Raw genomic sequence first — 107752 nt, forward strand, 5'->3', positions numbered from 1 at the left:
GCGCCCGGCATGTACGCGGCGGGCGCCGAGGTGGCCGTACTGATCGTCGGCGGTGGGCCGACCGCGGGCGGCCGCGGGCATCGGGCGAACGCTGGCGGCCGCGGGCGACGAGCGGCTGCTGCCGGTTGTCGCGCTGGGGGGTCACCAGCCTCGTCGGCTGTGTGTGGTGTGGCGTGGGGCGCGCGGGATGTACGTCGCTCTGAGGGCGCCGACGAGGGCGCGGCGTAGCTCTCGGTCCTCGGCGGTCTCCAGGGGCATGTCGAGCTGGACGATGCCCACGCCGGCCGCGCGCAGCCAGCCGATGCGGGCGGCGACGGTGGCCGGGGAGCCGACGAACGCGCCGGCCAGCGTGCGCGCGATGTAGGCGGCCAGTGGCCGGGGGCCTTCGGCGCGGCCGCGTTCGCGGTCGCGGTCGAGCTGGACCGCCTCCAGCCAGCGCGCGCTGTCGGGGCCCGAGGTCAGCCGCAGCGCGTCCGCGCGGATGCGCCGGGCCCGTTGCTCGGCCTCCTCGTCGGTGGGGGCCGTGATGACGGTGACGTGGCGCCAGATCCGCAGCGTCCTGCCGTGTGCCGCGGCCGCCGCGCGCGCCCGTGCGATGTGCCGGCGGGTGGCCGTCAGCGGCAGGGGCGGCACCGCGTACACGTCCGCGTGCCGTGCGGCGAGTTCGACGCCCTCCGGTGACGAGCCGCCGAAGGAGAGGAGTTCGGCGCGCGGGTGGGGCAGCAGGCCGGAGCGGGCGCCGCGGACGGTGTAGAACTCGCCGTCGTGGTCGAAGTCGCGGCGCTCGACGAGGGTGCGGCGGAACAGCTCCAGGTACTCCCCCGTCCGGCGGTAGCGGGCCGCCTTGCCGAGCGTGTCGCCGTCCCGGGCCACGTCGGCGTCGCTGGAGCCCACGATGACGTGGGCGGCGGCCCGCCCTCCGGAGAGCCGGTCCAGGGTGGCCAGGGCGCGCGCGGCCGCGGTGGGTGCCGTGGGGCCCGCCCGGTGGGCGACGGCGACCCGCAGCCTGCTGGTGGCCGCCAGCGCCCAGCAGGCCACCAGCCACGGGTCCGGCCAGGAGCTGGACTGGACGACGAGGGCGCTGTCGAGTCCGTCCTCCTCGTTCTCCCGGGCGGTGCGCGCCACGAACTCCGGGTCGGCGTCGCGGTCGCGGGGGTCGGGGGCGAAGCGCAGCGCCTGGCGTTCCTCGGGAGTGGTGCCCGGCACGGGTGCGGCGCGTACCCCGCCGCGTAGGTCCAGGTCCAGGTTCAGGTCCAGATCCATGGCAGTGCCTCCGCGGGCGGGGTGGGGATGCGGACGGGGTGGGGATGCGGACGGGGTCAGTGGGCGGCCGGGCCGAGGCGGGCGAGGGTGTCCAGGACCCTGGCCCGGCTGACGAACACCTCGGGGGGCAGCGACACGTACAGCTGGATGGTGGTCACGCCCGGCCGGTGGTAGCGCAGGATGCGCTCGCGGCACTCCTCCGGCGACCCGCTGATGAAGAGCCCGTCGACGACCTCGTCGGGCAGCGCCTTCTGCGCGCCGTCGACGTCGCCGTCGGCCCACCGTTCGTGCGACTCGCGCAGCAGGTCGCCGTGGCCGAGCCACTCGTGGAACCTGCGGTAGGGCTCGCGGTTGAGGATCCAGGCGAGGAAGGGGCGGGTGGCGCGGTGGGCGTAGTCGGTGTCCTCGGTAGGACAGACGAACACCTTGACGACGAGTTCCTTGCCGGGCGGCTGCGGTCCGACGGCGTCGAGGATCTTGGGCACGTCGTCGGGGAAGAGCAGGTTGGTGATGGCGCCGTCGCCCTCGCGGAACGCCAGGCGCAGCATCCCGGGCCGCAGCGCGCCGAGGATCACCTTGACGGGGTCCACGGGCGGGTGGGGCAGGCGGTAGCCGGTGATGGAGAAGGTGTCGAAGTCACCGGCGATGTGCTCGCCGCGCAGGGCGCGGGTGACGAACCGCAGGACGTCCCGGGTCCGTTTGTACGGTTCGTCGAACGGGATGCCGTTGATGTCCGTGACATGGGCCGGCACCGAGGCGCCGAGGCCCAGCAGGAGGCGGCCGGGGGCGAGTTGGGCGAGGGTGGCGGCGGTCTGGGCGAGGACGGCCGGGCCCCGGGTGTGGACGGGGACGATGCCGGTGGCGATGCGCAGGGTCGGCGACCAGGCCGCCACGGCGGCGAGCGGGGTGAAGGCGTCGGTGCCGCCGCCCTCCGCGCTCCACACGTCCGTGTAGCCGAGGTCGGGCAGGCGTTCCACGAGGAAGCGGTGCCGGTCGATGGTCAGTCCGGGGAGCGGCAGCGTGATGCCCCAGGTGGGGGGCAGGCCCGGCGCGGGGGTGTGGGAGACGGTCATCGGGCCACCCATACGGTCGTGAGGTCGAGGAACCAGGACTGCGGCTGGACGAGGCCGTGGACGTGCGGGGAGACGGCCCTGGGGTTGCGGTCGTTGACGACGAACAGCCAGGGCGCGTCCTGCGTGACGAGTTCCAGGGCCTGGGTGTAGTCCGCCTCGCGGGCGGCCTGGTCGGCGGAGGCGCCTGCGGAGGCGAGCAGCTCGTCGACCTGGGGGTTGCTGTAGTGGCCGGTCCAGAACGGGCTGTCGGTGCCGATGAACAGGGGCAGCAGGGCTTCGGACTGGAACAGGGTGGTGGACTGCGCGATGGCCTGTGAGCCGCGGGCGACCTTCCCCTCGGCCTCGGCGCTGATCAGGGTCGACCAGTCGGTGGTGCGGATCTCGACCTTGATGCCGACGGCGGCGAGGTCGCGTTGCACGGCCTCGGCGATGGGCACGGGGACGAGGTTGCCGGAGCCGCCGGTGGGGACGGTGACGGAGGTGGTGAAGCCGTCGGCGTAGCCGGCCTCGGCGAGCAGTGCGCGGGCCTTGTCCGGGTCGTGGTCGTAGGTGTCGTCGGCCGGGTCGTGGGCGAAGGTGCCGGGCGGTGCGGCCTGCCGGGCGGGTTCGGCGGTGCCGTGCAGCAGTTCCTCGGCGATGGCCTCGCGGTCGATGGCGTAGTTGGCCGCCCTGCGGACGCGGGGGTCGCTCCAGGGTTCGGCGGCGGTGTCGAGGATCCAGTACCAGAGGTGGTCGTAGCTGTTGGTGACGACCTTGGCGCCGTCGGCCTCCAGGCTCGGGATGTCGTCGGGGTTGGGGTACTCGATCCAGTTGACGGAGCCCGAGCGCAGGGCGGCGGTGCGCGCGGCGGCGTCGGGCAGGGCCTTCACGACGAGCTTGTCCAGCTTGGGGGCTCCGCGCCAGTAGCCGTCGAAGCGCGCGAGCTCGATCTGCTCCCCGGCCGTCTGCTTGACGAAGCGGAACGGGCCGGTGCCGACGGGGTGTTCGGAGAACTTCGCGGATCCGGTCTCGCGGACGGCGGTGGGGCTGGCGATGAGGACGTGCGCGAGGTCCTGGGGGAAGTGTCCGTTGGGTTTCTCGGTGACGAGCTGGATCCGGTCGTCGGCGAGCTTGGTGTACTTGGTGATGCCGCCCGCGTACTCGCCGGCCGCCGCGCCGAGGGCGTCCGTGTGGTACGGGCTCTTCTCGTCGAGGTAGCGGTCGAGGTTGAAGACGACGGCGTCGGCGTCGAAGGCGGTGCCGTCATGGAACTTCACGCCCTTGCGGAGGGTGAAGGTCCAGGTCCTGCGGTCCTCGGCGACCTTCCAGGAGGTGGCCAGGGCTGCCGTGATCTCGGCCGGGCCGTCGGTCTTCGACAGGTCGTAGCGGGTGAGGCCCTCGTAGAGCTGGAAGCTGACGAGGCGCTTGCCCTCGTATCCGGCGCCGCCGATGACGGTGTCGGGGTTGGGGAGCTTGCCCGTGGCGCCGATGACGAGGGTGCCGCCGGTCCTGGCGCCGCCCGCCGTGTCGTCGGCGGCGGATCCGGTGCCGCAGCCGGCCGCGGCGAACGGCAGCAGCAGGGCGGCGGCGAGGCCGGCGGCGCGCAGGCGGAGGCGGCGGCGGGGCCGGCCCGCCGGGAGCGGGAGCGGGAGCGGGTGTGCCGCGGGGCGGTGGTCGGCCGGGGGGCCGGGCGGGTGCTGGTGGTGCGTCATGGGTTCCTCGTCGTCACTCATGGGGCGGACGGTTCACCGACGGGCCGGTGCCGGTCGGCCGTGTTCGGCTCGGGGGGTTCGGTGGCGGGGTCGCCGACCGGCGTGGACCGGTCGCCGACGGGCGTGGACCGGGCGGCACCGGTCGGTCCGGGGGGCTCGGCGCCGAGGTCACCGGCCGGTGCGAGCCCGTCGGTGGCGTCGGCGCCGACGGGCACGGCCCGGTCGGACCGGTCGGCCCGGTCGGACCGATCGGACCGATCGGCTCGGGCCGGCTCAGGGGGCTCGGCCCAATCGGCTCGGGCCGGCTCGGGGGCGCGGACCGATCGGCTCGGGCCGGCTCGGGAGGCACCGACCGGTCGGCAGTGGCCGGCTCAGGGGGCGCGGGAGGCTCGGGGCGGAGGGCGGCGTCGGCGGCGAGCAGGGCGCGTGTGTAGGGGTGGCGGGGCGCGTTCCACAGGGTGGCCGTGCCGCCCTCCTCGACGACCCGTCCCCGGCGCAGGACGACGACCCGGTGGGCCAGGTGCCGTACGACGGCCAGGTCGTGGGAGACGAACAGGCAGGCCAGGCCGAGGCGTTGCCGCAGGTCGGTGAGGAGTTCGAGGACCTGGGCCTGGACGGTGGTGTCCAGCGCGGAGGTCGGCTCGTCGCACACGATCAGGTCGGGGCCGGTGGCCAGGGCGCGGGCGATGGCGACGCGCTGGACCTGTCCGCCGGACAGTTCGCGCGGGTGGCGGCGGGCCAGCTCCGGTGCCAGACCGACCCGTTGGAAGAGGTCGGCGACGAGGGCGGGGCGCTCCTTGCGGGGCGTGCCGTGCACGCGCAGGGCGAGGGCGACCGCGTCTCCGGCGCGGAGCGCGGGGTTGAGCGAGCCGCGGGGGTGCTGGGGCACGAACTGGAGGCGGGCCCGGGTCCGCCGTCCGGAGGGGCCGCGCAGCCGGTACGGGTCGTGGCCGTCGAAGCGGACGGTGCCGGCGTCGGGGGCGAGCAGGCCGAGGGCCAGCCGGGCCACGGTCGACTTGCCGGAGCCGGACTCGCCGACCAGGGCGACCGTCTCCCCGGCCGACACGCGGAGGGAGACGCCGTCGACGGCGAGGGGGCCGCGCCGGTGGCGCTTGGACACCTGGTCGAGGCGGAGGAGGTCGCGGGTCATCGGGGCCCTCCCGGCTGTGCGGCCACCAGGGCGGCGGCATGGGGGTGCTCGGGTGCGCTCAGCAGCTTCGCCACGGGCCCGGTCTCGACGATCCGCCCGTCGCGCAGGACCGCGGCCCGGTGGCCGACGCGCCGGGCGACGCCGATGTCGTGGGTGACCAGGAGCAGGGCGACACCGCGCTCGGTGAGCAGACGGGCGAACAGGTCGAGGACGTGTGCGCGGACCACGGCGTCCAGGGCGGTGGTGGGTTCGTCGGCGATCAGCAGTCCCGGCCCGCAGGCCAGGGCGAGGGCGAGGGCGGCGCGCTGCCGCAGGCCGCCGGAGAGTTCGTGCGGGTGGCAGCGGGCGACGCGGTCGGGGTCGGTGACGCCGGCCGCGTCCAGCAGTCCGGGCACGGCGCGGCGGGCCTCGGCGCGGTGGCCGGCGACCCGGTGCCGCTGCAGGACCTCGGTCAGCTGTGCGCCGACCCGGCGCAGCGGGTCGAGACCGGCGTCGGGGTCCTGCGGGACGTACCCGATGCGCCGGCCGCGGATGTCGGACAGGGCGCGCTCGCCGAGGGTGCGCAGGTCGGTGCCGGACAGGAGCACGCGGCCGCTCACCCGGGCGCCGCGGCCGGGCAGGCCGACGACGGTGCGGGCCAGGGTCGACTTGCCGCTGCCCGACTCGCCGAGCAGCACCAGCGCCTCGCCGGGACGCACGGTCAGCGACACCCCGTCCACGGCGCGCACGGTGCCGTGGGTGACCGTCACGTCCCGCACCTCCAGGTGTTCGGGTGGATTCATCGTCCGGCCTCCGTGCGCAGGTTCCGGCCGGCGCCCGTGCCGTGGCGCAGGGCCTCGCCGAGGGCGTTGAAGACGACGGAGACGGCGAGGATGGTGACGGCGGGCAGTACGGCGACCTCGGGGCGGGTCAGCAGGCTGGGCCGGAGCTCGTCGAGCATGGCGCCCCACTCGGCGGCCGGCGGGGGCACGCCCAGGCCGAGGAAGGACAGTCCGGCCGCGTAGACGACGGCCAGCCCCACCAGGGAGGACGCGTAGACGAGCAGGACGGGGGTGACGACCGGGGCCACCTGGCGCAGGGCGACGGTCACCGGGCCCGCTCCGCTGACCCGGGCGGCCTCCAGGTACTCCGCGGTGCGGATGCGCCGTACCTCGGTGAAGGCGACCCGGGTGACCGCCGGGGTGAGCACCACGGACAGCGACACGACGGTGGCGAGCAGGCCCGGCTCCATCACGGTGGCGACGGTGATGGCGAGCAGGACGCCCGGGAAGGCGTAGAGCACGTCGAGGGTGCGCAGCAGGGCGTGTTCGGTCAGGTGTCCGCCGAGTCCCGCGGCGATGCCGAGCAGTGTCCCGGCGACGGTGGCGACGGCGACCGGGAGGAGTCCGCCCAGCAGCGAGGGGCCCGTCGCGACGAGCAGCCGGCTCAGCACGTCCCGGCCCTGGGAGTCGGTGCCCAGCGGATGTCCGGTGCTGCCGGGCGGCAGCAGCCGGTCCCGCAGGCTGCCGGCGTCGGGGTCGTGGGGCGCCAGCAGCGGGCCCAGGACGGCGAGGAGCAGCAGCGCGCCCGCCAGGCACGCCGGTACGAGCAGGCTCGGTCGCGGGACGCGGTTCACAGCGCACCCCGCAGCCGGGGGTCGATGAGGGCGTGGGCGGTGTCGACGGCGATGTTGACGCCGACGAAGGCGACGGCGACCAGCAGCACGCCCGCCTGGATCAGCGGCAGGTCGCGCGCGGTGAGCGCGTCGTACAGCAGGCGGCCGACGCCCGGCCAGGCGAAGAGGGTCTCCACGAACACCACGCCCTCCAGCAGGTAGGCGAGTTGGAGTCCGCCGATGGTGAGCAGTGCCGGGGAGGCGTTGTGGACGCAGTGCCGCAGGACGGCGGCGCGGCGCAGGCCCCGGGCGCGCAGGCCGTCGGCGAGGTCGGAGTGCAGGACGCCTCCGAGGGCGGCGCCGAAGACGCGGGCGGTCAGGCCGAGCGGGACGAGGGCCGCCGCGACGGCGGGCAGGACGAGGTGGTGGAGCCGGTCGGCGGTGCCGCCGCCGGCGAACAGGTCCTGGGTGCCGCCGGCCGGGAACCACCGCAGCCCGACGGCGAACGCGGCGATGAGCAGCAGCGCCACCGAGTACTGCGGAGCGGAGACGGCCAGGGTGCTCAGGGCGCGTGACAGGCGGGCCGTCGGCCCGTCCGGGCGGGTGGCGCCCAGCGTGCCGAGCAGGAGGCCTCCGGTGAGCACGAGCAGGAAGGCGGCGCCCGCGAGCACGAGGGTGTGTCCCAGGGCCGGCAGCAGGAGTTCACCGACCGGCCGCTGGGCGGAGACGGAGACGCCGAGATCGCCGCGGAGCGCGTGGCCCAGCCACCGCACGTAGCGCAGGGGCAGCGGCTCGCCCAGGCCGAGCCGTTCGGTGAGCCGGTCCCTGGCCTCGGGCGGCGCCCCGGGGCCGAGCAAGGCGGCCACGGGGTCGCCGGGGACGAGGGCGACGGCGGCGAACACGACGACGGTGACGCCCAGGAGCGTGGGAACGGCGAGCAGCAGGCGCCGCAGGAGGTACCGCCTCATCCGTCGGCCTCCCGGTACGCGGCGCCGGGGCGCCCGGCGGGCGAGCGTGGGTGGGCGGTCATGCGGATGTCCTTCCTGGACGACGAGCCGGGTGGCCCCTTGGACGACGAGCCGGGTGGCCCCTTGGACGACGAGCGGGGTGGCCCCTTGGACGAAGGCGGGGGGTGGCGCGTTCGTGTGGGGGGCGCGGGAGGCGGCGGCGGTGCGGCGGCGCGCGGCACCGGACCGGGCCCGGGGCGCTGTGACCGAAGCGTGCGGGACCGCGACGGTCCCCGACCAGCCAGGCGTTGATGCTGATACCCGGGGTCACAGGATCGGTGGTACGGAATACACGGTTCCCTCATAAGCACGTGATCCGGCCCTTGTTGACCCCCGTCGACAGGCCGAATTACGCTGTTCGCATGGCCAAACGGCGAACCGACTTCACGCTGGTCGGTATCGGCGGCTCGTGGCACCGCAGGTGTTTCGACGAGTCCTGTCGTCCGTGTGCCGGGCGCTGACCTGACGGCCCGTCCGTCGACGCGCCCCCTCCCTTGATCACGGCTCGATCCGCCGGGGCTCCGCCCGTCCCGGCCCGCCATCGCTGAGGGGACCACACGTGAAGCCGTATCGCCGTGTCGGCACCGCCTGCCCTGTCACGCCCGGGGGTTCGCTGTGACGACGCTCACCACCGCGACCGGATGCGGTGATCCGCGTGCCGTGCACGCGGAGATCGACAATCCGCTGGACATGATCGCCGGGCATCAGCTGCTGTCCGACGCCGAGGACCGCCCGTCGGGCCGGGCCACCGCGCCCCGCCGGCGCTGGGCCGCCGTCCCCTGCGGCTGCGGTCACCCCGCCTGCTCCGGGCCGGAGGCCCACCGCCCCTCCCCCGTCACCCGCGTCTTCCTCGCCGAGCGCCACCCCGTGGCCAGTGCCGGGCTGCGCAGTGTCCTGAACGCCGACCCGGGCACCGCGGTCGTCGGCAGCTCCGGGGATCCGCTGCGGCTGCCGGACGCGCTGCGCCGCGTACGGCCGGACGTCGTGCTGCTGGGGCGCGGCGGAACGCTCGCCGAAGACCTGGCCCTGGTCGCCCGCCTCCGGGCGCCGGAGGCGGTCCCCGACGCCCGGGTGCTGCTGCTGCGCAGAGCGACGAGCACGGCCGAGGCGAGCCGCATGCTGCTCGCGGGCGCGAGCGGGTGTTTCCCGCTCGACCTGCCCGAGGACCGGATCGTGCAGGCGGTGGCCGTCGCGGGCGCCGGCGGCTCCGTGTTCCTGCCCGCGCCACCGCCGGTCCGCGTCCAGGTGGCGCAGCTGGCCGGGGACGCCGCGGAGCCCCTGCCGCAGCACTGCGGGCTCACCGACCGGGAACGCCAGGTCCTCGCCCAGCTGGCCCAGGGGCTCAGCAACGCCGAGATCGGACGGGAACTGGCCCTGGCCGAGGCCACGGTGAAGAAGCACCTGACCAACGCCATGCGCAAGACCGGGCAGTCCGACCGGCTGCGCGCCGCACTGTACGCGCACCGGCACGGCCTCGCGGGCTGATCCAGGCCCCGGACGCACGGGACCCCACCTGCGGGCCACTCCCGGGCTGGGGCGCGGGTGGCCCACGGACGGGCAGTGGACGGGCCGTGGACGGGCCTGGACGAGCCGCGCACGGGCCGTGGACGGACTTGGGCGGCCGTGGACGGACTCGGACGGGCCGCGGGCAGCCGTGGACGGGCCCGGACGGCCGTGGATCGACCGCGGACGGTCCGGACCGTGGGCAAACCGTGGGCAGACCGTGGGCGGACCGCGCACGGGCCGTGGATGGACTCGGACGGGCCGCGAGGCCGTGGACGGGCCGTGCATGGGCCTGGACGGCCGTGGACGGACCGCGGATGGACGGCCGTGGACCGACCGCGGACGGTCCGGACCGTGGGCGGGTCGTGGGCGGGCCGCGCACGGCTGCGTACGAGCCGTGGACGGGCCGCGCACGGGCGTGCGCTGCCGAGGTGCCCGCCCCTCCGCAGGTCCGCCGCTCCCGAGAACCCCCACACCCACCACCCCCGCCCCGAGGGCGACCTTCGGAGCAGTTGGCGGGCTCCGAAGGTCGCCCTCGGGGCCCCCTTTAGGGGCTTCTGGGGGATCGCCCCGCTTCCTAGCGTTTCCGGTCAACAGGACCCGACCGGTCCGCTCCCCACCGCGAAGGAGATCCGAGATGAGCGATGCGCCCGCAGGAGGCATCGCGCGCGGCGGTTCCGTCGGGGTGCCGGCGTCCGGCGCGGACGACGGCACCGGCGCCCGGGAGGCCGGCCGCCCCTTCACCGCCGTACTGGGCACCCCGCCGGTGCCCGGTGCGCACCCCGCCCCGGCCGACCGGCTGCGCAACGGCTACCGGGGCATGCCGGAGGCGGAACGTTCCGCTCTGTGGCGGCAACGGCTGCACGAGGCGGAGTCGGGGCTGACCCGGCTGCTGGCGGCCTGGCACGACACCACCCATCTGTCCGACTGGTTCGCCCTTCAGGCGGAGATCTTCGCGGACCTGCCGGACCCCACGGCCGGCGGCTCCGCGGACTGGCAGCGTGTCTTCTTCCGCGGCCAGGCCCTGATGGAACGTTTCCTCGTCTCCCGGCACGGCGAACGGGCCCTCGCCGCCTGGGCCGACGCCATCGCCGCGGTGCACCGCGATGTGGAGCCCGACCACGGCAGGGGGGCCGCCGACCCCGTCCACCGCATCGCGCGCCAAGCCGAACTGTACGGCTCCGACTACGAGTTCGACGACGGGATCGGGATCGGCGGTGCCACCCGGGCGGCGCTGACCATCACGCACTGCGCGATCTGGGACTACCGGGAGAAGGCCCGCCGCTCCGGGGTCCGCATCACGCTCGCCTCCCCGTGCACGTACTGCACGAAGGCGCTGTCGGCGAACATCCGCGCCAAGGGCTTCGAGCCGACCCACAGCCTCAGGACCGGCCCCACCGGCCACGGCTGCCGCTGGGAGGCGGCCGCTCCCGAGGCTCCCTCCGACTCCTCAGGGGAGCAGTGATGTGCGGCGTCACCGGATGGCTCGACTGGGACACCGACCTGCGGACGCGGGCCGCCACCGTACGCGCCATGACCGAGACCCTGGCCTGCCGGGGGCCGGACGCCACCGGCACCTGGCTCTCCCGGCACGCGGCGCTCGGCCACCGCCGGCTGTCCGTCATCGACCTCGAGGGCGGCACGCAGCCCCTGGCCGCCGGCCGGCCGGAGACCGTGCTCGGCTACAACGGCGAGCTGTACAACCACGGGGAGCTGCGGCGGGAGCTGGAGTCCCTGGGCCACGTCTTCCGCACCCGTTCCGACACCGAGGTGGTGCTCCGGGCGCACCTTCAGTGGGGCACGGACGCCCCCCGGCGTTTCAACGGCATCTTCGCCTACGCACTCTGGGACGGGCGCGAGGAGGAACTGCTCCTGGTCCGCGACCACCTGGGCGTCAAACCCCTCTACTGGCACGCGCACGCCACCGGGGTCGTCTTCGGCTCGGAGCCGAAGGCCGTGCTCGCCAACCCGCTGTTCCGCGCGGAGCTGGACGCCGAGGGCGTCGCCGAGCTGTTCGCGCTGCCCGCCGCGCCCACGGCGGGCCACGGGATCTTCCGCGGGCTGCGCGAGGTGCGCCCCGGCCACCTGGTCTCCGTACGCCGGTCGGTCACCCGTGAACGGCGCTACTGGCAGCTGGTGTCCCGGCCGCACACCGACGACGCGGCGACGACCCGGCGGACGGTGCGCGACCTGCTCTCCGACGCCGTGGAGCGACAGCTGATGAGCGACATCCCGCTGTGCACGCTGCTGTCCGGGGGCGTCGACTCCAGTGCCGTCACCGCGCTCGCCGCACAGGCGCGGGAGCGGTCCGGGCAGGGCAAGGTGAGCAGCTTCTCCGTGGACTTCCCCGGCAGCGCCGACCGGGCGCCCGACGCCTGGCGCACCGGCGCCGACGCTCCGTTCGTCAAGGCGGCGGCCGAGCACATCGGCACCCTGCACACCTCCGTCGTCATCCCCGACGACGACCTCCTGGAGGCCCGGCAGGCCGTGCTGCGGGCGCGGGACCGGCCCGGCTGGGGCGAGATGGACGCCTCCCTGCACCTGCTCTTCCGCGAGGTGCGGCGACGCTCCACCGTCGCCCTGTCCGGGGAGGCGGCCGACGAGGTCTTCGGCGGCTACCCCTACTTCCACGACGCGGCCGCCCGGGCCGCGGACACCTTCCCCTGGCTGCACGGCCGCGCCACGCCCGCCGCGCTGCTGCGTCCGGAGGTGCGGGCCGAGGTCCGCCCGGAGGAGTACACCGCCGAGCAGTACCGCGCCTCCGTGGCCCGGACGCCGTACCTGCCCGGTGAGACGGGCGCCGACCGCCGGGTGCGGGAGCTGTTCCACCTGGCGCTGACGCGGTGGCTGCCGCCGCTGCTGGAACGGGTCGACCGGGTCAGCATGTCCGTCGGTCTGGAGGTACGGGTGCCGTTCACCGACCACCGCCTGGTCGAGTACGTCTGGAACGTGCCGTGGTCCCTGAAGGCGCCGGACGGCCGGTCCAAGGGGCTGCTGCGGGACGCCGTGCGCGACCTGCTGCCGGCCGAGGTCGCCGACCGGCCCAAGAGCGGCTATCCCTCGACGCCCGCCGTGCGCTACACGCAGGTGCTCACCGACCGGGCCCACGCACTGCTCGCCGATCCCGCGGCTCCGGTGTTCGACCTCGTCGACCGGGACGTCGTACGCCGGGCCCTGGCCGAGGGCCGGACCCTGCCCAGCCCGCGCACCGCGCCCAATCCGGTGGGCGGCCTGGACCACCTGGTGCAGGTCGACGAGTGGCTGCGCGCCTACCGCGTGGGGCTGCGGTGAGCGCCGCGCGCACCGGCCCCGGCGCCGGTCCCGGGACGGCGGCCCGCCGGGGCGACGCGACGGCCGACGCCTTCCGTGCCGCCGCCCGCCGCTGGACCACGGGGGTCGCCCTGCTGACCGCCCGCCACGGCGAGGAGGTCTTCGCCAAGACCGTGTCCTCGCTGTGCACCCTCTCCCTCGACCCGCTGCTGATCAGCGTGGCCGTCAGCGCCCGCAGTCCGGTGGCGGCCGCGGTCCGCGCCGACGGCCGGTACGCGGTGTCGGTCCTCGCCGGTCACCAGGAGCCGCTCGCCCGGCACTTCGCGGCCCCCGGCGCCGGCCGGGCCCTCGGACTGTTCACCGTGGCGCCCATGCGCGCGGAGGCCACCGGGGTCCCCGTGCTGGAGGACTGCCTGGCCTGGTTCGACTGCCGGCTGCACACGGTCCTGCCGGGCGGCGACCACGTCGTCCTGGTCGGCCGGGTCGCCGCCGCGGACGACCGGCCGGGGGAACCGCTGCTCTACCACCACGGCGCCTACCACTCGCTCGCCCACCCGCCCATCCCCTCCACGGGAGCCCGCACATGACCCTCCTGGACACCTCCGCCGACACCGGCCGGGGGCTGCTCACCGGCGACCGGTACCGCGCGGAACTCGACGACGGCCGTGAGCTGTACCTCGACGGCAAGCGGGTCTCGGACCCCGCCGGACACCCCGCCTTCCGCCCCGCGGTCGACGCGCTCGCGGATCTGCTGGACCTCCAGCACGACCCCGGGCACCGGGACCTCCTCACCTACCGGGACCCCGGCAGCGGGCAGCGGCTCGCCCGCGCCTACCAGCCGCCGCGCACCCTGGAGGAACTGCGGCTCCAGCGCCGCAGCGCCGAGTTCTGGCACGCCGCGTCCTTCGGGCAGCACGGGCGCTCCCCCGCCTTCATGGCGTCGATCGCCGTCGGCGTCCACGACTTCCGCAACCGGCTCGAACGCGCCCGGCCCGGATTCGGCGCCAACGCGCACGCCTGGTACCGCCACTGCGCCACCAACGACCTCGTGCTCTCCCACGCGCTGGGCGACCCGCAGATCGACCGGTCCGCCGATCCGGTGGACGACCCGGACCTCGCGCTGCGCGTCCTGGCGGAGACCGACGAGGGCATCGTGGTGCGCGGTGCCAAGCAGCTCACCACCCTGGCGCCGCTCGCCCACGAGGTGCTGGTCTACCTGTCGGCCTCCTTCACCCAGCGCCGCGGCGAGCAGTTCGTCGTCTGGTTCGCGCTGCCGCTGAACACCCGGGGCCTGGTGACGCTGTGCCGCGAGCCGCTGGGCACCGAATCCTGGGGCCACGCCCACGCGTTGGGGGCGCGCTACGACGAGCAGGACGCCATGCTCTTCTTCGACGACGTCCTGGTCCCCTGGAACCGGGTCTTCCTGCTGCGCGACGCCGACCTGGCCCGCACCGGGCTCGCCCGGATCAACGCCTGGTCCGCGTACATCGGCCACGTCCGCTACCGGGAGCGCCTGCGCACCCTGCTGGCCACGGCCACGCTCGTCGCCGAGAGCATCGGCGTCGACGGCTTCCGCTCCATCCAGGAGGACCTCGGCCGGCTGGCGTCGTACACGGAACTGACGGAGATCCTCCTCGACGCCGCCGAGGCGCGCGCCACCGTCACCGACGGCGGGCTGCTGGCTCCCGGCGACACGGCGGCCGGCCGGGTCTGGTCCGCCGAGGTGGCCGAGGGCGCGGTGGACGTCCTGCGCCGCATCGGCGCCTCGGGGCTGCTGATGCAGCCGACCGAGAACGACCTCGCCCATCCCCGGCTGCGTCCCCTCCTCGACCGCTACATGCGCGGGCGCGGCATCGACGCCGAGCGCAAGTCCCGGCTCCTACGGCTCGCCTGGGAGCTGACCGGCGACGCGTTCGGACAGCGTCAGCACCTGTACGAACTCGTCCACCGCGGCGACCTCGCCCGCAACCGGATCAACCTCTTCAAGCGGTACGACCAGAGCGACGTGCGGCGCCGCCTGGAGGAGTTCATCGCGACGCCGCATCCGCCCACGCCGTTGCCGCCCCCGCCCCTCGCCGCCGCCGCGCGCCCCGCGACCGGCACGGACGACGCCCAGGAGGACCGCTCGTGACCCTGAACGACACCGAGACCCAGGCCCGTACCCTCGGCGGCTACGACGACGCCAGCAGGCTGCGCCAGGTGCACGACCGCGACTGGGTCCTCGACCGGGTGTCCGGGGAACCCCGTGTGCTGGTCGACCTCGGCAGCGGTATCGGCCAGTTGCTGGAGGCGGCCCTGGTGTGCCACCCCTCGCTGCGGCTGGCCGTCGGGCTGGAGCGTTCCGAGCACCGGATCGCCGAGGCCGGCGAGCGGCTGCGGCCGTTCGGCGCCCGCGCGGTGCTGCACCGCGCCGACCTGACGGCGCCGGCCCCACTGCCGTACCGCGCGGACGTGGTGACCATGACGTCGGTGCTGCACTGGCTGTACCCGGTGGAGCACCGGGTCCTCGCCTGGGTGCGCGACCACCTCGCGCCCAACGGCACCTTCCTGCTGACGACGTATCACCCCGCCCGCGACGGCCACGGCCTCGGCGGCGAGGACGACATCGTGCGCGAGGCCCTGGCCGGCCTCGGCGTCGCGCGGGAGGCGGTGCCCGGGCTGCTCGACGACCACGGGGTGCTGCCGATCGCGACCCGGACCCGTTCCGTGGCGGAACTCGCCCCGCTACTGGGCGAGTTCTTCACGATCGAGGATCAACGGGAGCGGGAGGCGGTGGTCACCGTGCGGGACGCGGCCCAGTACGAGCACTTCCACGCGGCGACCTTCGGCGACTACTACGCCTCCGTGGTGGAGCCCGGACAGCGGGCCGCGTTCTTCCGGGCCGTCGGACGCGTCGCCGCGGAACGCCAGCGCGCACGGGGCCGGGTGAGCGCCATGCCGGTACGGCTGTGGAAGCTCACCCCGCGTACCGGAGCCACCCCCTAGGGTGAAGGGCGGTGCGCGGTCGCGGGGGGGGGGGCCCGCCCCCCCCCCCCCCCCCCCCCCCCCCCAGTCCCCTCACCACTGCCCGCCCCAGTCCCCTCACCACTGCCCGCCCCAGTCCCTTCACCACCGTCCGCCCCAGCCCCCCTCACCACCGTCCGCTCTCCCCTCTCACCACCGTCCGTCCGCCGACCGATCGATCGGCACAGGCCGAGGAGCCGTCACCATGTCCACCCCCACCCCCGGCCCCAGCCAGGAGCTCGGTGCCTTCCTGCGAGCCCACCGCGAACTGCTCAAGCCCGCCGACGTGGGTCTGACGGCCACCGCGCGCAGGCGCACGCCCGGCCTGCGCCGGGAGGAGGTCGCCTCGCTCTCCGGCGTGGGCCTCGCCTGGTACACCTGGCTGGAGCAGGGCCGGGTCACCGCCTCCCGGCAGGTGCTGACCTCCGTCGCCCGGGCGCTGCGGCTGGACGCGGCCGGCCTGCGGCACGCCATGCGGCTGGCCGGCTACCACGAACCGGTGGCGTCCGACGCCGAACCGGGCGGCCTGGCCGCCGCCGTACGTCCCGTCCTCGACTCCTGGCCGACCAGTCCCGCGGTGCTGCTGGACCGCCACTTCGACCTGCTCGCCTGGAACGCCCCGTGGAGCGCCCTGTGGGGCAGCCCGGAGAGCGTTCCCGCCGACCGGCGCAACCTGATGTGGCTGATGGTGGCCGACCCGCGGCTGCGCACGGTGCTGCACGACTGGGAACCGCTGGCGATGAACATCTTCCAGCACTTCCGTGCCCAGGCGGGACCGGCGCTCGGCGACCCGCGCACCGGCGAGCTCTACCACCGGCTGGCGGAGGACGCGCCCGAGCTCCGCCACTGGTGGAGCTGCCACTCGGTGGCGGAGCTGACGGCCCGTTCCGTGACGGTCCGGCCTCCGGGGTCCGCGCCCATGACCCTGTCGTTGTCGTCGTTCCACCCGGTGGACGACCCGTCGGCGCTCGTCCTGCTGTTCACCCCGCTGACGGAGCAGGACCGGGTGCGGATGACCGCGCTGTGCGAGCGGCCGTTGCGGGCCGTGGCCCCGGACGGGGGTGAGCGGCAGGCGGGGTGAGTCCCGCCCGCCGCTCACCCGGGGCTCACGGCCGGGCGGGCTCCTCCGCCGCCGCTCCGGCCGCCGACGGTCCGTCCGCCGCTCCGGCCGCCGACGGTCCGTCCGGCGTGGCGGCCGTCGGCGGTCGGTCCGGTGTGCCGGTCCTGCGGCGCAGTCCGGTGCTGAGGGCGAGCGCCGCGAGCGCGGAGGCCAGGGCGAGGCCCGCCCCGACGACGAGCGTTCCGGTCCCCGTGTCGTCGAAGGCTCCGACGGCCCAGGCGCCGAGGCCCGTCCCGGCGTACATCGTCGACGTCAGCCAGGCACTGGAGGTGGCCCGCAGATCGGGTGCGGCCGTCCCCGCCAGGGTCTGCTGGTCGATGACGAACCCTCCGCTCGCCACGAACCAGACGGTGACGCCCAGCAGCGCGAGCACGAGGCCGGGGCCCGTGGCGGTGAGCGCGACGCCCGCCGCGAGGAGCAGGCCCCACACCGGGAGGAGCGGAAGGTGGTCGCGCCCCGCCGCCCGGGACCGGTCGCCCAGCCGGCCGCCGATCAGCGAGCCGGCCACGCTGCCCGCACCGACGAGAACGCCGACGAGCCCGAGGGCGGACACCGACAGGTCGAACCGGTCGACGAGCACCACGCCCAGGAAGGTGTAGGCACCCAGGTTGGCCGCGTGGAAGGCGGTGTTGACCCCGAGGGCCTTGCGCAGGGCGGGGTGCCCCCACGCGGCGAGCACGGCGCCGAGCGCCCCGCGGTCCGGGGCCGGCGCCCCGGGCACCGGTCCGCCGCTCACCTGGCGCACGAGAAGAGGAACGGCCGCCGCGGTACCGACGGCGAGCGCGAGGAACGCCGACCGCCAGCCCGTGGCGCCCGCCAGCAGTCCGCCGAGCGGCACACCGACGACCTGGCCGCAGGAGAACAGGGCCATACCGAGTCCGAGCGCGCGGCCCCGGACCCGTTCGGGGGCCGTCTCGGCGATGTGCGCCCAGATCGCCGGACCCGCGGCGGCCGCGGCCAGGCCGGCCAGCGCCCGGGAGACGATCAGCAGGGCGAGCGACGCCGACAGGGCGGCGGCGGCGTTGGACAGCAGGAAGAGCACGGTGCCGGCGAGCAGGGTGCGCCGCCGGCCGAGGCGGTCGCTGAGCAGCCCCAAGAAGGGCGCGGTCACCGCGTAGACCAGGACGTAGGCGGTGACGCTCTGGGCGGCCGCCGACTCGGACACGTCGATGTCGTCCGCGATGGTCGGCAGCAGCGGGGAGACGAGGAAGGTCTCGGTGCCGAAGAGGAACAGGAGCAGGAAGACGCCCGCGTAGCGCCACCGGTCGAACGTTGTCCGCCCGGGGTCGGCCGCGGTATCGGCGGCCGGGTCGGGGCGTCCGCTCGCACTCACCAGGGATCACTGCCTCTCAGGAACGGGGAACGGGGAACGGGGACGAGGGAAAGGAACGAGGGAAAGGAACGGGGGGAAGGAACGGGGGAAGGAACGGGGGAAGGAGGACGGGAACAGAAGGCCGCCGCCCCGGCCCCGGGCGGCCCGCGACGGGACCGCGACGGGCCCGCGACGGGACCCCGACGGGACCGCGACGGGACCGCGCCGCGCGGCCGCGGCGGACGGCGCGGGAGCACGGCGGCCCCGCCCGCCCATCGTGTCCGCGGCCCACGACGTCAGCCAGGCAGGCGTTCGTCCTGTGACCAGGACCCACAGGCAGCGGGCGGTTCGCTACGACATATGCGACAAGTCCATGATCGCCTTATGCTGATCTGAGACAAGCTCGGGCACTCGACAGCCGGCCCGGAGCCGGCGGGAAAGCGGGCTTCCCATGGCTGATCGGTTCAGAAGGTCGGGGATGATCGGCGAGTTGTCGGCGGAGTTCGCCGGCACGATGGTTCTCATCCTCTTCGGCTGTGGCGTCGTGGCCCAGGTGGTCGCCGGCGGGGCGCTGACCACGCCGCCGGGCGGCCTCGGGAACCACGACAGCATCTCGTGGGCCTGGGGCATCGGCGTCACCCTGGGCGTCTACGTCGCCGGCCGGATGAGCGGAGCGCATCTCAACCCCGCGGTGACCGTCGCCCTGGCCGCGTTCAAGGGGTTCCCGTGGCGCAAGGTCGTGCCGTACGCGCTGGCGCAGACGGCCGGCGCCTTCGTCGCCGCGCTCATCGTGCGCTGGAACTACACCGAGGCGCTCGCGAAGGCCGACCCCGGTCACACCTACAAGACGCAGATCGTGTTCTCCACCCTCCCGGCCAACGGCAACACGAACCTGCCGGTGTACGAGTGGGGCGCCTTCCGCGACCAGATCATCGGCACCGCGATCCTGCTGCTGCTGATCTTCGCGGTGACGGACCTGCTCAACAACCCGCCCGGCGCGAACCTGGCCCCGTTCATCGTCGGTCTGATCGTCGTGGCCATCGGCATGGCCTGGGGCACCAACGCGGGGTACGCCATCAACCCCGCACGCGACTTCGGCCCCCGGCTGGCGAGCTTCCTCACGGGCTACGGCGGAGCCTGGCGGGACCAGTACGGCAACTTCTACTTCTGGGTACCGATCCTCGGTCCCCTGATCGGCGGTCTGCTCGGCGCGGGACTGTACAAGGCCTTGATCGGCCGGTTCCTCCCCACGGCGGAGCCGGAGCCCCCCGGCCGCGTCCCCGCCCCCGAGCGCCGCCCCCCGCACAGCTGACCCCCGGACCGGAGGCGGTACCCCATGGCTGACTTCGTGGGCGCGGTGGACCAAGGGACCACCAGCACCCGTTTCATGATCTTCGACCACTCCGGCAACGAGGTGGCGAGGCACCAGCTGGAGCACACCCAGATCCTTCCGCAGTCCGGCTGGGTCGAGCACGACCCGGTGGAGATCTGGGAGCGCACCAACTCGGTGATGCAGACCGCCCTGCGCAACGGCAATCTCGTCGCGGAGGACCTCGCGGCGATCGGCATCACCAACCAGCGGGAGACCACCGTCGTATGGGATCCGCGCAACGGGCGCCCCTACTACAACGCCATCGTCTGGCAGGACACCCGCACCGACTCCATCGCCGCGGCCCTGGACCGCTCCGGCCGGGGCGACGTCATCCGCCGCAAGGCGGGGCTCCCGCCGGCGACCTACTTCTCCGGCGGCAAGATCCAGTGGATCCTGGAGAACGTCGACGGCGTCCGCGAGGCGGCGCGTCAGGGCCACGCCCTCTTCGGCAACACCGACGCCTGGGTCCTGTGGAACCTCACCGGCGGCCCCGACGGCGGTGTCCACGCCACCGACGTGACCAACGCCAGCCGCACCATGCTGATGGACCTGGAGACCCTCGACTGGGACGACGAGCTGCTGGGCTTCTTCGACATCCCCCGGGAGATGCTGCCCGCCATCAACCCCTCCTCCCACCGCGAGGCGTTCGGCGTGACCCGCTCCTCCCGGCCCATGCGGGCCGCCATCCCCATCAGCGGGGTCCTCGGCGACCAGCAGGCGGCCACGGTCGGACAGGTCTGCTACGCGCCGGGCGAGGCCAAGAACACGTACGGCACCGGCAACTTCCTCGTCCTCAACACGGGCACGGAACTGGTGCGTTCACGGCACGGGCTGCTGACCACCGTGGCGTACCAGTTCGGGGACAGCCCGGCGGTGTACGCGCTGGAGGGTTCCATCGCGGTCACCGGGTCCGCGGTGCAGTGGCTGCGCGACCAGCTGAAGGTCATCGGTACGGCGGCCGAGAGCGAGACACTGGCCCGTACCGTGCGGGACAACGGCGGCGTGTACTTCGTTCCCGCGTTCTCCGGCCTGTTCGCCCCGTACTGGCGCTCCGACGCCCGCGGCGCGATCGTCGGCCTGGCCCGCTACAACGACAACGGCCACCTCGCGCGGGCGACGCTGGAGGCCATCTGCTACCAGAGCCGGGACGTCGTCGAGGCCATGGAGCAGGACTCGGGAGTCCACCTCGACGTGCTCAAGGTGGACGGCGGGGTGACCGCCAACGACCTGTGCATGCAGATCCAGGCGGACGTGCTCGGTGTTCCGGTCAGCCGCCCCGTCGTCGCCGAGACGACCGCGCTCGGCGCCGCCTACGCGGCGGGCCTCGCCACCGGTTTCTGGCGGGACACGGACGAACTGCGCACCCACTGGCAGGAGTCCAGGCGCTGGGAGCCCGCCTGGTCCGACGAGCAGCGCGCCGAGGGCTACGAGGGCTGGAAGAAGGCGGTGGAGCGCACCCTGGACTGGGCCAAGGTCGAGTAGCCGGCGACGGTTCCGGTCCGGCCGTTCCCCGCGCCGGAGCCGGTATCCTGCGCTCCTCCGTGCGAGGATCCCCCAGGCCACCGGGCCTTCGGGCGGGACCCCGGGCGACCGTTCACCGGGGTGCGGAGGGGAACCTCCTCGTGCCGTCCGAAGGTGAAGGACCGATCCTCGTTGACCTTGACACCGGCGGCCGGCCGCGACCGGCTGCCCTCGCTGACGGGGCTGCGCTTCTGGGCCGCCCTGCTCGTCGTCCTCTACCACCTGTCCCGTCAGGTCGGGCCCGTCCCCGGCCTGAGCGAGGCGGTCTGGTACGGCCGGAGCGGGGTGACGTTCTTCTTCGTGCTGTCGGGAGCCGTCCTGGCCTGGACGTACGACGGGGCGCGGGTGCCCGCGCGGGTCTTCCTGTGGCGGCGCTTCGCCCGCGTCTGGCCGCTGCTCGCCGTCAGCGTCGGGTTGTCGGTCGCCGTGTGGGCCGTCATGGGCCGTACCGTCCCGGCCGGGGCGGTGGCCGCCACCCTGCTGCTGGTGCACGCCTGGTTCCCGCAGCCGGTCGTCTTCACCGGCGGGAATCCGGCCGCCTGGTCGCTGAGCGACGAGGCCTGGTTCTATCTGCTCTTCCCGGCGCTGCTGGCGGTGCTCGCGGGCCGTCGCGCCAGGGTGTGGGCGTGGACGGCCGCCGGCGTCGTCGGGGCCTCCCTGGTGCTGTGGCCGGCCCTGTCCGGTCTGCCGCCCACGACGCGCAACTGGGCCCTCGACTACCTGCCGCCGACCCGCTCCCTGCACTTCGTGCTGGGCGTGGTGGCCGGGCTCGCGCTCCGGCGCGGCCGGCGGCCTCCCCTGTCGCTGCCGGTGGCGATCGCCCTCGTCGCCGGCTGGCACCTGGCCCTCGTCCCCTGGTCGCACGCCGTTCCGGACATCCTCTGGTACAGCCCGTACAACGCCTCGCAGTGGCTGTCGGCGCCGCTCTTCGCCGCCCTGATCTGCGCCGCCGCCCGCGCCGACCTGGACGGCAGGCGCACGGGCCTGGGCGGGGCCTGGATGATCCGGCTCGGGCACTGGTCGTTCGCCTGGTACCTCCTGCACGAGATCGTGATCCGGGTGGCCGTCTTCCACTGGGGCAAGCCCGCCCCCGGCGGCGAGACGGCGGCCTTCTGGGCGGGAGCGGCCGCCGTCAGCCTGGCCCTCGCGGCCCTGGCCTACCAGGGGGTGGAGCGCCCGGCCGAGCGGTGGCTGCGCGGCCTCACCGGCCGGTCCTCCCCAGCCTCCGCGTCCTCCCCTGCCCCCGCGTCCTCCCCAGCCTCCGCGTCCTCCCCTGCCCCCGCGTCCTCCCCAGCCTCCGCGTCCTCCCCTGCCCCCGCGTCCTCGCGGGCCGACGCGTCCTCGGAGTGCGACGCCCCCTCGCAGGCCGACGGCGCCGGCGCCTCCGCCCCCGTGTCCGGCGGTCCGCCCGGTCGGTGAGCTCCCGGGCGGCGGGCGACCGCGCCTCCGCCGCCGTGCCGGCCGCGTCGCTGTCCGCGCCTCACCACAGGCTCCCCGGTTCGGTCGGGGGCGGCGGGTCGCCGGTGGCCGGGTCGCGGCAGGTCACGACGATCTCGCTCCACACCTGCTTGCCGCCGGCCACCGGTACCGAGCCGGACGACTCGGACACCGCCTCGACCAGCAGCAGGCCCCGGCCGCCCGTCGACTCCCAGTCGACGATGACCGGTTTGGCGGGCGCCCGGGGCGAGGAGTCGCTCACGCTGACCCGTACCCGGTCCCCGCGCAGCACCAGGTCGATGCGGACCGGGCCCTGGGTGTGCACCAGGGCGTTGGTGACGAGTTCGGAGACGACCAGCAGCACCGCGTCGGCCGCCTCCTCCACCCGCCACCGCCGCAGCGTGCGCGCGGTGAACCGGCGGGCGTGCATGACGGCGTCGGGCAGCCGCCACACCGCCCAGCCGGCCTTGACGGGACGGGTCTCCATGCCGTCGTAGCGCAGCAGCAGCAGCGCCACGTCGTCCTCCCGGCGGCCGCCGTCGCCGAGCAGGGCGTCGGCCATGGCCCCCGGGTCCGCCGCGTCCGCCGCGGCGAGCGCGGCGCGGGTGCGGTCCATGCCCTCGTCCAGGGGCAGGTCGGCGGACTCGACCAGGCCGTCGGTGATCAGGGCGAGCACCGTGCCGGGGGTCAGGGTGACCGAGGTCATGGGGAACTCGGCGTCCGCGAGGATGCCGAGCGGAGGCCCGCCCTCGACCTCCGCCTCCTCGGTCGTGCCGTCGGGGTGCCGCACCAGCGGCGCGAGGTGCCCGGCCCGCACGAAGAGCAGGGTCCCCTCCTCCATGTCCACCTCGGCGTAGCAGCAGGTGGCGAACAGGTCGGTCTCCATGCCGACGAGGAGGCGGTTGGCGTGCGAGAGGACCACGTCGGGCGGGTGGCCCTCGACCGCGTACGCCCGTACGGCGGTACGCATCTGCCCCATGATCGTCGCGGCGGCGGCGCTGTGCCCCTGCACGTCACCGATGACGAGCGCCACCCGGTCCTCGGTGAGGGCGATGACGTCGTACCAGTCGCCGCCCACCTGGAGTCCCCGCCGCGCCGGCAGGTAGCGGGCGACGGCCGTGCCGCCGGGCAGTTCCGGCAGCCGCCGGGGCAGCAGGCTGCGCTGGAGCATCGTCGCGAGCTCCTCCTCGGCGTCGTGTGCGTGCGCCCGGGTGAGCGCCTGTCCGACGAGCGCGGCGGCGGCGGTGAGGAACGACCGCTCCTCGGGGGCGAACGCGTGCGCGTGGTCCCAGCCGACCAGGCACACGCCGAGGATCCGGCCCTTGGCGGGCAGCGGCAGCACGGCCAGACCGCCGGGACCGAGGTCGACGAGTGCGGGACCGGGGGCCGCCCCCGCGGGCCACAGGTCCATGCGGCCGTCCCGCAGAGCGGCCCGGAGGGCGGACAGGGCGGCGTCGGGCACCTCGACGAGCGGCTGCTGCTCCGGGCGCGGCGCCGCGCGCCAGCTCCCGGGCCAGTCCGCGGGCTCCGGCGGGTCGTGAACGGTGACGTCGAGCCGGCCGTCCTGCGCCTCGGCGAGGGCCACCCGGCCGGCGCCCAGCGGCTCCCGCAGCGCGGTGACCGCGACCCGGCCGACGTCCCGTACGGTCGTCGCCTCGTCGAGGGCGGCGGTCAGCCACTGGATGCGGGAGACGTCGTCGGGGCCGCGGCGCAGCACCGGCGTCGCGGTGACCACCCCGAGGATGCGGTCCGGCCGGTCGCCGGTGCCCGCCGGCACCCGGCACGCCAGGCTCAGCCAGCGGAGCTCGCCGGTGGGGCAGCGGACGCGGAACTCCAGCTCACGCCGGTGGCCGAAGGCCTGGGCCGACGGTTCCAGGACCGCCATCAGGGCGTGCATGTCGTCGGGCAGGGCGTGGGAGAGCAGGGTCTCCGCCTTGCCGTCGAAGTCGTCCGGGGTGATGCCGGTCAGTTCCAGGAGGGTCTCGTCCGCCTCGACCAGCCCGGTGCCGGGCACCAGGACGAAGGAGCCGATGCCCAGGTTCCGCAGGGCCGGGGCGAGCAGCGACGAGGGCGCCGGGCGGCCGGCTGCGGCGCGCAGCAGGCCGGAGACCGCTTCGGCGCAGCGCTCCAGGAGGTGGCGCCGTTCGGCGTCGAAGCCCTGCGCGTCGGTCCCCGCCACGACCAGGCAGCCACGCCGTCCGTCCGCCGTCCGCAGGGGCAGCGCGGCGAGCGACCGGCCGGGGGGCGGCGGGCCGCCCTCGTCGTCGTAGGCGGCGCGTTCCAGGTCGTTCAGCCACAGGGGCCGGTCCGTGCGCACGGCGTGGGCCGCGGGCGAGCCGCCGGACAGGGGCAGGCGCTCGGGCAGTCCGTGCGCGTGGTCGGTGCCCGAGGAGGTCTCGGCCAGTCCGTGCGCCTGGTCGGTGCCCGAGGAGGTCTCGGCCAGCCGGAGGTCCTCGCCGTCCGCGGCGGGCACGTAGACGGCCGCGAGCGCGGCCCCGGCGAAGCTCAGGACGCGCTCGCTCGCGGTGGACCCGGGCACCTGCGGGGGTGCGCCGGTGGGTCCGGCCAGGAGCGCGGGCGCGCCCGCGCCGGTGGTGGCGCCGGCCTCGGGGGCCGACGGCTCCCAGAGCCCGGTCCGGGCCCGGCCGTCATGAGGCATGTCCGCGACCACCTCCCCGTGGAGGCCTCGGGTACCGAGGTGTCGAACGGTCGGGTGTCGACGGGTGGGACCCGGCACCCATCCACCAGAATCGCATATGCGGCCCCGGTGGACAGATGTCGACGAACATGCAGCATTCGCCCAGGACCGCGGCCGGTGCCACACTGTCGACGTGGCCGTCTTGCCGTTTCCGCTCGGCCCGTTCCTCCCGGACGGTCGGCGCCTGTCCCCCTTCGCCACGGACGGTCGGCGCCTGTTCCCGCGCCCTGGCCGTACGGGCGCACGCCCGGGCCGTGCGGCGGGCCGCGGTGCTACACGGGTGGGGGAGGCCGGCCGGAGGGAGGGCTCCCGGGTGAAGGTCCGCCTCCGGGGCGTGGCCGTGATCGTGACCGCGGGCTCGGCGGCCGTCTCCCTGGCGGCCTGCGGCTTCGGTACCGGGTCCGGCTCCGGCGAGGGGGACGGGCCGAGCATCGGTCTGCTGCTGCCGGAGGCCACCGCGGCCCGCTGGGAGACGCGGGACAGGCCCCTGCTGGAGAAGGAGATCGAGCGGCGGTGCGGCGACTGCGTGATCGAGCACGCCAACGCGAGGAGCGATGTGGCCCTCCAGCAGAAGCAGATGAACTCGATGATCGCCAGGGGCGTCGACGCGATCGTGCTCGCGCCCGTGGACGCCAGGGCGCTCGGCCCGACCGTCGGCAAGGCCGAGGAGGCGGGCATCCCGGTCATCTCCTACGACCGTCTCGCCGCGGGCCCGATCGCGGGCCACGTCTCCTTCGACGCCGAGGAGGTCGGCAGGCTCCAGGGCACCGCACTGCTGAAGGGCATGGGCGCGCGGGCGTCCGACGGCCAGATCGTCATGATGAACGGCGATCCCGGCGACCCCAACGCGGCGGCGTTCGAGAAGGGCGCCCTGTCCGTCCTCACGGGCCGGGTGAAGATCGGCAAGACGTACGACACCCTCCAGTGGCGGACCGAGACCGCGCACACGAACATGTCCGGGGCCATCGCCGCACTGGGCGCCGGCAACATCGACGGGGTGTACGCGGCCAACGACGGGCTCGCCGCGGGCGTCGTCTCCGCCCTCCGGGCGAACGACGTCGAGCCGCTGCCCCCCGTCACCGGGCAGGACGCCGAACTCGCGGCCGTACGGCGCATCCTGGGCGGCGACCAGTACATGACCGTCTACAAGCCGTTCGCTCCGGAGGCCGCGGGCGGTGCCGCCATGGCAGTGGCCGCGGCCCGCGGGGAGAGCCTCGGAAGGATCGCCACGGACACCGTCCGGACCCGCGACGGGACCACGGTCCCGGCCATCACGCTGACCCCGTCGGCCGTCACCGCCGGCACCGTCGCCGACACCCTGGTGAAGGACGGCGTGTACACGGTCCGGCAGCTCTGCACCCCGCGCCTCGGGAAGGCCTGCGGCGACGCCGGACTCACCTGACCCGCACCCCCGGGCCCCGCACCCCCGGGCCCCGCACCCCCGGGCCCCGGGCCCCGGCCTCCGGGAAGGAGATGGTTCTCCGTGCCGGCTCCCCCCTTGCTGGCCCTGCACGGGGTGTGCAAGCGCTTCGGCGTCGTCGAGGTGCTCCGGGACGTCGAGCTGGAGATCCACTCCGGCCAGGTCGTCGCGCTGCTGGGCGACAACGGGGCCGGCAAGTCCACCCTGGTCAAGGTGATCTCCGGGGTCGTGCCCGCCGACCGGGGCGCCGTCGAGTGGGAGGGCCGGCCGGTCCACATCAGGCGCCCCCAAGACGCCCGGGACCTCGGCATCGCCACCGTCTACCAGGACCTGGCGCTGTGCGGGAACCTGGACGTCGTCGGCAACCTGTACCTCGGGCGGGAGATCCGCCGGTTCGGGTTCCTGGACGAGGTGGAGATGGAGCGCCGTACCCGGCACCTCCTGGAACGGCTGACCCGGGACCTGCCCGATCTGCGGGCCCCCGTCGTCTCCCTCTCCAGCGGCCAGCGCCAGACGGTCGCCATCGCCCGCTCGCTCCTCGGCAAGCCCCGCGTCCTGCTCCTGGACGAGCCGACCGCGGCGCTGGGGTTCCAGCAGACCACCGAGGTCCTGGACCTCGTCGACCATCTGCGCGACCGCGGTCTGGGGGTCCTGCTCATCAGCCACAACATGGGCGACGTCAAGGCCCTCGCCGACCGGGCGGTGGTGCTGCGGCTGGGCCGCAACAACGGCTTCTTCGACGTGAACACGGCCCCCCAGGAGCAGATCATCTCCTCCGTCACCGGCGCCACGGAGAACGTGCCCCGCCGGCCGGCCACCCGGGAGGCGTGGTGAAGGAGACACGCGGCAAGGCGGACACCGCACGGCCCGCCGGCTCCCCCGCGCCTCGCGCGCCGGCGTCCCGGGCACGGGACGGACGGGCCGTCGTCCGCCCCCTGGCGGACCGGGTCGCCGCCGTCCGCCGCAGGCTGGGCACCGGTGACCCGGGCGCCCTCCCCGTCGTGTCCGTCCTCGCCGTGGTGTGGATCGTCTTCCAGTGCCTCGACCCGAACTTCCTCTCCCCCCGGAACCTGTCCAACCTCAGCGTGGACATCGTGGGCCCGGGGATGATCGCGGTCGGCATCGTCTTCGTGCTGCTGCTCGGTGAACTCGACCTGTCGGTCGGCTCGGTCAGCGGTCTCGCGGCGGCCGTCTTCGCCGTCCTGAACGTGAACAACGGCGTGCCGGAGTGGCTCGCCGTCGTCATCGCGGTGCTCGCGGGCACCGCGGCGGGCTCCGTCCAGGGCTATTCCTTCGCCAAGACCCGGGTACCGGCGTTCGTCGTCACCCTCGCCGGGCTGCTCACCTGGAACGGCATCATGCTCTCCGTCCTCGGGACGAGCGGCACCATCACGCTCGACGAGGACGGGCCGGTCGCGCAGCTGACCAGCTACCACTTCGGCCACGACGCCGTCGCCTACGGCGTGGCGGCGGTCGGCACCGGCGCGGTCCTCGTCGTGTCCCACCGGGACCGCAGGCGCCGGGCGGCCACGGGCATGCCGCACCGCTCGCGCCGGGTCGTGGCGGCCCGCACCGGCGCCGTCGCCGTGGCCGCCTTCGGCTCGGCGTACGTACTGAACCGGTTCCAGGGGCTGCCGCTCGCGCTGCTGGTCTTCCTCGTGGTGGTGGCGGGCCTCGACATCGTGCTCCGGCGCACCCACTACGGACGGCAGGTGTACGCCGTCGGCGGCAGCGCCGAGGCCGCCCGGCGCGCCAGCATCGGCGTCACGCGCGTGCGGACCGCCGTGCTCGCCGCCTCGGGCACCATGGCCGCGATCGGCGGCCTCTTCCTCGCCTCGCGGATCACCTCGGTGAGCCAGAACTCCGGCTCGGGCGTCCTGCTGGTCAACGCGATCGCGGCGGCCGTCATCGGCGGCACCAGCCTGTTCGGCGGACGCGGGACCACCTGGTCCGCGGTGCTCGGCATGCTGGTCATCCAGTCGATCTCCTCCGGCATGGCCATCACGGACACTCCGGCGGCCGTGCAGTTCGTGATCACCGGTGGAGTGCTCTTCGCCGCGATCGTCATCGACTCGCTCTCCCGGCGCTCGCAGGAGGCGTCCGGGCGGGTCTGACGCGCGGCCGAGGGCGACGGGCGGTGTCGTGTGGTTGCCCTGTCGCCGCCTTCGTGGGTGTCGTCGTGGGTGTCGTCGTGGGTGTCGTCGTGGGTGTCGTCGTGGGTGTCGTCCGGGGCTGGGCGTCATCCGTCCGGTACGTGCCGCAGGAGGAGGAGGGCGACGTCGTCGGTGCGCCGGCCGGCCGTGCCCGACCTGGTGAGCAGGGTGTCGAGGAGCCGGTCCGGATCCCGGTCGTCGGCGTCGGCGAGATGCCCGGCGAGCTCCGCGATGGCGTCGTCCAGGTCGACCCCCGGTGTCTCGATGAGCCCGTCGGTGTAGAAGACGAGCGTCAGCCCCGGAGCGAGGGGCGTCCGCGTCACCGGGAACTCGGCGTCGGGGTCGATGCCGAGCAGGGGTCCGGGCGGTACGTCCACGGGCCGGGTGGTGCCGTCGGCCAGGCGCACCAGCGGGGGCGGGTGGCCGGCGCTGGCCAGGGTCAGCCGCCGGGCGGCGAGGTCGAGATGGGCGTAGAGGCAGCTGGTGAACAGGTCGGTGCCGAGATCGGTGAGGAGCCGGTTGGTCCGGGACAGGACCTCGCCGGGAGCCGTGCCCAGGGTCGCGTGGGCGTGCACTCCGGTACGGACCTGGCCCATCAGCGCGGCGGCGGCGACGTTGTGGCCCTGGACGTCGCCGATGACGGCCGCGGCGGCGCTGTCGCCGAGCCGGATCACGTCGTAGAAGTCCCCGCCGATGTCCATCCCCCGCGTCCCGGGCAGATAGCGGGCGGCGACCCGCAGCCCGGTGACCGTGGGGAGGGTCCGCGGCAGCAGCGCCTGCTGGAGGCCGTGGGCGAGCTCCAGTTTGGTGTCGTACAGGCGGGCCCGGTCCAGGGCTTGGGCGATGAGCCCGGCGAGCGACGTCATGACGGCGCGTTCCTCGGCCGGGAACACGTGGGGCTCGTCGTAGGAGAGGATGCAGATGCCCACGGGGCGGCCGGACGTGATCAGCGGCAGGAACGCCCACGCCTGCTTGCCGCTGATCCGGGGCGCCTCGGGATAGATGCGGAGCATGTCCTCCGGTGCGGCGAAGAAGGCGGGGATGCCGCTGGCGATGGCCTGGCCGGCCGGGGTGAAGCCGGTGTCGAGGGGGAGGCTGTCGAGCTGTGCGATGGTGGCGGCGTCGTAGCCGCGGTGGCCGGTGATCCGCAGCCGGCCGCCGTCGACGGTGGACAGCACCAGTCCCTGGGCGCGGAAGGCGGGCATGATCTGGTCGGCGACCAGGTTGACGACGTCCCGCACGCCGACCACCTCGGTCAGCCCGGCCGCCAGGTGCGTCAGCTGGTAGAGCTGGCCGGCCCGGGCGGGCGCGGCGGCGGGTCCGGGACTGCGGGTCGCCGGCCAGGGCGGGGGCCGGCCGCCGATGGGGACGATCCGGACACTGATGCCGCTGGCGTCCGGATAGAGGTGGAAGTCCATCCACCGGTCCGGCGGGCGGCACGCCGTGAAGGCGACGGGCTCCCGGCTGAGCACCGCGGCGCGGTAGCGGTCCTCGTAGGTGGGGTCGTCCAGCCAGAGCAGCGACTGCCACGGCAGGGTGCCCAGCAGCTGACCGGCGGTGCGGCCCAGCAGGGTGCAGGCCCCGGCGCTGAGGAAGGTGAAGCGTCCCTCCAGGTCCAGGGCGCAGCTGCCGCCGGGCAGGCGTTCGGCGAAGTCGGCGGCGGCCATCGCCGGGCCCAGGCGCCGGTGCCCGGCCCCCGTGGGCAGCACCCGGATCCCCCGGCCGCACGGCGAGGGCCTGCCCTGCTCGACGGCCTCCTCCAGCAGCCGCGCCAGGCTCCGGCAACTGGCCTCGATGTGGCCCTGCTCCCGCCGGCTCATGCGCGAGGGGCGGGTCGCCGGCCACATCAGCAGCAGGGCGCCCAGCCGCCGGCTCGCGGTGACCGGGGCGGCGACCAGCGCCAGCGGGTAGGGCAGCACCATCGCGGTGCGGGGGTAGGACTGGGCCAGCTGTCCCTCGCCGCCCACCCACACCAGGCGGTCGTCGCGGACGGCGTCGGCGACCGGGGCCGGAGCGGACAGCGGGACCGTCGCCCACGGCGTCGCGAGTTCGGCGGGCGCCCCGCACAACAGATCCAGGCAGAGCATGCGCTCGTCGGGCGAGAGCACGTACAGGGCACCGATGGTCGCGCCGGTACGCCGTACCGTCTCCGTGAAGACGGCGTCCAGCGCCTGCGTGTCGGCGGCCGGATCACCCGGGCTGGTCACGCGCCACCTCCCGTCGTCGGTGCGGACCGCGGACCGGCCGCGAGTCCCCGGCCGAGGGTCCCCAACCGTGGGACCCCAGCCGTGGGACGCCAGCCGTGGGACGCCAGCCGTGGGACCCCGTCCGCGGGGCTCCCGTGCGCGGGCCCACCGGCTCGCCGCCCGCCGTGCCCGACCTCGCCCTAGGGCGACGGTACGCCCGTGGAGGGCGGTCGGCGCGGTGTCCGGCGCCCCGGCCCCCGGCCACGCCGCGACGGTGGGCGGATAGTGCGGGAGGGTGTGGGGGAGGGGTTCTCCTCGTCTCCACGTCCGGGAGGGGCGGTGGGTACAGGTACGACGGGTACGGGTGCGGGCACGGGTACGTCGCGGGAAGCGGACGGCGCGGCCCGCGTCGCCGGTGCGGGACGGCCGGCGCCGCCGCTGCGCTGGGCCGTGGTGCTGGGCTGGCTCGTGGGACTCACCGTGCTCCTGGCGGTCGTCGGGTTCTTCCTCGGCCGGGAGACCCGGCTGGCTCCGTTCCTGGTGGTGGTGCCGGCGCTGGTCGCCGGGCGGGGCACGGTACGGCAGACCGCCGTCGCGGCCGCGTGGACGACGGTCGTGATCGTCGCGGCTCTCTTCGACGCCGCCGAGGACACGGCCGGCGCGGCGGTGGCGACCGTCGTCTTCGCCCTGGTCTTCAACGGTCTCAGCCTGGCGCGGGTGATCCAGCGGGTCGGCGACGAGGGTGAGATCGCCCGGCTGCGGTCGGCCGCCGCCGCCCTGCAACGGCAGCTGTTGCGCCCGTTCCCGCTGGTCACCGACCATCTCCTGGTGCACGGCCTGTACCGGCCGGTGGAGGAGGACAGCCGCGTGGGGGGCGACGTCTACGAGGTGGTGGCGTCCCCCTACGGCAGCCGTGTCTTCATCGCCGACGTCCAGGGCAAGGGGCTGCCCGCCATCAGCGCGGCCTTCGCCGTGCTGAGCGCCTTCCGCGAGGCGGCCGTGTCCGAACCCACCCTCACCGGGGTCGTCGACGCCCTGGAGGACGCGGTGCTGCGGCACAACTCCTTCGCGGCGCAGGTCGGCGAGAGCGAGCGGTTCGTGACGGCGCTGGTCCTCGGTGTCGACTCCGGGCAGGAGGTCCAGGCGATCAACTGCGGCCATGTCGCGCCGCTGCTGCTCGACGGCGGGCGCGCCGCTCCGGTGCTCCCCGGCGAGCCCTGCGTCCCCCTCGGCCTCGACGCCCTGACCCCCGCGCCGCGCACCGTCGAGTGGTTCGGGTTCCCCTCCGACGGCACGCTCCTGCTCTGCACGGACGGCGTCACCGAGGCCCGCGATCCCTCGGGCACCTTCTACCCCCTGGAGCAGCGGGCCGCCGGCTGGAGCCGGATCCGCGCCAGTGAGGTGCCCACCGTCCTCTACCGGGACCTGCGGCGCCACGCCGCGGGCGCGCCCACCGACGACACCGCGCTGCTCGTACTGCGCCGACGGGCGGACGCGGGGGTCGTGTGAGCGGGGCGGGGGCGTCGCGTGAGTGGGGCAGGGGCGTCGCCCGAGCCGGACGGGGGTCGTCGCGTATGCCGAACGCGGGGGTCGTGTGAGCCGGACGGGGGTCGTGTGAGCCGGACACGGGCGTCACGTGAGCCGGACGCGGGAAGGCATCGCCCGAACCGGACACGGGGGGGGGCACCGCCCGAACCGGACACGGGGGGGCACCGCCCGAACCGGACACGGGGGGGGCATCGCCCGAACCGGTGTCACCAGACGGCGTCGCCCGAGCCGGAAGCGGGGGACCGCCCGTGCCGGTGTCACCAGTCGGGTGCGCCCCGCCGCCGGGGCCGGCGGGGCCGCTCAGTGCGCGGCATCGCTGTCGGCCCGGCCGCCCGCGCCGAGCGGGCCCGTCGGGCGGAAGGGCTCCTCGGCCTCCAGCCGGGGCAGCGCGCGCCGGCACCGGCGAAGTACCAGGGGTGGCAGGGCGGCCCGGGTGACCTGGGCCAGCCGTAGCCAGGCGGGCACGTAGACGGCGGTGCGGCGCCGCTCCACCGTACGGGCCAGGCGCTCCGCGACGGCCTCGGCCGGGTGGACGCGCCGGGCGGGCGGCGGCATGTTCGCGCGCAGCTCGCGCAGCACCACGTACCGGTCGGCGTCCCGGATCATGTCGGTGTCGGTCCAGTTCAGGTAGGCGATGCCCACCGCCACCCCGTGGTGGGCCACCTCCGCCCGCAGGGAGTGGGCGAAGGCCTCCACCCCGGCCTTGGAGGCGCAGTAGGCGCTCATCATGGGGGCGGCGCCGATGGACGCGAGTGAGGCGACCTGGAGGAAGTAGCCCTCCGTGCGCAGGAGGTCGGGCAGGAAGGTGCGGGCCGTCAGGGCGCTGCCGACGAGGTTCACGTCGACGACCCGGCGCCAGGAGGCCATGTCGGCCGTGGCGAAGGGGCCGCCTTCGGCGATGCCGGCGTTCGCGACGACGGCCGACGGCGGGCCGAGGCGCTCGCGGACCGTGCCGGCCGCCCGCCCGAGGGCCTCCTCGTCGGTGATGTCGGCCTCGACGGCCAGGGCCGGGGCGGGCAGCGCTGCGGCGACGGCCTCCAGCGCCGTTCCCTCGTGGCCGATCAGGGCCAGTCGGGCTCCGCGCCGGGCGAGGGCGTGGGCCTGGGCCGCGCCGAGGCCGCGGGCGGCCCCCGTCACGACGACGGTGCGGTTGCGGAGAGGGCTGTCTGCTGCCACGGCTTGCTCCGATCGGTCCCCGCGGGGGCGCGCCCGCGGGGCTCAGGGGGCGGGGGGTGCGGGGGGTGTGCGGCCGGGGTCCGGCTCGTCGCCGACGCGGTCGCGCCGGGCGAGGACGCGTTGCATCCGGCTCAGGCCCGGGGCCCGGTGCCGCCGCAGCGCCGCGCGGGCGGCGTTGGCGCCGGGGGCCCCGTGCACGCCCCCGCCCGGATGGGCGCCCGCGGAGGCGAGGAACAGCCCGCGCACCGGCGTCTCGGGGCGTCCGGTGCCGGGCACCGGGCGGAAGACGAGCTGCTGGTGGAGCGCGGTGGTGCCGCCGTTGATGGCTCCGCCCCAGAGGTTGGCGTCCAGTTCCTGGAGGGTGGGCGGGGCCAGGACGCGGCGGGCCCGGACCAGTGACCGGAACCCCGGCGCGAACCGTTCGACCTGGCGTTCCACGCGGTCGGCCATCACGTTCCGCTCGTGGTCGTCCCAGGTGCCGGTGAGGCCCTCGTCCCCGGCGTCGGACCTGATGCGGTGGGGCACGTGGGTGTACGCCCAGGCCGATTCCGTGCCGCGCGGGGAGCGGGAGGCGTCCGACGTCGTCATCTGCCCGAACAGCGAGAACGGACGGTCGGGCACCTGGGCCATGGCGATCTGGGCGGCGAAGCGGGTGAGCTCGTCGAGGCCGTCGGCCAGATGGACCGTGCCGGCCTGCGCGGCCCGCTCCGCCCGCCAGGGCACGGGACCGTCCAGGGCCCAGTCGACCTTGAACGTGGCGAAGTCCCACTGGAACCGCCGCAGGTCCGCCAGCAGCTGGGAGGGCAGGTGCTCGGGTTCGAGGAGTTCGCCGTAGAGGGCGGGGACGGACACGTCCGCGAGCACGGCGCGCCGCGCGGCCACCGTGTCGCCGTCGGCGGTGCGCACGCCCACGGCCCGGCCGTCCCGGACGAGGATCCGGCCCACCCGCCGCCCGCAGCGCAGGACGCCCCCGCGTGCGCGCAGCCGGTGCACGAGGGCCGCGGTGAGCGCGCCCGCGCCGCCGACCGGCACCGGGAACCCGTACGTCTGGCCGAGCATGGCCATCAGCCAGCCGAAGCCTCCGCTGCCCGCGGCGTCCGGCGCGAGGTCGGCGTGCAGCGCGCTGCCGGCGAGCAGGAGCCGGCCGCCCTCGCCGCCGAACTCCTCGTCGCCCATCCGCCGCACCGGCAGGACGAGCGTCCGCGCGAGGCGCAGCCCGCCCGCTCCCCGCAGCCGCAGCGCGAGCCGCGTCGTCGCCTTCAGCGGCGGGAACGGCGTGAACAGCGCGTCGAGGATGTCGGGGCGCAGGCGCTCCCACACCTCGTGCAGGCCCCGCCAGGCGGCGCCGTCGCCGGGGTGGAAGGCGTCGAGGGAGGCCGCGGTGGTGTCGATCCGGCGGTCCAGCACCGCGCACCGGCCGTCGGGCAGCGGATGGGCCAGGACGCGGGGCGCGTGGCTCCACCGCAGACCGTGGTCCTGAAGGCGCAGCCCGGCCAGCACCGGGGAGGCGGCGGCCAGCGGGTAGAAGGAGCTGAAGAGGTCGTTGACGAAGTCCGGGTCGACGCCCCGGTCGTGGCGCACCCCTCCCCCGGGCTCGGGCTGTTCCTCCAGGACCTCCACGCTCCAGCCGGCGTCGGCCAGCAGGTTGGCCGCCACCAGCCCGTTCGGCCCGGCCCCGATCACGACGGCGTCAGGCATCGCCGCCTCCGCCCGCGGCCCGCCCGGCCGGCCCGGCACCCCGCCCGCCGTCCCCCTCGCGGGCCTCCTCCTCGCAGACCCTGGCCAGCCGGGCGAGCATGGCCCGGTGACGGAGCTGGATCAGCGCCTCCACCGCCACGTTGTGCACCGCGCCACCCGCTCCCTGCAACGGGTGCTCGTCCACGATCACCAGGCAGTGCTCGCCCCAGGGCCGCAGTTCGACGGCGATGCGGGCGGTGCCGAGCGCACCCGCCCGGGCCTCCAGTTCGAGGCAGGTGCCCTCCTCGCAGCGCCGTACGACCGTCTCGTTGGTGAGCCGCAGGGGGCCCAGCCGGATCTCGTACCGGATGGCCGCCCCCGTGCGGGGCCATTCGCCGCGCACGGGGTACGACTCCGATGTCCCCACCACCCAGTCCGCGTACCGATGGCCGTCCGCAAGGACGGCCCACACCGTTGCCGGGTCCGTCTTCACCAGTCGATGCCGCACCGCCACAGCAGCCTCCAGGGTTCAGCGTTCGCTCACCGCCAAGTGCCCACTTGGCGGTGAGCGAACCAGGACGATCACGGACGTCCCCGGCGGGTGACGCGCGCGGGCGGACGGCCGGCGACGCCGACGACGTGCCCGGGTGCGGCTCAGCCCTCGGCGCGGCACGCCTCCCAGGGCCTGGGCCCCGTGCCGGACCGCCACCCCTCCAGGTCCTCGGCGGCCACGCACACGATGCCGCACTGCTCGGCGTACTCGGCGGCGGGTGCCGTGAAGTCGCTGGTCGTGACGACGACGGCGACATCGGCGGCGTGGACGGTGAAGCAGGTGCCGCCGAAGCGCTGGAGGTCCTGCGATCCGACCTTGTGGCCGTCGGCGTAGCGCTTGCACTGGATGACGACGGTCCGCCCGTCCGGCGCGACCGCCAGGACGTCGGCGCCCAGGTCGCCCGCCCCGCCGACGACCTCCACGTCCGTGCAGCCGTCGCGGGCGCACAGGCCGGCTATCGCCTGTTCGAACTCGGCCGGGTCCAGCTCCTCGCCCCAGGCGAGCGGGGTGCCGGGGGGAACGGGCGCGGTGGGCGGCGCGTCCTCGTCCCGGTCGGGCGGCGGGGCTGCCGTCGGCACGGGATCGTGGGCTGCGGGACCGGGCGCGACGAGGTCGGGTGCGACGGGTGCGGGCGGGGCGGGTGCGGCTGAGGCGGGCGGGGCGGCGTCCAGTGCCTCGGCCGCCGTCTCGGCCGCCTCCTCCAGCGCCTCGGTGGTGCGCCGCACGAGCCGGCGGGCCGACCACCGCCGCCGGCCGCGACGCCCCGCGACCACGCCGGCCACCACCAGGAGGAGCACGGCCGCCACCCCGGCGGGGTGCCGCTCCCAGGCGGCCGCCGCGGTGCGGACGGCCATCCCGCCGAGGGTGAGGAGCAGGGCGAGGAAGGCGAAGAAGAAGGCCGTCGACCGCAGATCGAAACGGCGACGGCGCGCGGGACGCGCACGGAGACCGGACGGCCCGGACGGCCCGGGCGGCACAGGGGGCAAGGGGCGAGTGGGTGCGGTCACGGTGGTACGTCCTCCCCGTCGTCGAAGGCCTCGGTGATGATCACTGGGCCGTGTGCCCGGGTACGACGGGTTCACCGCGCCGACGGTGACGGCGATCGGCGCCTGGCCGGGGTGGCACCGCGGCCGCCGGCGCGGGCGTGGCCCGCGCCCTTCCCGCCCGCGGGCGGGAAGGGCGCGGTCCGGAGGTTCCGGGCCCTTCCCGCCCTGCGAGGACGGCGGCGGGGACGACGAAGCGGGGACGGGAGGGAGGGCTTGGAGGGTTGAGGGCCGAGCCGTCAGATCCGTCCACCGGTGAGCCGGGTGAGCGGTCCCTGCGCGGGGCGGCCGGAGCGGCGGCCCACCGCGTAGGAGGCGGCGCTCAGCGCCGTCAGACCGGCCCCCACGCCGGCGGCGACCAGCTTCCGGTGGGCGATGACGGTCCAGGCCGTCCTGGCCGTGGCCGCGACCTGCCCCGAGGTCGCGATGATCGCCTGGCGGCCGGCCTCGACTCCGCGGGCGGCGCTGTGCGCGGCACCCGTCGTCACCTCCGCGGCACGACCGGCCGCGGACGCCACCGCCGACGTGGCGTCACCGGCCTTGCCCGCCACCGCCGACGTGGCGTCACCGGTCTTGCCCGCCACCGCCGACGTGGCGTCACCGGTCTTGTCCGCCGCGTTCTGGGCGGCCCGTGAGGCGGGAGCGGTCGCCTTGCCGGCGGTCCGCCGGGCCTTGTCCGCGGTCACCCGCTTCGATGCGGTGTCTTCGTTCGGTTGCCTGTTCGGTTCAGTCATGGACATCGCTTTGCCTCTCCGTCCGCGGGCAAACACGTAGGGCGCCCACCGGCCGCCCGGCGTCCGCGCCGCGACGCCGGCGGCCGGTCGCGGCGGGCTCCGGGGTGGGCTCCGGGGTGGGCGGCCGACCACCGCGTGGGTAGGGTCACGTCCATGCGCCTCGCCCTCTTCGACCTGGACGGCACCCTGGTCGACCGGACGTCCGCCTTCGCCGACGCGATAGCCGACCTCTGCCACGACCACGGGTACGGACCCGAGATCGAGCGGTGGCTGCTGTGCGAACTCGCCGACCACGCGGACCGGGGCGACTTCGCCCGGCTGCGCGCCCTGTTCGGGCTGGGCGAGTCGGCCGAGCACCTGTGGCGGGTCTACGTCGACCGCATGGCCGCCGCCGTCACCTGCCGTCCCGCCGTCCTGCACAGCCTGTCCCGTCTGAAGGAGAACGGCTGGAGCGTCGGCGTCGCGACGAACGGGGCCTCCGACATCCAGCGGGCGAAGGTGCGCGCCACCGGCCTCGCCGACCTCGTCGACGGCATCGCGGCCTCCGGCGACATCGACGTCCGCAAACCCGACCCGCGTCTGTTCGAGCTGGCCGCGGCGCGCTGCGGCACACAGCTCTCCGCCGACGACTGGATGACCGGCGACCAGCCGGAGGCCGACATCCGGGGCGGGCACGAAGCGGGCCTGAGGACCATCTGGGTCACCGGCCGGCCCTGGCCCGAGGGGCTCGCCGTGCCGCACCACACGGTGACCGACGTCACCGAGGCCGTCGACCACCTGCTGGCACACTCCCGCACCTAGGACCGTCCGGCCCGTCCGTCCGGCCGGCCATCGGCTGCTGTTCCGCTCGCGGGCGCCTCGTCTTCACCCTCGCGCCGCCTCCGCGTCCCCCCGGGCCACCAAGATCACCTTGCTTGTCATGCACGCCATCTCAGCTTGGTACCGAAGCCCGCTACGGAAGGAAGTCGACGTGGCCAGCCCTCTCTGGAGATCGTTCGCGGTATCGGTCGTCACGGCGTCGGTCGCTCTCACCTGCGCGCTGCCCGCGTCCGCCGAGGACGACGACGTCCTGCCGGCCGTCTCGCCCCGCGTCGAGACCGCGGCCCTCTTCGACGACGAGGAGGGCGGCAACGCGGACGCCGACGATCCCGCGATCTGGCGCAACGCCGCCCGGCCCGAGGAGTCCCTCGTCGTCGCCACCGCGAAGGAGGGCGGCCTGCGGGTCTACGACCTCGACGCGCGCCTCGTGCAGTCGGTCGCCGCACCGGCCGGGCCCGGGGCGGAGGACGCGCCGGGCCGCTTCAACAACGTCGACCTGGTGCAGGGGATCCGCCTCTCCACCGGCAAGGCCGACCTGGCGGTGACCACCGACCGCGGCAACGACCGCCTCCGCTTCTACCGCATCGCCCCGGGCACGGCCGGCGGCCCGCTCACGGACGTCACCGACCCGGCCGCCGCGCCGGTCTTCTCCGCGGACCAGGCCGAGATCAACGAGCAGCGCACCGCGTACGGCCTCGCCACCTGGACCGACCGGTCGACCGGCCGCAGCTACGCGCTGGTCAGCCAGCGCGAGCGCACCACGATCGCCCTGCTGGAGATCACCGCGACCGCCGGGGGCAAGGTCGGCTACCGCACGGTCCGCACGCTGGACCTGCCCTCGTCCTTCCGTCTGCCCGACGGCACGTCCTGGTCGCCGTGCGCCGAGCCCGGCGAGCTGCCCCAGGTCGAGGGCATGGTCGTCGACCCGGCGAACGGCACGCTCTACGCCGGGCAGGAGGACGTCGGCATCTGGCGCGTCTCCGCCACCCTCACCGGCACCCCCCGCCTCCTCGACACCGTCCGCGAGTACGGCGTCGAGGGCACGTACGACGAGGCCACCGAGGAGTGCGTGAGCGGCGACGACCCGGGCTACGGCGGCACCCGGCTGACCGCGGACGTCGAGGGCCTGACGCTGATCACCGAGGACGACGGGGACGGATACCTGCTGGCGTCCAGCCAGGGGGACAACACCTTCGCCGCCTACGACCGCGAACCGGGCGAGGCGGGTGAGTACGAGGGCGGCTTCCGCGTCGCCGCCACCGCGACGGGCCCCGACGGTTCCGAGGAGTGCGACGGCGCGGCGGCGCTCGACGCGCCGCTGGGGGCGAAGTACCCCGACGGTCTGCTCGTCGTCCAGGACGGCCACGACGACGCGGGCGACGCCACGGACCGCACCGCGACCAACTTCAAGTTCGTGGACCTCGGTGACGTACTGACCGCGCTGGACGACTGAGCCGTCCGGCACCTCCCGGCGGCGGCCCCTTCGACGGGGCCGCCGCCGTCGCTCTCATCCCCCGCCGCCGGGTCCGGCTCCGCCCCTGAGGCGCTCCAGGTCCGCGGGGCGGACCCGGATGACCAGGACGGCGACGACCGCCGCGAGCAGCGCGAAGACGGCCGCCGTGACGAAGGCCGCCGAGACCCCCGCGCTGAGCACCTCGTCGGACCAGGGCGCGGGGAGTTCGCCGGTGCGCCGGAACCGCAGGCGTTCGGCCGGGGTCGCCCGCGCCAGGAAGTCGGGGACCTGCCGCTCCGCCTCCTGGGCGGAGGCCGTGCCGAACACCGTGACCAGGATGGACAGCCCGAGTGAACCGCCCACCTGCTGGGTGGCGTTGAGCAGGCCGGAAGCCGCTCCGCTCTCCCGCGCGGGAACGCCGGAGAGCGCCATCAGGGTGAGGGACACGAACTCCATGCCCATGCCCACGCTGAAGACGAGCATCGGGCCCAGGATGCTGCCCGCGTAGGTGGAGTGGACGTCGGTCTGCGTCAGCCAGGCGAGGCCGGCCGCGGCGAGGACCGCGCCGGCCACCATGAAGGGCTTGGGCCCGTACGTCGGCAGGAGGCGGGAGGCCACTCCGGCGCCGGTCGCGATGAGGGCGCTGACCGGCAGGAAGGCGAGCCCGGCCTGCAACGGGCTGAAGTCCAGCACGTTCTGCACGAAGAGCGTGAGGAAGAAGAACATGCCGAGCATCGCGGCGGCGAGGCAGAGCATGATGCCGTAGGTGCCCGCGCGGTTGCGGTCGGCGAACATGCGCAGCGGTGTGATCGGCTGCCGGGAGCCCCTCTCGACCAGGAGGAACAGCGTCAGGAGGACGACGGCCGCGGCGAAGGAGGCCAGCGTCAGCGCGTCGCTCCAGCCGTCCTGCGCCGCCCGGATGAAGCCGTACACCAGCAGGACCATGCCCGTGGTGGAGGTCGTCGCCCCGGCGAGGTCGAAGTGGCCGGGGTGGCGTTCGGACTCCCTGATCCAGCGGGGGGTCGCGAGGACGATGAGCAGGCCGATCGGGACGTTGACGAACAGGACCCAGCGCCAGTTCAGCCACTCCACGAGCATGCCGCCCGCGAGCAGGCCGATCGCACCGCCGCCCGCCGACACCGCGGCGAACACCCCGAAGGCGCGGTTGCGTTCGGGTCCCTCGCGGAAGGTCGTGCTGATCAGGGCGAGGGCGGTCGGTGAGGCGATGGCCCCGCCGGCCCCCTGGAGGGCACGCGCGGCCAGGAGTTGGCCGGGGCTCTGGGCGAGGCCGCCGAGCAGGGAGGCGAGGACGAACACCAGGACGCCGAGGACGAAGACGCGGCGTCTGCCGAGGATGTCGCCGGCCCGGCCGCCGAGCAGCAGCAGACCGCCGAAGGCGAGGGTGTAGGCGCTGACCACCCACGACAGGCCGGTGGTGGAGAAGCCCAGGTCGCGCTGGATGTGCGGCAGCGCGATGTTCACGACCGTGATGTCCAGGACCACCATGAGCTGGCAGGAGGCGATGACCAGCAGGGCCATCGCGTTGCCGCCGCCCGCGCGACGGGTGGAGGCCTGGGTCGCCGAAGTCGGCTGCGGAGTAGTGCTCATGACGCGTCGTCCGATCGGGCGGGCCCACGAGGGACGGCCGGCGCGAACCTCCGCCGGCGCACCCGCCACCGTTCGACCGTACGCCCGACGGCGGCCCCCTGACCACTCGATCACCCGTGGGCGCACCCGGCGCACCGCACATTACTGAACCGTAACCTACCGACGGGTACCCCCGGTAACCCCGCCCCGGCTACCGTCCTGACAGTTCGTCTAAGAGCACGCGTTCAGCGAACGGCACGGGCAGCGGTGGACGACCGGGGCTCCGTGCCGAGCGGTCCGTCCTCACCGGACCGTCAGCCACCCGAGCCGCAGAGGAAGGCTCGGCCTCCCCTTCTCCCCAGGAGGTCTGCCATGCCCGCTTCCACCCGCCTGCTCGCCGCCGCCGTCACGGCGGCCGCCTGCATCGGCACGACGGCCGTCCCGGCCGCCGCCGCCGGGCCGACGGACGCCGTGGTGTCGCGCGGGGTCACCATCCCGGCGTTCTACACCCCGCCCGACCGCCTCCCGGCGGCCGACGGCACCCTCGTCCGCACCGAGGAGCTGCCCCTCGCCCTGAGCCTGCCGGGCGTCGACGGTCCGCTCCCCGGCACGGCGACCCGGCTGATGTACAAGTCCACCGACTCCACCGGCGGGCCCGTGGCCGTCACCGGCGCCTACATCGAACCGACGGCCGCCTGGCAGGGCGGCGGGGCCCGGCCGCTGGTCGCGCTCGCGCCCGGCACCATGGGACAGGGCGACCAGTGCGCCGCCTCCCTCAACCTGGAACAGCCGCTCACGGTCAACGGGCAGACGCTGTCCATCGGTTACGAGAACCTGGCGATCTACCGGCTCCTGGCCCAGGGCATCGCGGTCGTGGTCACCGACTACGCCGGGCTGGGCGCGACCGACCGGCTGCACACCTACGTCAACCGCGTCGACGAGGCGCACGCCGTGCTGGACGCCGTACGGGCCGCCCGGGCCCTGGACGGAACGTCCCTCACGGACGGCTCCCGGGTCGCGCTGTACGGCTACAGCCAGGGGGGCGGGGCCACGGCGGCCGCCGCCGAGCTCCAGCCCTCGTACGCGCCCGACGTCCCGCTCGCCGGGACCTACGCGGGTGCCACGCCCGCGGACCTGGTCGCCGTCACGGAGGCGATCGACGGCAGCGACCTGGCCGGCGCGCTCGGCTGGTCGGTCAACGGGTTCCTCCAGACCGACCCCGCGCTCCGGCCCATCGCCGAGGCGCATCTGAGCGAGGACGGCAAGTCGGCGCTGAAGGACCTCTCCACGATGTGCGTGGGCGACGCCCTGCTCTCCTACAACTCGGCCCACAGCAGCGCCTGGACCACGGACGGCAGCTCCCTCAGCGACATCATCGAGGCGGAACCGGCGCTGAAGGCCTTCCTGGCCGACCAGCGGATCGGCACGCTCGAACCGGCCTCCCCGGTGCGGGTGGCCACCGGCACCACCGACGACCTGGTGCCGCACGCGCAGGCGCGGGAACTCGCCGTCGACTGGTGCGCCAAGGGAGCCGACGTCACGTACAAGCCCGTCGTGCTGCCGCCGCTCGGCCGGGCGCTGCTCAACCACTTCGCCCCGCTCCTCGCCGACCAGGGCGACGCCATCGCCTGGCTGGCCGACCGGCTCAAGGGCAAGCCCGCCACGTCGAACTGCGCCGCCCTCCCCTTGCTGCCCTGACCCGGGGGGCGGGGGACGGACGGGCGGGGGACGGGCGGGGGTCGCGCAGTCGGGCGACCGCCGCCCGCCGCCGCCCGCGTCCCCGTCCTCCGTCCCTCCCCCACCCTCTCTCCCCCGCCCCGTCCCCCGTCCTCGGGGGTGGGCGGGACGGCCTAGGGTGGACCCGTGATCGAGGTGGAGGTCGTGCAGCTGCTGGTGTCGCCGGTGCACCGGCTGTCGGGGCGTCCCGCGGACGGGCCGGCGGACGGGCCGGGCGGTGAGCTGGTGGAGTCGGCGCCGGTCCGCGGCGGTCTCGGACTGGTCGGCGACCGCTACTTCGGCCGCCCGGCGCACCGGGACGCGGCCGTGACCCTGATGGCCGCCGAGAACCTCCCCCTGGACATCAATCCCTCCACCGACCTGCGGCACACCCGCCGCAACGTCCTGCTGCGGGGCGTCGACATCGACTCCTGCGTCGGCTCGACGATCGTCCTCGAAGGAGCACACGGCGCCGTGACGTTCGCCGTGAACCGTCCGGCGCGGCCCTGCGCGTGGATGGACGTCACCGTCGGCCCGGGGGCGCAGCGGGCCCTGCGCGGCAAGGGCGGGGTGCGGTGCACGCCGCTGTCCGACGGGGTGCTCGCCCTCGGCCGGGCCACGCTCCGCGTCGTGGACGCCGAGGGGCCCGTGCCGCGCTGACGAGCCCCTCGCCCGGCCGTGCGCTCACAGCCCGTCGAGCAGGCCCAGGCGGGCGACGATCCGTTTGCCGACCGGTTCGCGCACGACGGTGACGTCCTGGGACACGGCCATCACGATCTCCAGGCCGTGCTGGCCCACCCGCGTCGGGTCCGCGCCGCGCGGCACCGGCAGCCCCGGATCGCTGTCCCACACCGCGATCTCCACGGCGGCACCGTCGATGCGCAGGTGCAGCAGGACCGGCCCGGGAGCGTGGCGGAGCGCGTTGGTGACCAGCTCGCTCACCACCAACTGCGCCACGTCCAGGGTCCGCGCCGAGACCGGCACCCCGTGCTCACGCTGCACGCGCGTGAGGAAATCACCCGTCAGATGCCGTGCCCCGGCGATACAGCCGTCCTCGCCGTCGAGGGCCAGCGTCGTCTCGACAGGGCCCGCGTCGGGCCCCGAGGACCTGTCGTCGGGCGGGACTGGTTCCATCCGGACCGCCTTCATTACCCCGTTCATGGCCGCGCGCCTACCCCCGAACCGGTCACCTATGCCTCACGAGCATCACGGGCGCGTCGGCGCACGCGTACGGGCCGCGCGCGCCCGCGTGGGGGCCGCCCGCGCACCCGGGCGGGCGGCCGGGCGCCGGTCAGCCGATGTGGTAGCTGTCGCCGTACACCGCCCAGTCCAGGGGCGGTTCGAGGTCGAGGTTGCCCGCGCGCAGGAAGACGCGCTGCGCGGTGTCGACCCGGCTGGTGTCGCTGTGCGCCTCCTCCTGTCGCATCGCCCGGACCCGGGCGTCGAGGAAGGCGTCCAGGTACGTCGTCTCGTCGCCGCCCCGGGCCGGCGGCTCCGCCCGGGCCAGGGCCCGCTCACGGATGGCGCGGAAACCGGCGTCGTCGTCCCCGTCGCCGTGCATGACGAGGGCGTCGAAGTACACGAACTGGCCCAGGGCGCGCAGGCCGTCCTCGGTGGCACGCCGTAGCGCCGGGTCGAAGTAGACGCGGTCGCGTTCGTCGTCCTGGGCCCGCTGGAAGGCGGTGTCCCGGGCGGCCCGGCGCCAGTCCGCCGGGAAGTGGGGGTCGAGACCCGCGTGGGAGTCGGTGCCGTCGACCGCGCGCAGGGCGGGCAGGTACGGGGCGAGGACGTTGCCGGGCACGCGGTCCGTGTAGAGCTCGACCAGTTCCAGCATGTCGCCGGTGCCGGAGCAGAAGCCGACGGTGCCGGCCGTGTATCCCCGGCCGTCGCCGATGTCCTCGACGTACGCGTACTGGGCCCTCCAGTCGAGGGAGGAGTTCTCCGCGCTCGACACCAGCCGCATGGCGGTCTCCTTCTTCGCGGGGTCGTCGAGGCCCCCGCCGGCGCGGGGCGCGACGGCGGCCGTGGACGAGGAGATCAGCGGGGAGGCCGTCGACGCGGCGAGGAGGGCGAGGGCGGTGCGGCGGGTGGCGGCCGCCAGGCTCCGCGCGGCACGAGGGAGGTGCACCACTAGGGCTCCAGGTGGGGGACGGATGGGGGGCACGGGAGGGGGGACGGGAGGGGGGACGGGAGGGGGGGACGGGAGGGGGGGACGGGAGGGGGGACGGATGGGGGGACGGGGGCAGGTCAGCGGGGTGCCGCGTCCGGGGGCGGCGGCCGGTCGGCGGGGCAGTGGGTCAGCGGGTGCCCGGCTCGTCGCACCGCCAGTCGAAGCGGCGGCCGTCCGCCGGGCGCCGTACGTACAACGCGCGGCCGCCGGGGCCGTAGCGGCCTATCTCCGTCGTCAGCGCCACCTCGTGCCGGTCGTGCCGGTCACCCGGGGCGTGGTCGGTGACGTCCAGCAGCAGGCCGTCGAGCGGTCCGCCCACCAGTTGCGCGTACGCGCGGTCCGGGCGGGGGCTCGCGTCGTCGTGGTCGGCGCCGTAGACCCGGCCCCGCATGAAGTCAGCCTCGTCCATGGCGGGCAGTTTCGCACCCACCACTGACAACGACCTGTGAGACGGGCCCCTCCCGGGGACGCTCTTCGGCCAAGGACATGGCGGAAAGGCGTCGGACACGGGCACGGCGTCGCCCCGCGGGTATCACTTCCCCACACGTCGTGCGGAACGGGGTGGGGGGTGCCGGCCCTGGGGGGACACGGGGGACGGGAAGCACCGGCGGGTGAGTCGTCGCGGGCCCGGCGGCGCCGGGTCGTGCGCGAACTGCGGGCGGCGGGGCGCTACGGCCCCCGGCTGCGCGACGCGCTGCCCGGGCTGGCCGTGCTGGTCCTGGTGGTGTGCGGGGCGACCGCGGCGCTCGCGCTGGCGGGCCGCACCGCCGGCGTGTGGGTTCCGGTCCTGGCCGTCGGGGCGCTCGGCGGCGCGGCCGTCGTCGTGGGGCGCCGTTCCCGGCGGCCGGCCCGGAGGCGGCGTGGCTACTACAGCGCCGAGGAACTGGCCGAGCTGGACCTGCCGGCGCTGGTGCTCGCCGTGGCGCGGATGCTGCGCCGGGACGGCTGGCGGGTGGTGCCGCCCCCCGCGCACAGCGCCCCGCACCTGGCCGCGCGGGACGGGCGGGGGCGGCTGCTCGACGTGGCGTTCCGGCCGGTGGCCGAGCCGCTGCCGGACGAGGAGACGGCCTGCTCCTGCCGCTCGCGGTCCCGGCCCGCACGCTCCGGGCCCCCGCTGCGGCTCGTCGTGCACCGCGGCTCGTTCACGCACCGGGACGAGGTCTGGGCCACGCGCCAGGGACACACGTACCTGATCGACGGCGCCCGGCTCCGGCTCTGGGCGTGCGGGACGCCGTTGGCCGAGGTCGCCGGTCTCGGCCGCCCCGAGCCACGCCCTACCTGAGCGGGCCGTCCCGAGCCGCGCCGTACCTGAGCGGGCCGTCCCGAGCCAGGCCCTACCTGAGGGGGTCGGCCCGAGCCAGGCCCTACCTGAGCGGGCCGTCCCGAGCCAGGCCCTACCTGAGGGGGTCGGCCCGAGCCAGGCCCTACCTGAGGGGGTCGGCCCGAGCCACGCCCTACCTGAGGGGGTCGGCCCGTCCGGCCCCTGGCGCCCGCCGGCCGGGATCCGGCCGTGCGCCCGCGGCCGCCCGGTACGGCCGCGGCACGCACGCTCCGACGCCGGTCCCTCCCCCGCCCGGCGCTGACCCGTTCGAGTGGCCCCGTTCCGCGCATCGTCGTAGCGTCGAGACCTGACCGGGCGGACGACGGGCTGGAGCGGACATGCGCGGACACATCACGAGGACGGCGGCCCTGCTCTGTGCCGCGCTGGGACTCACCGCGGCGATGGGCACGGCGTCGGCCGCGCCCGGCGCGTCGTCCTCCGGGGCGGAACGGGCGGCCGCGCGCCAGACCACGCTCCCCGTGCTGGTGGACTGCTTCTGGCACCCGCAGAAGCGGCCCGACGCGTACATCCTGGCCTGCGGCGACGGCAACAGCCGCCTGGTCCGTCTGAAGTGGGACCACTGGCACGCGCGCTCCGCCAGGGCCACGGGGGTCAACGTCGTCAACGACTGCAAGCCGTACTGCGCCGTGGGCACCTTCCACTCGTACCGGGTCGTCGTACGGCTCGACCGGCCGAGGCCCTGGGCGAAGGATCCGCAGGTGCAGCGCTGGGGGCGGATCAGCCTCGAGTACACCGGGGCGCGGCCGGAGGGTTTCTCCAGGGTCATGAGCTACCCCCTGTGGGACTGACATCGGGACTGACGCGGGACTGACGGCGCTTGCGGCCGGCCCGCCGAGCGGGCAGGGTTCGATGCCGTGGCCACCTTGCTGATCGTCCATCACACGCCCTCCCCGAACTGCCAGGCGATGTTCGAGGCCGTCGTCTCCGGCGCGACGGCCCCCGAGATCGAGGGCGTCCGGGTGGTCCGCCGCGCCGCGCTGGCCGCGACGGCCTCCGACGTCCTGGCCGCCGACGGCTACCTGCTCGGCACCCCGGCCAACCTCGGCTACATGTCGGGCGCCCTCAAGCATTTCTTCGACCAGGTGTACTACCCCTGCCTCGACACCACCCGTGGCCGCCCCTTCGCCTACTACGTGCACGGCGGCAACGACGTCACGGGCGCGGTCCGTGGCATCGAGGCCGTCACGACGGGCCTGGGCTGGCGGCGCGCCGCCGAGCCCGTGACGGTCACCGGGGAGCCCGGCAAGGCGGACCTGGAGGCCTGCTGGGAACTGGGCGCCACGACGGCCGCGGGCCTGATGGACTGACGGACGGACACACACCTCCTCCGAGACGTCGACTCCTCTCTTTCTGAGCCGAGTTGGTCGGTCGCCGCGGCCTCCTCCCCCACAGCCGCACCCCGCCCACCGGTCAGAAAACGACAAGGATCTTCACTTTTAGAACATCCTTGCTCCAGTTCCGGAACCCGCCACCCTCACGGGCGACCCGCTCCGTACCGTTCCGGGCACGAGCGGGGCCGGAGGAACCCGGGCCCGCGCAACCGGCAGGAGGAGCGCCGTGGCGAATGTGGAGATCTCCCTCAAGGAGATGATGACCGCGATCGAGGGGGCGCTGGGCGCGGCGGTCGTGGACTACACCAGCGGTATGGCACTGGGCACGCTCGGCGGCGGCAAGGACCTGGACCTGTCCATCGCCGCCGCGGGCAACACCGACGTGGTCCGCGCGAAGGTCCGCACGATGGAGCACCTCGGCCTGACCGGAGAGATCGAGGACATCCTCATCACGCTCGGCAGCCAGTACCACATCATCCGCCTGGTCGGGAGCCGCCGGAGCACCGGCCTGTTCGTCTACCTCGTCCTGGACCGCGCCCGGTCCAACCTGGCCATGGCCCGGCACCAGCTCAAGCGGATCGAGGCGCAGCTCGAGGTGTAGCCGGACCGGCGGCCGACGGCTTCGCACGCCCGCGAGTTGCGGACTTCTGCAACTCGGCACATCCACATCCGTGCATCACCGGGGCGTGCGGGGCCCGCGATCGCCAGGATCGTGACGGACGCGGGACGACGACACACGACAGGACGCACCACTCGCCGGACGCACGCCCCCACAGGACGCACCACCCGCCGGACGCACACCCCCACAGGGCGCACCACCCGCAGGACGCACCACCCGCAGAGCGCAGGACGCAGGACGCACCACCCGCAGAGCGCAGGACGCAGGACGCAGGACCCGAAAGCGGCAGGGAGCGAGCGATCGACCATGCAGGTTCCCCTCTACCAGGCCAAGGCCGAGTTCTTCCGCATGCTCGGGCACCCCGTGCGCATCAGGGTCCTCGAACTGCTCCAGGGCGGCCCCGTCGCCGTGCGGGACCTGCTCACCGAGATCGAGATCGAACCGTCCAGCCTGTCGCAGCAGTTGGCGGTGTTGCGCCGCTCCGGGATCGTGGTGTCGATCCGGGAGGGCTCGACGGTCAGCTACGCGCTCGCCGGCGGCGACGTGGCCGAACTGCTGCGCGCGGCCCGCCGCATCCTGACCGAACTGCTCGCGGGGCGCAACGAGTTGCTGGCCGAGCTGCGCCAGGCCGAGCCGCCCGCGCGATCCGGGCCCGCGCATCCGACGCCGGCCCCCGAACCCGGGCCGCCCGCACGCGCCAAGGCCCCGCTGCCCGTCCCGCAGGGCGGTCCGGGAGGGGGGTGACGGGCGCCGCCACGCGCTCACAGGTCCGCTTCAGGTCCGTCGTGGAGGTTGGACCGCATGCACGGACACAGACCACGTACCCCCGAAGCCGAGCGCAGCAGGCGCTGGTTCATGAACAAGGCGCTGCTCGTCGGCGGTGCCGCCGCGGTGGCCACGATGACCGGCTGCTCCTCGGAGTCCTCCGGTACCGCGGCCTCCGCCTCCGGCGCCCCGAGCGGCATGCCGTCGGGAGGCCCGGGCGGCATGGGGCCGGGGGCGAGTGAGGTGAAGTACGCCGACTTCGTGGGCGTCACCACCGACGGCAAGGTCGTCGAGGACCTGAGCTCCATCCACTCCACCGGCGTCTCCACGGACGCGCTCGTCAAGGCCGCGCAGGCCTTCCTCGACGGTCTGTCGAAGACGCAGCAGCGGTCCACCCTGTTCGACATCAAGGCCGACGAATGGCTCGCCTGGAGCAACGTCGACGGGTACGAGCGCAAGGGCGTCCGCATGGGCGACCTCACCGAGAAGCAGCGCGACCTCGGGTACGCGCTGCTGGGAGCCGCCCTGTCGGCGAAGGGGCTCACCCAGACCCGCAACATCATGAAGCTCAACGCGTTCCTGGGCGACTACAACGGCGGAGGCAAGGAGACCCTCACCGAGGGCCACTACTTCTTCACCGTGATGGGCACCCCGTCGACGACCGAGCCCTGGGGCTTCCAGTACGAGGGCCACCACGTGGCCATCAACTACTTCGTCCTCGGCGACCAGGTCGTCATGACGCCGACCTTCATGGGCTCCGAGCCGACCTCGGCCACCTACAACGGCGAGAAGATCACCCTCTTCAAGCCGGAGACCACGGCCGGCCTGGCCATGCTGCGCTCCCTGACCTCGGCGCAGCAGAAGAAGGTGATCTCCGCCGACGAGAAGGGCGGCACCAACATGGTGGCCGGGGCCGGCCAGGACAACCTGAAGCTGGCCTACCAGGGCCTCGCCGCCAAGGAGTTCACCTCCGCCCAGCGGCAGAAGCTGCTCGACCTGGTCGCTGTCTACGTCGGCTACATGGACGACGGGCACGCCGCGGTGAAGCTGAAGGAGGTGGAGGACCACCTCGACGACACGTACTTCTACTGGATCGGCGAGACCAAGGACTCCTCCGCGTTCTACTACCGGGTGCACAGCCCCGTCGTGCTCATCGAGTACGACGCCCAGTCCCCGCTGGCCTACGGCGAGAACGCCCAGATGGGCGGCGGCGGTGGCGCCCCCAGCGGCCAGCCGTCCGGCATGCCGAGCGGCCAGCCCAGCGGCGGCCCGGGCGGCGGCGGCATGGGCGGCGGAACCCCCACCCAGCAGCACATCCACACCATCATCCGCACGCCCAACGGCGCGGACTACGGGGTGGACCTGCTGAAACTGCACCTGGAGAACGACCACTGAACCGGCCCTCCGCGGCCGGACCCGGGGCCCGGCCGCCGTGATCTCCTCACGGCGGCCGGGCCCCTCGGCCTGTGCGCGTCAGCCGCCGCTCAGGCGGGCGCGCAGCAGGTCCTTGCCCAGTTCGGCGCCCTTGCGGCTGTCCGCCTGGGCTTTGCGGAACAGGTCCGCGATCTCGGTGTCCTTGTCGCGCTCGGCGTCCTGGATGTAGGTCTCCAGGCGCAGCGCGTTGTTCAGACACGCCTCCACGTACCAGATGAGGTTGTAGTCCTTGTCCCGCGTGCCGGTCACGTCGCCGGTCTCGGTGCCACTGGCCATGCCAGTCTCCTTCCAGCGTGATCCTCGACGTCTCGCCGAGCCGGTCGCCGGGTACCCATCGCCCCCGCGGGCACACCGGACCACCCGCCACCGCGCCGCCCGGCCACCCTCCACCACGCCGCCCGGCCACCCTCCACCACGCTGCCCGCCGACCCGGCCGAACAAGGACGCGGAACCCGAACGAAACACCCGAAACGCCAGGACCCGCCACCCCTTCCGCCCCGTAGAAATATCTACCAGCATGCAGGTGCCGAGTCGGCGTGCGGCCGACGGCGGCCCGAGAACGGTGTGCCGCGCGCCCTGGTGCGCCGGCCCCGGGCGGAACTGCTGTGGAGCCGGACATGAGCGATGCGATGTGGGCGCGGGGCGTGGAGTGGCTCGCCGCCGCCGCGAGGGACCCGAGGGCCTGCAAACGGGACTGGGACCAGGGCAGCGGGATCGTCCTGCTGGAGGCGGGGCGCTACTGGGACGTGCTCAGCGTCCCGGGCCACCTGGGCCTGCTCACCCTGGACCTGCTGTGGCAGCCGTCGCTGCCGGTCCCGGGGCCGACCCTCGTGGACACCGCCGCCCACCGGGTGGGCTTCTTCCTGCCGCCCGAGCCCGGCAGCCGGTGGATCGGCGCCGGCGTGCGGCACGCGGGCCGCGGCTCCTGGATCGCGGTGCCTCCGCCGTACCGGCCCGCCCGGTCCCTGGAGTGGCTCGTACCGCCGGACGGCACCGGCGCGCTGCACACCCCCGCCACACTGGAACTGACCCTGCGTCAGGCCAACGCCTCCCTCGCCGTCCTGACGCCGCCGCACGGGGCGTGAGCGCCCGGAGCGCACCCGTCCGCCGGGAGGCCCGCACCCCTGCCCGCACCCCGCCCCGCACCCTCTCCGCCGTACCAATGTCCCCATGGGACACAAGTCTCGGAGGGACTCATGTCCCATGGGGACATCAAGGTGTACTCTCAGGGCCATGAAGGCAACGGAGCCCACGACCGCACCGGCCGCCGGCACCCCCGAGGACCGGCGGCAGCGCAAGGCGCGCCAGACCCGGGACGCCCTGGCCACCGCGGCGATCGACCTGATACTGGAGCACGGCCTGGCGGGCACCACGGTGGAGGCGATCGCGGAGCGCGCGGACGTGACACGCCGCACCTTCAGCCGGCACTTCACCGGCAAGGAGGACGCCGCCCTCGACTTCGTGCGCGGCGACGGCGACCGCATCAACGCGCTGCTGCGCGCCCGGCCCGCCGGCGAACCCCCACTGCTCGCCTACCGCCGCGCGGTGCGCGCCTGGCTGGCCGACCGCGAGCACCCGGCCTGGCACGTACGGCCACGCATGCGGCGGCTGCTCGCCCTGGTGGACCGCGAGCCGGCCCTGTTCGCCGCCTACGAACGCATCCGCGTCGACGCCCAGGAGGAGTCGATCCGCATCCTCGCCGACCGGCTCGGCACCGACGACGTCCGGGACGTCCGTCCTGCCGTCGTGGTCGACGCCGCCGCCGGCGTCCTGACCGCCGCGCTGCGCCTCTGGGCGCGCGGCGCGGAGCACGACTCGGGAGCCGCAGACCTGGCCGCCCTGGTGGAGCGGGCCTACGACGCCCTGATCGGGGAGGCCGCGTCCGCGGGCTCCCCCGGCACTACCGAAGAGTGAGAAGCACCATGAGCACCACCCCCGTCACCGCCCCCGTCACCGCCCCCGTCACCGACTACGCCTCCGAGTTCGCGGGCCGGACCGCGCTGGTCACCGGCGCCGCCTCCGGCATCGGTCTGGCCACCGCCCGCCGCCTGGGCGCCGGCGGCGCCCACGTCGTCATCGCCGACTTCAACGCGGAGGGCGCCGAGAAGGCCGCCGCCGAGCTGACCGCCGAGGGCCTGTCCGCCGCCGCCGTCGAGCTGGACGTCACCCGCCCCGCCTCCGTCGAGGCGGCCGTGCGGTTCGCCGTCGACACCTTCGGCGGCCTGGACCTGGCCGTGAACAACGCCGGCATCGGCGGCCCGAGCGCGCCGACGGGCGAGTACGACATCGACGCCTACGACCGTGTCGTACGCACCAACCTCGACGGCGTCTTCTACTCGATGCGCTACGAGCTGCCCGTCATCGAGGCCGGCGGCAAGGGCGGCGCGATCGTGAACGTGGCCTCCATCCTCGGCTCGGTGGCCTTCGCCGGCTCCCCCGCGTACGTCGCCGCCAAGCACGGCGTGGTGGGCCTGACCAAGTCGGCCGCCGCCGAGTACGCGGCGCGCGGCATCCGCGTCAACGCGGTCGGCCCCGGCTTCATCGAGACGCCCCTGCTGCGGGAGATGGACCAGGCCGCCTACGACGGCCTGGTGGGCCTGCACCCGGCCGGCCGCCTGGGCCGCTCCGAGGAGGTCGCCGAGCTGATCGTCTTCCTGCTGTCGGACCGCGCCTCGTTCGTGGCCGGCAGCTACCACCTGGTCGACGGCGCCTACACGGCCGTCTGAGCGCGGAAGGGAGTCAAGGTCATGAAGGCACTTCAGTACCGCACCATCGGCGCGCCGCCCGAGGTCGTCACCGTCCCCGACCCCGAACCCGGGCCGGGCCAGGCCCTGTTGAAGGTCACGGCGGCCGGAGTGTGCCACTCCGACATAGCGGTGATGAGCTGGCCCGCGGAGGGCTTCCCGTACGAACTGCCGCTCACCCTCGGCCACGAGGGCGTCGGCACGGTCGCCGCGCTGGGCGCGGGGGTCACCGGGGTGCGCGAGGGCGACGCGGTCGCCGTGTACGGGCCCTGGGGCTGCGGGACGTGCGTCAAGTGCGCGGAGGGCAAGGAGAACTACTGCCTGCGCGCCGACGAGCTCGGCATCCGGCCGCCCGGACTGGGCGCGCCGGGCGCGATGGCCGAATACATGCTGGTGGACGACCCCCGGCACCTGGTGCCCCTGGACGGTCTCGACCCGGTGGCGGCGGTTCCGCTGACCGACGCGGGACTCACGCCGTACCACGCGATCAAGCGTGCCCTGCCCCGGCTGGTGCCGGGCTCGGCGGCGGTCGTCATCGGCACGGGCGGCCTCGGGCACGTCGCCATCCAGCTGCTGCGGGCGCTGACCCCGGCACGGGTGATCGCGCTCGACGTGAACGAGGACAAGCTGCGGCTCGCCCGGGAGGTGGGCGCGCACGACGCGGTGCTGTCGGACGCCGCCGCGGCGGACGCCGTGCGCGCGCTCACCGGCGGCCTCGGCGCACAGGCCGTCTTCGACTTCGTCGGCGCGCCGGCGACGGTGGCGACCGCGGGCGCGGTCGCGGCCGTCGAGGGCGAGGTGGCGATCGTCGGCATCGGCGGCGGCACGCTGCCGGTGGGTTTCGGCCACCTGCCCTTCGAGGTGTCGGTCCACGCGCCGTACTGGGGCAGCCGGGGCGAGCTGTCGGAGGTGCTCGCGCTGGCCCGGGCCGGCGCCGTCTCCGTGCACACCGAGACCTTCTCCCTCGACGAGGCCCCGCTCGCCTACGAGCTGCTGCACCACGGGAAGGTCAACGGGCGTGCGGTGATCCTGCCGAACGGCTGATCGCCCGGGCCCGCCCTCCCGGGGACCCTCCGGGGACGGAAGGGCAGTCGGATCGGGCAGACCAACTCGCCTGTGTGGCAAGGCAATTCAGACAGTCGACGCAGAAGCGATCAGATACCGAGCACTTTCGGAGCGAAGTACCGCTCCACCGTGCGAGACCGATCGATGACGGTGTGTACTGTGCTGCGGGTGCCCGGTCCGATCGCCTCGGGCCCCTCCCTGCCTTCCCCGCACCCCCTGCCCTCCCGTCTCCGATCCGCCCGACCCTCCCAGGAACCGAATCGATGATCGAATTACCGGACCTGGTGGCCGGCGGCCTCGCCGCCGGCACACTGTCCGCGCTCGCCCTCGGGGGCGGGCTGCTGCGATTACGACGGCAACGGACCCGGCAGCACGCGGAGATCACCGCGCTGCACACCCGGCTCGACGGCTCCTCCAAGGCGTTCACGGCCGAGGTCACGCACCTGGCGGCCCGGCGGGTGCCCGCCGCCGTGCGCCAGGTCGCCCACCCCCACCTCGACGTCCCCGGCCCGCTCCAGCCCCTCACCTTCGGCACCCCCCTCGGCATCGCCCTGGAGAACGTCCTGCTGGCGGTGCAGTCCGAGGTCGCCGACCAGCGCACCCGCGTCGACGCCGCCGCACAGGCCGGCATGCGCGGCGCCACCCGGGAGATCCAGGCCGCCCTGTACCGGCTCCAGGACGCCCTGCGCGGCCTCCAACAGCGCTACGACGACCCCGAGTTGGCGCAGATCCTCTTCCAGCTCGACCACGAGAACGAGCAGTCGCTGCGCCGCGCCCAGGTCGCCGCGGTGGTGTGCGGGGCCTGGGTGGGGCTCGCCCGCGAGGAGTCGCACCTGGTGGACGCGGTCACCGGCGGCCAGGCCCGGCTCGCCGGGTACCACCGGGTCACGGTCCACAACCACCTCGAACCCGGCACGGCCCTGGTCTCGCACGCCGTGGAGCCCGTCGCCATCGTCGTCGCCGAACTGCTCGACAACGCCCTGCGGCACTCCGCGCCGGACACCGACGTGGTGGTGAGCCTGGAGCACGTCCGCCACGGGGTGTGCGTCACCGTCGACGACGCGGGCCTCGGCATGACCCAGGACGAACGCGACCGGGCCCAGCGGCTGGTGGCCGGCAGCGATCCGGTCCTGCTCACCGACCTCGGTGACCCGCCGCGCATGGGACTGGCCGCGATCGGCCGGCTCACACGCCAGTTCGACCTGGCCGTCGACCTGTCCTCGGTCTCCCCCTACGGCGGCGTCCGGGCGGTCCTGCGGGTCGACAGCCGCCTCCTCAGCCACCTCGACCCGGCCGACCGGCCCCCGGCGCCGAGCGCCCCGCGGACGACCCGCAGAACCGCCCGGACCGCCCCTCCAGCCTCTGCTGCACCTCGGGCCTCAACCGCATCTCCGGCCTCGGCCGTCCCGGCCGCCCCGGCACCGCAGCCCACCCCCTCGCCCCCGTCCGCACCGGCGGCCCGGTCCACCGCGCACGCCTACGGCACACAGGACACCGCCCCGGACCCCCTGCGCCACCCCGCGGCCCGCGACCCCGACGGGCTGCCGCAGCGCCGCCGCCGTGGCCGGGCCACCGCCACACCCGAGCGGTCCGCGCCGGAGCGGTCCGCACCCGAGCGGTCCGTGCCGCCACCGCCGGCGCGCCGCCCGGAGGACGCCGCCGCCGCACTCGGCGCACTCCAGTCCGGCACCGCCGCGGCCCGCGCCGAGGCCGCACCCGAAGGGCCCGCACCGGCGGCCCACGAAACCGACCACACCGACCACGAAGGAGGGGCGGCCCGATGACCAGCCGCAACACGGGCGACACGGCATGGGTGCTGGAACCGGTCCTCCAGGTGCCGCACGTGCTGGCCGCCGTCATGCTGACCCGCGACGGGCTCGTGACGGGGTACACCGACGCGCTGTCGCGGCCGTCGGCGGAGCGGGTGGCCGCCATCACCAGCACCGTGCAGGGAGCCTGCCGGACGGCGGCGGCCGCCTTCGCCGACCGGGACCGGGCGGAGGTGCGCCAGATCGTCATCGAGTCGGACCACGGCTACGTCCTGATCGTGCCGACGGACCACGGCACCTGCGTCGCCGCGTACGGGGACGGCGAGGTGCGCCTGGACCTGCTGGCGCACCGGGTCCACTCCCAGGTGGCGCGGCTCGGTGAGAAGGCCATGGCGGCCGTGCCCCGGGGAGCCGACGACACCGCCCCGGCATGACCGGCCGCCGGGCCGGCCGCCCCCTGGTCCCCGCCTACCTGTCGACCGGCGGGGTGGCCCGGCCCAGCCGCCCCCACCTGGAGCGGCTGTCGGTGCTCGCCCGCAGCGCCGAGCCCGTGCCGGCCGGACTGCCCGCCGCCCAACTCGCCCTGCTGGACGTCCTGGAGGGCGGCTCGCTCACGGTGGTGGAGGCGGCGGCGCTGCTCCGGCTGCCGGTCTCCGCGGTGCGCGTCCTGGCGGGCGGTCTCGCCGACCGGGACCTGCTCCTCACCCGCGCGCCGATCCCGCCCGCCGACCGGTTCGACCCCGACCTGCTGAAGAGAGTGGCCGATGGCCTCCGCGCCCTCAAGCACCCCTAGGCCCTGTCGTCACATCCCCGCCTGCCCGGCGACGCCATGCACGTCCTCTCACCGCACCGGGCCCAGACCCGAGTACATCCAGTACGCGACGACAGGACCTGGTGTCGGCGCACCCGACGCGATCCACCTGCCCGACACCGCCCGCGACCTGGTGAAGATCCTGGTCGCGGGGCCGTTCGGGGTGGGCAAGACGACCCTGATCGACTCGGTCTCGGAGATCCGGCCGCTGCACACCGAGGAGCCGCTCAGCGAGGCGTCCGCGGGAGTGGACGACCTGGCCGGGGTCCGGGAGAAGGCGACGACGACCGTCGCCATCGACTTCGGCCGGATCAGCCTGCCCGGCGGGGTGGTGCTGTACCTGTTCGGCACCCCCGGCCAGGAGCGGTTCCGGTCCCTGTGGGACGACATCGCCCACGGGGCGCTCGGCGCGCTCGTCCTGGTCGACAGCCGCCGGCTGGACGCGTCGTTCGACGTGCTCGGTCTGGTGGAGGAGAGCGGACTGCCGTACGCGGTCGCCCTCAACGCCTTTCCCGACGCCCCGCGGCACCACGGCGAGGAGCGGTTGCGGCGGGCGCTGGACCTGGAGCCGGGGACGCCGATGGTGACGTGCGACGCGCGCGACGCGGACTCCTCGGTCGACGCGCTGCTCGCCCTGGTAGACCACCTGATCGAGGCAGGATCCGAGGAGGACCGATGACCGCTGCCCCGGACCGGGCCGACGTCCCCCGGTCGGCGCCCGTACGGCTGTGGGAGGACGGCTTCGCGGCCGATCCGCGGCGCTACTACGCGGCCCTGCGCGCCCAGGGGCCCGTCGGCTGGGCCGAGTTGGCGCCCGGGGTGCCGGCGTACCTGGTCACGGACCGGAGCGCGGCGCTGGACGTGCTGCGCGACCCGGAGACGTTCTCGCACGACCCGCGCGCGTGGGAGGAGACCGTCCCCGCCGACTCCCCGGTGCTCGGCATGATGCGGTGGCGGCCGAACGCCCTGTTCGCCGACGGGGCCGCCCACGTCCGCTACCGCGCCACCCTCATCGACGTGTTCGACCTGGTGGAGCCGCACGACCTGCGGGCGCGCGTGCACCGGGCGGTGCGGCTGCTGGCCGGCCGGATCGGGCCGCGCGGCGAGGCCGACCTGGTCGGTGACTTCTCGCGGCCGCTGATGGCGCTGGTCCTCAACGACCTGTTCGGGCTGCCGGACAGCCAGGGCGACCGGCTCGACGAGGGTCTGGGCAAGATGATGGAGGGCGGCGCGCAGGCCGCCGAGGGCGAGGCCCAGTACGCCCGGTACGTCCTGGAGCTGATCGAGGCCAAGGCCGAGCGCCCCGGCGACGACCTGCCGAGCCGGCTCCTCGCCCACCCGGCCGGGCTGACCCGCGAGGAGGTCACCTGGCAGGTGTTCCTCACCCTGGGCGCCGGCTACGAGCCCACCGCGAACCTGCTCTCCAACACCCTGTCCCGCATCCTCGGCAACCCGGCCTACTACTCCACCCTGACCAGCGGCGCCCGCCCGGTCATGGACGCGGTGGTCGAGGTGCTGCACCACGAGACGCCGCTGGCCAACTACGGCGTCTACTACGCCCGCAGGCCGGCGGTCCTGCACGGGGTGCGGCTGCGCGACGCGGTGCCCGTGGTGGTGTCGTACGGGGCGCTCGGCCTCCCGCACGGCCCGCGGGGCGGGGAGGGCGCCCCCCTCGCCGGAGGGGAGGACGCCGGCGGCCGTCACCCGCGCGACGCCTCGCACCTGTCGTGGGGTGCCGGTCCGCACGCCTGCCCGGTCCGGCAGCACGTGCTGCTGCTGGTCACGGAGGCGATCGAACGGCTCACCCAGTGGCTGCCCGATCTCGCCCCGGTCCTGCCCCGCGAGCGGCTGAGCTGGCGGCCGGGCCCGTTCCACCGCTCGCTGACCGCCCTGCCCGTCCGTTTCGCGCCCCGCTCCCCCGACCAGCCAGGAGTCCCGTCGTGACCCTCACCCCGCGCGTCGACCGCGTCGCCCTCGACCCGTTCGGCTCCGACATCCCGGGCGAGAGCGCCCGGCTGCGCGCCCTCGGTCCGCTCGTGCCCGTGGAGCTGCCCGGGGGCATCCCGGCCTGGGCGCCCACCGGCTACGACGTCCTGAAGGAGCTGATCCTCGACCCGCGGGTCAGCAAGGACCCGCGCCGGCACTGGCGGCTGTGGCCCGAGATCGGCGAACACCCCTCCTGGGCCTGGATCCTGGGCTGGGTCGGCGTGGTCAACATGCTCTCCACGTACGGCGCCGACCACGCGCGGCTGCGCAAGCTGGTGGCGCCGAGCTTCACCCACCGGCGCACCGAGGCGCTGCGGGAGCGGGTGGAGGCGATCACCGCCGAGCTCCTGGACGATCTGGCGGACGGCGGTGAGGTGGTCGATCTGAAGGCGGGGTTCGCGCATCCGCTGCCGATGCGGATCATCTGCGAACTGTTCGGCGTGCCCGAGGGGATGAGGGACGCCACGGCCCGGCTGATCGCGGCCATCATGGACACCACCGACCCGAGCCCGGAACACGCCGCGTTCGTGCAGGAGCAGATCGGCGCGGTGCTGGGCGGGCTCATCGCCCACAAGGTGGAGCACCCGGGCGACGACATGACGACCGAGCTGATCCGGGTGCGCGACGAGGACGGCGACCGGCTCGGCGACGAGGAGCTGCTGCACACGCTGCTGCTGGTGATCGGGGCCGGGTTCGAGACGACCGTGAACCTCATCGGGAACGCGGTGGTGGCGCTGCTGGACCGGCCCGAGCAGCTGGCGGCCGTGCGGCGGGGCGAGATGGGCTGGGACGCGGTGGTGGACGAGACGCTGCGGGTGCACCCCTCGATCGCCTCGCTGCCGCTGCGGTTCGCCGTCGACGACCTGGCGGTCGGGGACGTGACGGTCCCGGCCGGGGACGCCATCGTCACGACGTACGCGGCGGCGGGCCTGGACCCGGCGCACTACGGGCCGGACGCGGCCGTGTTCGACGCGGCGCGCGGGGCGGACGACCATCTGGCGTTCGGGATCGGGGTGCACCGGTGCATCGGCGCTCCGCTGGCCCGGATGGAGGCGCTGACCGCGCTGCCCGCCCTGTTCGAGCGGTTCCCCGAGCTGCGCCTGGACTGCGGCGCGGAGGCGCTGCGGCAGGTGCCGTCGTTCATCGCCTTCGGCTGGCGGGAGATCCCGGTCCGCCCGCGCGGCTGAGCGGCCGGGCGCGTGACGGCGCGGGGGTACGACCGGTCCCCCGCTCCGGTCGTACCCCCGCGACGTCTCGAACCTACGTGCTCGGCGGGCGACTTGGGAATCGTGCCGGTGCCCGCTCGTCCGGCCGGAGGGCTCACCTGTGCACAGGTGCGTCCGGAAGGCCCGATTGCGCCGGGTGGAGGCGGGGCCGGTCGAGGTCACCGGTGATCAGATGGGCGAGGACGACCTCGTACAGGTCGCTGCCGGCGGCGAGGAGCTGGCGTTCGAGGACGGGTTCGGCGCTGCGGACGTGCTCGCGGACGGTCTGGGCGTGGACGCCGAGCAGGTGGGCGGCGCGTTCGGCGTTGCCGCCGGCGGCGATCCAGGTGCGCAGGGTGCGGCGCAGGTCGCGGGGGTCGGTGTCCAGACGGGTGAGCAGGTCGCCGGCCCAGGAGTGCAGGGCGGGCCCGGTGAGCAGGTCGTCGAGGTGGACGGGGGCCGTGGCGGGGCCGCTGCCCAGGTCGTCGAGGCCGGCCTGCGCGGTGAGGGCGAGGTGGACGGCGGCGCGGACGGTGAGGTCGGCGAAGTCGGTGCCCAGGAGGGTCTCGACGCGTTCCATGCGGGCACGGACGGTGTTCCGGCTGACGCCGAGGACCTTCGCGGTGTTGACGGCGGTGAACTCCAGGCCGAGGCGGGTGGTGGCGAGGAGTTCGGCGCGGGTGTGGTGCGGGAGGGTGTCGAGGGGGCGCAGCAGACGGGTCGTCCAGGCGTGCACGACGGCGGGGTCCATCAGGCGTTCGGGGTGGGTGCGTTCGGCGTGGACGGCCGCCTTGCCGGGGCGGAAGTGGGCGACGGCGAGGGCGCTGACGGCCTGTCCGTAGGCGGTGGCGGTGTGGGCGAGGCCCTGGGGGAGGCTGCCGCCGAGGAAGGTGTCGGGGTGCCGGTCGCACAGGCCGCGCAGGGCGGGGCCGGCGGTGTCGTGCGGGGCGACGACGATGACGTGGGCGTCCATGGCGGGGCAGCGGACGACCAGGGCGTGGTCGCGGGTGGCGGCGATGCACGCCTCGGCGAGGCGGTCGCGGTCGTCGGGCGTGCTCTCGACGACGTAGACGCAGGCGGTGTCGGTGTCGAGGAGGCCGGGCCACAGGCCGGCCGCGACCCGGCGGGCGGCGACGGTGTCCTCGACCATGAGCAGCTGGAGGATGGCCAGGCGCAGGTCGGAGGTGGCGCGGGCGAGGCGCTGTCCGGTGGCGGTGGTGCGTTCGGCGCACAGCAGCAGGGCGAGGGCGGCCGTGGTGTGGGTGACGACCTCGGAGGTCCGCCGGTCGAAGGGGGCGGTGCGGGAGACGGTGAGGACGCCGGCGCCGGCGGGCGGCGGCAGGTCGACCCGCAGCAGCCGCAGGTGGCGGCCGTCGTCCTCGCAGGCGGCGGAGGCGATGCGGCCGGCGACGATGTCGGCGGCCAGGTCCTCGTCCAGGGAGACGGTCCGGCCGGCGAGGAGGGTGCCGGCGTCGTCGCGCAGGGAGACGGTCGCGTCGACGGTGGCGGCCAGCCAGTCGACGATCCGGCGGACGTCGCGTGCGGTGGGGCGCAGGTGGTCGAGGAGTTGCTGCTCCCACGTCGACTCGGCGGAGTCCGTCACGTCCGTGTGACGTTTCCCGTCCCCGTCCGTGTGACGTTTCTCGGCGTCCCGGCCAGCCATGTGTCGGCGTTCTCCTCGTCCTCGCGGCCCCGGTCGGGGCCGAACCCGTCATATCGGTCAGGGACGTTACCTCACCCGGGCCGCGCGCCCGCCCACCGCGCCCGCGGGTGCGGGCGGAGCGGGCGGGCGCGGCGACGGAGCGGGTGGCCCGTCGGCAGGGGAGGGAGCGGCCGGGAGGGGTCCGGTCACTCGGACGGCGTGGACCTCCGCATGCCGACGGCGGCCAGGACCGCGCCGACGACGCACAGCAGGCCGGTGACCACGGACGCCGTGTGCAGGCCGTTCATGAAGGCCTGGTCGCTGCCCTCGACGACGGCCGCCCGCAGCTGCGCGGGCATGCCCTCGGAGACGGGGGCCACGCCCATGGCGACGGCGTCCTCGGCCTCCTTCAGCCCGGCGGCCGCGGCGGCGGGGACTCCGGCGCGGGTGAGCTCGCCGCCCAGGGTGGAGCCGACCTCGGCGCTGATCACGGAGACCAGGACGGAGGTGCCGAGGGCGCCGCCGATCTGGAGGGTGGTGGCCTGGAGGCCGCCGGCGACGCCGCCGTCCCTGACGGGGGCGTTGCCGACGATGGCGTCGGAGGAGGCCGCCAGCACCATGCCGACGCCGAGGCCGAGTGCGACGAACGGCGGCCACATGGTGGCGTAGGAGGAGTCGGTGGACCAGGTGAGCATGCCGAAGCAGGCGGCGGCCTGGAGGACCATGCCCAGCGGCATGCAGAAGCGGGCGCCGAACCGGCCGGTGAGGGCGGCGCCGAGCGGGGAGGCGACGAGCGAGGCGAGGCTCAGCGGGAGGGTGCGGACACCGGCCTCGACGGGGGTGTAGCCGCGCACGTTCTGGAGGTACAGCATGATGAAGAAGATCGCGCCGAGCATCACGAAGAAGTTGAGCGCGGTGACGACCGCGCCGATGGTCAGCGCGCGGCTGCGGAACAGGCGCATGGGCAGCAGCGGGTGTTCGACGCGGGTCTCGTACCGGCCGAAGACGGCGAGGAGGACGAGTCCGGCGAGGACGGCGCCCCAGGTGCCGGCCGCGGTCCAGCCCCAGGTCTCGCCCTTGACGACGCCGAAGACGAGGCTGAGCAGGCCGAGGGCGAGCAGGATCACGCCGGGGACGTCGAAGCGGTGGTGTCCGGTGGAGTTCCTGGACTGCGGCAGGACGAGGGCGCTGAAGACGAACGCGACGACGCCGATGGGGAGGTTGATGTAGAACACCGACTCCCAGCTGACGTTCTCCACGAGGAGTCCGCCGACGATCGGGCCGAGCGCGGTGGAGACGGCGGAGACCATGGCCCAGATGCCGACCGCCATGCCGAACTTGCGGGGCGGGAACACCGCGCGCAGCAGTCCGAGGGTGTTGGGCATCAGCAGACCGCCGAAGACGCCCTGGAGGGCACGGAAGACGATGACGCCGGTGATCGAGCCGGACAGGCCGATGGCGACCGAGGAGACGGCGAATCCGGCGACGCCGGCCAGGTAGAAGGTGCGGCGGCCGAAGCGGTCGCCGAGCTTGCCGCCGAGGATGAGGGTGGCGGCGAGGGCGAGCAGGTAGGAGTTGGTCACCCATTGCAGGTCGGCGGTGGAGGCGTTCAGGTCGCGCCCGATCTCCGGGTTGGCGATGGCGACGACGGACGCGTCGAGCTGGACCATGAACAGGCCGAAGGCGACCGCGCAGAGGGTGAGCCAGGGGTTGGAGCGGAAGCGGCCGGGGGCGGCCGGGGGCTGCTCCGCGCTGCGCGCGGGCACGCCGGAGGGATCCACGGTCGTGGACGGCATGGAGAGGCCTTGTCTGTGTGCGTGAGGTGGGAAGGCGGGCGGGGCACGCGGCCGCGTCGCACGGCGGCACCGTGCGGAGGCGCCGTGCGGCGAGGGGCGTGCGGAGGGACCCGCGGAGGGAGGTGTCAGTGCGCGGCGGCGTGCAGGTGGCGCGTGAGCGACGTGAGCGCGCCGAGCGCGGAGCCGAGGGCGTCCATCTCGCCGTCGGTGAGGGCGTCCAGCGCCTCGGCGAGGTAGGCGGTCTCGAGGTCGCGGACCTCGCCGAGGCGCCGGCGCGCGGTCGCCGTCAGGTACAGGTGGGCGACGCGCTTGTCGGCGCTGTCCTGCCGGCGCTCCAGGTCGCCCTGTGCGGTGAGCTGGGAGACCAGGGTGCTGACGTTGTTGGGCTTCATCAGCAGGGCCTCGGCGGCCTCGCGGACGGTGGCGCCCTCCTGCTGCGCGACGAACTTCAGCAGCAGGAGCTGCCCCTCGGGGGGCTTGGGCAGGGGGTAGGTGGACACGACACGGCGGTCCAGGGCCCGGTGCAGCGCGGGGAGGCAGGCCGCGAGCTCGGAGGCCACGCGGTCGGTGCCCCGGGAAGGCGCGCTGGTGTCGGACATGTGTCGAGTGTAGGTATTCGCGGATACCTATGTCAAAAGAGGTACCTGGAGCTGGACCCACCGGCACCCCGGCCGACCCCGCGCGGGCCCGCCTGGCGCGGCCCGCCTGGCGCGACCCCCACGGCGCGAGGCCGATGGCCTGCGCCGCACGTTCCGCGGCACGGAATAAGCTCGGCGGATGGCGAAGTACTACGACGTGCACCCCGACAACCCCCAGCCCCGCACCATCGGCCAGGTCGCGGCGGCCATCCGGGGGGACGCGCTCATCGCGTACCCGACGGACTCCTGCTACGCGCTCGGCTGCCGGATCGGCAGCCGGGACGGTGTCGATCGGATCCGGTCCATCCGCGAGCTGGACGACCGGCACCACTTCACCCTGGTCTGCCAGGACTTCGCGCAGCTCGGGCAGTTCGTGCGGGTGGACAACGACGTGTTCCGCGCGATCAAGGCGTCGACGCCCGGCAGCTACACCTTCATCCTCCCGGCGACGAAGGAGGTGCCGCGCATGCTCCAGCACCCGAAGAAGAAGACCGTGGGCGTGCGCATCCCGGACCATGTCGTCACGCAGGCCCTGCTCGCCGAGCTCGGCGAACCGCTGCTGTCGAGCACCCTGCTGCTGCCCGGCGAGGAGGAGCCGATGACCCAGGGCTGGGAGATCAAGGACCGGCTCGACCACGTCGTGGACGGGGTGCTCGACTCCGGGGACTGCGGCACCGAGCCGACGACGGTCGTCGACTTCTCCAGCGGCGAGGCGGAGATCGTGCGCCACGGGGCGGGTGACACCACACGGTTCGAGTAGGTGACACCTCGGGCGCCCGGGTCAGGGCGCTTCTGACGGATCTCCGTGTGACGCCGCGGAGATCCGTCAGAAGCGCCCCGAGGAACGCCCCACTCACCGGGGGCCCTCACGGCCGGTTGGATGGTGCGTGCAACGATGGGTCCCGGCCGGGCCCCGCCGGACCGGTCGACTGCTCGCCGTGAACCGCGCAGAGAGGCACCCCCTTGACCTCCGTACAGGGAACCGCTGTGGACGTCCCCACCGAGGACGGCGTCGCCGACGCCTATCTCGCCCACCCCGGTGACGGGGCACCCCGTCCGGGCGTGCTGCTGTACCAGGACGCGTTCGGGCTGCGCCCGCACCTGCGGGCGATGGCGGACCGGCTGGCCGGGGCCGGGTACACCGTGCTGGTGCCGAACCTGTTCTACCGCCACGGGCGCGCCCCCGTCGTGGAGCTGCCCGAGTTCATCGACCCCTCCGCACGCCCGGAGATCTTCGCGAGCCTGCGGCCGATCATGCAGTCCCTGACGAACGACCTGGCCATGCGGGACGCCGACGCGTACCTGCGCTGGCTCGCGGAGAACCCGCTGGTCACGGGCGGTCCGGTGGCGGTGACCGGCTACTGCATGGGCGCCCGCCTCTCCCTGCTGACCGCCGGTACCCACCCGGACCGGGTCGCGGCGGCGGCCGGCTTCCACGGCGGCCGGCTGGCGACGGACACGCCGGACAGCCCGCACCTGGTGGCCGGCCGCGTCACCGCCGAGCTGTACTTCGGCCACGCCGACGACGACCCGTCCCTGCCGCCCGAGCAGATGGAGCGCCTGGACGCCGCGCTGACCGAGGCCGGGGTCCGCCACCACTGCGAGGTCTACCCGGGCGCGCACCACGGCTTCACCCAGGCCGACACCGCCGCGTACCACGAGGAGGGGGCGGAGCGGCACTGGACGGCCCTCCTGGACCTGCTCAAGCGCACGTTCTGAGGGAGCACCGAGGCGCCCGGGTGCCTTCACCCGGGCGCCTCCCCCCACCCTCCATCATTGACATGCCCACATCCCAGTGCGACCGTGAGAGCGCTCTCACGCAAGGTATGGACCAACCCCCACAGGTCTCCCCGCACGGAGGTGGAGCGTGCTGCGCACCCTCAGGTCCCGGCTGGCGGCAGCGGCGGGAGCCGCCGCTCTCGTCTGCACCCTGCTCACCCTGGGGCCACCGGCCCGGGCCGCCGTCCCCGACACCGTCCCCCTCACGATCACCAACGACTCCGGCCGCGGCGAACCGCTGTACGTCTACAACCTGGGCACCCTCCTGACGACCGGACAGCAGGGCTGGGCGGACGCGAACGGCACGTTCCACGCGTGGCCCGCGGGCGGCACCCCGCCCACCCCGGCCCCGGACGCCTCGATCGCGGGCCCGGCGGCCGGCCGGTCGGCGACGATCCGGCTACCGAAGTTCTCGGGCCGGATCTACTTCTCCTACGGACAGAAGCTGGTGTTCGGGCTCACCACCGGCGGACTCGTGCAGCCGGCCGTGCAGAACCCCACCGACCCCAACCGCGACATCCTGTTCAACTGGTCGGAGTACACACTCAACAACTCCGGACTGTGGCTCAACAGCACACAGGTCGATATGTTCTCCGCGCCGTACGCGGTCGGTGTGCAGGGCGCTGACGGCGGCACCGCCAGCACCGGGCACCTCAAGGCGGGCGGCTACGACGCGTTCTTCGCCGCCCTGCGCGGACAGTCCGGCGGCTGGGCGAACCTGATCCAGACCCGGTCCGACGGCACCGTGCTGCGCGCGCTCTCCCCGCTGTACGGGGTGGAGACCGGGGCCCTCCCGGCCGACGTCATGGACGACTACGTCAACCGCGTCTGGCAGAAGTACGCCACGACGACCCTGACCGTGACGCCGTTCGCCGACCAGCCGGGCCTCACGTACCACGGCCGGGTCTCGGGCGGGGTCCTGGACTTCACCGACTCCTCCGGCACGGTCGTGACGAGCTTCCAGAAGCCCGACGCGTCCAGCGTCTTCGGCTGCCACAAGCTGCTGGACGCCCCCAACGACGCCGTGCGCGGGCCGATCTCCCGCACCCTGTGCGCGGGCTTCAACCGCTCCACGCTCCTGACCGACCCCTCCCAGCCGGACACCTCACCGGCGGACTTCTACCAGGACGCGGTGACCAACCACTACGCCCGCGCCGTCCACGCGCAGATGGCGGACGGCAAGGCGTACGCGTTCGCGTTCGACGACGTCGGACAGCAGGAGTCGCTGGTCCACGACGGCTCCCCGGTCCAGGCGTATCTGACGCTGGACCCGCTGAGCTGAACGCGACGACGTCCCGCACCCGGAGGGAGTCCGGGTGCGGGACGTCGGTCAGGGCGTGCGGATCAGCCGGTCGTGACGGCGGTGTCGTCGACCACGAAGCTGGTCTGGAGCGAGGAGTCCTCCACGCCGGTGAACTTCAGGGTCACGGTGGAGCCCGCGAAGGAGGCGAGGCTGAAGGACTTCTGCACGTAGCCGGAGGCCGCGTTGAGGTTGGAGTAGGTGGCCAGGGTGGTCGACCCGGCGGTGACCGTCAGCTTGTCGTACTGGGTGCTGGTGGTGGTCTCGGCCGTGTCGACGTGCAGATAGAAGGTGAACGTGGTGTTGGTGCAGCCGCTCGGGATCGTCACCGACTGCGACAGCGTGTCGGTGTGGGTCGAGCCGTAGCCGTCGAGCCAGGCCTTGTAGGAGCCGGTGCGGGCCGCCTGGCTGCTGGAGTTGGTGATGACACCGCTCGACGCCGTCCAGGTGGTGTTGCCCGACTCGAAGCCCTGGTTGCCCAGGAGCTGGGCCGAGGTGCAGGAGCCGCCGCCTCCGGAGGAGCTGACCGTCCAGGTGAAGGACGCGGTGCCGGTGGCGCCGGTGGAGTCGGTCACCGTCACGGTGGTGCTGGAGGAGCCGGCCGTGGTCGGCGTACCGGAGATCAGCCCGGTGGAGCTGCTGATCGACAGGCCGGCGGGCAGGCCGCTCGCCGCGTAGGTCAGGGAACCGCTGTTGGTGCTGCTCGCCGCGATCTGGAGGCTCACGGCGGTGCCGACGGTGGCCGACTGGCTGCCCGGGTTGGTGACCGTGACGCCCGTCGACGGGACCGTGATGTGGCTGCCCACGTTGATGCCCGCGAAGGCGTTGCCGACCCCGGCGTACTGGGTGGAGCTGGAGCCGTAGAGGGCGGTGGCCGCGTTCAGGGCGGCGGTGCGGGCGCCCGCGTAGTTGGTGCTGGACGTCATGTACGTCGTCAGCGCCTTGTACCAGATCTGGAGGGCCGCGGCCCGGCCGATGCCGGCGACGGCGACGCCGTCGGAGGTCGGGCTGTTGTAGGTGACGCCGTTGATGGTCTTGCTGCCGCTGCCCTCGGAGAGCAGGTAGAACATGTGGTTCGCCGGGCCCGAGGAGTAGTGGACGTCGAGGTTGCCGATGCCGGAGTACCAGCTGTCGGCGGAGGAGCCGTCCTTGTCGGGCTCGTCCATGTAGCGCAGCGGGGTGCCGTCGCCGTTGATGTCGATCTTCTCGCCGATGAGGTAGTCGCCGACGTCGGTGGAGTTGGCCGCGTAGAACTCCACGCCCGTGCCGAAGATGTCGGAGGTGGCCTCGTTCAGCCCGCCGGACTCACCCGTGTAGTTGAGGTTCGCGGTGTTGGAGGTGACGCCGTGGGTCATCTCGTGGCCGGCGACGTCCAGCGAGGTCAGCGCGTGGGTGCTGCTGGTGCCGTCGCCGTAGGTCATGCAGAAGCAGTCGTCGTCCCAGAAGGCGTTGACGTACGCCGAGCTGTAGTGGACGCGCGAGTAGGCGGCGACGCCGTCGTTCTTGATGCCGCTGCGCCCGAACGTGTTCTTGTAGAAGTCCCACGTCACCTGGGCGCCGAAGTGGGCGTCGACACCGGCGGTCTGGGTGTTGGAGCCGGAACCGGTGCCCCAGACGTCGTCGGAGTCCGTCATCAGGGTGCCGGTGCCCGACGTGCCGTTGTTGAGGCTGTACGTCTTGTGGCCGCCGCGCGTGGTGTCGTACAGCTGGTACGTCGAGCCGGACAGCGTGGTGCCGATGGTCACCGTGCCGCTGTACTGGCTGTTGCCGGTGCCGGTCTTGATGTCCTCGTAGCGGTGCAGTTCCGCGCCGGTGGTGGCGTCGGTGATCACGTGCAGCCGGCTGGGGGTGCCGTCGTCCTGGAGTCCGCCGACCACCGTCTCCCAGGCGAGCTTCGGGGTGCCCTCGCCCGCCCAGATCACCTTGCGGGCGCTGTCGGCGGCGGGGTCCTGGGCGTCGAGCGCCTCGGCGGCCTTCAGGGCCTTGGTCTCGGCGGCCGCCTTGCCGTACGTGGGCGTGGTGGACTTGACCGAGACGGTACGGCGGTCGTTGTTGAAGGTCGTGCTCACCGTGCCGGTCGCCGACGAGGCCGGGGGCGTGTGCACGACGAGGTCGCCGCCGAGGACGGGCAGGCCCGCGTACGTGCGCTCGTAACGGGTGTGCACGGTGCCGTCGTTGTCCTTGACGACGTCCTTGACGACCAGCTTCTCCTGGGCGCCGAGGCCGAGCGACTCGGCCGTGTCCGTCGTCTTCGTCTCGGCGCTCTTGATCAGTGCCGTGCGCTGGGCGGGCGTGAGCTCGGCGGGCAGGCCGCCGGCGCGCAGGGGGCTGGGGTGAGGGGCGGCGGCGGGCTGCGCCGCCGCGGGGGTCGACGGGACACCGAGAGCGAGGACGGCGAGCGTGGAGAGCAGGGCGGCTCCGGCCGCGGTCCGCTTGCGGGGGTTGGGTCTCACTCGTACTCCTACTGCGGCGGCCGCGGGTGGCGGCCGGTGACAGACCGGGCAGACGGGTGTGCTGTCCGGCACGAGCTGAGGTGCGCGGGACCTCGAGCGCTGTGGGGGGCGGCGTGCCGCGTGTGAGCGGCAGTTGGGTGGAGGATGACAGGATTGTCCGGGGCATGTCATCCACGGATCGGAGCTTCGAGGGTTATCCCTCGGTGCGGTACGGCTCCCCCTCCCGACGGACTGGCCGGAAGGACTTGCTTTCACCGGTGGTCACACGTAGACCTTCCCCTACAACAAACGTCGCTCTGGGGGGAGTTGGCGATGGAAGGTACGATTGACGGCTTCCGGTACGGGGTGGTGACCCCGGTGGCGGCCTATGTGATGGCCTGCCTGGGAGGGGCCCTGGGGCTGCGCTGCATCGTGCGCTCGCTGATCAACGGGCATGCGTGGAAGCCGGGCTGGCTGGCCCTGGGAGCCGTGTCGATCGGCTGCGGCATCTGGACGATGCACTTCATCGCCATGATCGGGTTCCAGGTGGAGGAGACCCGGATCGGCTACCACGTCGGGCTGACCGTGCTCAGTCTGGTCGTCGCGGTCGTGGTCGTGGGCATCGGGGTGTTCGTCGTGGGGTACCGCGGCGCGGGCGGCGCGGTGCTGTGCCTCGCGGGATCGGTCACCGGGATCGGGGTCGCCACCATGCACTACCTGGGCATGGCGGCCATGCAGCTCAACGGCAGCATCACCTACGACCCGGCCGCGGTCGCCCTCTCCGTGCTGATCGCGATCGTCGCCGCGACGGCGGCCCTGTGGGCGGCCGTCACGATCCGCGGCTTCGTGACGAGCCTCGGGGCGAGCCTGGTGATGGGCGTCGCCGTGTCCGGGATGCACTACACCGCCATGGCCGCCGTCAGCGTGCATGTGCACGGCACGACGTCGTCCTGGGCCGGCGACAACCCGACCTCCCTGCTGCTGCCGATGCTCATCGGGCCGATCGTCTTCCTGGTGCTGGCCGGGGTGGTGGTGATGTTCGACCCGCTCCTCGTCCTCGGGGACGGCGAGTGGAACCCGCCCGCCGGGACCGGACGGGCCGCCCCGGCCGGCGAGCCGTCGCCCCGGAAGGCCACCGGGCGCTCGTGGAGCAGGGGCTGAGCAAGGGCTGAGAGCAAGGGCCGAGCAGGGGCGCGGCGCTCCCGCACGCGCACCGGCAACCGCCGTCCCGGACAAGGCGGTTCACCACCCCCCGGCCGGCACTCCCTCCTTGATCGATTGCTACGGTGCACCGATGGCCACATCCTCACGCGAGACCGCCGAAGGCGCCGGCTGGGGCGGCGCCGGCCGGGGCGCGTACCAGCAGCTGATGCCCGGCGACGTCCAGAAGATCTCGTGGCTGGACCCCAGGATGCTGTGGGCGGCGCGCAACGGTGTGCTGGCGTCCTGGTTCGGCGATCCCACGGGCCGTACGCGCGCCCGGTGGGTGGCGCAGCGGGAGGCCGCCGGGGCGCCGGCCGACAAGGTGATCCGGCGCACGGACCCGGACCGCTTCTCCTTCATGGTCATCGGTGACACGGGAGAGGGCGACGACCCCCAGTACGCGGTCGTACCCGGCTTCCTGAAAGCCGGTCAGGACACGCGGTTCGCCGTCCTGGCCAGTGACGTGATCTATCCCGTCGGCAGCGCGGACGACTACGACGGCAAGTTCTTCCGGCCGTACCGGGACTACCCGGCGCCGATCTACGCGATACCCGGCAACCACGACTGGTACGAGGACCTCGGCGGGTTCATGCGCGTCTTCTGCGACGACGCCCCGCCCCTGCCCGCCGAGCCCGCCCCGCGCCCGCTCACCCGGGCCTGGCTGCGCTCGCTGCTGTGGCACCGGCCCCGCCCGGACGACGGCCGCCGCCTGGCCGAGGCCCGTGCGCTGCGCTCCGCGGAGTGCCAGCGGGCGGTGCAGCCGGGACCGTACTGGGCGATCGACTCCGGGCCGGTGCGGATCATCGGCATCGACACGGGCCTGCTGGGCACCCTGGACGCCGAACAGGGCGCGTGGCTGCGGGAGGTGTCGCGGGGGCCGCGGCCGAAGATCCTCGTCACCGGCTCGCCCCTGTACGTGGACGGCGAGCACCACCCGTGCCCCATCGAGGGCGGCGGCACGGTCGACGAGATCGTGCGCGACCCGGAGCACCACTACGTCGTGGCGATCGGCGGCGACATCCACAACTACCAGCGCTACCCGGTGCGTCTGGAGGACGGCCGCACCTTGCAGTACGTCGTCGCGGGCGGTGGCGGCGCGTTCATGCACGCCACGCACACCATCCCGCGCGTCGACGTCGCCGGGGTGACCGAGGCGGACTTCCGCTGCTATCCGCTGCGCGGCGACTCCCTCGCCTTCTACAGCCGCCTGTACGGCCGCCGGCTGCGGCTGCGCCGCTTCTTCGCCCTCACCGAGGCCGAGGCCACGGCCGTGGTCGCCGAGCGGCTGGGCATCCCGCCGACCCGGACGCCGGGCGGGGAGGTCCGGCTCACCCGGCGGATCCGGCTGGTCGCCGGACTGCTCGGGGCCGGCCGCCGCCCCGACCGCGCCGCCCGCGTCCGCCTGCCCGTGCGCAAGATCTACACGCAGTTGTTCTCGCCGAGCTCGGCGACGTACAGCCCGCCCTTCTTCAAGTGCTTCCTGCGCCTGGACGTGACGCCCGAGAGCCTGCGGCTGCGCTGCTACGCGGCCACCGGCAACCGTGCCCAGGAACTGGACCCGCCGGTCGAGGACGAGTTCACCGTCCCCCTGGCCTGAACCCCGTTGCGAGAAGGAGACCGTGACGGCCGCCCCACGCCCGCCGCGGAAGCTGGGCACCGACATGGCGACGAAGCCCGGGTCCGGCGCTGGGCCGGCGGTCCGGCGTCACGGGCTGAGGCGCCCGGCGACGGGCGGCGGGCGGCGGGTGGCGGGTGGCGGGTGGCGGGTGGCGGGCTCACCAGCGGCCGGGCGCGGTCCCGGTCACCGGCTCCGACGGCCTGCCGTCCACGCCGACGGGCACGTCACCGGCGAGCATCACCCGGTGCATGGTGCGCGGGAAGGAGAGGTGGGCGTTGTCGCCGGGGGCGAGGTGGATGGTGGCCCGGTTGTCCCAGAAGGCGACGCTGCCCGGCTCCCAGCGGAAGCGGACCGTGTACTCGGGCCGGGTGGCCTGCTCGAGGAGCATCTCCAGGACCGCCGCGCTCTCCGCGCGGGAGAGGCCGGTGATCTGCTCGACGTAGTAGCCGTTGACGTACAGCACGCGCTCCCCGGTCTCCGGGTGGACGCGCACCAGGGGGTGCACGGACGCCACCTGGTGGTCCAGCAGATGGCGCAGGTACGCGTCGTCGCCGGGGCGGGGCTGGTAGCCGACGCCGAGCCGGTGCTCGGCACGCAGCCCGTCGACGAACCCCCGTACGGGCGCGGAGAGTCCGGCGTAGGCGGCGGCGAGGTTGGACCAGGTGGTGTCGCCGCCGTAGGGCGGTACGGTCTCGGCGCGCAGGATCGTCGCGGCCGGCGGGTCGATACGGGCGCCGTGGTCGCAGTGCCAGCCGCGCAGCAGGGTGTGGCGGCGGCGCCGCAGCCACTCGTCGTGCTCCATGCCGAACCGGCCGCCGAGCTCCAGCCGGTCGGCGGTGGTCTCGATCTCCGGGACGTCGGCCGGGGAGGCGCCGCCCCGCTTGCGCAGGACGACCGGCTCGCCGAACCGCCGGGCGAACGCCACGTGTCCGGCGTGGTCGAGGCGCTGCCCGCGGAAGAACACCACCTTCCAGCGCAGCACCGCCTCCCGGATCGCGGCCACCTGGGTGTCGTCGAGCCCCTCGGCCAGGTCGACGCCCGTGATCTCGGCGCCGATGTGCCCGGCGACCGGCCGCACCTGAAGTCCGGCCGCCCGCACGGCCTCGTCCGTCGTCCGGCTGTCCGTCGTCATGCGTGCTCCGATCGTCGTCGGGTGCGGCCCGGTGCCGCCCGCAGGCTTCCTCCCCCACCGCCGCGGTTGATCAATCCTCGCTCCGTCCCCGAAGCTGGGAGCGACGGTACGGTCGAGGAAAGGCGCGACGGTGGGCAACATCCCGGTGCACACGCTCAACGACGGAACGAAACTGCCCGTTCTGGGGCTCGGCACCTGGCCGATGGACGACGCGCAGGCGGAGGAGGCGGTGGCCGCGGCGATCCGGCAGGGCTACCGGCTGATCGACACGGCGGTGAACTACCGCAACGAGACGGGCGTCGGCCGCGGCATCGCCCGCGCCGGCGTGCCCCGCGAGGAGATCGTCGTCACGACGAAGCTCCCGGGCCGCCACCACGGGTACGAGGAGACCCTCGCCTCCTTCGAGGAGTCCCGCCGCCGTCTCGGCGTCGACCACGTGGACCTGTACCTGATCCACTGGCCGCTCCCCCGTCAGGGCCGGTACGTCGACTCCTGGCGGGCCATGATCAAGCTCCGTGAGGAGGGTCTGGTCCGCTCGATCGGCGTCTCCAACTTCACCGCCGCGCACATCGAGCGGCTGGAGAAGGAGACGGGCGTCCTGCCGTCCGTCAACCAGATCGAGCTGCACCCGCTCCTGCCGCAGGACGAACTGCGCGCCGTCCACGAGGCCAAGGGCATCGTCACGGAGAGCTGGAGCCCCCTGGGCCGCGGCTCGGACCTCCTGGCGGACCCGGCCGTGGCCGCCGTCGCCGAGGCGCACGGGGTGACCCCGGCCCAGGCCCTGCTGCGCTGGCACGTCCAGCTCGGCGCGGTGCCCATCCCGAAGTCGTCCGACCCCGGGCGGCAGGGCGCCAACCTCGACGTGTTCGGCTTCGAGCTGGACGCGGCGCAGACGGCGGCGCTCACGGACCGCGCCCACCGGCGGCTGGGCGGCGACCCGGAGACGCACGAGGAGTTCTGACCGGACGGGCCCCGGCGGCCGGAGGACCACCGGACGCCGGGGCCCGCCGCCCGGTGAGCGACGCCGAGCGCCGGGACTCACCCGGCGGCTGACGTGCCGGAGGTCAGGAACGGTGGGCGCGCAGTGCCTCCAGGGCACGGTCGGCGTGGGTGTTCATGCGCAGCTCGCTGCGGACCACCTCCAGGACGGTACGGTCCTGCCCGATGACGAAGGTGACCCGCTTGGTCGGTGCCAGGGAGAAGCCGCGCTTCACACCGAACCGCTCCCGCACCGCGCCGTCGGCGTCGGACAGCAACGGCATGCCGAGGGTGTGGCGTCCGGCGAACTCCTGCTGCCGGTCGACGGAGTCGCCGCTGATGCCGACGGGCCGCGCGCCGACGGCGGCGAACTCGGCGGCCAAGTCGCGGAAGTGGCAGGCCTCCGCGGTGCAGCCGGCGGTCAGGGCGGCGGGGTAGAAGAAGAGCACCACCGGCCCCTCGGCGAGCAGTTCCGTGAGGCTGCGCACCGTGCCGGTCTCGTCCGGCAGCGCGAAGTCCTCGACCAGGTCACCGGTCCGCGGCGTGGCGCTCATCGGTGTCCCTCCCCGGTCGCGGCGCGCCCGGCGACGCTGCGGGCCCACAGCACGAGCGGCACCTGGAGGGGAAGCCGGCCGATCGCCGCGGCCCTCAGCGGGGCGGGCCGGTGGCGCCAGTCGAGCGCCATCTTGACGTTGGCGGGGAAGACGCCGACGAAGAACGCCGTCGCGGCCAGGGCCGCCGCCCGGCGGGTCCGGGGCATCGCCACGCCCGCCGCGAGCGCCAGTTCGGCGACGCCGCTGGCGTACGTCCAGGCCCTGGGCGAGCCGGGCAGCGCGCGGGGGATCATCGCGTCGAACGGGCGTGGCACCGTGACATGGGCGATGCCCGCGCCGGCCAGCAGGCCCGCGAGCAACAGGGGTGAGCGTTCGGACCGGGGCACGGTTCCTCCTCTGACGGCCTGCTCTGAACGGCCTGCTCTGAACGGCCTGCTCCGACGGGCTGCTCCGACGGCCTGGCGGGCGATCCTACTGGAAAGTAAGGACGGGTCCCGGAGGGGGTCCCCCAAGTTGCCGCAGCCGTACGGCGGGGGGTGCGGGGGCGCGCGGGGGTGCAGGGGCACGGGCGGGGGATGCGAGCCGCGAGGGGCGGCGCGGGACAAGAGACGTGAACCGCAAGACGGGGCGGCGCGGGGCAGGAGGCGTGAACCGCAAGACGGGGCGGCGCGGGGCAGGAGGCGTGAGCGGTGAGGGGCGGGCGCGGGGCAGGAGGCGTGAACCGCGAGGGTGGGGCCGGCAGGCCGGTGCCCCGGCCCTGCGTGGGCCGCTGTCCAGGCCGTCAGGCGCCGCCCGCGGGCGGCGGCAGCGTTCGCTCGGTCTCCTCGTCGACGGCGTGGGAGAGCAGGTCGTCGACCATGCGGTGGAAGAGCGCGGCGAGCTGTCCCAGGTCCTCGGGGGTCCAGTCGGACAGCGCCGCCTGCATTCCGCGGGCGCCCGCGTCGCGGACCCGTTCCACGGCCGCGCGGCCGTCGTCGGTGAGCTGGATCCGCTGCGCCCTGCCGTCGTCGGGGTCCGGCACCCGGACGACGTGGCCGGACTTCTCCAGGTGCTGCACGGTCCGCGTGACGTGCGAGGCCTCCACCCCCAGCCGCTGGGCCAGCTCCCCCGGCCGCAGCGGCTCGGTGTCGGCGATCTGGCGGAGCAGGGCCACGGCGGCGCGGTCCAGGGGGACACCGGCCAGTGCCATCAGCCGGTCGTGCCGACGGGCACGGGTGCTCAGGTAGGTGATGCGCGTGAGCGCCCGCTCGATCTCGGTCACGTCCGCCGAGGCGGGGGCGGAGGACAGCGGTTCGGTCGACATACGCCCCACCGTACCATCTTGTTGCGTAACTCAAGTAAGTTGTCGTCGGGGGTGCGGCGGAGGCCCGCGCCGCGCCGACCACCGCGGCCTCCCGCGGGGCCACCGCGATCGCCGCCGCCGACGGAAACGGCGTGCGCGCCGGACTCGGCGGACTCTGCGTGCGCGGCGGACTCGGCGTGCGCGGCGGACTCGGCGTGCGCGGCGGACTCTGCGTACGCGGCGTGCGCGCCGGACTCGGCCGTCACCCAGGAGCGGCGGCCGCCGGACGCGGCGGTCGGGTGCGCGACGAGCGGGCCGGGGACGCGCCCCCGCGCGCCACCCCCGCCCCGGCCCGGCTCACAGACGCCCCGGCCCGGCTCACAGACGCCCCGCCCCCCGTTCCCCGCGCAGCAGCCACGCCAGGTACGCGCCGCCCGCCACGCCCGTCACCACGCCGACCGGCAGCAGGGACGAGCCGGTGAGGCGCTGGGTGGCGAGGTCGGCGGCGGAGACCAGGAGGGCGCCCGTCCAGGCGGCGGGCAGGAGGTTCGGGCCGGCGGCGCGGGTGAGGCGGCGGGCCAGTTGCGGGGCGGCCATGGCGACGAAGGGGATCGGGCCGGCCGCGGCGACCGCCATCGCGGTCAGCCCGGTGCCGACGCCGAGCAGGGCCAGGCGGCTGCGTTCGGGCGGGACGCCGAGGGCGGCGGCGGTGTCGTCGCCCATCTCCAGCAGGGTCAGCCGGCGGGCGTACACCAGGACGACGGGCAGCAGCGCGGCCAGGCCCAGCGCGGCGATGCGGACGTCCGTCCAGTCGCGGGCGTTGAGCGAGCCGATCGTCCAGCTCGCGGCCTGGGCCGCCTTGCCGATGTCGGCGCGCACGTAGAGGAAGCTGGTCGCCGAACCGAGCACCGCGGAGGCCCCGATGCCGACGAGGACGAGCCGGTAGCCGTGCACGCCCCGCTTCCAGGCGAGGACGTAGACGGCCGCGGCGGTGGCGAGGCCGCCGCAGACCGCGCCCAGCGCCGTCTGCGGGGCTCCGGCGTCGAACAGGATGATCGCGACGAGCGCGCCCGCCGAGGCGCCGTTGCCGAAGCCGGTGATGTCCGGGCTGCCGAGCGGATTGCGCGTCAGCGACTGGAACACCGCGCCCGCCAGGCCCATCCCGAAGCCGACCAGCACGGCGACGAGGGCCCGCGGCAGGCGCAGGTCCATGACGATGAACTCGGCGCCGGGCGGCCCCGACCCGGCGAGGGTGCGCACCACCTCGACGGGCGTGAGGGCGTAACTGCCGGTGCCCAGGGAGAGGATCAGGGCGCAGACGGTGAGCGCCGCGATCACGGCGCAGGTGAGCAGGGTGCGCGGGACGCAGCGCAGGGACCAGGTGCCGGTGCGCAGGACGGTGGCGGTGCGGGGCGCTTGGAGCAGGCTCACAGCTGGGCCACCTTCCGCCGCCGGACCAGGTGGATGAAGAGCAGGCCGCCGAGGAAGGCGGTGACGGTGCCGACCTCGATCTCCGAGGGGGGCACGACGATCCGTCCGAGCACGTCGGAGGCGAGGAGGAGGACGGGGGCGTAGAGGGCGCAGTAGGGCAGCAGCCAGCGCGGGTCGGAGCCGCAGAAGGAGCGGGCCGCGTGCGGGATCATCAGGCCGATGAAGGCGATCGGCCCGCAGACGGCGGTCGCGCCGCCGCACAGCAGGGTGATGGCGAGGACGGACAGGACACGGGTGCGCCGCACGCGCGTGCCGAGGGCGCGCGCGTGGTCGTCGCCGAGGGCGAGCGCACCGAGCGGACGGGCCAGGGCGAGGGCGAGGGCGGCGCCGGCCAGGAGCAGTGGGAGCACGGTGATCAGCAGGTCGGCGTCGCGTTTGGCGAGGGTGCCGACGGACCAGTACCGCATCTCGTCCAGCGCGTTCAGGTCCCACTGCTGGAGGCCGTTGACGTAGCCGAAGAGGGCCGCGTTGACGGCGGTTCCGGCGAGGGCGAGGCGGACGGGGGTGGCGTGCCGGCCGCCGCCCAGGGCCTGGACGGCGGTGGCGGCGACGGCGGCCCCGGCGAGCGCGAACCACAGGTAGCCGGTGAACGTGGTGATGCCGAGGACGCTGATCGCGGTGACGACGGCCGCGGAGGCGCCCGCGTTGACGCCGAGCAGGCCGGGGTCGGCCAGGGGGTTGCGGGTCAGGGTCTGCATGAGGCCGCCGCCCAGGCCGAGCGCGGCGCCGACGGCGATGCCGATGAGGGTGCGCGGCAGCCTCAACTCCCGCACGATCGCGTCGTTCTCGGTGCCGGTGGGGCTGAACAGCGCGCTCCACACCTGGTCCGGGGCGATCTGCTTGGCGCCTACACCTAGCGAAAGCAGTGTTGTCGCGCTGAGCAACACCAGGCCGAGCACCAGCCCCCATGCCCGTATGGAAGCCCGCGACCTGCGGCTTTCCTCTTCGTGGGGCGCGTCGGACGAGGTCGGCGGATCCGGCGGGGCCGGCCGTTTCCCCCCGGGGCGGGGGCGCAGATCAGCGAACATGTGCTTAGCTTAGGCTAACCTAAGCAGGGCTGTTGACGATCTCGTCGACACTTCATGCCCACATGTCCAACTGCCGTCGGCGCGCCGCCCATCGACGTGATCCGACGGCCCGGAGGGGGAGAGATGTCCGCCTTGGAGACCCGCCCCGTACGGCGGGACACCACCGACGCCGTACGCCCGGTGCGCGTCACCGGTCCGCGGATCGCGCGGCTCCTGGAGGACCTGGACCGCCCGGAGTGCGCCGACGGCACGCGGCGCGCGGCCGTGACGGCCGCGTTCTGGGAGGAGGTCGGCCGTCGGGGCACCCCGCTCGTCGAGGAGTGCGACGGCCGGCCCGGGTACCGGGCGGTCACCTTCCTGTGGCGCGGTCATCGGGCCACCCGGCAGGTGCTGTTGCACGCCAACCGGATCGTCGACCGGGACCGCCTGGCCGACTCCCTCCTGGAACACGTCCCCGGCACCGACGTCTGGCACCTGGGGCTGCTGCTGCGGTCCGACCACCGCGGCTCCTACCGCATGGCGGCCGACGTCTCGGCCAAGGAACCGCCCATGGATCCGGCCGGGCTCCAGCAGCGGCTGCGGTCGCTGTCCGTGCACGCCGCCGCCGACCCGCTCAACCGGCGCCGGGTGCCCACCCGTTGGGGCGGGGCGGACGCCTCCGTCTTCGACCTGCCCGACGCACCGCCGCAGCCGTGGGCCGACCGGCCCGCCGGCGGACCGACCGGGCGCGTGGAGCGGCACCGGGTGAGCGCCCCGGCACTCGGCGGCGACCGTGACGTCTGGGTCTACCTGCCCCCGGGGCACCGCCCCACCGACCATGAACCGCTGCCGGTGGTGGCGCTGTGCGACGGCGACATGTGGTTCGGGCGGCTCGCCCTGGGCCGCACGCTCGACGCGCTCGTCACCGACGGTGCGCTGCCCCCGCTCGCCGTCCTGGCGCCCGACGCCGTGGACCGCGACACCCGCTGGCGTGAACTCGGCGGCCGGGAGCCGTTCGTGAGCTTCCTCGCGGACGAACTGCTGCCCTGGGCCGCCGGACGCTGGCCGCTGACCACGGACCCGGCGCGCACGGTCGTCGCCGGCCAGAGCCTGGGCGCGGTCACCGCGCTGCACGCCGCCCACCGGCGTCCGGAGCGCTTCGGCAACGTCCTCGCCCAGTCCTCGTCCCTGTGGTGGCGGCCGGGTCTGCCGCCGCCCCGGGGCCCCAAGCCCATCGTGTTCGGCGAGCCGTGGCTCGTCGCGCGGTACGCCGCGGCCGGCCCGCGGTCGGTCGCGGTCCACCTGGACGTCGGTCTCCACGAGGGCTCGATGGTCGAGCACAGCCGCGCCCTGCACGAGGTCCTGCGCCGGTCCGGCCACCGGGTCACCTACACGGAGTTCAACGGCGGCCACGACTACGCCTGTTGGCACCCCGGCCTGGCCGACGGCCTGACGCGCCTGCTGGGCCCCTGAGCCCCTCCCCCGCTGTCCCGTCCCCATCGCCCCCTCCACACCCGTCACTTCCTCCACACCCGTCACTTCCTTCACCCCCTTCGTTTCCGAACCACCGCAAGGAGTTCTCCCCCATGTCCTCTGCACGCACCTCCCGCCGGGCGGTCCTGACGTCCGCCGCCGCCGTCGTGACGGGAGCCCTCCTCCTGTCCGCCTGCGGCGACGGCGGGAACGACGGAGGCACCGCCGGCGCGGAGGCGGGCACCCGCGCCATCACCGACGCGACCGGCCGCGAGGTCGAGGTCCCCTCCGCGCCGACGAAGGTCGTCACGCTGAGCGAGCCCACCCTGGACGCGGCCCTCGCGCTGGGCGTCGAACCGGTCGGCGCGACCGCCGGCCGGGGCCAGAAGGGCGTCTCCACCTACCTCGCCGACAAGGCCTCCGCGGCGCAGGTGGTCGCGACCGTCGCCGAGGCCGACATGGAGAAGGTGGCGGCGCTCCAGCCCGACCTGATCCTGCTCGACGAGACGACGGCCGTGAAGAGCGAGGTGTCCAAGCTCCAGGCCATCGCGCCGACGGTGGTGACCGCGAAACTGAACGAGGACTGGAAGAAGGCGTTCACCGCGACCGCCGACGCGCTGAACAAGAAGGCGGACGCCGAGAAGCTCCTCACGGACCTCGACACCGACATCGCCGCCGCCAAGGCGAAGCTCGGCGCGAACGCGGGCGCGGTCGTCAGCGTCGTCCGCTGGCAGAACGGCGCGCCCTCGGTCGTCGGCAGGGGCGTCGGCCACGTCGGCTCCACCCTCACCTCGCTGGGCCTCACCCGGCCGAAGGACCAGCAGGGCACCGGCACCGGACACAGCGAGCCGGTCAGCCTGGAGAAGCTGTCGACCATCGACGGCGACTGGCTGTTCTTCGGCACGCTCGGGGACCTGGCGGACGGTGAGAAGGCCTACGCCGAGGCGCGGAAGGTCGCCAACTTCGGCAAGCTCGAGGCGGAGCAGAACGGGCACGTCGTCGTGGTGCAGGGCTCGGCGTGGAACAGCGCCGGCGGTCCGCTGGCCGCGCGGATCGTCCTGGACGACGTGACGAAGGCGCTGGCGTCGTGAGCGCGGGCCTGGAGAACCGTCTCGCCCTGGTGACGGGCGCGGGCCGCGGCATCGGCGCGGCCGTGGTCACCGCCCTCGTCCAGGAGGGCGCCCGGGTCCTGGCCACCGACCGGGACACGGCCGGCGTCGAGGCACTCGCCGCGGCGCACCCGGGCCGGGTCACCGCCCGCCCGCTGGACGTCACCGACGCCCGGGCCGTGGAGGCCCTCGTCGACGAGGCCGAGCACGCACTCGGCCCGCTGGACATCGCCGTCAACGTCGCCGGCATCCTGCGGAACGCGGATGTCGTGAACCTGACGGACGAGGACTGGGCGGCGACCTTCGCGGTCAACACCGACGGCGTCTTCCACGTCTCGCGCGCCGCCGCCCGGCGGATGGCGGCCCGCGGCGCGGGCAGCATCGTCACCGTCGCCTCGAACGCGGCCGGCATCCCGCGCGCGGGTCTGGCCGCCTACGCCGCCTCCAAGGCCGCCGCCGTCATGTTCACCAAATGCCTGGGCCTGGAGGTGGCCGCGCAGGGGGTGCGCTGCAACACCGTCTCCCCCGGCTCCACCCTCACCGACATGCAGCGCGCCCTGTGGACCGACGACGCGGAGGACTCGGTCCGGCGCGTCATCGAGGGCGACCTGGCCGCCCACCGCACCGGCATCCCGCTGGGCCGGATCGCCGACCCCTCCGACATCGCCGACGCCGTGGTGTTCCTGGTCTCCGACCGCGCCCGGCACATCACCCTGCACGACCTGTACGTCGACGGCGGCGCCACCCTCCGGGCCTGACCCGGCCCGACCGACCCGACCGGCCGACCGGGCCTGATCCGGGCCGGAGCTGAACCGGCCTGGCCTGGCCTGGCCTGAACTGGCCCGAGTCGGGCCTGATCCGGGCCTGATCGGGCCTGATCCGGGCCTGACCGCCCCCGCCACCCCGTGCACGCCCCCACTGGAGACACCCATGTCTGCCCGACTGCGCGAACACCCCGCTCCCGCCCTCCTCTCCCCCGGCGCGGCCACCGCTCTGCTGGAGGCCTACCGGCCCGGCACCGACCGGTTCCTCTCCTCGCCCCGGCACACCCTGCTGGGCCGGGGGACGGCCGCCGAGATACCCCACGGCACGGACCCGCTGGCGCACCGTGTGCGCGACGTCCTCGACGGACTGCGCCGCCCCGACGCGCCGGCCCCCCTCGTCATGGGCTCCATCCCCTTCGCCCCCGCCGCTCCGCCCGCGCTCGCCGTGCCCGACATGGTGCACTGGGCGCCCGCGCTGCGCGAGGACCCGCTCGTCGCGCTGCCCGTGGCCGCCGGCCCGCACCGGCCGGACTGGCGGGTCCGGGAGGTGCCCTCGCCCGAGCGGTACGGCCAGGCCGTCGCCGCGGCCGTCGCCCGGATGCGGGCCGGCGAGTTCGACAAGGTCGTCCTGGCCCGCACGCTGGAACTGACCTCCGCGCGCGAGCCCGACCTGCCGACCATGCTGCGCCGGCTGGCCCAGCGGGACCCGTCCGGCTACTCCTTCGCCCTGCCCAGCGGCCCCGGCCGCACCCTCGTCGGCGCCAGCCCCGAACTGCTGGTCTCCCGGCGGGGCGGGGTGCTGACCGCCAACCCGCTCGCCGGGTCCGCCCCGCGCAGCGCCGACCTCGCCGAGGACGTGCGCCGGGCGGCCGCGCTCCTGGAGTCCGCGAAGGACCTGCACGAGCACGCCGTGGTCGCGACCGCCGTCCGGGAGGCGCTCGCGCCGTTCTGCACCCGTCTGGAGGTGCCGGAGCGGCCCACGCTGGTGCGGACCGCCGCGCTGTGGCACCTGTCGACGACCGTCACCGGGGAGCTGTCCGACCCCGCCGTGACCGCCCTGGACCTCGCCTGCGCCCTGCACCCGACGCCCGCGGTCTGCGGTACGCCCACCGAGACGGCCCGCGCGGTGATCGCCGAGTCCGAGCCGTTCGACCGGGGCCCCTACACGGGCATGGTCGGCTGGCAGGACGCGGACGGCGACGGCGAGTGGGTGGTGACCATCCGCTGCGCCGAGGCCGAGGGCCGCACGCTGCGGCTGTTCGCGGGCGCCGGTGTGGTCGCCGAGTCGACCCCGGAGGCGGAGACGGCGGAGACCGCCGCGAAGTTCCGCACCTTCCTGCACGCCGTGGGGGCCGACCTGTGAGCGCCTCCGCCCTGACCCCCGGCGTCGACTCCCCCACCTGGCCCGCGGAGTTCGCCGAGCGTTACCGCGAGGCGGGCTACTGGCGCGGTGAGACCTTCGGCGGCGTGCTGCGTGCCCGCGCCGCCGCCCATCCCGACCGGATCGCCCTGGTCGACCCCGCGCCCGAACGCCGCACGTGGACCTACCGGGAGCTGGACGAGCGGGCCGACCGGCTGGCCGCCGGGTTCGCCGCCCGCGGCATCGGGCGCGGCGACCGGGTCGTCGTGCAGCTGCCGAACACCGGCGAGTTCGTCGAGGTCGTCTTCGCGCTGTTCCGCATCGGCGCCCTGCCCGTCTACGCACTGCCCGCGCACCGCGACACCGAGATCGGCTACTTCTGCTCCTTCACCGAGGCCGTCGCCTACGTCGTCCCCGACGTCCACGCCGGCTTCGACCACCGCGCCCTGGCCGCGCGGGTGCGCAAGGAAGCGCCGGGCCTGCGGCACGTGTTCGTGGCCGGCGACCCGGGCGAGCACACGGCGCTGTCCGACGTACCGTGCGACCCGGGGCAGCGGCCGCTCGCCGGACCGGAGCCGCACGAGCTGGCGTTCCTCCAGCTGTCGGGCGGGACGACGGGCGTGCCCAAGCTGATCCCGCGCACCCACGACGACTACGCCTACTCGCTGCGGGGATCGAACGAGATCTGCGGTGTCGACGCGGACACCCGCTTCCTCGTCACCCTGCCCGCGGCCCACAACTTCCCCATGAGCTCACCCGGCTGGCTGGGCGTGCTGCACGCCGGCGGCACCGTGGTGATGTGCCCGAGGCCCGACCCGGCGACCGCCTTCCCGCTCATCGAGAGCGAACGGATCACCATGACCGGGCTGGTGCCCCCGCTCGCCCTGCTGTGGACGGACGCGGCAGCGGGCGGCACCGGACACGACCTCTCGTCGCTGGAGCTGGTCCTGGTCGGCGGCGCCAAATACAGCGAACAGGCAGCCCGCCGTCTCGAACCCGCCCTCGGGTGCCGGCTGATGCAGGTCTTCGGCATGGCCGAAGGCCTCGTCAACTACACACGGCTGGACGACGACCCGGAGACGGCGGTCACCACCCAGGGCCGGCCCATCTCCCCGGACGACGAGATCCGCATCGTCGACGACACCGGGACCGAGGTCCCCGACGGCGCCTTCGGCCACCTGCTCACCCGCGGCCCCTACACCATCCGCGGCTACTGGCGCGCCCCCGAACACAACGCCCGCTCCTTCACCCAGGACGGCTACTACCGCACCGGCGACATCGTGCGCCGCACCCCCACCGGACACCTCGTCGTCGAAGGCCGCGCCAAGGACCAGATCAACCGCGGCGGCGAGAAGATCGCCCCCGAAGAGGTCGAGAACGTCATCCTCGCCCACCCCGCCGTCCACGACGCCTCCGTCGTCGCCGTACCCGACCCCTACCTCGGTGAACGCACCCTCGCCTACGTGATCCTCCGCCAGGGCGCCGACCCGCTGAAAGCGGCCGCGGTGAAGCGTTTCGTGCGCGAGCGCGGCATCGCCGCCTACAAGGTCCCCGACCTCGTCGAGTTCGTCGACGCCTTCCCGCAGACCGGTATCGGCAAGGTCAGCAAGAAGCAGCTGCGGTCCAGCGCCGAGCAGCACTGAAAGGCCCTCTCCCCATGGCACTTCCCGCCATCTCCCCGTATCCGCTCCCGACCGCCGCCGAGTTGCCCGTCAACCGGGTGTCGTGGACCGTGGACCCGGCCCGCGCGGTCCTGCTCGTGCACGACCTCCAGCAGCACTTCCTGGCCGCCTTCCCCACCGGCGAGCAGCCACTGACCGGCATGCTCGCCAACACCGCACGACTGCTGACGGCAGCCCGCCGACTCGGCGTGCCCGTCGTCTACTCCGCCCAGCGCGGCGGCCAGACCCCCGAAGAACGCGGACTCCAGCTCGACTTCTGGGGCCCCGGCGTCACCGACGACCCCCAAGCACTCGCCATGCCCGCCGCCGTCGCACCCCAGCCCGGCGACACCCTGCTGACCAAATGGAAGTACAGCGCGTTCACCCGCACCGACCTCGAAGAACGGATCCGCGGCCGAGGCCGCGACCAACTGGTGATCGTCGGCGTGTACGCGCACATCGGCGTCATGACCACGGCCTGCGACGCATGGTCACGGGACATCCAGGCCTTCGTCGTCGCCGACGCCGTCGCCGACTTCACCCGCGACGACCACGACACGGCCCTGCGCTGGACCGCCGGCCGCTGCGCGGTCGTCACCACCACCGACACCGTCTTCGGGGAGGTCTGAGCGATGGCCCTCACCACCGAACTGATCCGCGCCGACGTCGCCGACGTGCTCGGCGAGGAGCCCGAGGACATCCCGGTCGACGAGAACCTCCTCGACTACGGCCTGGACTCGGTCCGCATCATGACCCTGCTGGAGCGCTGGCGGCGCGAGCACGCCGTCACCGCCGACTTCGCGGACCTCGCCGAGCGGCCGGCCGTCGAGGCCTGGACCGCCCTGCTGGGGGCCGTATGAGCACCCCGGACCCCACCGAGACCGTGCTGCCGCTGACGGCGGCCCAGTCGGGCATGTGGTTCGCGCAGGCCCTGGATCCGCTCAGCCCGGCCCAGAACACCGCCGAGTGCCTGCACCTCGACGGCCCCCTCGACGCGCGGGCGTTCGCACAGGCCCTGCGCCGGGTCGCCGAGGAGGCGGAGTCGCTGCGGGTCCGCGTCGAGGACACGGCGGACGGTCCGCGCCAGCACCTCGTGCCGGACGTCGAGCTGCCGCTCACCGTGCTCGACCTGCGCGACGCCGCGGGAACCGACGACGCCGAGGGAAGGGGCGACGCCGAGGCAACGGGCGACGCCGAGGAGCGGGCGGAGGCGTGGATGCGCGCCGACCTCGCCCGGCCGTTCGACCTGGCGGCGGGACCGCTGTTCCGGCACGCCCTGATCCGGGTGGGCGACGAGCGGTGGCTGTGGTATCAGCGCATCCACCACCTGGTGATGGACGGCTTCGGCTACTCGCTGCTGGTGCGCCGCACCGCCGAGGTGTACTCGGCGCTGGTCCGCGGCGAGGAGCCGCCCGCCCGTACCTTCGGCCGCCTGGCCGACCTGGTCGCGGACGACGCCGCCTACCGGTCCTCGGAGACGTTCGCCGCCGACCGCGAGCACTGGGCGCGGGCCTTCGCCGACCGCCCCGAGGCGCCCCGCCTCGCGGGCCGCGGCGCACTGCCGTCCCGCACGTTCCACCGCCGCACGGCCCATCTCGCGCCCGACGTCACCGACGGGCTGCGCGACCTCGCGGCACGGCTGCGGGCCACCTGGCCGGACGTGCTGATCGCGGCGCAGGCCCTGTACACCGCGCGGGCGACCGCGCGGACGGACGTCGTCCTGGGGCTGCCGCTGATGGGCCGTATGGGCTCGGTGGCGCTGCGGGTGCCCGGCATGGTGATGAACGTCCTGCCCCTGCGGCTGTCCGTCACCCCCGAGGCGACCTTCGCCGACCTCGTCCGCCAGGTCGTGCTCGGCATCCGCGAGGTGCGCCGCCACCAGCGCTACCGCTACGAGGACATCCGCCGCGACCTGGGCCTGCTCGGCGAACAGCGCGGCCTGGTGGGCCCGTTGGTCAACGTCATGCCCTTCGACTACGGCGTGGACTTCGCCGGCACCCCGGCCCGCGCCCGCAACCTGTCCGCCGGCCCGGTCGACGACCTGACGGTCAACGTGTACGACCGCGCCGACGGCCGGGGACTGCGCGTCGACCACGACGGCAACCCCGCCCTGTACGACGAGGATGCCCTCACCGCCCACCAGGACCGGTTCCTGCGCCTGGTGGAGCGTCTGACGGCCGCCGACCCGCACGGGCCGCTGGCCGCCCACCCGATCGCGACACCCGCCGAACGGGCGCTGGTGGTGGAGGAGTTCAACCGCACGGACCACCCCGTGCCGCCGACCACACTGATCGGCCCCATCGAGTCGCAGGCCGCGCGGACCCCGGACGCGACCGCGCTCGTCTACGGCGGCACACAGCTGACGTACGCCGAACTCGACGTCCGCGCCAACCGGCTGGCGCACCACCTCCAGGGCCTCGGGGCGGGGCCGGGCGCGGTGGTGGCGGTGTCGGTGCCCCGCTCGGTGGAGCTGGTGGTCGCGCTGCTCGCGATCCTGAAGGCGGGCGCCGCCTATCTGCCGCTCGACCCCGACTACCCGGCGCCCCGGCTGGCGTACATGCTCGACGACGCGGCGCCGGTCTGTGCGGTCGCCGACCGCGCGGACCGGCTCCCGCCGGACACGAGGACGCCGGTCGTGGTGCTGGACGGGCTCGACGTCTCCGGCCGCCCGGCGGTGCCCCCGGCACGGGCACTCACCCCCGCCCACCCCGCGTACGTGATCTACACCTCCGGCTCCACGGGCCGGCCCAAGGGGGTCGTCGTCCCGCACCGGGCGATCGACAACCGGCTGCGGTGGATGCAGCACGCGTACCGGCTCACCGCCGGCGACCGGGTGCTCCAGAAGACGCCCTCCTCGTTCGACGTGTCGGTGTGGGAGTTCTTCTGGCCGCTGCGGGAGGGCGCGACGCTGGTCGTCGCCGAGCCCGGCGCGCACAAGGACCCCGACCGCCTGGCCCGGCTGATCCGCGAGCAGTCCGTCACCACCTGCCACTTCGTGCCGTCGATGCTCCAGGTGTTCCTGACGGCGCCCGGGGCGGGCGGCTGCCGCGCGGTGCTGCGCCGGGTGTTCTGCAGCGGCGAGGCGCTGCCCCGGGAGACCGCGAACGCCTTCGGGCGGGCGCTGCCGGGCGTCGCGCTGCACAACCTGTACGGTCCGACGGAGGCCGCCGTCGACGTCTCCCACCACACCTGCGCCCCCGAGGGCACCGGCGCGGTGCCGATCGGCCGGCCGGTGTGGAACACCCGCCTGTACGTCCTCGACGCCGCGCTCCAGCCGTGCCCCCCGGGCGTGCCGGGTGAACTGTTCCTCGCCGGGGTGCAGTTGGCGGACGGCTACCTGAACCGGCCCGAGCTGACCGCGTCCCGGTTCGTCGACGACCCGTTCGGGCCGCCCGGCGGCCGGATGTACCGCACGGGCGACGTCGCCCGCTGGACCCCCGACGGCGAGGTCGAGTACCTCGGCCGCACCGACCACCAGGTCAAGCTGCGCGGGCAGCGGATCGAACTCGGCGAGATCGAGGCCGCGCTGGCGGCCCGGCCGGGCGTCGACGGGTCCTGCGCGCTGGTCCACGAGGACCGGCTCGTCGGGTACGTCACCGGAACCGCCGACCCCGTGGCGGTGCGCGCCGCGCTGGCGCGGGAACTGCCGGAGCACCTGGTGCCGGCGGCCGTGGTGGCCCTGGCGGAGTTCCCGCTCAGCCCGAACGGCAAGCTGGACCGCGGCCGGCTGCCCGCCCCCGTCTTCGCGGGCGGCGCGGACGGCCGTCCCCCGGCGACCGCGCGGGAGGAGACGCTGACCCGGCTCTTCGCCGAGGTGCTCGGTGTCGAGCGGGTCGGCCCCGACGACGCGTTCTTCGACCTCGGCGGCACCTCGCTGCTGGCGGTGCGGCTGGTGGCGCGGGTGCGCGAGGAGTGCGGGGCCGAGCTGACCATCGGATCGCTCTTCGAGGCGCCGACGCCGGCCGCGCTCGCCGTACGCGTCGACGCGGCGGGACCGGCCGCGCGGGACGCCCTGGACGTCGTGCTGCCGCTGCGGACCGGGGGCGGGCGGCCGCCGCTGTTCGCGATCCACCCGGCGGGCGGACTCGCCTGGTGCTACGCGGGGCTCACCGCGCGCCTGGGGCCCGGACAGCCCCTGTACGGCGTCCAGGCCCGTGGTCTGGCCGGGGACGAGCCGCTGCCGGCCACCCTGTGGGAGGAGGCCGCCGACTACGCCGGGCGGATCCGGGAGATCCGGCCGCGGGGCCCGTACCGGCTGCTGGGGTGGTCGGTGGGCGGGATCCTCGCGCACGCCGTGGCCGTGCTGCTCCAGGAGGCCGGTGAGACGGTCGAACTCCTCGCGCTGCTCGACGCGTTCCCGGCCGAGCAGTGGCGGGAGCGGCCCGCGCCGGAGGAGGGCGACGCGCTGACCGCCGTGCTGCGCATGGCGGGCTTCGACCGCACCGGCGAACGCACCCGCGAGGACGTCCTGGCCACCCTGCGCCGGGCCGGCAGCCCCCTCGCGGGCCTGTCCGACGCGACGCTGTCGAGGATCGTCGACATCGTGCCGAACCACGCCCGCATGATGCGCGAGCACCGGCACCGCGCGTACCGGGGCGACGTGCTGTTCTTCACGGCCGCCGCCCCCCGCCCCGAGGACTGGCTGACGCGGGAGGCGTGGCGGCCGCACGTGACCGGCGCGATCCACAACCACGACCTGGACTGCACCCATCCGCAGCTCATGGCGGACCGGCAGCTGGACGAGGTCGCGGTCCATCTCCGCGCACGTCTCAAGGAGCTGGACGCATGAGCTCCACCAGTCCGTCGGCCAGCTCCGTGCGCCAGCAGAGGTAGTCGTGACCGCCGTTGAACTCCCGGAAGGAGGAGTCGTGACAGCCCAGAGCGGCCAGGGTGTCCCTGAGCCGGCGCGCGGCGGGCAGCGCCACCCACTCCTGTTCGCCGAAGGACAGCCGGAACCGCACCGGCGGCCGGGGCCGCTCGGCGAGGACACGGGTGAACCACTCCGCGTCCGGGCCGGCGGGCCACCAGAACGAGCCGGACTGCGCCAGGACGTTGCCGAAGCGGTGCGGGGCGGCCACTGCCGCGTAGGCGGCGGTGAGCCCGCCGAGGCTCTGTCCGGCGATCACGGTCCGTGCCGGGTCGTCGGTCAGCGGCAGGTGCCGGGCCGCCCACGGCAGCAGTTCGTCCGTGAGGTGGGCGACGTACTCGGGGCGGCAGGCCAGTTCCCGCCAGCGGGTGGGCTCGTCCACCGCCTCCGGCAGCACGGCGGCCAGCGGCGGGACGCGGCCGTCGGCGATCAGGGTGTCGAGCAGCCGCGACACACCCAGCCGGGGCTCCCAGTGCTCGCCGTCGAGGAGCACCAGGACCGGCAGCCCGGCCGCCGGTCCGTGTTCGCCGGGCGGCCGGTACAGCCAGACCCGGCGGGTGCCGCCCAGCCGGCCGCTCGGCACCCGGTGCTCGGTGACGGTGCCCCGGGCGACGCCGGGCCGCGGTTCCCAGTCCACCGCCCGGGGCGCGGCGGGGAGTTCGGCGTACGGGACGGGCGTGCCGTCCCAGCGGTGCGGCAGCGAGCGGGGGTTGTACGGGTCGGTGCGGCGCCGGGTGCGCAGCCACCGCCAGTGGTCCGGGGTGCCGGCCTCGGGTCCGCCGCCCTCGTCGACGTACAGGTCGTAGGTGCCGCGCCAGTCGTGGCGCAGCCGGAGCGTCCAGTGCCACACGTCCGTCCCGGGGACCCGTTCCATCAGGTTGCCGGCGGGATCGCGCGGGTCGCCGAGCTTGTTGGGCAGGACCTGCACGGCGCGTGTGGCGGGGGTCCCGCGCCACAGGAACGTCACCGCCCGGTGGTCGGCGGCGCCCTGCGGGTCGGGGGCGACGAGCGGGGTGCCGGTGCGGCGGACCCGCTCCCAGAACTCCTCGACGCCGTCCGGCCCGGGCAGCGCGGCGGCCGGTCGCGTCAGGCGCGGCAGCGGGTGCGGGCGCGGCAGTCGGGGCGGGTGGTGCGGGGCGCCCTCGGGCGGCGCGGACCAGGACATACGGGCGGACTCCGGTGGGGTGAGGCACTTCCGATGCGGGACTTCCGATTAGGCAACCCTAACCTCGCCTGTCCTCGCGCTCGGCGGCACACCGCATGGGCACCACGGCGCCCTCGGCCACGCACCACCCTCAGCAGCACATCTCTCATCTGCCAGGAGCAGTTCTCATGACCTCTCACAGACCCACCCCCGTCCGGCGGCTCGGCGGCCGGGTGATCGCGCTGACCGCGGGCACGGCCCTCGGCCTCGGCGGGCTGGCCATGGCCCTCCCCACGGTCGGAGACGCCCATGACACCGTGTCACTGGCGGCGGAGGAGGAGGCGGCGTCGCCCACGGTGACGCTCGGCACCACCACCGTCCAGGCCGGGGGCGAGGTGTCCTTCGCCGTAGCCGGGTTCCCGGCGGGCGGGACGCTCAGCGTCAAGTTCGACGACAAGACGCTGCTGAAGCAGTTCACGCTCGGCGCGGACGGCACCTTCTCGGGGGCGGTGACCGTCCCGGCCGACGCGAGCGCCGGGGCCGGGCACTGGCTGCGCTTCCTCGCCACGGGGACCAGCGTGCGCAGCGCGGACCTCACGGTGACCTCCGCGTCGTCGCCGTCGCCGTCGCCGTCGTCCTCACCGTCGTCCTCGCCGTCGCCGTCGTCCTCGCCGTCGTCGTCCGCGGCGACACCGGCGGTGAGGCTCACCGGCGGCGCCTCGGTCACGGCGGGCAAGAAGGTGTCGTTCAGCCTGTCCGGCTTCGTCAAGGGGCAGACCGTCACGGTGAAGCTGGACGACAGCGCGATCCTCGAGCAGTTCGCGGGAGCGGTGGCCGCGGACGGCACCTTCAGCGGCTCGGTGACGATCCCCGCGTCGACCTCGGCCGGCGCGCACTGGCTGCGCTTCCTGGCACCCGACCCCGCGACCAGCCTCAAGGCGGACATCACGGTGACCGCGGCCTCCACCGGCAGCGGCGGCAGCAGCGGCTCCGGCGGTTCCTCGGGCGGCGGTTCCTCGAGCGGCGGTTCCGGCGGCTCGGACAGCGGCTCGGGCGGGAGCACCGGGTCCAGCGGCAGCTCCGGTTCGAGCGGGAGCACCGGGTCGGACGGCAGCTCCGGTTCCAGCGGCGGCGGCACCTCGTCCGCCTCCACCTCCGCGACCATCACCGCGGGCTCCCAGGTCGCCGCGGGCGGCAAGGTCTCCTTCCGCGTGACGGGCTTCCCGGCCGGGCAGCAGCTGACGGTCAAGCTGGACGACAGCGAGATCATCGGGCAGTGGCAGGGCGGGATCGGCGCGGACGGTTCCTTCTCGGGCAGCGTCACCGTCCCGGCGGACACCCCGGCCGGATCCCACTGGCTGCGCTTCCTCGCCCCGAACCCGGCGACCAGCCTGAAGGCCTCCTTCACGGTCACCTCGTCCACCGCCGCGCCGACCGGCTCGTCCGGCGGCACCTCGTCCGCCGGCACCTCCGGCACGGGCACCTCGGGCACCTCCGCCACCCCGGTGCCGGCCGCGTCCGGCGAGCCCGCCAGTGCCACCAACTCCGCCGGGGCGAAGGCCGAGATCACCGCGAGCGAGGTGCAGGCGGGCGGGACGCTGCACTTCGAGGTGACCAAGTTCCCCGCCGGACAGACCGTCACCATCAAGCTCGACGACGAGGCCATCCTCGGCCAGTGGACGGCCGACGCGCAGGGCTCGTACGAGGGTGACGTCACGGTGCCCGCGGACACCGCGCCCGGCGCGCACTGGCTGCGCTTCCTCGCGCCGAACCCGCCGACCTCGCTGAAGGTCGAGTTCACCGTGGCCGAGGCGACCGGGACCGGCGCGCAGTCCTCGTCCACCACCGCCCCCGGCACGACGGAGAAGACGCTCGCCGCGGCCGCCTCGGTCGAGGCCCCGGTCTCCTACGCCACCATCGCCTGGTCGGCGGGCGCCGCCGCCGCGGGCGGGGCCGCCGGAGCCGCGGCCACCACCCTGTTCGTCGTACGCCGCCGCCCCTCCGGGGCACCGGCCGGCGGCTGACGGACCCCCACGGACCCCGGCACGCGTCCCGTGCCGGCCGGGCCGCCCCGCTTCCCGGGGCGCCCGCATCTCTCACCAGTTCTCGTTCCCGAGTGTTCCTGAGGAGTACATCCATCATGACCAGCATCGACCGTCGCCGTGCCCTGACCTCGGCAGCCGTCGCCGTCGTCCTCACCGCCGGTTCCTCCGTGGCGCTGGCCGGCACCGCGTCGGCGAAGCCGGCCGCCGCCCCGACGGCGACCACCGTGTCGCTCGCGGCCGGCCAGTACCAGTCCGCCTACTCCGAGCGCAACGACGTGCTCTGGGTGACCACCTCCGTGGGCCGGGCGGCCAACCCGACCGCCCTGCTGAAGGTCGACCCGGAGACCCTGGAGGTCGAGCAGTCGATCACCCCGCCGGTCGCCGACGCCACCACCGGCACCCTCGAAGGCGTGTACGGCGTGGCCGTGGACGACGAGCACAACACCGTGTGGGTGACCAACACCCGCGTGAACACGGTCGCCGTCTACAGCCAGAAGACCGGCGAGCACCTCGCCACGCTGCCGAACGTCGCCCACGCCCGCGAGATCGTGGTGGACGAGAAGCACAACACCGTGTGGGCCAGCGCCTTCTCCGGCGCCGCGCTCGTCGCGTTCGACTCCAAGACCCTGACGGAGAAGAAGCGCGTCACGGTCGAGGGTTCGGGCCCGGCCGGTCTCGCCGTCGACGAGAAGACCGGCACGGTCTACGCCACGGACCTCAACAACGACCGGATCATCGAGGTCACCCGCGACTCGGACACCCCGCGCCTGATCCCGGCCGGTGACGGCCCGATCTCCGTCGCGCTGTCGAAGAACGGCCGTACGGCCTACACGGCGGACCAGACCGCGGGCACCCTCTCGGTCGTCGACCTGCGCACGGGGACGGTCACCAAGACGATCACCACCGGCGCGGGCGCGCTGTCGCTCGACACCGACGACCGCTCGGGCGACGTCGTCGTGGTCAACCGCACCGCCGCCACCGCCACGGTCGTCGACCCGGGCAAGGGCGTCGTCGAGGCGACGGTCGCCACCGGCGCGAACCCCAACCACGTGGAGGTCGCCGACGGCGTCGCCTACGTGGTCGACAAGTCGGGTGACGGTGAGAACGGCGCCGACACGGTGACGGTCATCGACCTGCACTGAGAAGGTGCCCCGGCGGATCGGACGCCGGGGCGCTCCGCCCCCGCCGTCGTGGCGGGGGCGGGTCCGCACCACGGCGGACCGGGTGGTCCCGTCCCGGTCCGTCGTGGTGCGGCCCTCGCAGGGGCGGCCCTCTCCGCGACGGCCCCCGCCGGGAGGGCCCCCTCCGGGACTGCCCCCTCCGGTTCGGGCCTCGTTCGGGCTCCGTTCGGGCGAAAGGGCCGAGGGGCGCGCGTGGCGCCCGGCGCACGTGTCGACACCTCACCCGTGACCCTGCCGCTGATCGCCCCCATGCTCGCCACCCCCGGCTCGCTCCCGCCCGCGGCACAGGACGCCCGCTGGGCCTACGAGACCAAGCAGGACGGTCAGCGGGCCGTGGTCTACCTCGCCGGCGACGGGAGCCTGGTGCTGCGCGCCCGGTCGGGGGAGGACATCACCGCCGCCTACCCCGAACTGCGCCCGCTCGGCGCCGCGCTGGGCCGCACCGCCGCCGTCCTGGACGGGGAGGTGCTGGCGCTGGACCAGCGGGGCCGGGCCGACTTCCAGTTGCTCCAGTCCCGGATGGGGCTGGCCGGGTCGCCGGGCAGGGCCGCGCGGCTCGCGGCGACGGCACCCGTCCACCTGGTCCTGTTCGACGTGATGCACCTGGACGGCCGCTCGCTGGTGCGCCTTCCCTACCTGCGGCGGCGCGCCCGGCTGGAGGAGCTGGGCCTGGACGGGCCGTTCTGGTCGACGCCCCGCGCGCTCGTCGGGCACGGCCGGCAGGCCCTCGACGCGACCCGCGCGCACGGTCTGGAGGGGCTGGTCTGCAAGCGGCTGGACTCGGTGTACGAGCCCGGTGTGCGCTCCCGGGCCTGGATCAAGATCCGCAACATGCGCACCGCGGACGTCCTGGTCGGCGGCTGGCTGCCCGGGAAGGGCCGGCTCACCGGGCTGCCCGGCGCCCTGCTGGCCGGACAGCGGGCGGGGGGCGACCTTCGGTACGTCGGCAGCGTGGGCACCGGCTGGAGCGAGGCCGAACGCGGCGAACTGGCCGCGCTGCTGCGGACGTTGGCCACCGACGTGTGCCCCTTCACCCCGGTGCCGCGCGCGCCGGGCGCGCACTGGGTGCTGCCCCGACTGGTGGGCGAGGTCCGCTTCAGCACCCGGACCCGGGCCGGAATGCTGCGTCAGCCGTCCTGGCTGCGGCTGCGCACCGACCTCACCCCCGAGGAGTCCGCGGCCGACCTCCCGGACGCCCCGGAGTCCTGACGCGGTCCCGGCGGTCAAGTGTTGGGCTGCGCTTCACCACGGATACGCCCGCGCCCTCTTGGCGTGGACATGAAGGTCGGGGAAGCTGAACTTCCCTTTCCCCACAGCCGTTCGGCTGCGCCCGGACCCGAGGAGGACGCAGTGTCGTCATCGCACCCCAAGGCCCACCGCAGGAGATGGCTCACCGGACTCGCCGGTGCGGCCGCGCTCGTCGTCGCCCTGCCCACCGCGGCCTACGCCGCCCCGCCGCAGGCCCTCCCGGCCAACGCCGAGGCCGCCGAGCTGACCTACCAGCCGGCGTTCGACTACGACACCGACGGCTGCTACCCCACCCCCGCGATCGGCCCCGACGGCACCGTCAACGGCGGACTGAACCCGACCGGCGCCCTCAACGGCAGCTGCCGCGACGCCTCCGACCTGGACAACACCAACAGCTACTCGCGCTACAAGTGCAACAACGGCTGGTGCGCGTACCTCTACGGCCTGTACTTCGAGAAGGACCAGGCCGTGGCGGGCAGCAGCCTCGGCGGACACCGCCACGACTGGGAGCACGTCGTGGTCTGGGTGCAGAACAACCAGGTGCAGTACGTCTCGACGTCCAACCACGGCTCGTTCACCGTCACCGCGGCCTCCGGGGTCCGCTTCGACGGCACGCACGCCAAGGTCGTCTACCACAAGGACGGCATCAGCACCCACTGCTTCCGGCTGGCCAACTCCGACGACGAGCCGCCGGAGAACCACAAGGCCACCTGGCAGTACCCGCCGCTGGTCGGCTGGAACGGCTACCCGGCGGGCCTGCGCGACACGTTGAGCGCCTACGACTTCGGCAGCGCCAACTTCGGTCTGAAGGACGCGAACTTCGCCGCCCACCTGGCGTCGGCCGAGCCGTCCGGCCTCGCCTTCGACCCCTACGCCTGAGCCGGTGCCGGGAACCGGCCCCGGGGCACGGGTCCGGTTCCCGGCACCGGAGTGGCGCCGTCCGGCACGAAGACGCCCCCGGAAGGGTCTATGGTGTCCCGCATGTCCGTCCCGGAACTCATCCGCATCGTCTCCCGCGACTCGCCCATGGCCCTGGCCCAGGTGGAACGCGTCCGCGCCGAACTGGCCGTGCTGCACCCCGGTGTGCGCACCGAGGTCGTCCCCGTGAAGACCACCGGTGACAAGTGGATGGGGGACCTGTCCAAGGTCGAGGGCAAGGGGGCGTTCACCAAGGAGGTGGACGCGGCACTGCTGGCCGGCGAGGCGGATCTCGCGGTGCACTGCGTCAAGGACGTCCCGGCGGACCGGCCGCTGCCCGCGGGCACGGTGTTCGCCGCGTTCCTGAAGCGGGACGACATCCGGGACGCCCTGGTGCACCCCGGCGGGCTCACCCTCGACGAGCTGCCGGCGGGGACCCGCATCGGCACCTCCTCGGTGCGCCGGGTCGCCCAACTGGCCGCCACCCACCCGCACCTGGAGTGCGTGCCGTTCCGCGGCAACGCCAACCGGCGGCTGGCGAAGCTGGCGGCGGGCGAGGCGGACGCACTGCTGCTCGCGGTCTCCGGGCTGGAGCGCATCGGCCGGACGGACGTGATCAGCGAGGTGCTCTCGCCGGAGACGATGATGCCGCCGATCGGGGCGGGCGTCCTCGCCCTCCAGTGCCGGGAGGGCGACACCGCCCTCATCGACGCCGTCAGCGGGCTGGGTGACCCCGCCACCCACCGGGAGACCAGCGCCGAGCGCATGTTCCTGCATGTGCTCCAGGGTCACTGCAACAGCCCGATCGCCGGGTACGCGCGCGTGGACCGCAGCGGCGAACTGTCCCTGCGGGCCTGTGTCTTCACCGCGGACGGCAAGACACGGCTGAACGCCCACGAGTGGGCGGGCCGGCTAGACCCGGCCACGCTCGGCACATCGGTGGCCGTCGCGCTGCTGCGTCAGGGCGCCCGCGAGATCATCGACGGCATCCCCCACTGAGACGGCGCCCCTCCGCACCGGGACGGCGTCCCTCCGCACGTAGGCGGCGCCCCTCCGCCGCGGTGGAGCCGCCGAGGCGGGGAGCCCCCGCGGTGGAGGCGTCGGGGCGGGGTGCCGCCGCGGCGTGGCCGTCGCGGCGGGCGGGCCCTCAGGCGGTGCCCTCCTCGGCCTGGTCCCGCAGGAAGTTGCTCACCTGGCGGGCCAGGCTCTCCCGGCCCGCGCCGGCCGGCGCGCCGGCCGCCCCCTCGTGCAGTCCGAGACCGCCCGACCACATCCGGCGCCCCGCCCATTCGTCGTCGACGCGCAGCTGGACCTGGACGTCCACCTGGCCGAGCGCGGCCTCCGGCCCGGCGGCGTACAGGACGGCGGTGGCGCGGCGCAGCGGGTAGACGTCGAAGCCCTCGATGAACTGCGAGTTGCGCCAGTCGACGAAGGCGCCCTCCCCGTCGGGCCCGATCCGCACGTCGATCTGCCCGTCCTCGAGGTGCACGCCGAAGCCGCGCTCGCCACGGTTCTCGACGGTCACCCGCAGACAGAAGTACGTCAGGCCCTCGGCCGCGTCGTCGCGCCCGCGCGGCGGCTCGGCCCGCTCCAGACGGTGGACGCGGACCCGCAGACCGGCACGCTCGTCGTACTCCTGCCAGTCCCCGACCACGTTCGGCTCGTACACGGTCCACCTCTCGACTTGCTACGGGCTGCTTCCTATCCGTGTGCTCTGTGCACTGTCAAATGAGCGGAATGCACGGTGGCCAGGTGGTTCACCCCTTTTGATCGCTGATCAAGCCGTGCGCAGGCACGATCCGTCCGAGGGCCGCGCGCGGGCGGTCCGCGGGCGTGCCGCACATCACGTCACACCCGTCACCGCCCGGCAAGATCAGCGGGCCAGCCGGCCCAGCAGGGAGGAGGCCGCGGTGATGCCGAGGGCGGCCGCGACGATCAGCACCCCGAAGTCGAGCGCGAGGTGCGCCGGCGTGCCGAGGAGGAGGCCGCGCAGGGCGTCCACCTCGTAGCTGAGGGGGTTGACCCGGCTGACCGCCTGGAGCCAGCCGGGCATGACGTCGAGGGGGTAGAGGGCGTTGGAGCCGAAGAACAGGGGCATGGTGATCGCCTGCCCGAAGCCCATCAGGCGGTCGCGGCTGAGGACGATGCCCGCGATGGTCATCGACAGACAGGCGAAGAAGGCCGATCCGAGGACGACGATCGCGGCGACGCCGAGCAGCCTGAGCGGGTTCCAGGTCAGCGTGACGCCCAGCAGGGCGGCGATGACGATCACGACGACCGCCTGGATCACCGACTTCACCCCGGCCGCGAACGCCTTTCCGGTGATGAGGGCGGAGCGCGGAGTGGGCGTCACGAGCAGCTTGTTGAGGATGCCCGCGTCGCGTTCCCAGATGATGTGGATGCCGTAGAAGATGGCGATGAACATCGCGGACTGGGCGATGATGCCGGGCGCCAGGTAGTCGATGTAGGGGATGCCGCCGGTGGGGATCGCCTTGATCCGGGTGAAGGTCTGACCGAAGATCAGCAGCCAGAGAGCGGGCTGGACCGCCCGGGTGTACAGCTCGGTACGGTCGTGGCGCAGCTTCTGGAGTTCGACCGCGCACATCGCGGCGACCCGGGCCGGCAGCAGCCGCCAGCCCGCCCGGGGTTCCGGCGGGCGCACCAGCAGGCCGATGCCCCGGTCCCGGGCGCGGTCAGCCGACACGCTGGGCGGTGCGGCGGGTGCTTCGGACATCGCGGAAATCTCCTGACTGGTCGTCGAGGCCGCTGCCGGCGACGTCGCGGAAGACGTCCTCCAGGGTCGGCAGCGGGTCCGTGGCCGGGGCGCCCCGGCGTTCGCCGAGTCCGCGGCGCAGTTCGGCCGGGGTGCCGAGGGCGCGGATGCGGCCGTGGTGCATCAGGCCGACCCGGTCGCAGTAGTGGTCGGCCTCGTCCATGTAGTGGGTGGTGACCAGGACGGTCATGCCGGTGGCCTCGCGGACGGCGGTGATGTGCTCCCAGACGCTGGTCCGGGCGATCGGGTCGAGGCCGATGGTCGGCTCGTCGAGGATCAGCAGCCTCGGCGCGCTGACCAGGGCCTGGGCCAGTTCCAGCCGCCGGATCATGCCTCCGGAGTAGGTGCCGGCGAGCCGGTCGGCGGCGTCCGTGAGGTCGACGGCGGCCAGGGCCTGGGCGACCCGTTCGGCGCGTTCGCGGCGGGGGACGTCGAAGACCCGGGCGAACAGGGAGACGTTCTCCCGGCCGGTGAGGCTCGCGTCGGCGGACAGCTGCTGCGGCACGTAGCCGAGCAGCCGTCGTACGGCCATGCGCTCCCTGGCCGCGTCGTGGCCGAAGACGTGGACCATGCCGGAGGGCACCGGCAACAGGGTGGTGACGCAGCGGATCGCCGTGGTCTTGCCGGCGCCGTTCGGGCCGAGCAGGCCGAAGACCTCGCCCTCCCGGACGGTCAGGTCCAGCCCGTCGACGGCCTTCGTGTCACCGAAGGCGTAGGCGAGCCGGGTGCAGGCGACGGCGTCGGTGGCGGTGGCGGTGGTCATGATTCCTCGGCCTCCTCGTGCAGGTGGACGGCGAGTGTGCGCAGGGCGGGGAGCGCGGCGCGCAGCGCCGCCCGGTCGGACGCGTCCAGCCGGGCGACATGCCGGCCGACGAGTTCGGCGCGGCGCCGCTTCCAGTCCCGCAGCCGGGCCTCGGCGGCCGGAGTGAGCAGCAGGCGCGCCGCCCGCCGGTCGGCGGGGTCGGTCTCCCGCACCAGGTGGCCGCCGCGGACCAGTTGGTTGACGAGCGTCGAGACGGAGTTGCCCGCCAGGCCGAGCTCCTTGGCCGCGTCGGAGACGCCGACGCCGGGGCGGGCCTCGACGAGCCGCAGCAGCTCGACCTCGGCGCCCCGCAGCCGGGGCACGGTCAGCCCAGCGCGCAGCCGGCGTCTGAGCAGCCGCTGGACGCCGACGAGCGCGTCGGCCAGCTCTTCGGGGAAGGTCTCGGTCTCCGCGTCCACCCGGCCGAGATTACCTCTGTGTCAGAGGTAACTGGACCAAGAACAGGTCAAGGCAGAACCAGCCAATAACCGTACAACTGTTTCAGATACCCCCATTCCGGGCATGGACAGGGATGTGCTTCGGACAGGAGGCACGTCCGTGGGACCCCGCCGCGCCGGCCGCCCCGGGTGATCTCACCGCCGGGTCCGAGGCCCGCGTCCCACGGTGTCCGTCCATCCACCGGCACCTTCCTGAGGGAGGCGCGCGTGATGCGTTCCACCGTCAGAACCAGGCAGCACCCCCACGACGACGCCCCGGACACGGCCGAGTCCTTCGTACGGCTCGCCCAGCTGCCCGAGGGGCCCGAGCGGCGGGCGCTGCGGGACGAGCTGGTCCGCCTCTGGCTGCCCATGGCCGAGCGGATCGCCGTCCGCTTCCGGGGTCGCGGCGAGGCCCTCGAAGACCTCTACCAGGTGGCGGCCCTGGGACTCGTCAAGGCCGTCGACCACTACGACCCCGACCGCGGCCGCGCCTTCGAGGCCTACGCCGTGCCGACGATCACCGGGGAGATCAAGCGGCACTTCCGGGACCACATGTGGACGCTGCACGTGCCGCGCCGGGTCCAGGACCTGCGCAACCGGGTGCGGCACGCCGCGAAGGAACTCTCCCAGACCACCTCCGGACGGCCCCCCACGGTCGCCGAGATCGCCGAGCTCACGCACCTGAGCGAGGACGAGGTGCGCACCGGGATGGAGGCGCTGGAGTGCTTCACGGCGCTGTCCCTGGAGGCGCAGATGCCCGGCACCGACGGCTACGCCCTGGAGGACGCGCTCGGCGACCCCGACCCCGCCTTCGACACGGTGGTGGACCGGGTGGCGGTCACCCCGAGCCTGCGGGCCCTGCCGGAGCGCGAGCGGACCATCCTGTACCTGCGCTTCTTCGGCGGGATGACCCAGAGCTGCATCGCCGAGCAGCTCGGCATCTCGCAGATGCACGTCTCGCGGCTGCTCAGCGGCTGCTTCGCCCGGCTGCGCGAGGAGGTCGTGCCGGAGGCGAACTGACGGCCGCCTCCCGGCCTGCGGGGGCGGTCCGGTGGCCTTCCCAGCGGCACGTCCGGCCCGCTGGGAAGGCCACCGGACCGCCCCGTGGGCCGGGCCACCGCCCCGTGGGCCGGGCCACCGCCCCGTGGGCCGGGCCACCTACCCGCAGGTCAGGTCACCGGCCCGGCCGGCGGTGGCGCGCCCGGCACTCGGGCGGGGTCGTGCCGGCCGAGCAGTTCCTCCAGTTCCGCCCGGATCTCCTCGGGCAGCTGCCCGCCACGCCCCCACAGCAGGATCAGCTCGGCGACGGTGCGGAGCTTGATGTTGGTGTGCTGGGAGACCTCGCGCAGGACCGCCCATCCCTCGTCCGGCGTCATCCGGCCCAGCGCGACGACCACGCCGATCGCCTGGTCGACCACGGCGTGGGAGGCGACGGCCTCCTTGAGCTGGTCGACCTCCCGCTGGAGCGCGAAGATCCGGTTCGTTTCGTCGGGGGACCCGTGCGGTACTCGTGACACCCCTCCATCGTGCCACCGGCTCCCCCGGCAGGCGCCGTGGGCGGGTGCGGCCGGACACTGGGAAAAGGACCCCCGGCCGCCGCCCACAGATCAGGAACGCGAGTGCCATGAACGATGACCCGAAACCCGGCCCCGGTGCGAAGGATGTCGTCTCCACGCACTCCGTGTTCGGCGCGCCCTGCTGGGTGAGCCTGACCAGCCGCGATCTGGAGGCCACCCAGGACTTCTACTCCGCCGTCCTCGGCTGGGAGTGGCGCCGGGGCAGACTCGGCGACCACTTCCGGACGGCGCTGGTCGGCGGCGTCCCGGTGGCGGGCGTCGCCGCCGTCGCGGCGATGTGGCAGATGGCGGTCGCCTGGACGCCGTACTTCGCGGTGCCGAGCGCGGACGTGGCCGCCTCCCGGGCCCGGGAGCGCGGCGGCACGGTGGCCGTCGGCCCGATCTCCCTGCCGCCCGGCCGGGCGGCGCTCCTCGCCGACCGGGACGGCGCGACCTTCGGTGTCTGGGAGGGGGCGCTGAACAGCAAGTGGGAGGTCTGGCGGCAGGCGGCCCCCACCTTCATCCGGCTGCACACCCGCGACGCCTTCGACTCCGCCATGTTCTACGGCGAGATCCTCGACTGGGCCTCGAACCGGCCCGGCTGCTGCGAGGTCCACTACGAGAGCGGCGAGGTGGTGCTGCGCAGCCGGGGCGACATCGTGGCCCGGATCGAGTCGGGCGCGCTGGAGGCGGCACCCGATCCGACGATCCGGCCGCACTGGCAGGTCCACTTCGCCGTCGCGGACGTGGCGGACTGCGCGCGGGCCGCGGAGCGGCACGGCGGCAGCGTACTGGGAAAGGCCTTCGACGAGGCCGTGCTGCGGGACCCGGACGGCGCCCAGTTCACGGTGACCGCGCACCGGGACCGCTGAGGCCCCGCAGTCAGGACGACGTACTCGCTTACTCGGAGCGCCTGGGCGGCCGGGACAGCACGAGCAGGCTGCGGGCCTCCACGGTGACCTCGGTGGCCGCCTTGTGCTCGGTCTCGTCCGGGCCGCCGTCGGGCCGCACCGTGTCGACGCACACCGTCCAGCGCTCCCCGTACCCGGGGCCGGGCAGCCGGAAGACGACCGGCTCCCAGTAGCTGTTGAGCAGCAGCAGGAAGGAGTCGTCGACGACGGGGCGGCCCTGCGGGTCGGGTTCGGCGATCGCGTCGCCGTTGAGGAAGACGCCGACGCAGTGCGCGTCGGAGCGCCGCCAGTCGCCGTCGGCCATCTCCCGCGCGTCCGGCAGCAGCCACACCAGGTCGGGCAGCGGCTGGCCGGCGTGCGTCACCGTCTCGCCGCGGAAGAAGCGGCGCCGGCGCAGGACGGGGTGGGCGGCGCGCAGGGACACCAGGTGCCGGGTGAAGCCGACGAGGTCGCGCTGCTCCGCCGTGAGCCGCCAGTCGATCCAGGAGATCTCGTTGTCCTGGCAGTAGGCGTTGTTGTTGCCGCGCTGGGTGCGCCCGAGTTCGTCGCCGTGGCAGAGCATCGGGATGCCCTGCGACAGCAGCAGGGTGGCGAGGAGGTTGCGCTGCTGGCGGGCGCGCAGCTCCCGTACCTCCGGGTCGCCGCTCGGCCCCTCCACGCCGCAGTTCCAGGACCGGTTGTGGTTCTCGCCGTCGCGGTTGTCCTCGCCGTTGGCCTCGTTGTGCTTGTCGTTGTACGAGACGAGGTCGCGGAGCGTGAACCCGTCGTGCGCGGTCACGAAGTTGACGCTGGCGCGCGGACGGCGCCGGCTGTGGGCGTACAGGTCGGAGGAGCCGGTCAGGCGGGAGGCGAACTCGGCGAGCGAGCCCGGTTCGGCGCGCCAGAAGTCCCGTACGGCGTCGCGGTAGGGGCCGTTCCACTCCGACCACAGGGGCGGGAAGTTGCCGACCTGGTAGCCGCCCTCGCCGACGTCCCACGGCTCGGCGATGAGCTTGACGCGGCTGATCACGGGGTCCTGCTGGATCAGGTCGAAGAACGCCGACAGCCGGGACACCTCGTGGAACTGCCGGGCCAGCGTGGCCGCGAGGTCGAAGCGGAAGCCGTCGACGTGCATCTCGGTCACCCAGTACCGCAGCGAGTCCATGATCAGCTGGAGGACGTGGGGGTGGCGCATCAGCAGGCTGTTGCCGGTGCCGGTGGTGTCGTAGTAGTGGGACCAGTCCCCGTCCACCAGGCGGTAGTAGGAGGCGTTGTCGATACCGCGGAAGGAGAGGGTGGGGCCCTTCTCGTTGCCCTCGGCGGTGTGGTTGTAGACGACGTCGAGGATCACCTCGAGGCCCGCCGCGTGCAGCGCCTTCACCATCGCCTTGAACTCGGCGACCTGCCGGCCCCGGGTGCCGTGGGCGGCATAGCCGTTGTGCGGGGCGAAGAAGCCGATGGTGTTGTATCCCCAGTAGTTGGACAGGCCGCGGTCCTTCAGCACGCCGTCCTGCACGTACTGGTGGACCGGCATCAGCTCGATCGCCGTCACGCCGAGCGAGGTGAGGTGCCCGGTCACCGCCGGGTGCGCCAGACCGGCGTAGGTGCCGCGCAGTTCGGGCGGGACGTCGGGGTGGGTGCGGGTCAGACCGCGCACATGGGCCTCGTAGACGACCGTGTCGGCGTACGCGCGCTGCGGCGGGCGGTCGTCGCCCCAGTCGAAGGACGGGTCGGTGACGACGCCGAGCAGGGTGTGCCCGGCGCTGTCCTTCGGGTCCGGGCGCCCGCCCGCCCGCTCGAACAGGGAGGCGTGGTTGTCGGCCTGGCCGTCGACGGCCCGGGCGTACGGGTCGAGGAGCAGCTTGGCCGGGTTGCAGCGGTGCCCGGAGGCCGGGGCCCAGGGCCCGTGCACCCGGTAGCCGTAGCGCTGCCCCGGACCCACCCCGGGCAGGTAGGCGTGCCAGACGAAGCCGTCGACCTCGTTCATCGTCACGCCGCGGGTGCCGCCGTCGTCGTCGACGAGGACGAGGTCGACGCGTTGGGCGACCTCGCTGAACAGGGCGAAGTTGGTGCCCTCGCCGTCGTGGTCGGCGCCCAGCGGGTAGGGGCGCCCGGTCCACACGGGCACCCCTGCGCCGCGGTGGGTCCGCGAGGTCACCGGGCCCCCTCCAGGACGCCGTCCGCCCCGTCCGCGGGGGCGGCGAGGGCCGCCACGGGGACGGTGCGCGGCACCTGGAGACCTTCTCGCAGGCTCGGCTCCGGCGCGGTGGGCACCAGGGGGACGCGCTCGCCGGCGCGGGCCCGCTGCGAGAACCAGATGACCGTGCTGCCGGTACCGATGGCGCAGCAGCCCCAGCCGTCGCTCGTCTCCGCGATGTGCTCCAGGCAGCCGCGCAGGTCCTGGTCGGGACGCAGGTCCCGGTCGTGGCCCCCGACGGCGGTGATCAGGTGCTGGCCGTTCCACCACATCTCGATCGAGATGTGCTTGTCCGTGGCGTGCTCGTCGATGGCCCGCAGGAGCATCTCGGCTCCGCGGCACACGGGCTCGACGAGGTTCTCCAGGCTCCAGTGCCGGAGGTGCGCGGCCAGGATGCGCCTGACCTGCCCGGCCCGTTCCGGGCTCACGTCCACGTCGAGGTGGTAGTAGCAGGGCACTGCGGTCTTCATCGTCGTTGGCTCCTCACAGGCGAGGCTCTCGCCGTCCTCCTCGGTCTGCCCGACCGAGCCCCGAACACGAAGCGTGAGTGTTGTTGGCTCCTGAGTCACAACCACAGTGCGACCGCTACGCCATTCGTGCAACACGAGCACACCATTACCAAGATCCAACAGGACGTTGGGTGGTCAACCGTGCACCATAAGTGAAGGCCTCGGGAGGTTTGACGGTTTCGCACCTCTGCGTACAGGGCCGACCCGCTCGCCGCGGGGCGATGTACCCCTCGAACTCCCGGAAGGTGAACAGCGCCATGCTGCTACCAGCCAAGACCGAAGTGGCCAGACGTCTGCGCAGTTACCGCGCCTGGGAACGCGCGATGCTCGCCTGCCCGGGTGACGTCGCCGTGCGCGCCACTTTCGAGGACTGCGGTTACACCCTCTGCGTGCTGATGGGCAAGCGTTGCGCCCGGGAGGCCGCGGACGCCGCCGAGCAGTACCTGCGCGGCGGTTCGGACGCGCTCCCCCGACGGGGCGGGCGCACGCGCAGGAGCGGCGTCGCGCGGGCGTCGGCGGCGCGGCCCGTGCCCCATCTCGCGGCGGAGCTTTAGCGGGCCGACGTCCCGGCCACGGCGCTCCGGCCACGGCGTTCCGCCGGCGCGTCGGCGGCAGGCGGTACGGCGGTGCCCGGTACAGCGGCCCGCGGTACGGCGGTGCCCGGTACAGCGGCCCGCGGTACGGCAGCGGGCGGCACGGTGGCGGACGGTCGGGCGGGACCGCGGTGGCAGGCGGGACCACGGCGCAGGACGGCGAGCGGCGCGACGGCGGCAGGCACCGGCGTGGTGCGGCGGTGCGGCGGTGCGGCGGCGGCAGGTACGGGCGCGGTGCCGGAGGCACGACGGCGGCAGGCACCGGACGCGGTTCCGGAGGCACGACGGCGGCGGGCACGCACCGCGCGCGGCGCGTCGGCGGGCGAGGGGACAGCGGGCGACGGAAGCCCTATTCGATGGCGCGTTTTCGGTACAGCGGAGGTGCAGCGTGAGGTCCACCAGAGCGATCGGCCGTATCCCGGTGCGGGACGTCTCGCCGCTTGTGGAGTGCGGCAGGCGACCGGCCAAGTCCGTGAGCGGGGAGACGTTCCCGATCACGGCGACGGTGTTCCGCGAGGGCCATGACGCCATCGGCGCGAACGTGGTCCTGCGGGGCCCGGACGGCCGCCGTGGGCCGTGGACGCCGATGCGTGAACTCGCCCCCGGCACCGACCGCTGGGGCGCGGAGGTGACGCTCCACGAGGTGGGCCACTGGACGTACACGGTGGAGGCCTGGGGCGACCCGGTCACCACCTGGCGCCGGACCGCGCAGATCAAGATCCCGGCGGGCATCGACACGGGTCTCGTCCTGGAGGAGGGCGGCCGGCTCCACGAACGGGCCGCCGCCCGGGTACCCGGTGGTCCGGCCCGTGCGGTGGTGCGGGAGGCGGCGAGGAGACTGCTCGACGACTCGCTGCCGGTGGCCGAGCGCCACGCCGCGGCGCTGACCCCGAAGGTGCGGGAGGTCCTGGACCGCCATCCGTTCCGGGAGTTGGTCTCGGCCGGCCCTTCCGCACCGCTGCTGGTGGAGCGGGAACGGGCCCTGTACGGCGCGTGGTACGAGTTCTTCCCCCGCTCGGAGGGGACGCCCGAACGCCCGCACGGAACGTT

The 107752-nt window shown here is 74.5% G+C and carries 95 protein-coding genes; 57 read left to right on the forward strand and 38 right to left on the reverse strand.

Annotated elements, in window-relative coordinates; translation table 11 throughout:
- Positions 1 to 141: 141 nt before the first annotated feature.
- From ACFYWQ_RS37850 to ACFYWQ_RS37880, 7 genes are read right to left on the reverse strand one after another with little or no spacing between them, the layout of a single operon-like run.
- Positions 142 to 1263, reverse strand: coding sequence for an LLM class flavin-dependent oxidoreductase (locus ACFYWQ_RS37850; RefSeq protein ID WP_389523454.1), 1122 nt, complete (start codon positions 1261 to 1263; stop codon positions 142 to 144).
- Between the two features lie 56 nt (positions 1264 to 1319).
- Positions 1320 to 2336: an LLM class F420-dependent oxidoreductase gene (locus ACFYWQ_RS37855; protein WP_389523457.1), complete on the reverse strand. Its 1017-nt coding sequence runs from the start codon at positions 2334 to 2336 to the stop codon at positions 1320 to 1322.
- Positions 2333 to 4048, reverse strand: coding sequence for an ABC transporter substrate-binding protein (locus ACFYWQ_RS37860; RefSeq protein ID WP_389523461.1), 1716 nt, complete (start codon positions 4046 to 4048; stop codon positions 2333 to 2335). Before ACFYWQ_RS37860 ends, ACFYWQ_RS37855 begins: the two co-directional genes overlap by 4 nt.
- A complete protein-coding gene (locus tag ACFYWQ_RS37865) occupies positions 4041 to 5177 on the reverse strand; it encodes an ABC transporter ATP-binding protein (protein ID WP_389523463.1) in 1137 nt (378 codons plus the stop codon). Before ACFYWQ_RS37865 ends, ACFYWQ_RS37860 begins: the two co-directional genes overlap by 8 nt.
- On the reverse strand, positions 5174 to 5959 hold the full coding sequence (locus ACFYWQ_RS37870) for an ABC transporter ATP-binding protein (protein WP_389523466.1): 786 nt from the start codon (positions 5957 to 5959) through the stop codon (positions 5174 to 5176). Before ACFYWQ_RS37870 ends, ACFYWQ_RS37865 begins: the two co-directional genes overlap by 4 nt.
- Positions 5956 to 6792 (reverse strand): ABC transporter permease, encoded by an 837-nt coding sequence (locus ACFYWQ_RS37875; protein ID WP_389523470.1) that lies wholly within the window; start codon positions 6790 to 6792, stop codon positions 5956 to 5958. The genes ACFYWQ_RS37870 and ACFYWQ_RS37875 overlap by 4 nt, the downstream gene beginning before the upstream one ends.
- Positions 6789 to 7739 carry an ABC transporter permease gene (locus ACFYWQ_RS37880; protein WP_389523472.1) on the reverse strand — a complete coding sequence of 317 codons (951 nt, stop codon included), beginning with the start codon at positions 7737 to 7739 and terminating at the stop codon, positions 6789 to 6791. The genes ACFYWQ_RS37875 and ACFYWQ_RS37880 overlap by 4 nt, the downstream gene beginning before the upstream one ends.
- A gap of 654 nt (positions 7740 to 8393) precedes the next feature.
- Here ACFYWQ_RS37880 and ACFYWQ_RS37885 point away from each other — a divergent pair.
- The 7 genes from ACFYWQ_RS37885 to ACFYWQ_RS37915 all read left to right on the forward strand — a co-directional run bounded on the left by ACFYWQ_RS37885 (position 8394) and on the right by ACFYWQ_RS37915 (position 16635).
- Complete coding sequence (locus tag ACFYWQ_RS37885) at positions 8394 to 9263, forward strand: response regulator transcription factor (RefSeq protein ID WP_389523475.1); 870 nt, start codon at positions 8394 to 8396, stop codon at positions 9261 to 9263.
- 655 nt (positions 9264 to 9918) lie between these two features.
- A complete protein-coding gene (locus ACFYWQ_RS37890; RefSeq protein ID WP_389523478.1) occupies positions 9919 to 10746 on the forward strand; it encodes a hypothetical protein in 828 nt (275 codons plus the stop codon).
- The gene (gene asnB, locus ACFYWQ_RS37895) at positions 10746 to 12572 is read left to right on the forward strand and encodes an asparagine synthase (glutamine-hydrolyzing) (RefSeq protein WP_389523480.1); all 1827 of its coding nucleotides are present in this window, start codon (positions 10746 to 10748) and stop codon (positions 12570 to 12572) included. Before ACFYWQ_RS37890 ends, asnB begins: the two co-directional genes overlap by 1 nt.
- The gene (locus tag ACFYWQ_RS37900) at positions 12569 to 13138 is read left to right on the forward strand and encodes a flavin reductase family protein (protein WP_389523484.1); all 570 of its coding nucleotides are present in this window, start codon (positions 12569 to 12571) and stop codon (positions 13136 to 13138) included. Before asnB ends, ACFYWQ_RS37900 begins: the two co-directional genes overlap by 4 nt.
- Positions 13135 to 14682, forward strand: a complete 1548-nt coding sequence (locus ACFYWQ_RS37905) for a 4-hydroxyphenylacetate 3-hydroxylase family protein (protein WP_389523487.1) — start codon at positions 13135 to 13137, stop codon at positions 14680 to 14682. Before ACFYWQ_RS37900 ends, ACFYWQ_RS37905 begins: the two co-directional genes overlap by 4 nt.
- Complete coding sequence (locus ACFYWQ_RS37910) at positions 14679 to 15536, forward strand: class I SAM-dependent methyltransferase (RefSeq protein WP_389523490.1); 858 nt, start codon at positions 14679 to 14681, stop codon at positions 15534 to 15536. The genes ACFYWQ_RS37905 and ACFYWQ_RS37910 overlap by 4 nt, the downstream gene beginning before the upstream one ends.
- Before the next feature lie 223 nt (positions 15537 to 15759).
- Positions 15760 to 16635 (forward strand): helix-turn-helix domain-containing protein, encoded by an 876-nt coding sequence (locus ACFYWQ_RS37915; RefSeq protein WP_389523493.1) that lies wholly within the window; start codon positions 15760 to 15762, stop codon positions 16633 to 16635.
- A gap of 25 nt (positions 16636 to 16660) precedes the next feature.
- Here the strand turns inward: ACFYWQ_RS37915 and ACFYWQ_RS37920 are convergent, their stop codons facing one another.
- The gene (locus tag ACFYWQ_RS37920) at positions 16661 to 18007 is read right to left on the reverse strand and encodes an MFS transporter (RefSeq protein WP_389523496.1); all 1347 of its coding nucleotides are present in this window, start codon (positions 18005 to 18007) and stop codon (positions 16661 to 16663) included.
- A 430-nt stretch (positions 18008 to 18437) separates the two neighbouring features.
- On the opposite strand from ACFYWQ_RS37920, the gene ACFYWQ_RS37925 reads away from it, so the two are divergent.
- The 3 genes from ACFYWQ_RS37925 to ACFYWQ_RS37935 all read left to right on the forward strand — a co-directional run bounded on the left by ACFYWQ_RS37925 (position 18438) and on the right by ACFYWQ_RS37935 (position 22298).
- On the forward strand, positions 18438 to 19298 hold the full coding sequence (locus ACFYWQ_RS37925) for an MIP/aquaporin family protein (protein WP_389523499.1): 861 nt from the start codon (positions 18438 to 18440) through the stop codon (positions 19296 to 19298).
- Between the two features lie 24 nt (positions 19299 to 19322).
- A complete protein-coding gene (glpK, locus tag ACFYWQ_RS37930; RefSeq protein ID WP_389523501.1) occupies positions 19323 to 20840 on the forward strand; it encodes a glycerol kinase GlpK in 1518 nt (505 codons plus the stop codon).
- Positions 20841 to 21011: 171 nt separating this feature from the next.
- On the forward strand, positions 21012 to 22298 hold the full coding sequence (locus ACFYWQ_RS37935) for an acyltransferase family protein (protein WP_389523504.1): 1287 nt from the start codon (positions 21012 to 21014) through the stop codon (positions 22296 to 22298).
- Between the two features lie 61 nt (positions 22299 to 22359).
- On the opposite strand, the gene ACFYWQ_RS37940 is transcribed toward ACFYWQ_RS37935, so the two are convergent.
- Positions 22360 to 24975 (reverse strand): SpoIIE family protein phosphatase, encoded by a 2616-nt coding sequence (locus tag ACFYWQ_RS37940; protein ID WP_389523506.1) that lies wholly within the window; start codon positions 24973 to 24975, stop codon positions 22360 to 22362.
- Positions 24976 to 25327: 352 nt separating this feature from the next.
- Here ACFYWQ_RS37940 and ACFYWQ_RS37945 point away from each other — a divergent pair, with 352 nt between their 5' ends.
- The 3 genes from ACFYWQ_RS37945 (at position 25328) to ACFYWQ_RS37955 (ending at position 28548) form a co-directional block, all read left to right on the forward strand.
- Positions 25328 to 26416, forward strand: coding sequence for a substrate-binding domain-containing protein (locus ACFYWQ_RS37945; protein ID WP_389523509.1), 1089 nt, complete (start codon positions 25328 to 25330; stop codon positions 26414 to 26416).
- 81 nt (positions 26417 to 26497) lie between these two features.
- Positions 26498 to 27268, forward strand: coding sequence for an ATP-binding cassette domain-containing protein (locus tag ACFYWQ_RS37950; RefSeq protein ID WP_389523511.1), 771 nt, complete (start codon positions 26498 to 26500; stop codon positions 27266 to 27268).
- Positions 27262 to 28548 carry a sugar ABC transporter permease gene (locus ACFYWQ_RS37955; RefSeq protein ID WP_389523514.1) on the forward strand — a complete coding sequence of 429 codons (1287 nt, stop codon included), beginning with the start codon at positions 27262 to 27264 and terminating at the stop codon, positions 28546 to 28548. The genes ACFYWQ_RS37950 and ACFYWQ_RS37955 overlap by 7 nt, the downstream gene beginning before the upstream one ends.
- A gap of 125 nt (positions 28549 to 28673) precedes the next feature.
- Here the strand turns inward: ACFYWQ_RS37955 and ACFYWQ_RS37960 are convergent, their stop codons facing one another.
- A complete protein-coding gene (locus ACFYWQ_RS37960; protein WP_389523517.1) occupies positions 28674 to 30794 on the reverse strand; it encodes a SpoIIE family protein phosphatase in 2121 nt (706 codons plus the stop codon).
- Positions 30795 to 31112: 318 nt separating this feature from the next.
- Between ACFYWQ_RS37960 and ACFYWQ_RS37965 the strand changes: the two genes are divergently transcribed.
- Positions 31113 to 32282: a PP2C family protein-serine/threonine phosphatase gene (locus ACFYWQ_RS37965; protein ID WP_389523520.1), complete on the forward strand. Its 1170-nt coding sequence runs from the start codon at positions 31113 to 31115 to the stop codon at positions 32280 to 32282.
- A 339-nt stretch (positions 32283 to 32621) separates the two neighbouring features.
- Here the strand turns inward: ACFYWQ_RS37965 and ACFYWQ_RS37970 are convergent, their stop codons facing one another.
- From ACFYWQ_RS37970 to ACFYWQ_RS37990, 5 genes are all read right to left on the reverse strand, one after another.
- Positions 32622 to 33497 carry an SDR family oxidoreductase gene (locus ACFYWQ_RS37970; RefSeq protein ID WP_389523523.1) on the reverse strand — a complete coding sequence of 292 codons (876 nt, stop codon included), beginning with the start codon at positions 33495 to 33497 and terminating at the stop codon, positions 32622 to 32624.
- Between the two features lie 42 nt (positions 33498 to 33539).
- Positions 33540 to 35195, reverse strand: coding sequence for a phytoene desaturase family protein (locus ACFYWQ_RS37975; RefSeq protein ID WP_389523525.1), 1656 nt, complete (start codon positions 35193 to 35195; stop codon positions 33540 to 33542).
- Positions 35188 to 35688 (reverse strand): SRPBCC family protein, encoded by a 501-nt coding sequence (locus tag ACFYWQ_RS37980; RefSeq protein ID WP_389523527.1) that lies wholly within the window; start codon positions 35686 to 35688, stop codon positions 35188 to 35190. Before ACFYWQ_RS37980 ends, ACFYWQ_RS37975 begins: the two co-directional genes overlap by 8 nt.
- A gap of 140 nt (positions 35689 to 35828) precedes the next feature.
- Positions 35829 to 36734, reverse strand: a complete 906-nt coding sequence (locus tag ACFYWQ_RS37985) for a restriction endonuclease (protein WP_389523531.1) — start codon at positions 36732 to 36734, stop codon at positions 35829 to 35831.
- Positions 36735 to 37009: 275 nt separating this feature from the next.
- Positions 37010 to 37510 carry a hypothetical protein gene (locus ACFYWQ_RS37990; protein ID WP_389523534.1) on the reverse strand — a complete coding sequence of 167 codons (501 nt, stop codon included), beginning with the start codon at positions 37508 to 37510 and terminating at the stop codon, positions 37010 to 37012.
- Positions 37511 to 37657: 147 nt separating this feature from the next.
- Between ACFYWQ_RS37990 and ACFYWQ_RS37995 the strand changes: the two genes are divergently transcribed.
- Together ACFYWQ_RS37995 and ACFYWQ_RS38000 are read left to right on the forward strand one after the other, a co-directional pair.
- On the forward strand, positions 37658 to 38305 hold the full coding sequence (locus tag ACFYWQ_RS37995; RefSeq protein WP_389523536.1) for an HAD family hydrolase: 648 nt from the start codon (positions 37658 to 37660) through the stop codon (positions 38303 to 38305).
- 169 nt (positions 38306 to 38474) lie between these two features.
- Positions 38475 to 39776, forward strand: coding sequence for a phytase (locus ACFYWQ_RS38000; protein WP_389523539.1), 1302 nt, complete (start codon positions 38475 to 38477; stop codon positions 39774 to 39776).
- A gap of 54 nt (positions 39777 to 39830) precedes the next feature.
- Here ACFYWQ_RS38000 and ACFYWQ_RS38005 read toward each other — a convergent pair whose 3' ends face one another.
- Positions 39831 to 41315 (reverse strand): MFS transporter, encoded by a 1485-nt coding sequence (locus ACFYWQ_RS38005; protein WP_389523734.1) that lies wholly within the window; start codon positions 41313 to 41315, stop codon positions 39831 to 39833.
- Positions 41316 to 41735: 420 nt separating this feature from the next.
- Here ACFYWQ_RS38005 and ACFYWQ_RS38010 point away from each other — a divergent pair, with 420 nt between their 5' ends.
- Positions 41736 to 43061: an alpha/beta fold hydrolase gene (locus tag ACFYWQ_RS38010; protein WP_389523543.1), complete on the forward strand. Its 1326-nt coding sequence runs from the start codon at positions 41736 to 41738 to the stop codon at positions 43059 to 43061.
- A 165-nt stretch (positions 43062 to 43226) separates the two neighbouring features.
- Positions 43227 to 43739 (forward strand): molybdenum cofactor biosysynthesis protein, encoded by a 513-nt coding sequence (locus ACFYWQ_RS38015; RefSeq protein ID WP_389523545.1) that lies wholly within the window; start codon positions 43227 to 43229, stop codon positions 43737 to 43739.
- A gap of 24 nt (positions 43740 to 43763) precedes the next feature.
- Here ACFYWQ_RS38015 and ACFYWQ_RS38020 read toward each other — a convergent pair whose 3' ends face one another.
- From ACFYWQ_RS38020 to ACFYWQ_RS38030, 3 genes are all read right to left on the reverse strand, one after another.
- Complete coding sequence (locus ACFYWQ_RS38020; RefSeq protein ID WP_389523548.1) at positions 43764 to 44213, reverse strand: ATP-binding protein; 450 nt, start codon at positions 44211 to 44213, stop codon at positions 43764 to 43766.
- Between the two features lie 157 nt (positions 44214 to 44370).
- Positions 44371 to 45210 (reverse strand): chitosanase, encoded by an 840-nt coding sequence (locus tag ACFYWQ_RS38025; RefSeq protein ID WP_389523551.1) that lies wholly within the window; start codon positions 45208 to 45210, stop codon positions 44371 to 44373.
- A gap of 166 nt (positions 45211 to 45376) precedes the next feature.
- Positions 45377 to 45658, reverse strand: coding sequence for a hypothetical protein (locus ACFYWQ_RS38030; RefSeq protein ID WP_389523553.1), 282 nt, complete (start codon positions 45656 to 45658; stop codon positions 45377 to 45379).
- A gap of 234 nt (positions 45659 to 45892) precedes the next feature.
- Here ACFYWQ_RS38030 and ACFYWQ_RS38035 point away from each other — a divergent pair, with 234 nt between their 5' ends.
- The 6 genes from ACFYWQ_RS38035 (at position 45893) to ACFYWQ_RS38060 (ending at position 50701) form a co-directional block, all read left to right on the forward strand.
- Positions 45893 to 46531 carry a hypothetical protein gene (locus ACFYWQ_RS38035; RefSeq protein WP_389523556.1) on the forward strand — a complete coding sequence of 213 codons (639 nt, stop codon included), beginning with the start codon at positions 45893 to 45895 and terminating at the stop codon, positions 46529 to 46531.
- A gap of 377 nt (positions 46532 to 46908) precedes the next feature.
- Positions 46909 to 47379 carry a hypothetical protein gene (locus ACFYWQ_RS38040; protein ID WP_389523559.1) on the forward strand — a complete coding sequence of 157 codons (471 nt, stop codon included), beginning with the start codon at positions 46909 to 46911 and terminating at the stop codon, positions 47377 to 47379.
- 66 nt (positions 47380 to 47445) lie between these two features.
- Positions 47446 to 47898 (forward strand): flavodoxin family protein, encoded by a 453-nt coding sequence (locus ACFYWQ_RS38045; protein WP_389523562.1) that lies wholly within the window; start codon positions 47446 to 47448, stop codon positions 47896 to 47898.
- A gap of 250 nt (positions 47899 to 48148) precedes the next feature.
- On the forward strand, positions 48149 to 48523 hold the full coding sequence (locus ACFYWQ_RS38050; protein WP_389523565.1) for a hypothetical protein: 375 nt from the start codon (positions 48149 to 48151) through the stop codon (positions 48521 to 48523).
- A gap of 324 nt (positions 48524 to 48847) precedes the next feature.
- The gene (locus ACFYWQ_RS38055; RefSeq protein ID WP_389523567.1) at positions 48848 to 49285 is read left to right on the forward strand and encodes an ArsR/SmtB family transcription factor; all 438 of its coding nucleotides are present in this window, start codon (positions 48848 to 48850) and stop codon (positions 49283 to 49285) included.
- A gap of 57 nt (positions 49286 to 49342) precedes the next feature.
- Positions 49343 to 50701: a DUF3500 domain-containing protein gene (locus ACFYWQ_RS38060; protein ID WP_389523570.1), complete on the forward strand. Its 1359-nt coding sequence runs from the start codon at positions 49343 to 49345 to the stop codon at positions 50699 to 50701.
- Between the two features lie 78 nt (positions 50702 to 50779).
- Here the strand turns inward: ACFYWQ_RS38060 and ACFYWQ_RS38065 are convergent, their stop codons facing one another.
- Complete coding sequence (locus ACFYWQ_RS38065; protein ID WP_389523572.1) at positions 50780 to 51016, reverse strand: hypothetical protein; 237 nt, start codon at positions 51014 to 51016, stop codon at positions 50780 to 50782.
- Between the two features lie 341 nt (positions 51017 to 51357).
- On the opposite strand from ACFYWQ_RS38065, the gene ACFYWQ_RS38070 reads away from it, so the two are divergent.
- The 10 genes from ACFYWQ_RS38070 (at position 51358) to ACFYWQ_RS38115 (ending at position 60302) form a co-directional block, all read left to right on the forward strand.
- Positions 51358 to 51825, forward strand: coding sequence for a hypothetical protein (locus ACFYWQ_RS38070; protein WP_389523574.1), 468 nt, complete (start codon positions 51358 to 51360; stop codon positions 51823 to 51825).
- A 148-nt stretch (positions 51826 to 51973) separates the two neighbouring features.
- The gene (locus ACFYWQ_RS38075; RefSeq protein ID WP_389523577.1) at positions 51974 to 52654 is read left to right on the forward strand and encodes a TetR/AcrR family transcriptional regulator; all 681 of its coding nucleotides are present in this window, start codon (positions 51974 to 51976) and stop codon (positions 52652 to 52654) included.
- An 8-nt stretch (positions 52655 to 52662) separates the two neighbouring features.
- Positions 52663 to 53466 (forward strand): SDR family NAD(P)-dependent oxidoreductase, encoded by an 804-nt coding sequence (locus ACFYWQ_RS38080; protein ID WP_389523580.1) that lies wholly within the window; start codon positions 52663 to 52665, stop codon positions 53464 to 53466.
- 21 nt (positions 53467 to 53487) lie between these two features.
- Positions 53488 to 54528, forward strand: a complete 1041-nt coding sequence (locus ACFYWQ_RS38085; RefSeq protein WP_389523583.1) for an NAD(P)-dependent alcohol dehydrogenase — start codon at positions 53488 to 53490, stop codon at positions 54526 to 54528.
- A gap of 284 nt (positions 54529 to 54812) precedes the next feature.
- Positions 54813 to 56333 carry an ATP-binding protein gene (locus ACFYWQ_RS38090; protein WP_389523586.1) on the forward strand — a complete coding sequence of 507 codons (1521 nt, stop codon included), beginning with the start codon at positions 54813 to 54815 and terminating at the stop codon, positions 56331 to 56333.
- The gene (locus ACFYWQ_RS38095; protein WP_389523589.1) at positions 56330 to 56752 is read left to right on the forward strand and encodes a roadblock/LC7 domain-containing protein; all 423 of its coding nucleotides are present in this window, start codon (positions 56330 to 56332) and stop codon (positions 56750 to 56752) included. The genes ACFYWQ_RS38090 and ACFYWQ_RS38095 overlap by 4 nt, the downstream gene beginning before the upstream one ends.
- Complete coding sequence (locus ACFYWQ_RS38100; RefSeq protein WP_389523592.1) at positions 56749 to 57111, forward strand: DUF742 domain-containing protein; 363 nt, start codon at positions 56749 to 56751, stop codon at positions 57109 to 57111. Before ACFYWQ_RS38095 ends, ACFYWQ_RS38100 begins: the two co-directional genes overlap by 4 nt.
- Positions 57083 to 57808 (forward strand): ATP/GTP-binding protein, encoded by a 726-nt coding sequence (locus tag ACFYWQ_RS38105; protein WP_389523594.1) that lies wholly within the window; start codon positions 57083 to 57085, stop codon positions 57806 to 57808. Before ACFYWQ_RS38100 ends, ACFYWQ_RS38105 begins: the two co-directional genes overlap by 29 nt.
- A complete protein-coding gene (locus tag ACFYWQ_RS38110) occupies positions 57805 to 59073 on the forward strand; it encodes a cytochrome P450 (protein ID WP_389523597.1) in 1269 nt (422 codons plus the stop codon). Before ACFYWQ_RS38105 ends, ACFYWQ_RS38110 begins: the two co-directional genes overlap by 4 nt.
- Positions 59070 to 60302 carry a cytochrome P450 gene (locus ACFYWQ_RS38115; RefSeq protein WP_389523598.1) on the forward strand — a complete coding sequence of 411 codons (1233 nt, stop codon included), beginning with the start codon at positions 59070 to 59072 and terminating at the stop codon, positions 60300 to 60302. Before ACFYWQ_RS38110 ends, ACFYWQ_RS38115 begins: the two co-directional genes overlap by 4 nt.
- Positions 60303 to 60435: 133 nt before the next feature.
- Here the strand turns inward: ACFYWQ_RS38115 and ACFYWQ_RS38120 are convergent, their stop codons facing one another.
- The 3 genes from ACFYWQ_RS38120 to ACFYWQ_RS38130 form a co-directional block, all read right to left on the reverse strand.
- Entirely contained in the window at positions 60436 to 61983 is a 1548-nt protein-coding gene (locus tag ACFYWQ_RS38120; RefSeq protein ID WP_389523601.1) for a helix-turn-helix domain-containing protein, read from the reverse strand.
- 185 nt (positions 61984 to 62168) lie between these two features.
- A complete protein-coding gene (locus tag ACFYWQ_RS38125) occupies positions 62169 to 63758 on the reverse strand; it encodes an MFS transporter (protein WP_389523603.1) in 1590 nt (529 codons plus the stop codon).
- 125 nt (positions 63759 to 63883) lie between these two features.
- Positions 63884 to 64357: a MarR family winged helix-turn-helix transcriptional regulator gene (locus ACFYWQ_RS38130; protein ID WP_389523606.1), complete on the reverse strand. Its 474-nt coding sequence runs from the start codon at positions 64355 to 64357 to the stop codon at positions 63884 to 63886.
- A 178-nt stretch (positions 64358 to 64535) separates the two neighbouring features.
- On the opposite strand from ACFYWQ_RS38130, the gene ACFYWQ_RS38135 reads away from it, so the two are divergent.
- From ACFYWQ_RS38135 to ACFYWQ_RS38145, 3 genes are all read left to right on the forward strand, one after another.
- The gene (locus ACFYWQ_RS38135; protein ID WP_389523610.1) at positions 64536 to 65156 is read left to right on the forward strand and encodes an L-threonylcarbamoyladenylate synthase; all 621 of its coding nucleotides are present in this window, start codon (positions 64536 to 64538) and stop codon (positions 65154 to 65156) included.
- A 203-nt stretch (positions 65157 to 65359) separates the two neighbouring features.
- Complete coding sequence (locus ACFYWQ_RS38140; RefSeq protein ID WP_389523613.1) at positions 65360 to 66115, forward strand: dienelactone hydrolase family protein; 756 nt, start codon at positions 65360 to 65362, stop codon at positions 66113 to 66115.
- Between the two features lie 148 nt (positions 66116 to 66263).
- Positions 66264 to 67457, forward strand: coding sequence for a glycoside hydrolase family 64 protein (locus ACFYWQ_RS38145; RefSeq protein WP_389523616.1), 1194 nt, complete (start codon positions 66264 to 66266; stop codon positions 67455 to 67457).
- 62 nt (positions 67458 to 67519) lie between these two features.
- On the opposite strand, the gene ACFYWQ_RS38150 is transcribed toward ACFYWQ_RS38145, so the two are convergent.
- Complete coding sequence (locus ACFYWQ_RS38150; RefSeq protein WP_389523619.1) at positions 67520 to 69928, reverse strand: M4 family metallopeptidase; 2409 nt, start codon at positions 69926 to 69928, stop codon at positions 67520 to 67522.
- Between the two features lie 312 nt (positions 69929 to 70240).
- On the opposite strand from ACFYWQ_RS38150, the gene ACFYWQ_RS38155 reads away from it, so the two are divergent.
- Both ACFYWQ_RS38155 and ACFYWQ_RS38160 read left to right on the forward strand, forming a co-directional pair.
- A complete protein-coding gene (locus ACFYWQ_RS38155) occupies positions 70241 to 71068 on the forward strand; it encodes an MHYT domain-containing protein (RefSeq protein WP_389523623.1) in 828 nt (275 codons plus the stop codon).
- A 133-nt stretch (positions 71069 to 71201) separates the two neighbouring features.
- A complete protein-coding gene (locus ACFYWQ_RS38160; RefSeq protein ID WP_389523626.1) occupies positions 71202 to 72707 on the forward strand; it encodes a metallophosphoesterase family protein in 1506 nt (501 codons plus the stop codon).
- A gap of 178 nt (positions 72708 to 72885) precedes the next feature.
- Here the strand turns inward: ACFYWQ_RS38160 and ACFYWQ_RS38165 are convergent, their stop codons facing one another.
- Positions 72886 to 73860: a TauD/TfdA dioxygenase family protein gene (locus tag ACFYWQ_RS38165; RefSeq protein WP_389523629.1), complete on the reverse strand. Its 975-nt coding sequence runs from the start codon at positions 73858 to 73860 to the stop codon at positions 72886 to 72888.
- A gap of 130 nt (positions 73861 to 73990) precedes the next feature.
- Here ACFYWQ_RS38165 and ACFYWQ_RS38170 point away from each other — a divergent pair, with 130 nt between their 5' ends.
- The gene (locus tag ACFYWQ_RS38170) at positions 73991 to 74821 is read left to right on the forward strand and encodes an aldo/keto reductase (RefSeq protein WP_389523632.1); all 831 of its coding nucleotides are present in this window, start codon (positions 73991 to 73993) and stop codon (positions 74819 to 74821) included.
- A gap of 103 nt (positions 74822 to 74924) precedes the next feature.
- Here ACFYWQ_RS38170 and ACFYWQ_RS38175 read toward each other — a convergent pair whose 3' ends face one another.
- From ACFYWQ_RS38175 to ACFYWQ_RS38195, 5 genes are all read right to left on the reverse strand, one after another.
- Positions 74925 to 75392: a peroxiredoxin gene (locus tag ACFYWQ_RS38175; protein WP_389523635.1), complete on the reverse strand. Its 468-nt coding sequence runs from the start codon at positions 75390 to 75392 to the stop codon at positions 74925 to 74927.
- Positions 75389 to 75778 carry a hypothetical protein gene (locus ACFYWQ_RS38180; protein ID WP_389523637.1) on the reverse strand — a complete coding sequence of 130 codons (390 nt, stop codon included), beginning with the start codon at positions 75776 to 75778 and terminating at the stop codon, positions 75389 to 75391. Before ACFYWQ_RS38180 ends, ACFYWQ_RS38175 begins: the two co-directional genes overlap by 4 nt.
- A gap of 395 nt (positions 75779 to 76173) precedes the next feature.
- Positions 76174 to 76695, reverse strand: coding sequence for a MarR family winged helix-turn-helix transcriptional regulator (locus ACFYWQ_RS38185; protein ID WP_389523641.1), 522 nt, complete (start codon positions 76693 to 76695; stop codon positions 76174 to 76176).
- Positions 76696 to 77052: 357 nt separating this feature from the next.
- Positions 77053 to 78105 (reverse strand): FecCD family ABC transporter permease, encoded by a 1053-nt coding sequence (locus tag ACFYWQ_RS38190; RefSeq protein ID WP_389523645.1) that lies wholly within the window; start codon positions 78103 to 78105, stop codon positions 77053 to 77055.
- On the reverse strand, positions 78102 to 79193 hold the full coding sequence (locus ACFYWQ_RS38195; RefSeq protein WP_389523648.1) for a FecCD family ABC transporter permease: 1092 nt from the start codon (positions 79191 to 79193) through the stop codon (positions 78102 to 78104). The genes ACFYWQ_RS38190 and ACFYWQ_RS38195 overlap by 4 nt, the downstream gene beginning before the upstream one ends.
- A gap of 123 nt (positions 79194 to 79316) precedes the next feature.
- Between ACFYWQ_RS38195 and fes (ACFYWQ_RS38200) the strand changes: the two genes are divergently transcribed.
- From fes (ACFYWQ_RS38200) to ACFYWQ_RS38235, 8 genes are all read left to right on the forward strand, one after another.
- Positions 79317 to 80645, forward strand: coding sequence for an enterochelin esterase (gene fes, locus ACFYWQ_RS38200; RefSeq protein ID WP_389523650.1), 1329 nt, complete (start codon positions 79317 to 79319; stop codon positions 80643 to 80645).
- A 113-nt stretch (positions 80646 to 80758) separates the two neighbouring features.
- A complete protein-coding gene (locus ACFYWQ_RS38205) occupies positions 80759 to 81736 on the forward strand; it encodes an ABC transporter substrate-binding protein (protein ID WP_389523653.1) in 978 nt (325 codons plus the stop codon).
- Positions 81733 to 82512, forward strand: a complete 780-nt coding sequence (locus tag ACFYWQ_RS38210; RefSeq protein WP_389523656.1) for a 2,3-dihydro-2,3-dihydroxybenzoate dehydrogenase — start codon at positions 81733 to 81735, stop codon at positions 82510 to 82512. The genes ACFYWQ_RS38205 and ACFYWQ_RS38210 overlap by 4 nt, the downstream gene beginning before the upstream one ends.
- 172 nt (positions 82513 to 82684) lie before the next feature.
- Positions 82685 to 83881: an isochorismate synthase gene (locus ACFYWQ_RS38215; RefSeq protein WP_389523659.1), complete on the forward strand. Its 1197-nt coding sequence runs from the start codon at positions 82685 to 82687 to the stop codon at positions 83879 to 83881.
- Complete coding sequence (locus ACFYWQ_RS38220) at positions 83878 to 85521, forward strand: (2,3-dihydroxybenzoyl)adenylate synthase (protein WP_389523661.1); 1644 nt, start codon at positions 83878 to 83880, stop codon at positions 85519 to 85521. The genes ACFYWQ_RS38215 and ACFYWQ_RS38220 overlap by 4 nt, the downstream gene beginning before the upstream one ends.
- A gap of 14 nt (positions 85522 to 85535) precedes the next feature.
- Positions 85536 to 86168 carry an isochorismatase family protein gene (locus tag ACFYWQ_RS38225; protein ID WP_389523663.1) on the forward strand — a complete coding sequence of 211 codons (633 nt, stop codon included), beginning with the start codon at positions 85536 to 85538 and terminating at the stop codon, positions 86166 to 86168.
- Between the two features lie 3 nt (positions 86169 to 86171).
- Complete coding sequence (locus ACFYWQ_RS38230; RefSeq protein WP_385076518.1) at positions 86172 to 86399, forward strand: phosphopantetheine-binding protein; 228 nt, start codon at positions 86172 to 86174, stop codon at positions 86397 to 86399.
- Positions 86396 to 90328 (forward strand): amino acid adenylation domain-containing protein, encoded by a 3933-nt coding sequence (locus ACFYWQ_RS38235; RefSeq protein ID WP_389523666.1) that lies wholly within the window; start codon positions 86396 to 86398, stop codon positions 90326 to 90328. Before ACFYWQ_RS38230 ends, ACFYWQ_RS38235 begins: the two co-directional genes overlap by 4 nt.
- On the opposite strand, the gene fes (ACFYWQ_RS38240) is transcribed toward ACFYWQ_RS38235, so the two are convergent.
- On the reverse strand, positions 90309 to 91571 hold the full coding sequence (gene fes, locus ACFYWQ_RS38240; RefSeq protein WP_389523670.1) for an enterochelin esterase: 1263 nt from the start codon (positions 91569 to 91571) through the stop codon (positions 90309 to 90311). The two genes, ACFYWQ_RS38235 and fes (ACFYWQ_RS38240), sit on opposite strands and share 20 nt — an antisense overlap.
- A 167-nt stretch (positions 91572 to 91738) precedes the next feature.
- On the opposite strand from fes (ACFYWQ_RS38240), the gene ACFYWQ_RS38245 reads away from it, so the two are divergent.
- The 5 genes from ACFYWQ_RS38245 to hemC all read left to right on the forward strand — a co-directional run bounded on the left by ACFYWQ_RS38245 (position 91739) and on the right by hemC (position 97941).
- Entirely contained in the window at positions 91739 to 93574 is a 1836-nt protein-coding gene (locus ACFYWQ_RS38245; RefSeq protein WP_389523672.1) for a hypothetical protein, read from the forward strand.
- A gap of 116 nt (positions 93575 to 93690) precedes the next feature.
- Positions 93691 to 94737 carry a YncE family protein gene (locus ACFYWQ_RS38250; RefSeq protein ID WP_389523675.1) on the forward strand — a complete coding sequence of 349 codons (1047 nt, stop codon included), beginning with the start codon at positions 93691 to 93693 and terminating at the stop codon, positions 94735 to 94737.
- A 288-nt stretch (positions 94738 to 95025) separates the two neighbouring features.
- The gene (gene ligD / locus ACFYWQ_RS38255; RefSeq protein ID WP_389523738.1) at positions 95026 to 95985 is read left to right on the forward strand and encodes a non-homologous end-joining DNA ligase; all 960 of its coding nucleotides are present in this window, start codon (positions 95026 to 95028) and stop codon (positions 95983 to 95985) included.
- A gap of 141 nt (positions 95986 to 96126) precedes the next feature.
- A complete protein-coding gene (locus tag ACFYWQ_RS38260) occupies positions 96127 to 96903 on the forward strand; it encodes an NPP1 family protein (protein WP_389523678.1) in 777 nt (258 codons plus the stop codon).
- Between the two features lie 102 nt (positions 96904 to 97005).
- Positions 97006 to 97941: a hydroxymethylbilane synthase gene (gene hemC / locus ACFYWQ_RS38265; protein ID WP_389523681.1), complete on the forward strand. Its 936-nt coding sequence runs from the start codon at positions 97006 to 97008 to the stop codon at positions 97939 to 97941.
- 148 nt (positions 97942 to 98089) lie between these two features.
- On the opposite strand, the gene ACFYWQ_RS38270 is transcribed toward hemC, so the two are convergent.
- The 4 genes from ACFYWQ_RS38270 to ACFYWQ_RS38285 all read right to left on the reverse strand — a co-directional run bounded on the left by ACFYWQ_RS38270 (position 98090) and on the right by ACFYWQ_RS38285 (position 100936).
- A complete protein-coding gene (locus ACFYWQ_RS38270; RefSeq protein WP_389523683.1) occupies positions 98090 to 98611 on the reverse strand; it encodes a hypothetical protein in 522 nt (173 codons plus the stop codon).
- A 204-nt stretch (positions 98612 to 98815) separates the two neighbouring features.
- Complete coding sequence (locus ACFYWQ_RS38275; protein ID WP_389523686.1) at positions 98816 to 99676, reverse strand: ABC transporter permease; 861 nt, start codon at positions 99674 to 99676, stop codon at positions 98816 to 98818.
- The gene (locus ACFYWQ_RS38280) at positions 99636 to 100478 is read right to left on the reverse strand and encodes an ATP-binding cassette domain-containing protein (RefSeq protein WP_389523689.1); all 843 of its coding nucleotides are present in this window, start codon (positions 100476 to 100478) and stop codon (positions 99636 to 99638) included. Before ACFYWQ_RS38280 ends, ACFYWQ_RS38275 begins: the two co-directional genes overlap by 41 nt.
- Entirely contained in the window at positions 100475 to 100936 is a 462-nt protein-coding gene (locus ACFYWQ_RS38285; RefSeq protein WP_389523692.1) for a MarR family winged helix-turn-helix transcriptional regulator, read from the reverse strand. The genes ACFYWQ_RS38280 and ACFYWQ_RS38285 overlap by 4 nt, the downstream gene beginning before the upstream one ends.
- A 249-nt stretch (positions 100937 to 101185) precedes the next feature.
- Between ACFYWQ_RS38285 and ACFYWQ_RS38290 the strand changes: the two genes are divergently transcribed.
- Complete coding sequence (locus ACFYWQ_RS38290; protein ID WP_389523695.1) at positions 101186 to 101977, forward strand: RNA polymerase sigma factor SigF; 792 nt, start codon at positions 101186 to 101188, stop codon at positions 101975 to 101977.
- A 149-nt stretch (positions 101978 to 102126) separates the two neighbouring features.
- On the opposite strand, the gene ACFYWQ_RS38295 is transcribed toward ACFYWQ_RS38290, so the two are convergent.
- Positions 102127 to 102474 (reverse strand): ANTAR domain-containing protein, encoded by a 348-nt coding sequence (locus tag ACFYWQ_RS38295; RefSeq protein ID WP_389523698.1) that lies wholly within the window; start codon positions 102472 to 102474, stop codon positions 102127 to 102129.
- 107 nt (positions 102475 to 102581) lie between these two features.
- Here ACFYWQ_RS38295 and ACFYWQ_RS38300 point away from each other — a divergent pair, with 107 nt between their 5' ends.
- The gene (locus tag ACFYWQ_RS38300; RefSeq protein ID WP_389523701.1) at positions 102582 to 103385 is read left to right on the forward strand and encodes a VOC family protein; all 804 of its coding nucleotides are present in this window, start codon (positions 102582 to 102584) and stop codon (positions 103383 to 103385) included.
- Positions 103386 to 103413: 28 nt separating this feature from the next.
- Here the strand turns inward: ACFYWQ_RS38300 and glgX are convergent, their stop codons facing one another.
- Positions 103414 to 105561, reverse strand: coding sequence for a glycogen debranching protein GlgX (glgX, locus tag ACFYWQ_RS38305; protein WP_389523704.1), 2148 nt, complete (start codon positions 105559 to 105561; stop codon positions 103414 to 103416).
- Positions 105558 to 106070 (reverse strand): pep a2, encoded by a 513-nt coding sequence (locus tag ACFYWQ_RS38310; RefSeq protein ID WP_389523707.1) that lies wholly within the window; start codon positions 106068 to 106070, stop codon positions 105558 to 105560. The genes glgX and ACFYWQ_RS38310 overlap by 4 nt, the downstream gene beginning before the upstream one ends.
- 296 nt (positions 106071 to 106366) lie before the next feature.
- Between ACFYWQ_RS38310 and ACFYWQ_RS38315 the strand changes: the two genes are divergently transcribed.
- Positions 106367 to 106663, forward strand: a complete 297-nt coding sequence (locus ACFYWQ_RS38315; RefSeq protein ID WP_389523710.1) for a DUF5133 domain-containing protein — start codon at positions 106367 to 106369, stop codon at positions 106661 to 106663.
- Between the two features lie 427 nt (positions 106664 to 107090).
- A partial coding sequence (locus ACFYWQ_RS38320; RefSeq protein WP_389523713.1) for a maltotransferase domain-containing protein occupies positions 107091 to 107752 on the forward strand: 662 nt, incomplete at its 3' end.

The organism is Streptomyces sp. NPDC003247 (assembly GCF_042888135.1).
Taxonomy (GTDB): Bacteria; Actinomycetota; Actinomycetes; order Streptomycetales; family Streptomycetaceae; genus Streptomyces.

Excerpts from the sequence above, each read along its gene's own strand:
- ACFYWQ_RS37850 (WP_389523454.1), bottom strand. The coding sequence starts at position 1,263 with ATGGATCTGGACCTGAACCTGGACCTGGACCTACGCGGCGGGGTACGC.
- ACFYWQ_RS37855 (WP_389523457.1), bottom strand. The coding sequence starts at position 2,336 with ATGACCGTCTCCCACACCCCCGCGCCGGGCCTGCCCCCCACCTGGGGC.
- ACFYWQ_RS37860 (WP_389523461.1), bottom strand. The coding sequence starts at position 4,048 with ATGAGTGACGACGAGGAACCCATGACGCACCACCAGCACCCGCCCGGC.
- ACFYWQ_RS37865 (WP_389523463.1), bottom strand. The coding sequence starts at position 5,177 with ATGACCCGCGACCTCCTCCGCCTCGACCAGGTGTCCAAGCGCCACCGG.
- ACFYWQ_RS37870 (WP_389523466.1), bottom strand. The coding sequence starts at position 5,959 with ATGAATCCACCCGAACACCTGGAGGTGCGGGACGTGACGGTCACCCAC.
- ACFYWQ_RS37880 (WP_389523472.1), bottom strand. The coding sequence starts at position 7,739 with ATGAGGCGGTACCTCCTGCGGCGCCTGCTGCTCGCCGTTCCCACGCTC.
- ACFYWQ_RS37890 (WP_389523478.1), top strand. The coding sequence starts at position 9,919 with ATGAGCGATGCGCCCGCAGGAGGCATCGCGCGCGGCGGTTCCGTCGGG.
- asnB (WP_389523480.1), top strand. The coding sequence starts at position 10,746 with ATGTGCGGCGTCACCGGATGGCTCGACTGGGACACCGACCTGCGGACG.
- ACFYWQ_RS37905 (WP_389523487.1), top strand. The coding sequence starts at position 13,135 with ATGACCCTCCTGGACACCTCCGCCGACACCGGCCGGGGGCTGCTCACC.
- ACFYWQ_RS37915 (WP_389523493.1), top strand. The coding sequence starts at position 15,760 with ATGTCCACCCCCACCCCCGGCCCCAGCCAGGAGCTCGGTGCCTTCCTG.
- ACFYWQ_RS37925 (WP_389523499.1), top strand. The coding sequence starts at position 18,438 with ATGGCTGATCGGTTCAGAAGGTCGGGGATGATCGGCGAGTTGTCGGCG.
- glpK (WP_389523501.1), top strand. The coding sequence starts at position 19,323 with ATGGCTGACTTCGTGGGCGCGGTGGACCAAGGGACCACCAGCACCCGT.
- ACFYWQ_RS37940 (WP_389523506.1), bottom strand. The coding sequence starts at position 24,975 with ATGCCTCATGACGGCCGGGCCCGGACCGGGCTCTGGGAGCCGTCGGCC.
- ACFYWQ_RS37975 (WP_389523525.1), bottom strand. The coding sequence starts at position 35,195 with ATGCCTGACGCCGTCGTGATCGGGGCCGGGCCGAACGGGCTGGTGGCG.
- ACFYWQ_RS37990 (WP_389523534.1), bottom strand. The coding sequence starts at position 37,510 with ATGTCCATGACTGAACCGAACAGGCAACCGAACGAAGACACCGCATCG.
- ACFYWQ_RS37995 (WP_389523536.1), top strand. The coding sequence starts at position 37,658 with ATGCGCCTCGCCCTCTTCGACCTGGACGGCACCCTGGTCGACCGGACG.
- ACFYWQ_RS38005 (WP_389523734.1), bottom strand. The coding sequence starts at position 41,315 with ATGGCCCTGCTGGTCATCGCCTCCTGCCAGCTCATGGTGGTCCTGGAC.
- ACFYWQ_RS38010 (WP_389523543.1), top strand. The coding sequence starts at position 41,736 with ATGCCCGCTTCCACCCGCCTGCTCGCCGCCGCCGTCACGGCGGCCGCC.
- ACFYWQ_RS38020 (WP_389523548.1), bottom strand. The coding sequence starts at position 44,213 with ATGGAACCAGTCCCGCCCGACGACAGGTCCTCGGGGCCCGACGCGGGC.
- ACFYWQ_RS38030 (WP_389523553.1), bottom strand. The coding sequence starts at position 45,658 with ATGGACGAGGCTGACTTCATGCGGGGCCGGGTCTACGGCGCCGACCAC.
- ACFYWQ_RS38040 (WP_389523559.1), top strand. The coding sequence starts at position 46,909 with ATGCGCGGACACATCACGAGGACGGCGGCCCTGCTCTGTGCCGCGCTG.
- ACFYWQ_RS38055 (WP_389523567.1), top strand. The coding sequence starts at position 48,848 with ATGCAGGTTCCCCTCTACCAGGCCAAGGCCGAGTTCTTCCGCATGCTC.
- ACFYWQ_RS38060 (WP_389523570.1), top strand. The coding sequence starts at position 49,343 with ATGCACGGACACAGACCACGTACCCCCGAAGCCGAGCGCAGCAGGCGC.
- ACFYWQ_RS38065 (WP_389523572.1), bottom strand. The coding sequence starts at position 51,016 with ATGGCCAGTGGCACCGAGACCGGCGACGTGACCGGCACGCGGGACAAG.
- ACFYWQ_RS38070 (WP_389523574.1), top strand. The coding sequence starts at position 51,358 with ATGAGCGATGCGATGTGGGCGCGGGGCGTGGAGTGGCTCGCCGCCGCC.
- ACFYWQ_RS38075 (WP_389523577.1), top strand. The coding sequence starts at position 51,974 with ATGAAGGCAACGGAGCCCACGACCGCACCGGCCGCCGGCACCCCCGAG.
- ACFYWQ_RS38080 (WP_389523580.1), top strand. The coding sequence starts at position 52,663 with ATGAGCACCACCCCCGTCACCGCCCCCGTCACCGCCCCCGTCACCGAC.
- ACFYWQ_RS38085 (WP_389523583.1), top strand. The coding sequence starts at position 53,488 with ATGAAGGCACTTCAGTACCGCACCATCGGCGCGCCGCCCGAGGTCGTC.
- ACFYWQ_RS38090 (WP_389523586.1), top strand. The coding sequence starts at position 54,813 with ATGATCGAATTACCGGACCTGGTGGCCGGCGGCCTCGCCGCCGGCACA.
- ACFYWQ_RS38095 (WP_389523589.1), top strand. The coding sequence starts at position 56,330 with ATGACCAGCCGCAACACGGGCGACACGGCATGGGTGCTGGAACCGGTC.
- ACFYWQ_RS38100 (WP_389523592.1), top strand. The coding sequence starts at position 56,749 with ATGACCGGCCGCCGGGCCGGCCGCCCCCTGGTCCCCGCCTACCTGTCG.
- ACFYWQ_RS38105 (WP_389523594.1), top strand. The coding sequence starts at position 57,083 with ATGGCCTCCGCGCCCTCAAGCACCCCTAGGCCCTGTCGTCACATCCCC.
- ACFYWQ_RS38110 (WP_389523597.1), top strand. The coding sequence starts at position 57,805 with ATGACCGCTGCCCCGGACCGGGCCGACGTCCCCCGGTCGGCGCCCGTA.
- ACFYWQ_RS38120 (WP_389523601.1), bottom strand. The coding sequence starts at position 61,983 with ATGGCTGGCCGGGACGCCGAGAAACGTCACACGGACGGGGACGGGAAA.
- ACFYWQ_RS38125 (WP_389523603.1), bottom strand. The coding sequence starts at position 63,758 with ATGCCGTCCACGACCGTGGATCCCTCCGGCGTGCCCGCGCGCAGCGCG.
- ACFYWQ_RS38130 (WP_389523606.1), bottom strand. The coding sequence starts at position 64,357 with ATGTCCGACACCAGCGCGCCTTCCCGGGGCACCGACCGCGTGGCCTCC.
- ACFYWQ_RS38135 (WP_389523610.1), top strand. The coding sequence starts at position 64,536 with ATGGCGAAGTACTACGACGTGCACCCCGACAACCCCCAGCCCCGCACC.
- ACFYWQ_RS38155 (WP_389523623.1), top strand. The coding sequence starts at position 70,241 with ATGGAAGGTACGATTGACGGCTTCCGGTACGGGGTGGTGACCCCGGTG.
- ACFYWQ_RS38160 (WP_389523626.1), top strand. The coding sequence starts at position 71,202 with ATGGCCACATCCTCACGCGAGACCGCCGAAGGCGCCGGCTGGGGCGGC.
- ACFYWQ_RS38165 (WP_389523629.1), bottom strand. The coding sequence starts at position 73,860 with ATGACGACGGACAGCCGGACGACGGACGAGGCCGTGCGGGCGGCCGGA.
- ACFYWQ_RS38175 (WP_389523635.1), bottom strand. The coding sequence starts at position 75,392 with ATGAGCGCCACGCCGCGGACCGGTGACCTGGTCGAGGACTTCGCGCTG.
- ACFYWQ_RS38185 (WP_389523641.1), bottom strand. The coding sequence starts at position 76,695 with ATGTCGACCGAACCGCTGTCCTCCGCCCCCGCCTCGGCGGACGTGACC.
- ACFYWQ_RS38195 (WP_389523648.1), bottom strand. The coding sequence starts at position 79,193 with ATGTTCGCTGATCTGCGCCCCCGCCCCGGGGGGAAACGGCCGGCCCCG.
- fes (WP_389523650.1), top strand. The coding sequence starts at position 79,317 with ATGTCCGCCTTGGAGACCCGCCCCGTACGGCGGGACACCACCGACGCC.
- ACFYWQ_RS38205 (WP_389523653.1), top strand. The coding sequence starts at position 80,759 with ATGTCCTCTGCACGCACCTCCCGCCGGGCGGTCCTGACGTCCGCCGCC.
- ACFYWQ_RS38215 (WP_389523659.1), top strand. The coding sequence starts at position 82,685 with ATGTCTGCCCGACTGCGCGAACACCCCGCTCCCGCCCTCCTCTCCCCC.
- ACFYWQ_RS38225 (WP_389523663.1), top strand. The coding sequence starts at position 85,536 with ATGGCACTTCCCGCCATCTCCCCGTATCCGCTCCCGACCGCCGCCGAG.
- ACFYWQ_RS38230 (WP_385076518.1), top strand. The coding sequence starts at position 86,172 with ATGGCCCTCACCACCGAACTGATCCGCGCCGACGTCGCCGACGTGCTC.
- ACFYWQ_RS38235 (WP_389523666.1), top strand. The coding sequence starts at position 86,396 with ATGAGCACCCCGGACCCCACCGAGACCGTGCTGCCGCTGACGGCGGCC.
- fes (WP_389523670.1), bottom strand. The coding sequence starts at position 91,571 with ATGTCCTGGTCCGCGCCGCCCGAGGGCGCCCCGCACCACCCGCCCCGA.
- ACFYWQ_RS38245 (WP_389523672.1), top strand. The coding sequence starts at position 91,739 with ATGACCTCTCACAGACCCACCCCCGTCCGGCGGCTCGGCGGCCGGGTG.
- ACFYWQ_RS38250 (WP_389523675.1), top strand. The coding sequence starts at position 93,691 with ATGACCAGCATCGACCGTCGCCGTGCCCTGACCTCGGCAGCCGTCGCC.
- ligD (WP_389523738.1), top strand. The coding sequence starts at position 95,026 with ATGCTCGCCACCCCCGGCTCGCTCCCGCCCGCGGCACAGGACGCCCGC.
- hemC (WP_389523681.1), top strand. The coding sequence starts at position 97,006 with ATGTCCGTCCCGGAACTCATCCGCATCGTCTCCCGCGACTCGCCCATG.
- ACFYWQ_RS38275 (WP_389523686.1), bottom strand. The coding sequence starts at position 99,676 with ATGTCCGAAGCACCCGCCGCACCGCCCAGCGTGTCGGCTGACCGCGCC.
- ACFYWQ_RS38280 (WP_389523689.1), bottom strand. The coding sequence starts at position 100,478 with ATGACCACCGCCACCGCCACCGACGCCGTCGCCTGCACCCGGCTCGCC.
- ACFYWQ_RS38290 (WP_389523695.1), top strand. The coding sequence starts at position 101,186 with ATGCGTTCCACCGTCAGAACCAGGCAGCACCCCCACGACGACGCCCCG.
- ACFYWQ_RS38300 (WP_389523701.1), top strand. The coding sequence starts at position 102,582 with ATGAACGATGACCCGAAACCCGGCCCCGGTGCGAAGGATGTCGTCTCC.
- ACFYWQ_RS38310 (WP_389523707.1), bottom strand. The coding sequence starts at position 106,070 with ATGAAGACCGCAGTGCCCTGCTACTACCACCTCGACGTGGACGTGAGC.
- ACFYWQ_RS38315 (WP_389523710.1), top strand. The coding sequence starts at position 106,367 with ATGCTGCTACCAGCCAAGACCGAAGTGGCCAGACGTCTGCGCAGTTAC.